At 65.2% G+C, this 115,343-nt stretch carries 102 protein-coding genes and 4 pseudogenes (1 of these 106 running past the window's edge); 53 read left to right on the forward strand and 53 right to left on the reverse strand.

Annotated elements, in window-relative coordinates; genetic code table 11:
• Positions 1 to 191, reverse strand: a pseudogene (locus ACNJ7E_RS19385) (MspA family porin); the annotation flags it as partial.
• A gap of 142 nt (positions 192 to 333) precedes the next feature.
• Positions 334 to 1,641 (reverse strand): flavin monoamine oxidase family protein, encoded by a 1,308-nt coding sequence (locus tag ACNJ7E_RS19390; protein ID WP_418340739.1) that lies wholly within the window; start codon positions 1,639 to 1,641, stop codon positions 334 to 336.
• 392 nt (positions 1,642 to 2,033) lie between these two features.
• On the opposite strand from ACNJ7E_RS19390, the gene ACNJ7E_RS19395 reads away from it, so the two are divergent.
• The 16 genes from ACNJ7E_RS19395 to ACNJ7E_RS19470 all read left to right on the forward strand — a co-directional run bounded on the left by ACNJ7E_RS19395 (position 2,034) and on the right by ACNJ7E_RS19470 (position 21,071).
• On the forward strand, positions 2,034 to 2,876 hold the full coding sequence (locus ACNJ7E_RS19395; RefSeq protein WP_418340740.1) for an IclR family transcriptional regulator: 843 nt from the start codon (positions 2,034 to 2,036) through the stop codon (positions 2,874 to 2,876).
• Between the two features lie 142 nt (positions 2,877 to 3,018).
• Positions 3,019 to 3,978, forward strand: a complete 960-nt coding sequence (locus ACNJ7E_RS19400; RefSeq protein WP_418340741.1) for a PDR/VanB family oxidoreductase — start codon at positions 3,019 to 3,021, stop codon at positions 3,976 to 3,978.
• A 110-nt stretch (positions 3,979 to 4,088) separates the two neighbouring features.
• Entirely contained in the window at positions 4,089 to 5,240 is a 1,152-nt protein-coding gene (locus ACNJ7E_RS19405) for an acyl-CoA dehydrogenase family protein (protein ID WP_418340742.1), read from the forward strand.
• Positions 5,237 to 6,487, forward strand: a complete 1,251-nt coding sequence (locus tag ACNJ7E_RS19410) for a CaiB/BaiF CoA transferase family protein (RefSeq protein ID WP_418340743.1) — start codon at positions 5,237 to 5,239, stop codon at positions 6,485 to 6,487. The genes ACNJ7E_RS19405 and ACNJ7E_RS19410 overlap by 4 nt, the downstream gene beginning before the upstream one ends.
• Positions 6,488 to 6,615: 128 nt before the next feature.
• The gene (locus tag ACNJ7E_RS19415; RefSeq protein ID WP_418340744.1) at positions 6,616 to 7,344 is read left to right on the forward strand and encodes an acyl-CoA dehydrogenase family protein; all 729 of its coding nucleotides are present in this window, start codon (positions 6,616 to 6,618) and stop codon (positions 7,342 to 7,344) included.
• Complete coding sequence (locus ACNJ7E_RS19420; protein ID WP_418340745.1) at positions 7,341 to 8,156, forward strand: SDR family oxidoreductase; 816 nt, start codon at positions 7,341 to 7,343, stop codon at positions 8,154 to 8,156. Before ACNJ7E_RS19415 ends, ACNJ7E_RS19420 begins: the two co-directional genes overlap by 4 nt.
• 3 nt (positions 8,157 to 8,159) lie before the next feature.
• The gene (locus ACNJ7E_RS19425) at positions 8,160 to 9,320 is read left to right on the forward strand and encodes an aromatic ring-hydroxylating oxygenase subunit alpha (RefSeq protein ID WP_418340746.1); all 1,161 of its coding nucleotides are present in this window, start codon (positions 8,160 to 8,162) and stop codon (positions 9,318 to 9,320) included.
• Positions 9,317 to 10,792 (forward strand): aldehyde dehydrogenase family protein, encoded by a 1,476-nt coding sequence (locus ACNJ7E_RS19430; RefSeq protein WP_418340747.1) that lies wholly within the window; start codon positions 9,317 to 9,319, stop codon positions 10,790 to 10,792. Before ACNJ7E_RS19425 ends, ACNJ7E_RS19430 begins: the two co-directional genes overlap by 4 nt.
• Before the next feature lie 165 nt (positions 10,793 to 10,957).
• Positions 10,958 to 12,625, forward strand: coding sequence for an ABC transporter substrate-binding protein (locus ACNJ7E_RS19435; protein WP_418340748.1), 1,668 nt, complete (start codon positions 10,958 to 10,960; stop codon positions 12,623 to 12,625).
• A 1-nt stretch (position 12,626) separates the two neighbouring features.
• Positions 12,627 to 13,532 carry an ABC transporter permease gene (locus ACNJ7E_RS19440; protein WP_164060829.1) on the forward strand — a complete coding sequence of 302 codons (906 nt, stop codon included), beginning with the start codon at positions 12,627 to 12,629 and terminating at the stop codon, positions 13,530 to 13,532.
• Positions 13,517 to 14,437, forward strand: coding sequence for an ABC transporter permease (locus ACNJ7E_RS19445; protein ID WP_418340749.1), 921 nt, complete (start codon positions 13,517 to 13,519; stop codon positions 14,435 to 14,437). Before ACNJ7E_RS19440 ends, ACNJ7E_RS19445 begins: the two co-directional genes overlap by 16 nt.
• A complete protein-coding gene (locus tag ACNJ7E_RS19450) occupies positions 14,434 to 15,516 on the forward strand; it encodes an ABC transporter ATP-binding protein (protein ID WP_164060830.1) in 1,083 nt (360 codons plus the stop codon). The genes ACNJ7E_RS19445 and ACNJ7E_RS19450 overlap by 4 nt, the downstream gene beginning before the upstream one ends.
• Positions 15,513 to 16,319: an ABC transporter ATP-binding protein gene (locus tag ACNJ7E_RS19455; RefSeq protein ID WP_418340750.1), complete on the forward strand. Its 807-nt coding sequence runs from the start codon at positions 15,513 to 15,515 to the stop codon at positions 16,317 to 16,319. The genes ACNJ7E_RS19450 and ACNJ7E_RS19455 overlap by 4 nt, the downstream gene beginning before the upstream one ends.
• 7 nt (positions 16,320 to 16,326) lie before the next feature.
• Positions 16,327 to 18,258 carry a CocE/NonD family hydrolase gene (locus ACNJ7E_RS19460; protein ID WP_418340751.1) on the forward strand — a complete coding sequence of 644 codons (1,932 nt, stop codon included), beginning with the start codon at positions 16,327 to 16,329 and terminating at the stop codon, positions 18,256 to 18,258.
• Between the two features lie 58 nt (positions 18,259 to 18,316).
• On the forward strand, positions 18,317 to 19,846 hold the full coding sequence (gene amaB / locus ACNJ7E_RS19465; RefSeq protein ID WP_418340752.1) for an L-piperidine-6-carboxylate dehydrogenase: 1,530 nt from the start codon (positions 18,317 to 18,319) through the stop codon (positions 19,844 to 19,846).
• A 37-nt stretch (positions 19,847 to 19,883) separates the two neighbouring features.
• Complete coding sequence (locus tag ACNJ7E_RS19470; RefSeq protein WP_418340753.1) at positions 19,884 to 21,071, forward strand: NAD(P)/FAD-dependent oxidoreductase; 1,188 nt, start codon at positions 19,884 to 19,886, stop codon at positions 21,069 to 21,071.
• Between the two features lie 66 nt (positions 21,072 to 21,137).
• Here the strand turns inward: ACNJ7E_RS19470 and solA are convergent, their stop codons facing one another.
• From solA to ACNJ7E_RS19485, 3 genes are all read right to left on the reverse strand, one after another.
• A complete protein-coding gene (solA, locus tag ACNJ7E_RS19475; protein ID WP_418340754.1) occupies positions 21,138 to 22,274 on the reverse strand; it encodes an N-methyl-L-tryptophan oxidase in 1,137 nt (378 codons plus the stop codon).
• A gap of 214 nt (positions 22,275 to 22,488) precedes the next feature.
• The gene (gene hglS / locus ACNJ7E_RS19480; protein ID WP_418340755.1) at positions 22,489 to 23,883 is read right to left on the reverse strand and encodes a 2-oxoadipate dioxygenase/decarboxylase; all 1,395 of its coding nucleotides are present in this window, start codon (positions 23,881 to 23,883) and stop codon (positions 22,489 to 22,491) included.
• A gap of 28 nt (positions 23,884 to 23,911) precedes the next feature.
• A complete protein-coding gene (locus ACNJ7E_RS19485; protein WP_164060836.1) occupies positions 23,912 to 25,063 on the reverse strand; it encodes a Glu/Leu/Phe/Val family dehydrogenase in 1,152 nt (383 codons plus the stop codon).
• Between the two features lie 100 nt (positions 25,064 to 25,163).
• Between ACNJ7E_RS19485 and ACNJ7E_RS19490 the strand changes: the two genes are divergently transcribed.
• The 5 genes from ACNJ7E_RS19490 (at position 25,164) to ACNJ7E_RS19510 (ending at position 31,021) form a co-directional block, all read left to right on the forward strand.
• Complete coding sequence (locus ACNJ7E_RS19490) at positions 25,164 to 26,087, forward strand: LysR family transcriptional regulator (protein ID WP_418340756.1); 924 nt, start codon at positions 25,164 to 25,166, stop codon at positions 26,085 to 26,087.
• Between the two features lie 324 nt (positions 26,088 to 26,411).
• A complete protein-coding gene (locus ACNJ7E_RS19495; RefSeq protein ID WP_418340757.1) occupies positions 26,412 to 28,634 on the forward strand; it encodes a thiamine pyrophosphate-dependent enzyme in 2,223 nt (740 codons plus the stop codon).
• A gap of 127 nt (positions 28,635 to 28,761) precedes the next feature.
• Positions 28,762 to 29,295 (forward strand): gluconokinase, encoded by a 534-nt coding sequence (locus ACNJ7E_RS19500; protein ID WP_418340758.1) that lies wholly within the window; start codon positions 28,762 to 28,764, stop codon positions 29,293 to 29,295.
• A complete protein-coding gene (locus tag ACNJ7E_RS19505) occupies positions 29,292 to 30,065 on the forward strand; it encodes a glucose 1-dehydrogenase (protein WP_418340759.1) in 774 nt (257 codons plus the stop codon). Before ACNJ7E_RS19500 ends, ACNJ7E_RS19505 begins: the two co-directional genes overlap by 4 nt.
• Positions 30,066 to 30,091: 26 nt before the next feature.
• Entirely contained in the window at positions 30,092 to 31,021 is a 930-nt protein-coding gene (locus ACNJ7E_RS19510) for a D-isomer specific 2-hydroxyacid dehydrogenase family protein (protein WP_418340760.1), read from the forward strand.
• Here the strand turns inward: ACNJ7E_RS19510 and nac are convergent.
• Positions 31,015 to 31,932: a nitrogen assimilation transcriptional regulator NAC gene (gene nac / locus ACNJ7E_RS19515; protein ID WP_418340761.1), complete on the reverse strand. Its 918-nt coding sequence runs from the start codon at positions 31,930 to 31,932 to the stop codon at positions 31,015 to 31,017. The two genes, ACNJ7E_RS19510 and nac, sit on opposite strands and share 7 nt — an antisense overlap.
• A 270-nt stretch (positions 31,933 to 32,202) precedes the next feature.
• Between nac and ACNJ7E_RS19520 the strand changes: the two genes are divergently transcribed.
• The 8 genes from ACNJ7E_RS19520 (at position 32,203) to ACNJ7E_RS19555 (ending at position 40,085) form a co-directional block, all read left to right on the forward strand.
• Positions 32,203 to 33,021: a LamB/YcsF family protein gene (locus tag ACNJ7E_RS19520; protein ID WP_418340762.1), complete on the forward strand. Its 819-nt coding sequence runs from the start codon at positions 32,203 to 32,205 to the stop codon at positions 33,019 to 33,021.
• A complete protein-coding gene (locus ACNJ7E_RS19525; RefSeq protein WP_418340763.1) occupies positions 33,009 to 33,731 on the forward strand; it encodes a 5-oxoprolinase subunit B family protein in 723 nt (240 codons plus the stop codon). Before ACNJ7E_RS19520 ends, ACNJ7E_RS19525 begins: the two co-directional genes overlap by 13 nt.
• The gene (locus tag ACNJ7E_RS19530; RefSeq protein ID WP_418340764.1) at positions 33,724 to 34,767 is read left to right on the forward strand and encodes a 5-oxoprolinase subunit C family protein; all 1,044 of its coding nucleotides are present in this window, start codon (positions 33,724 to 33,726) and stop codon (positions 34,765 to 34,767) included. Before ACNJ7E_RS19525 ends, ACNJ7E_RS19530 begins: the two co-directional genes overlap by 8 nt.
• Entirely contained in the window at positions 34,764 to 36,113 is a 1,350-nt protein-coding gene (locus tag ACNJ7E_RS19535; RefSeq protein ID WP_280779524.1) for an MFS transporter, read from the forward strand. The genes ACNJ7E_RS19530 and ACNJ7E_RS19535 overlap by 4 nt, the downstream gene beginning before the upstream one ends.
• Before the next feature lie 89 nt (positions 36,114 to 36,202).
• Positions 36,203 to 36,970: an SDR family oxidoreductase gene (locus tag ACNJ7E_RS19540; protein ID WP_418340765.1), complete on the forward strand. Its 768-nt coding sequence runs from the start codon at positions 36,203 to 36,205 to the stop codon at positions 36,968 to 36,970.
• The gene (locus tag ACNJ7E_RS19545; RefSeq protein ID WP_418340766.1) at positions 36,967 to 38,031 is read left to right on the forward strand and encodes an L-idonate 5-dehydrogenase; all 1,065 of its coding nucleotides are present in this window, start codon (positions 36,967 to 36,969) and stop codon (positions 38,029 to 38,031) included. The genes ACNJ7E_RS19540 and ACNJ7E_RS19545 overlap by 4 nt, the downstream gene beginning before the upstream one ends.
• A 139-nt stretch (positions 38,032 to 38,170) precedes the next feature.
• Positions 38,171 to 39,379 (forward strand): aspartate transaminase, encoded by a 1,209-nt coding sequence (locus ACNJ7E_RS19550; RefSeq protein WP_418340767.1) that lies wholly within the window; start codon positions 38,171 to 38,173, stop codon positions 39,377 to 39,379.
• Positions 39,380 to 39,413: 34 nt separating this feature from the next.
• Entirely contained in the window at positions 39,414 to 40,085 is a 672-nt protein-coding gene (locus tag ACNJ7E_RS19555) for a 4-carboxy-4-hydroxy-2-oxoadipate aldolase/oxaloacetate decarboxylase (protein WP_280779527.1), read from the forward strand.
• A gap of 419 nt (positions 40,086 to 40,504) precedes the next feature.
• On the opposite strand, the gene ACNJ7E_RS19560 is transcribed toward ACNJ7E_RS19555, so the two are convergent.
• The 3 genes from ACNJ7E_RS19560 to ACNJ7E_RS19570 all read right to left on the reverse strand — a co-directional run bounded on the left by ACNJ7E_RS19560 (position 40,505) and on the right by ACNJ7E_RS19570 (position 41,869).
• A complete protein-coding gene (locus tag ACNJ7E_RS19560) occupies positions 40,505 to 40,831 on the reverse strand; it encodes a hypothetical protein (protein ID WP_280779528.1) in 327 nt (108 codons plus the stop codon).
• A gap of 220 nt (positions 40,832 to 41,051) precedes the next feature.
• A complete protein-coding gene (locus ACNJ7E_RS19565; RefSeq protein WP_280779529.1) occupies positions 41,052 to 41,444 on the reverse strand; it encodes a TSUP family transporter in 393 nt (130 codons plus the stop codon).
• Positions 41,441 to 41,869: an MBL fold metallo-hydrolase gene (locus ACNJ7E_RS19570; RefSeq protein WP_418340768.1), complete on the reverse strand. Its 429-nt coding sequence runs from the start codon at positions 41,867 to 41,869 to the stop codon at positions 41,441 to 41,443. The genes ACNJ7E_RS19565 and ACNJ7E_RS19570 overlap by 4 nt, the downstream gene beginning before the upstream one ends.
• A gap of 1 nt (position 41,870) precedes the next feature.
• Here ACNJ7E_RS19570 and ACNJ7E_RS19575 point away from each other — a divergent pair, with 1 nt between their 5' ends.
• Together ACNJ7E_RS19575 and ACNJ7E_RS19580 are read left to right on the forward strand one after the other, a co-directional pair.
• A complete protein-coding gene (locus ACNJ7E_RS19575) occupies positions 41,871 to 42,035 on the forward strand; it encodes a hypothetical protein (protein WP_418340769.1) in 165 nt (54 codons plus the stop codon).
• Between the two features lie 279 nt (positions 42,036 to 42,314).
• On the forward strand, positions 42,315 to 42,755 hold the full coding sequence (locus tag ACNJ7E_RS19580; protein WP_348539592.1) for a MerR family transcriptional regulator: 441 nt from the start codon (positions 42,315 to 42,317) through the stop codon (positions 42,753 to 42,755).
• Between the two features lie 129 nt (positions 42,756 to 42,884).
• Here the strand turns inward: ACNJ7E_RS19580 and ACNJ7E_RS19585 are convergent.
• A pseudogene (locus ACNJ7E_RS19585) lies at positions 42,885 to 43,223 on the reverse strand (class I SAM-dependent methyltransferase); the annotation flags it as partial.
• A 22-nt stretch (positions 43,224 to 43,245) separates the two neighbouring features.
• Here ACNJ7E_RS19585 and ACNJ7E_RS19590 point away from each other — a divergent pair.
• Complete coding sequence (locus ACNJ7E_RS19590) at positions 43,246 to 43,497, forward strand: hypothetical protein (RefSeq protein WP_418340770.1); 252 nt, start codon at positions 43,246 to 43,248, stop codon at positions 43,495 to 43,497.
• A gap of 232 nt (positions 43,498 to 43,729) precedes the next feature.
• Here the strand turns inward: ACNJ7E_RS19590 and ACNJ7E_RS19595 are convergent, their stop codons facing one another.
• Entirely contained in the window at positions 43,730 to 43,885 is a 156-nt protein-coding gene (locus ACNJ7E_RS19595) for a hypothetical protein (RefSeq protein ID WP_280779537.1), read from the reverse strand.
• Between the two features lie 161 nt (positions 43,886 to 44,046).
• On the opposite strand from ACNJ7E_RS19595, the gene ACNJ7E_RS19600 reads away from it, so the two are divergent.
• Positions 44,047 to 45,042: an AraC family transcriptional regulator gene (locus ACNJ7E_RS19600; protein WP_280779538.1), complete on the forward strand. Its 996-nt coding sequence runs from the start codon at positions 44,047 to 44,049 to the stop codon at positions 45,040 to 45,042.
• Here the strand turns inward: ACNJ7E_RS19600 and ACNJ7E_RS19605 are convergent, their stop codons facing one another.
• Complete coding sequence (locus ACNJ7E_RS19605; RefSeq protein WP_418340771.1) at positions 45,043 to 46,146, reverse strand: NAD(P)-dependent alcohol dehydrogenase; 1,104 nt, start codon at positions 46,144 to 46,146, stop codon at positions 45,043 to 45,045.
• A 26-nt stretch (positions 46,147 to 46,172) separates the two neighbouring features.
• Positions 46,173 to 47,654 (reverse strand): aldehyde dehydrogenase family protein, encoded by a 1,482-nt coding sequence (locus tag ACNJ7E_RS19610; protein WP_418340772.1) that lies wholly within the window; start codon positions 47,652 to 47,654, stop codon positions 46,173 to 46,175.
• Between the two features lie 158 nt (positions 47,655 to 47,812).
• On the opposite strand from ACNJ7E_RS19610, the gene ACNJ7E_RS19615 reads away from it, so the two are divergent.
• The gene (locus ACNJ7E_RS19615) at positions 47,813 to 48,304 is read left to right on the forward strand and encodes a MarR family winged helix-turn-helix transcriptional regulator (protein ID WP_418340773.1); all 492 of its coding nucleotides are present in this window, start codon (positions 47,813 to 47,815) and stop codon (positions 48,302 to 48,304) included.
• Between the two features lie 13 nt (positions 48,305 to 48,317).
• Here the strand turns inward: ACNJ7E_RS19615 and ACNJ7E_RS19620 are convergent, their stop codons facing one another.
• From ACNJ7E_RS19620 to ACNJ7E_RS19635, 4 genes are all read right to left on the reverse strand, one after another.
• On the reverse strand, positions 48,318 to 49,898 hold the full coding sequence (locus ACNJ7E_RS19620) for an FAD-binding oxidoreductase (RefSeq protein WP_418340774.1): 1,581 nt from the start codon (positions 49,896 to 49,898) through the stop codon (positions 48,318 to 48,320).
• A 283-nt stretch (positions 49,899 to 50,181) separates the two neighbouring features.
• Positions 50,182 to 51,363 carry a zinc-dependent alcohol dehydrogenase gene (locus tag ACNJ7E_RS19625; RefSeq protein ID WP_283333114.1) on the reverse strand — a complete coding sequence of 394 codons (1,182 nt, stop codon included), beginning with the start codon at positions 51,361 to 51,363 and terminating at the stop codon, positions 50,182 to 50,184.
• Between the two features lie 84 nt (positions 51,364 to 51,447).
• Positions 51,448 to 51,744, reverse strand: coding sequence for a putative quinol monooxygenase (locus ACNJ7E_RS19630; protein WP_418340775.1), 297 nt, complete (start codon positions 51,742 to 51,744; stop codon positions 51,448 to 51,450).
• 74 nt (positions 51,745 to 51,818) lie between these two features.
• Positions 51,819 to 52,535: a TetR/AcrR family transcriptional regulator gene (locus ACNJ7E_RS19635; protein WP_418340776.1), complete on the reverse strand. Its 717-nt coding sequence runs from the start codon at positions 52,533 to 52,535 to the stop codon at positions 51,819 to 51,821.
• Positions 52,536 to 52,626: 91 nt separating this feature from the next.
• Between ACNJ7E_RS19635 and ACNJ7E_RS19640 the strand changes: the two genes are divergently transcribed.
• Entirely contained in the window at positions 52,627 to 53,838 is a 1,212-nt protein-coding gene (locus tag ACNJ7E_RS19640) for an FAD-dependent monooxygenase (protein ID WP_418340777.1), read from the forward strand.
• Here ACNJ7E_RS19640 and ACNJ7E_RS19645 read toward each other — a convergent pair.
• The 7 genes from ACNJ7E_RS19645 to ACNJ7E_RS19675 all read right to left on the reverse strand — a co-directional run bounded on the left by ACNJ7E_RS19645 (position 53,803) and on the right by ACNJ7E_RS19675 (position 62,112).
• On the reverse strand, positions 53,803 to 54,216 hold the full coding sequence (locus ACNJ7E_RS19645; RefSeq protein ID WP_418340778.1) for a VOC family protein: 414 nt from the start codon (positions 54,214 to 54,216) through the stop codon (positions 53,803 to 53,805). The genes ACNJ7E_RS19640 and ACNJ7E_RS19645 overlap by 36 nt on opposite strands.
• A gap of 90 nt (positions 54,217 to 54,306) precedes the next feature.
• Positions 54,307 to 55,581: a CHAT domain-containing protein gene (locus tag ACNJ7E_RS19650; protein ID WP_280779547.1), complete on the reverse strand. Its 1,275-nt coding sequence runs from the start codon at positions 55,579 to 55,581 to the stop codon at positions 54,307 to 54,309.
• Positions 55,582 to 55,699: 118 nt separating this feature from the next.
• On the reverse strand, positions 55,700 to 57,292 hold the full coding sequence (gene ahpF / locus ACNJ7E_RS19655; protein ID WP_280779548.1) for an alkyl hydroperoxide reductase subunit F: 1,593 nt from the start codon (positions 57,290 to 57,292) through the stop codon (positions 55,700 to 55,702).
• A gap of 175 nt (positions 57,293 to 57,467) precedes the next feature.
• Complete coding sequence (ahpC, locus tag ACNJ7E_RS19660) at positions 57,468 to 58,031, reverse strand: alkyl hydroperoxide reductase subunit C (protein WP_105420263.1); 564 nt, start codon at positions 58,029 to 58,031, stop codon at positions 57,468 to 57,470.
• 106 nt (positions 58,032 to 58,137) lie between these two features.
• Positions 58,138 to 59,745, reverse strand: coding sequence for a tetratricopeptide repeat protein (locus tag ACNJ7E_RS19665; RefSeq protein WP_418340779.1), 1,608 nt, complete (start codon positions 59,743 to 59,745; stop codon positions 58,138 to 58,140).
• A gap of 13 nt (positions 59,746 to 59,758) precedes the next feature.
• Complete coding sequence (locus ACNJ7E_RS19670; RefSeq protein ID WP_418340780.1) at positions 59,759 to 60,790, reverse strand: hypothetical protein; 1,032 nt, start codon at positions 60,788 to 60,790, stop codon at positions 59,759 to 59,761.
• Positions 60,787 to 62,112 carry a hypothetical protein gene (locus tag ACNJ7E_RS19675; protein WP_418340807.1) on the reverse strand — a complete coding sequence of 442 codons (1,326 nt, stop codon included), beginning with the start codon at positions 62,110 to 62,112 and terminating at the stop codon, positions 60,787 to 60,789. Before ACNJ7E_RS19675 ends, ACNJ7E_RS19670 begins: the two co-directional genes overlap by 4 nt.
• A 208-nt stretch (positions 62,113 to 62,320) precedes the next feature.
• Here ACNJ7E_RS19675 and ACNJ7E_RS19680 point away from each other — a divergent pair, with 208 nt between their 5' ends.
• The gene (locus tag ACNJ7E_RS19680; protein ID WP_418340781.1) at positions 62,321 to 62,863 is read left to right on the forward strand and encodes a lipoprotein LpqH; all 543 of its coding nucleotides are present in this window, start codon (positions 62,321 to 62,323) and stop codon (positions 62,861 to 62,863) included.
• A 97-nt stretch (positions 62,864 to 62,960) separates the two neighbouring features.
• Positions 62,961 to 63,764 carry a hypothetical protein gene (locus tag ACNJ7E_RS19685; protein WP_418340782.1) on the forward strand — a complete coding sequence of 268 codons (804 nt, stop codon included), beginning with the start codon at positions 62,961 to 62,963 and terminating at the stop codon, positions 63,762 to 63,764.
• Between the two features lie 9 nt (positions 63,765 to 63,773).
• On the opposite strand, the gene ACNJ7E_RS19690 is transcribed toward ACNJ7E_RS19685, so the two are convergent.
• The gene (locus ACNJ7E_RS19690) at positions 63,774 to 64,208 is read right to left on the reverse strand and encodes a MarR family winged helix-turn-helix transcriptional regulator (RefSeq protein ID WP_283351095.1); all 435 of its coding nucleotides are present in this window, start codon (positions 64,206 to 64,208) and stop codon (positions 63,774 to 63,776) included.
• 99 nt (positions 64,209 to 64,307) lie between these two features.
• Between ACNJ7E_RS19690 and ACNJ7E_RS19695 the strand changes: the two genes are divergently transcribed.
• Positions 64,308 to 66,449: an MMPL family transporter gene (locus tag ACNJ7E_RS19695; protein ID WP_418340783.1), complete on the forward strand. Its 2,142-nt coding sequence runs from the start codon at positions 64,308 to 64,310 to the stop codon at positions 66,447 to 66,449.
• Between the two features lie 472 nt (positions 66,450 to 66,921).
• Here the strand turns inward: ACNJ7E_RS19695 and ACNJ7E_RS19700 are convergent, their stop codons facing one another.
• From ACNJ7E_RS19700 to ACNJ7E_RS19740, 9 genes are all read right to left on the reverse strand, one after another.
• Positions 66,922 to 67,746 carry a tryptophan-rich sensory protein gene (locus ACNJ7E_RS19700; protein ID WP_418340784.1) on the reverse strand — a complete coding sequence of 275 codons (825 nt, stop codon included), beginning with the start codon at positions 67,744 to 67,746 and terminating at the stop codon, positions 66,922 to 66,924.
• 128 nt (positions 67,747 to 67,874) lie between these two features.
• Complete coding sequence (locus tag ACNJ7E_RS19705) at positions 67,875 to 68,213, reverse strand: WhiB family transcriptional regulator (RefSeq protein WP_283333101.1); 339 nt, start codon at positions 68,211 to 68,213, stop codon at positions 67,875 to 67,877.
• A 694-nt stretch (positions 68,214 to 68,907) separates the two neighbouring features.
• Complete coding sequence (locus ACNJ7E_RS19710) at positions 68,908 to 69,774, reverse strand: SMP-30/gluconolactonase/LRE family protein (RefSeq protein ID WP_283333100.1); 867 nt, start codon at positions 69,772 to 69,774, stop codon at positions 68,908 to 68,910.
• 12 nt (positions 69,775 to 69,786) lie between these two features.
• Positions 69,787 to 69,999: a Dabb family protein gene (locus ACNJ7E_RS19715; protein ID WP_418340808.1), complete on the reverse strand. Its 213-nt coding sequence runs from the start codon at positions 69,997 to 69,999 to the stop codon at positions 69,787 to 69,789.
• A 96-nt stretch (positions 70,000 to 70,095) separates the two neighbouring features.
• Positions 70,096 to 71,727 carry a flavin-containing monooxygenase gene (locus ACNJ7E_RS19720; RefSeq protein WP_418340785.1) on the reverse strand — a complete coding sequence of 544 codons (1,632 nt, stop codon included), beginning with the start codon at positions 71,725 to 71,727 and terminating at the stop codon, positions 70,096 to 70,098.
• A 44-nt stretch (positions 71,728 to 71,771) separates the two neighbouring features.
• Positions 71,772 to 73,388 (reverse strand): AMP-binding protein, encoded by a 1,617-nt coding sequence (locus ACNJ7E_RS19725; protein ID WP_418340786.1) that lies wholly within the window; start codon positions 73,386 to 73,388, stop codon positions 71,772 to 71,774.
• Positions 73,385 to 74,458 carry an acyl-CoA dehydrogenase family protein gene (locus tag ACNJ7E_RS19730; RefSeq protein WP_418340787.1) on the reverse strand — a complete coding sequence of 358 codons (1,074 nt, stop codon included), beginning with the start codon at positions 74,456 to 74,458 and terminating at the stop codon, positions 73,385 to 73,387. Before ACNJ7E_RS19730 ends, ACNJ7E_RS19725 begins: the two co-directional genes overlap by 4 nt.
• 2 nt (positions 74,459 to 74,460) lie before the next feature.
• A complete protein-coding gene (locus ACNJ7E_RS19735; protein ID WP_317569501.1) occupies positions 74,461 to 75,627 on the reverse strand; it encodes an acyl-CoA dehydrogenase family protein in 1,167 nt (388 codons plus the stop codon).
• Positions 75,628 to 75,646: 19 nt separating this feature from the next.
• Positions 75,647 to 76,420: an enoyl-CoA hydratase-related protein gene (locus ACNJ7E_RS19740; protein ID WP_418340788.1), complete on the reverse strand. Its 774-nt coding sequence runs from the start codon at positions 76,418 to 76,420 to the stop codon at positions 75,647 to 75,649.
• A gap of 666 nt (positions 76,421 to 77,086) precedes the next feature.
• Here ACNJ7E_RS19740 and ACNJ7E_RS19745 point away from each other — a divergent pair.
• On the forward strand, positions 77,087 to 78,337 hold the full coding sequence (locus tag ACNJ7E_RS19745; RefSeq protein ID WP_418340789.1) for a TetR/AcrR family transcriptional regulator: 1,251 nt from the start codon (positions 77,087 to 77,089) through the stop codon (positions 78,335 to 78,337).
• A gap of 145 nt (positions 78,338 to 78,482) precedes the next feature.
• On the opposite strand, the gene ACNJ7E_RS19750 is transcribed toward ACNJ7E_RS19745, so the two are convergent.
• The 11 genes and pseudogenes from ACNJ7E_RS19750 to ACNJ7E_RS19800 all read right to left on the reverse strand — a co-directional run bounded on the left by ACNJ7E_RS19750 (position 78,483) and on the right by ACNJ7E_RS19800 (position 89,966).
• On the reverse strand, positions 78,483 to 79,130 hold the full coding sequence (locus ACNJ7E_RS19750; protein WP_418340790.1) for an ATP-dependent DNA ligase: 648 nt from the start codon (positions 79,128 to 79,130) through the stop codon (positions 78,483 to 78,485).
• 445 nt (positions 79,131 to 79,575) lie between these two features.
• Positions 79,576 to 80,376, reverse strand: coding sequence for a crotonase/enoyl-CoA hydratase family protein (locus ACNJ7E_RS19755; protein ID WP_283351102.1), 801 nt, complete (start codon positions 80,374 to 80,376; stop codon positions 79,576 to 79,578).
• Between the two features lie 456 nt (positions 80,377 to 80,832).
• Positions 80,833 to 81,033, reverse strand: a complete 201-nt coding sequence (locus ACNJ7E_RS19760; protein ID WP_005264727.1) for a tautomerase family protein — start codon at positions 81,031 to 81,033, stop codon at positions 80,833 to 80,835.
• Between the two features lie 415 nt (positions 81,034 to 81,448).
• Complete coding sequence (locus ACNJ7E_RS19765; RefSeq protein WP_283333091.1) at positions 81,449 to 81,652, reverse strand: hypothetical protein; 204 nt, start codon at positions 81,650 to 81,652, stop codon at positions 81,449 to 81,451.
• Between the two features lie 223 nt (positions 81,653 to 81,875).
• Complete coding sequence (locus ACNJ7E_RS19770; protein ID WP_418340791.1) at positions 81,876 to 83,129, reverse strand: CaiB/BaiF CoA transferase family protein; 1,254 nt, start codon at positions 83,127 to 83,129, stop codon at positions 81,876 to 81,878.
• Between the two features lie 114 nt (positions 83,130 to 83,243).
• A complete protein-coding gene (locus ACNJ7E_RS19775; RefSeq protein ID WP_418340792.1) occupies positions 83,244 to 84,692 on the reverse strand; it encodes an aldehyde dehydrogenase in 1,449 nt (482 codons plus the stop codon).
• Positions 84,693 to 84,909: 217 nt separating this feature from the next.
• Complete coding sequence (locus ACNJ7E_RS19780) at positions 84,910 to 85,779, reverse strand: SMP-30/gluconolactonase/LRE family protein (RefSeq protein WP_283351105.1); 870 nt, start codon at positions 85,777 to 85,779, stop codon at positions 84,910 to 84,912.
• 64 nt (positions 85,780 to 85,843) lie between these two features.
• A complete protein-coding gene (locus ACNJ7E_RS19785) occupies positions 85,844 to 86,140 on the reverse strand; it encodes a Dabb family protein (protein WP_418340793.1) in 297 nt (98 codons plus the stop codon).
• On the reverse strand, positions 86,137 to 87,786 hold the full coding sequence (locus tag ACNJ7E_RS19790; RefSeq protein WP_418340794.1) for a flavin-containing monooxygenase: 1,650 nt from the start codon (positions 87,784 to 87,786) through the stop codon (positions 86,137 to 86,139). Before ACNJ7E_RS19790 ends, ACNJ7E_RS19785 begins: the two co-directional genes overlap by 4 nt.
• Before the next feature lie 257 nt (positions 87,787 to 88,043).
• A pseudogene (locus ACNJ7E_RS44000) lies at positions 88,044 to 88,590 on the reverse strand (IS1634 family transposase); the annotation flags it as partial.
• Between the two features lie 608 nt (positions 88,591 to 89,198).
• On the reverse strand, positions 89,199 to 89,966 hold the full coding sequence (locus tag ACNJ7E_RS19800; protein WP_043788657.1) for an IclR family transcriptional regulator: 768 nt from the start codon (positions 89,964 to 89,966) through the stop codon (positions 89,199 to 89,201).
• A gap of 239 nt (positions 89,967 to 90,205) precedes the next feature.
• Here ACNJ7E_RS19800 and ACNJ7E_RS19805 point away from each other — a divergent pair, with 239 nt between their 5' ends.
• From ACNJ7E_RS19805 to ACNJ7E_RS19815, 3 genes are all read left to right on the forward strand, one after another.
• Positions 90,206 to 91,384 carry an acyl-CoA dehydrogenase family protein gene (locus tag ACNJ7E_RS19805; RefSeq protein ID WP_418340796.1) on the forward strand — a complete coding sequence of 393 codons (1,179 nt, stop codon included), beginning with the start codon at positions 90,206 to 90,208 and terminating at the stop codon, positions 91,382 to 91,384.
• Positions 91,384 to 92,472, forward strand: coding sequence for an acyl-CoA dehydrogenase family protein (locus tag ACNJ7E_RS19810; protein ID WP_418340797.1), 1,089 nt, complete (start codon positions 91,384 to 91,386; stop codon positions 92,470 to 92,472). The genes ACNJ7E_RS19805 and ACNJ7E_RS19810 overlap by 1 nt, the downstream gene beginning before the upstream one ends.
• Positions 92,473 to 92,725: 253 nt before the next feature.
• Entirely contained in the window at positions 92,726 to 93,232 is a 507-nt protein-coding gene (locus ACNJ7E_RS19815; RefSeq protein WP_317569457.1) for a mycothiol transferase, read from the forward strand.
• Here ACNJ7E_RS19815 and ACNJ7E_RS19820 read toward each other — a convergent pair.
• Complete coding sequence (locus ACNJ7E_RS19820; RefSeq protein WP_317569458.1) at positions 93,217 to 94,449, reverse strand: oxygenase MpaB family protein; 1,233 nt, start codon at positions 94,447 to 94,449, stop codon at positions 93,217 to 93,219. The two genes, ACNJ7E_RS19815 and ACNJ7E_RS19820, sit on opposite strands and share 16 nt — an antisense overlap.
• 141 nt (positions 94,450 to 94,590) lie before the next feature.
• Between ACNJ7E_RS19820 and ACNJ7E_RS19825 the strand changes: the two genes are divergently transcribed.
• A complete protein-coding gene (locus ACNJ7E_RS19825) occupies positions 94,591 to 95,217 on the forward strand; it encodes a TetR/AcrR family transcriptional regulator (protein ID WP_418340798.1) in 627 nt (208 codons plus the stop codon).
• A 98-nt stretch (positions 95,218 to 95,315) separates the two neighbouring features.
• Here ACNJ7E_RS19825 and ACNJ7E_RS19830 read toward each other — a convergent pair whose 3' ends face one another.
• On the reverse strand, positions 95,316 to 97,625 hold the full coding sequence (locus ACNJ7E_RS19830; protein ID WP_283333081.1) for a serine/threonine-protein kinase: 2,310 nt from the start codon (positions 97,623 to 97,625) through the stop codon (positions 95,316 to 95,318).
• Positions 97,626 to 98,323: 698 nt separating this feature from the next.
• Here ACNJ7E_RS19830 and ACNJ7E_RS19835 point away from each other — a divergent pair.
• The 6 genes from ACNJ7E_RS19835 (at position 98,324) to ACNJ7E_RS19860 (ending at position 105,080) form a co-directional block, all read left to right on the forward strand.
• Entirely contained in the window at positions 98,324 to 98,470 is a 147-nt protein-coding gene (locus tag ACNJ7E_RS19835; protein WP_349307410.1) for an epoxide hydrolase N-terminal domain-containing protein, read from the forward strand.
• A gap of 208 nt (positions 98,471 to 98,678) precedes the next feature.
• Positions 98,679 to 98,963, forward strand: coding sequence for a YciI family protein (locus ACNJ7E_RS19840; RefSeq protein WP_283351113.1), 285 nt, complete (start codon positions 98,679 to 98,681; stop codon positions 98,961 to 98,963).
• Positions 98,964 to 99,967: 1,004 nt separating this feature from the next.
• Positions 99,968 to 101,440, forward strand: coding sequence for an aldehyde dehydrogenase family protein (locus ACNJ7E_RS19845; protein ID WP_283333078.1), 1,473 nt, complete (start codon positions 99,968 to 99,970; stop codon positions 101,438 to 101,440).
• 105 nt (positions 101,441 to 101,545) lie between these two features.
• Positions 101,546 to 103,162: a flavin-containing monooxygenase gene (locus ACNJ7E_RS19850; RefSeq protein ID WP_418340799.1), complete on the forward strand. Its 1,617-nt coding sequence runs from the start codon at positions 101,546 to 101,548 to the stop codon at positions 103,160 to 103,162.
• 114 nt (positions 103,163 to 103,276) lie between these two features.
• On the forward strand, positions 103,277 to 104,113 hold the full coding sequence (locus ACNJ7E_RS19855) for an alpha/beta hydrolase (RefSeq protein ID WP_418340800.1): 837 nt from the start codon (positions 103,277 to 103,279) through the stop codon (positions 104,111 to 104,113).
• 166 nt (positions 104,114 to 104,279) lie between these two features.
• Entirely contained in the window at positions 104,280 to 105,080 is an 801-nt protein-coding gene (locus tag ACNJ7E_RS19860; protein WP_283333076.1) for a crotonase/enoyl-CoA hydratase family protein, read from the forward strand.
• A 110-nt stretch (positions 105,081 to 105,190) separates the two neighbouring features.
• Here ACNJ7E_RS19860 and ACNJ7E_RS19865 read toward each other — a convergent pair whose 3' ends face one another.
• The 3 genes and pseudogenes from ACNJ7E_RS19865 to ACNJ7E_RS19875 all read right to left on the reverse strand — a co-directional run bounded on the left by ACNJ7E_RS19865 (position 105,191) and on the right by ACNJ7E_RS19875 (position 107,920).
• On the reverse strand, positions 105,191 to 106,219 hold the full coding sequence (locus ACNJ7E_RS19865; RefSeq protein WP_418340801.1) for an acyl-CoA dehydrogenase family protein: 1,029 nt from the start codon (positions 106,217 to 106,219) through the stop codon (positions 105,191 to 105,193).
• Complete coding sequence (locus tag ACNJ7E_RS19870; protein ID WP_418340802.1) at positions 106,219 to 107,364, reverse strand: acyl-CoA dehydrogenase family protein; 1,146 nt, start codon at positions 107,362 to 107,364, stop codon at positions 106,219 to 106,221. The genes ACNJ7E_RS19865 and ACNJ7E_RS19870 overlap by 1 nt, the downstream gene beginning before the upstream one ends.
• A gap of 14 nt (positions 107,365 to 107,378) precedes the next feature.
• A pseudogene (locus ACNJ7E_RS19875) lies at positions 107,379 to 107,920 on the reverse strand (CoA transferase).
• Between the two features lie 211 nt (positions 107,921 to 108,131).
• Between ACNJ7E_RS19875 and ACNJ7E_RS19880 the strand changes: the two are divergent.
• Positions 108,132 to 108,887, forward strand: a complete 756-nt coding sequence (locus ACNJ7E_RS19880) for an IclR family transcriptional regulator (RefSeq protein WP_283333348.1) — start codon at positions 108,132 to 108,134, stop codon at positions 108,885 to 108,887.
• 24 nt (positions 108,888 to 108,911) lie between these two features.
• On the opposite strand, the gene ACNJ7E_RS19885 is transcribed toward ACNJ7E_RS19880, so the two are convergent.
• Complete coding sequence (locus tag ACNJ7E_RS19885; protein WP_280779572.1) at positions 108,912 to 109,844, reverse strand: alpha/beta hydrolase; 933 nt, start codon at positions 109,842 to 109,844, stop codon at positions 108,912 to 108,914.
• 205 nt (positions 109,845 to 110,049) lie between these two features.
• Here ACNJ7E_RS19885 and ACNJ7E_RS19890 point away from each other — a divergent pair, with 205 nt between their 5' ends.
• From ACNJ7E_RS19890 to nudC, 3 genes are all read left to right on the forward strand, one after another.
• A complete protein-coding gene (locus tag ACNJ7E_RS19890) occupies positions 110,050 to 110,793 on the forward strand; it encodes an alpha/beta fold hydrolase (protein WP_280779573.1) in 744 nt (247 codons plus the stop codon).
• 71 nt (positions 110,794 to 110,864) lie between these two features.
• A complete protein-coding gene (locus ACNJ7E_RS19895; RefSeq protein ID WP_005568216.1) occupies positions 110,865 to 111,167 on the forward strand; it encodes a Dabb family protein in 303 nt (100 codons plus the stop codon).
• A 73-nt stretch (positions 111,168 to 111,240) separates the two neighbouring features.
• Positions 111,241 to 112,167, forward strand: a complete 927-nt coding sequence (nudC, locus tag ACNJ7E_RS19900) for an NAD(+) diphosphatase (RefSeq protein ID WP_283351119.1) — start codon at positions 111,241 to 111,243, stop codon at positions 112,165 to 112,167.
• 40 nt (positions 112,168 to 112,207) lie between these two features.
• Here the strand turns inward: nudC and ACNJ7E_RS19905 are convergent, their stop codons facing one another.
• Together ACNJ7E_RS19905 and ACNJ7E_RS19910 are read right to left on the reverse strand one after the other, a co-directional pair.
• On the reverse strand, positions 112,208 to 114,034 hold the full coding sequence (locus ACNJ7E_RS19905; RefSeq protein ID WP_489686841.1) for a sigma-54-dependent Fis family transcriptional regulator: 1,827 nt from the start codon (positions 114,032 to 114,034) through the stop codon (positions 112,208 to 112,210).
• Between the two features lie 90 nt (positions 114,035 to 114,124).
• Positions 114,125 to 115,343 carry the 3' portion of a long-chain fatty acid--CoA ligase gene (locus ACNJ7E_RS19910; RefSeq protein WP_418340803.1) on the reverse strand. The gene runs 428 nt beyond the window's last position, so the window shows 1,219 of its 1,647 coding nt (coding positions 429-1,647); its start codon lies beyond the right edge, outside the window — the gene reads right to left on this strand; the stop codon is at positions 114,125 to 114,127.

Below are 115,343 nucleotides of genomic sequence, written 5' to 3' on the forward strand. Positions count from 1 at the left end.
CTCTCCGCGTTGCGGGCGATCTTGGCCGTGACGCTTCCCGCGTTGACGACCTTTTCGCCACCCGGCAGCGGCACGAAGGTGTCGGCGTTGGCCGCACCCGTGGACATCAGGCCGAGGACTACAGCCGCAGCGGCACCAAGGCCGGCAATGCGGGCTCCACGGCGCAGCACTGACTTACGGATTGTGCTCATTCATTCCCTCATTCGTGATTGTGGCAGCGAACCGACAGCACGTCATCGCACGGGATCGGTGGCGATCTCGTGCAATGACGGAACATGGTGTCGAACAGGTGAATTTGTGTGATTCGGGTGGGTTGTTGGCGGACCGAGCGGACTATCGCCGCAGTACCGCCTGGGCTGCCGAACGCCCGGTCTGGACTGCGCCCTCCATGTAGCCGGAGACCCAGTAGTCCGATCCGGCGACGAAGAACGGCGGCTCGTGCGCCGCATGTAGTGGGCCGATCGCGGAGAGATCACCGGGAGCGTAATGCGCCATGTATCCCAATGAGTATGGCTTGATGGACCATTCCTCGGTGAACAGTGCCGTCGGGTGGGCGGCAGCCTCTCCGTACATCCGTGACAATGCCGTGCGGGCGTCCACGTCACGCGCAGACTGATCTCCGGCGAGGTGAAACGACAACTGCGCCGGCGGCACGAGCGCGGACAACAGACCCGGCCCTTGCACCCAGGTGGAACCGAGAAGTCCATCGCCGTAGGCGGATCCGCTCTCACCCTGGCCGCGCCAGAATGAAGTCTCGTACGCGGCGACCACTTTCGCGGTGAGCGAGTTGCGAATCCGGTGAAGGGATTCGAGGCGCTCGGACGACAGCCCGGTGATGGCGACCTGCCTGAGAGGAGCAACAGGAATCGCACACACGACATTCGCCGCGGCGACCGTGCGACCCCCACGGAGCTCCACGGTGACTCGGTGGGGCTCGACGTGGAGAGCGGTGACGGCACTCGACAGTTCGATTCGGTCTCCGAGCTCGTCAGCCATCCGATGGGCGACCGTTGCGCTACCCTCCGCAACCGTCGACCGAGTCCACTGGTCGATGTCGTAGTACCTCTCGAGGGCGGTCGCGCCGACCGAAGACATCTTGCGCAGCTCGGCCAGGAGCGAAGTCCGGGCCGTGCCGTCCGCAGCCAGTCCCGCCTTCGCCAGCTCGAACATGCGACTCACCGCGGGTCGAGCCGCAACCTCGTCGAGCCACGTGGCGAAGGACAGGGAGTCCAGCACCTTCGCGTCGGGATGTGCCCACGGATTGTCGGGCTGAACCTGCTTCGCGAGAGCGACCATCAACTGAGTCACACGCTCGTAGTCCGCAACATCTTCCTCGGTCATCCAGGCTGCCTGGTCACCACGGATGACGGTTCCGTCGATATCCCACACCGTCTGGCCGGGTTCGGAGATGTAGCTGTCACGCAGCGACAATCCGAGTTCGTTCACCAGACCGATGTACGACGTGTGGGAACTCCCGACCAACTCGCCGCCGAGCTGAACGATCCGGCCATCGTCGAGTCGGGTCTGTTTGACCCGGCCCCCGACGCGATCCCGGGCCTCGAGGACCCGGACATCGAGACCTCCATGCACGAGGTCCCGCGCGGCTGAGAGGCCGGCGAGCCCGGCCCCGAGGACTACCACGTCCAGAATTGTTTCTCCGCTCCGTGATGTTCGAACCACAGTGTGGCTCATGATGTGTGAGGGCAGGGCGCGACTGTGAGGCCAGGAGTGCGGGGAGAAGCTGCACGAATGCCGGCGGCGCTGCTCACCTGCCGATTTCGGTGACCGGCGCCGAATCGCCGCCCTGTCGGGTCGGCGCGGAACAGCGCAGGTCGGAGATGAGTACTGTCAGCCGGATGTCATCCGCGTCTCGCCCGAGGAGCGAGAAGTTTCGAGGAATGAAATCAACTTCCGAATGACGAGAACTGTATCTACCGGGGGATATGGCGTCAAGGCCCGAATTCCCGCGAGACGGGCACCGGTTTTCCGGTCGAGTGGACAGGGCCGCGGCCGTGGGTGGAGCCGAGGAGGTTGTGTCCCGCTCGGCGGGGATGCCGTCCCGGCCCGGCCCGCGTGCTAGTAGCTTTGCGTGCATGTCCACTTCAGACGTGCGCGCGCAATCGGAAGCCTCGCCGAGCTCGGTCAAGACCCTCGCTCGCGGTCTGGAGATTCTGCAGCTCTTCTCGGAGGACGATCCGGAGTTGAGTCAGAGCGACATCGCGTCACGGTGTGGCCTGCCGATGCCGACCGTCCACCGATTGGTGGGGACGCTGGTCGGTCACGGGTTTCTCGAGCCGGTCGCGGGCGGTCGAAATCTTCGATTGGGCAGCACGCTGCTGCAGCTCGCGGGACCGTTGATCGCTCGGAGCGATCCGACCGTGGTGATACGTCCGAAGCTGCACGAGTTGTCGAAGCAGTCGGGTGAAACCACGAACTTGGCCATGCTGCTCGGACCGTGGGTGGTGTACTTGGATGGGGTGACCGGATCGCGCATGCTCACACCGCAGGCGACGATCGGTGCGCGGATCTCCGCGCACAACACGGCGCTGGGGAAGGCGTTGCTCGCCCAGTTGGACGACGCGGAGGTCAGGGAGCGCATCGGTGAAGGTCCGTATCATCGGACGACGAAGCGAACCGCAGCTGATTGGCCCGAGCTGAAGAAGCGGCTGGACGAGGTTCGCAGGACCGGGATCTCGATCTCGGACGAAGAGTACGAAATCGGCCTGACCTCTATCGCGATCGCGTTGCCGCCTCAGTCGGACGGGACCTTGCGCGGGATCAACATCTCGTTGCCGCTCAGTCGCGCGACCGAGGAATTCCGGGTCACGGCGATTGCCATGTTGCGCGACGTGGCGGCAGCGGTCTCGGCACGCTAGACCCTTCGACCTCGAGTCGTTTCAGGCCGCAACTGACTGTTGACGGCCAGTTCGTGCCGTCCGTACTGTTCTCGCTATGCGAAAGTCAATTTCTCTCCCTGAAAGTAACGGCGCAACGGGGAGGGTGGAGTCGACCTTCCTGGTGACCCGTGAAGTGCGGCGCGAAGCCGACGGTATCTGTTCGTTTCGCTTCGAACGCGCTGATGGCGGCACCTTGGAGGCGTGGGAACCCGGCGCCCATCTGGACTTCACCCTCCCGTCGGGTCTCACTCGCCAGTACTCTTTGTGCGGCGATCCCTCGGATGACCGCAGTTACCTGGTCGCGGTGCTCGACCAGCCCGAGGGGCGTGGTGGTTCCCGCGAGTTTCACTCCTCGCTCGCACCCGGGGTGACGATCGAGGTCCGCGGACCGAGGAATCATTTCCCCCTCGTCGACGCCGAGTCGTACCTGTTCATCGCCGGCGGCATAGGCATCACGCCGATCCTCCCCATGGCCCGTGCCGTGGCGGCGGCAGGGAAACGCTGGCGAGTTGTCTACGGCGGCAGGACGACCGAGTCGATGGCCTTCCTCGAGGAACTTCGACAGCTGCAGGGTGACACGGACTTCGTGCCGGAATCCTCGCGCGGCCGGATCGATCTGGCGGGGGCGCTCGCTGCCGCTCCGGCTGGTACGCAGGTCTACTGCTGTGGTCCGGAACCGCTGCTGCGGGCAGTCGAGGAGTGCTGCGCGAACCACGCGAATGTGGGGGCCTTGCATTTCGAGCGCTTCGGAAGTGCTCGTCTTCCCGGCGACTCGACGCCCCGAGCCGACGATGCCGGCGCCACGTCCGGACTGGCGCGGTTCGAGGTCGAGCTGGCCTCGACCGGGACGACGGTCGTGGTGGACGAGGGGGACTCGATTCTCGATCGGGTGCTCGAGGTCGTCCCCGACTGGCCGTGGGCTTGTCGCGAAGGATATTGCGGCAGTTGCGAAGCCCGTGTGGTCGACGGCGAGCCGGAGCATCGGGACGACGTGCTCACGGACGAGGAACGAGCTTCCAACGCGGTCATGATGATCTGCGTCGGGCGTTCCTGCTCGCCGCGCCTGGTCCTCGACATCTGACCTTCGCACGGGCGCCCAATTTTCATTGACACTCGCCAATCCGCAGAGCTATTCTCATTGAGCAAAAGTTACTTCCATACAGTGAAACAAAATGGAGTTGAGGCAAGCCTATGACTACGGCAGGCTTTGAGATCGCAAACCCCGCTCTCACGCTCGAGGACACGGCTGCAACGGCAGCCCGCTTGGCGCAGGAGTTTGCAGTCAGCGGCTGCGGAGTGCCGAGCAATCAGGGTTCACCTTCCGACGCCGACTCCCGCGCGGCATATGCCGCATACGGGAAGGCCGGGCTCATCGGGATGCACTGGCCGCAGCGTTACGGCGGACGCGGGCTGGACGCACTGTTCACATTCGCCGTCGAGGAACAGCTCGGATACAACTGGCTGCCACTCTCGAGCTACCTCCTGTCGGTGAAAACGATTGGGAATGCCCTACTTCAGTTCGCCAGTGAGGAAATGTGCCAGATCTTCCTCCCGCAGATCGCCTCCGGCGACATGATCTTCTGCCAGGGGTTCTCCGAACCCGAAGCGGGCACCGACCTCGCGTCGCTTCGCACCACGGCGCGCCGCGACGGTGACCGGTTCATCGTGAACGGCCGCAAGATCTGGACATCGAGCGCCGAACACGCCGACTGGGTGTACCTCGCAGTCCGTACCGGTTCCACCGAGGCACGTCACCGTGGACTTTCCGTCTTCCTCGTGGACATCACCACGCCGGGCATCGTCGTGGACGTACACAAGACGCTGGGAGGCGGAACTCTCGGCGAACTGACGTTGACGGACGTGTCCATCCCGGCCGATCAGATCGTCGGCGAGGAAAATGCCGGTTGGGAAATTCTCATGGGCACACTCGATTTCGAGCGGGTTACCAGTGAGAAAGTCGGCATCGTCCTGCGTCTTCTCGACGACATGGCGCCTCTGGTCGCATCGCCGAGGGATCGCGAGATTCTCGCGGGGCTCCGCGGGGACGCGCAGATCGCGCGCCTGCACGGACGCCGCGCCACGGAGCGACTCGATGCACGACAGGACGCGAGCGCCGAATCCTCGATGGCCAAACTGTCGATCGCGCTGCTGCTGCAGGAACTGGCTGACGCGGCGGTAGAAGTGCTCGGTCCGCGTGCGTTGATCGAAAGCGGCCCGGGCGCAGTGCTCGACGGTAAACTCGCGGCACTTTCCCGCGCAGCGGCGGCGACCACCATCGCGGGCGGTGTTTCGGACATTCAACGCAAGAACATCTCCAGGCGAAGGGTAGGCGCAGCGTCATGACCGTACCGACCGCCAAGCCGCTCGCCGGGTTGCGTGTGCTCGACTACGCGCAGTACGTCGCGGGCCCGTTCGCGGCGATGATGCTGGCCGATCTCGGCGCGGAAGTCATCAAGGTGGAACCCCCGAACGGTGACGCCTGGCGGCACTACGAGCCGTTGACCCCGGATGGCGGACGATGGTTCATCTCGCTGAATCGCAACAAGAAGTCAGTGGTCGCGGACCTGAAAACTGAACGGGGACAAGATTTCAGTCGTGCGTTGATCCGCACGGCGGATGTCGTGATCCACAACATGCCCCCGGAACGGGCCGTGCGGTTCGGTTTGGATCGCGACACCGTCAAATCCGTCAACCCCGACGCGGTGTGGTGCTGCGTGTCGGCATTCGGCACCGACGGGCCCGAATCGCAGACCCTCGGCTACGACTTGATCGCGCAGGCGGCGTCCGGACTCCTGCTCGCCGACGCGCGCAGTGGTGATCCCGTACCACGTCGATCCGGTGGCATCGCCATGGCCGATCTGACGGCCGGCCTGCTCACCTTCGCGGCGGCGCTCGCCGGTCTCACCGACCGCTTCCGGCGACACGGCGAGACCGGCGTGTCCAAAGGTTTCGAGGTGTCGCTGCTCGGAGCGTCGTTGGCCGTGCAGGTACAGCGGTTCGTGTCGGTCGGAGGCAGCGAGTTCGACGACGCGCCCGCCGTCTGCGACGAGACGAGACTCGAGCAACTGGCCGAAACGGTGACGGAGTCGGACGAACTGGAGCCGTACTACCGTTGCTACGGCGCCTCGGACGGATTCATTGCGCTGGCCTGTCTCAATCTGGCGCAGCGCCGGAAAGTCCAGGCGCTACTCGGTATCGACGACCCGTGGGCGGTCAACCCACAGGCCGAGCCCGCCGACCAGGCGGAACGGGTGATGCGGAGTTCGCTGAAACACCGATTCGCCGAGGTGATCAAGACCGACACCGTCTCCCACTGGGTCGCGGCGTTCGAGGAACTCGGCGTTCCCGCCGGGCCCGTTCGCGAGATCACGCAAGCGCATTCTCTACCGCAGGTGCGCGCCAACGGACTCGTGCAGACGATCGAACAACCCGAGATAGGTCCCGTCAGCGTACTGGGATCGATCTTCAAGATCGACGGACAGGCCCGGCCCGACGCCGGTTCTGCACCGCGTCTCGGCGAACACACTCAGCAGCTGGCCGAGCTCGTCAGCGCAACACATACTTCGGAAGGGATCGCGACAGCGCGATGACTGAAAACGTAACGATGACGAAAGACGACGTTCGAGAGTTCGCGTCTTCGGTGAAGAGTATCTGCAGTTCTTTCCCGACGACGGGATCCTGGGCGCCCGATCGTCCCTCGGACGATCGCGACGCTGCGGTGCGCGAGAACCTTTCGCGCGCGGGCTGGTTCGATCTCGCGTCGGAACCGCAGGGAAGCGAGTTCCTCGGCGCCGGCGCAGTTGAACTCGGCCGGGCACTGGTCTCCGTCGACTGTATCGATGCGCTTCTCGGTCACGGCGTGGCCGTGGCATCGTTTGGGAACGGCGACGTCACCCTGGCGAGGTACTCACAGCCGGGTGACACCGTGTGGCTCTGTGGTCGCGGCGCGGCCCAGCTCGTCGAGGTGGTGGAAGCCACTCCGGTGAACTACATCGACGCACAGGGCGTCTCGATCGTGTCGACCACTCCGGTCACGCCGCAGGGCGTCCCGTCCGCGAGTGTCGACGCCTGGTACGCCGCGATGGCGGGCTACACCGCTGGTCTGGCTGCGGGCGCGCTCGAGCTGGCACTGAACCATGCGGAGAACCGCATCGCCTTCGGAAAGTCGCTGTCCGCCCTGGATTCGGTGGCGAAGAAGCTTGCGGATGTGGTGACCGCGACCGAGGGGCTCCAGATGGCGGCGGAGGACCTGCCGAGTGAGTTCGTCGTGCGCCGTGCGGTCGGCACGGCTGCGGGTGTCGCCAAGGACTGCCACCAGATCCTCGGCGCACTGGGATTCACCCTCGAATTCCCCCTGCAGCGATACTCGCGGCGAATCAAGGCGCTGCGTTCCTGGACGCCCCAGATCGTGGTGGCGCTGGAAGCAGCACGCGAGGGTGACCGATGACCCGGCACGATCCGCGCACCGTCGTCATCACCGGCGGAGCGAGTGGTATCGGGTTCGGTATCGCTCGGCGGTTGGTCGACGACGGTCACCACGTCGTCCTCGTCTCTCGTGACATCGACAAACTCCGCAGCGCTGCCGATCGGCTCGCGGACGCGCCGGGCACCTGTGCGGTCCATGCCGTCGATGTGCGGGATCACGACGGCGTCGCCGCTCTGTTCGAGTCGCTCCCCAGCGTGGATGCGCTGGTCAACAACGCGGCAGGCAACTTCACCGCGCCGACCGTAGATCTGTCGTTCGGTGGTTTCCGAGCAGTCGTCGAGATCTCCCTCTACGGCACCTTCAATGCTTCGCAAGCCTTCGCGAAGCGTCAGATCCGGGAGTCGCGCCCGGGGGTAATTCTCAACATCGTCGCGAGTTACGCGTGGACCGGAGCACCGCTGGTGGCCCACTCCGCCGCGGCGAAGGCCGGGATGATCGCCTTCACGAAGTCCGTGGCACGCGAGTGGGGGCCGAACAACATCCGCGTGAACGCACTCGCACCCGGCTTCGTCCCGACCGACAACGCGGTGGCCGGCATTCTCTCGACACCCGGGGCGAAGGAGCGAATGCTGGAACTGATCCCGATGGGCCGGTTCGGCACGCCGGAGGACATCGGCGACGTCGCGGCATTCCTGCTCGGCGACGAATCGCGATACGTCACCGGGGCGGTTTTCGCGGCCGACGGTGGCCGATCGGTCGGAGTCTCCATGCACGACGGCGGCGACAGATCCGCCGACACAGACCAAGCGGTACTAACCGCGGGAAGGGGTTGAATCATGACCGATACGGTTGCACCGGAGAGCTTCTCCGTGAGTACGGACGAGACGGCGCGAGTTGCAGAACACCTGGTGGAAGGGAAGACACTTCCCCTCGAGTGGTACACCTCTCCCGAGGTCGCCGAGGCGGAGAAGAAGGCGATCTTCGCTTCCAGCTGGCACTATGTCGGTCGCGCCGCAGATGTCGAAGAGACCGGGATGTTCGTCACCGCAGATATCGGCGACGTCCCCATCGTGATCGTTCGCGATCGGGACGGATCGCTGAATGCGTTCCACAACGTGTGCCGGCACCGCGCGGCCAAGGTCGTACTGGACGAGAAGGGCCAGCGCCGAACCCTGCAGTGCCACTACCACGCCTGGACGTACGGTCTGGACGGAAGCCTCAAGGGTGCACCGCGTTCGGCGTCCGAGGAGTGCTTTCCACAACAGCAGTTGGGACTGCGCAAGGCGTCCGCGCAGACGTGGGGACCCTTCCTGTTCGCGCATCTCGACGACTCCCCGGCCGATCTGTTCGACCAGCTGGGTGAGGTGCCGGACCTGATCGCGGCTGCCGGGATCGACGTCGACGGGCTGAACTTTCACTTCCGGTCGGAGTACGACATCGCCTGCAACTGGAAGGTCGCGATGGAGAACTACCTGGAGTGCTATCACTGCCCGACCGCGCACCCCGGATTCAGCGACGTGCTGGACACCCAGATGGATGCTTATCAGCTCGAGCTGGAGCACACCTTCGCATGGCAGAACGGACCGCTGCGTCCGCTGCCCGGCAACGCGGTCCCTCGCTCCGAGGGGTACACGGGACGAGACGGAGCGGTTCCGGAAGGTCGATACTTCGCCATCTTCCCCAACCTGAAGATCAACATCAATCCGGGGTTGCCGAACCTGTCGATCGGCCCGATGGTGCCGACCGGTCCCGACGACTGCCACGGGATCCTCGACTACTTCTTCAGCGCGGACGTCACCCAGCAGTGGATCGACGACATGCTGGTCTTCGACGATCAGGTCGGCGTCGAGGATCGAGTACTGGTGGAGTCGGTACAGCAAGGCATCCGTTCGGGGTCGCTGACCGAAGGGCGGATCATGCTCCAGTCCGAGGCGCTCATCGGCGGGTTCCAGAAGTGGGTGCTCGAGAGGTACGCGGAAGGGACCCGAGGCGCGTGACCTTCGAACTCGCGCCCGGTTCGACTGCGGTTCGGTACGACTGCCTGTCCATCGGCGGACAATGGCGTCCGCCGGTGGACCCGGCGGTCGCCGAGGTGGTGAACCCGGCAACCGCGCGGGTCTGCGGCGAGATCGCCATCGGCGGCGCAGCTGATGTCGACCTCGCCGTCGACGCCGCCCGAACCGCGGGGCTCCGATGGTCGCGCACATCCCCTCAGGCCAGAGCCCGGCTCCTCGAAGCTGTTGCGGAGCGCATTCGACTGCAACATAACGAGTTCGCAGAATTGATCAGCCTGGAGATGGGCGCGCCGGCAGACAACGCGCGCGACACGCAGACCGATCTCGCGATCGCCGTGTTCGAGTCCTACGCGAAACTCGTGAACGAGTTCGAGTGGGAGGAGGTGCTGGGGAACTCGCTGATCGTCCATGAGCCGATCGGGGTCGTGGCGGCCATCACCCCCTGGAACTACCCGCTCTACCTCGCGTCGGTCAAGATCGCCGCGGCCCTCGCGAGCGGGTGCACGGTGGTCTTCAAACCGAGCATCGACGCACCGCTCGACGGGTACCTGCTTGTCTCCACGATCGAGGAAGTCGCACGCGAATGCGGAGCGCCGGCCGGTCTGGTCAATCTCGTCCCCGGTCACGGGTCCGTGGTGGGCGCGGCGCTCGTCGCGCATCCGGACGTGGCCGCGGTCTCGCTGACCGGGTCCACCAACGCAGGCAGGCAGGTGTCGATCGCCGCCGCGCACTCGATCAAACGAGTGGGGCTCGAACTCGGCGGTAAGTCCGCGGCGATCATCGTCGACGATGTCACGGACCTCGCCGGGGTGCTGTCCGGTGCCCTGGCCGACGTGTTCTTCAACTCGGGTCAGACGTGTACGTCCTGTGCCCGCATTCTCGTCCCTGCCTGCCGGTACGACGAAGCCGTGGAGTTGGCGGCCGCTATCGCGTCCCGTTGGACGATCGGCGATCCACGACTCGGGGGCGATCACATCGGGCCCGTCGCGACGCGCGCGCAATACGAATCCGTGATCGGCCATCTCGACGCCGGCCTCGCTGAGGGCGCACGTCTCGTGGTCGGCGGAGTGTGCCCGCCGGACCGGATTCCTGCCGGGATGGAGAACGGATTCTGGATTCTTCCGACGGTCTTCGCCGACGTCGATCCGGAAATGACAATTGCGACCGAAGAGATTTTCGGGCCGGTCGCCCTCCTGATTTCCTATGAAGACGACGACGCCGCCGTGCGGATCGCCAACAGTTCGATATACGGATTGAGCGGTGCGGTGTGGTCCGAAGACAACGATCGCGCACTGGCGCTCGCGCGCCGTCTCGAGACGGGTCGCGTAGTCGTCAACGGTGGACCGTTCAACGTGCTTGCGCCGACCGGCGGGTACAAGCAATCGGGTAACGGTCGAGAACTCGGAATTCACGGTCTCCGTGAGTTTCTCGAGGTTAAAAACATTCAGCGCTGACTCCGGATTTCAGACGAAAATCTCGGTGTCGATTCCGTGTGAAGCCTTGTGGCGCCGGTCACTTCAGCGCTACTATGAATAACGAAAGCGGCTTTCATAGATTGAAAGTCTGCAGGCCGGGGTGGTGAGAACCTACCGACTCGAGGCCCTAGAAGGAGCGGATCCGTGAGTTTCGATGCAGTCAGTCGCCGAAAATTTCTCGCGCTCGGCGGCGTGGGCGCAGTAGCGCTCGCACTGGCGTCCTGTGGACGCACTACAGTCCCCGGCGCTCAAATGGTCGGACCCCCGTCCGGTGTCCCGGCGGCGCCGCCGGGACCCGGCGATGTCGTGCACGGCCGCAGCGGTGGAAGTGTCGTCACCGCGTGGAGCGCGGAGGGCAACTCCTACGACGCGCAACTCGGCTACGACCTGCATTCGTGGGAGGCGGTGACGAGCCTGCTCTATCTCCCGCTGTTCCGGTTCGAAGGACAGGCGGGAGGGGCCGCGCCCGCAGCGGCAGCCGCGCTTCCGGAGATTTCCGAGGACGGCACTCGGTACGTCATTCGACTTCGTCCCGACGTCAAGTTCCACAACGGACGGCCCGTCGTCGCCGACGACTACGTGTACGCGTGGCGGCGACTCCTCGATCCGGCGACAGAGTCTTGGGCCTCAGGCTATTTCGGCTCGATCGTGGGAAGTGAGGACTATCTCGCCGGCATCTCGACCGCGCTTCCCGGCGTCTACGCGCAGGATGATCTCACCCTGATCGTGGAGCTGTCGGCGCCGGACGTGACGTTCACAAGTTTGATGGCCCAGCCCTACGCGGCGGCCCTGCCGAGAGAGGAGGTCGAACGCCTCGGTGAGGAATTCAGCCGGACGCCCGTGGGCAACGGACCCTTCATGATCACGTCGTACGACACCAAGAACCGACGGTCGGTGTTCGTCCGCAGCCCCTACTATCCGTGGCCGGGACTGCCGTTTCTGGACGAGGTCGTCTACCGATGGGGCATCGATCCCTCGATGCAGTTCCTGCAACTCCAGAACGGCGATGTCGACATCCTCGGCGAGGGGCTCACGCCGACCATCGCCGAGCGGGTGCAGGGTAATCCGGAACTGCGAGAGACGTACACGAAGTTCATCCCCGTTCTGGGGGCGGGCTGGGCGGCTCTCAACGTCGCGACCGACAAGCTCGCGGATCCGCGTGTCCGGCAGGCGCTCAATTGGGCCACCGACAAAGACCAGTTGGCCAAATACTCGCGCGGACTGCAGAAATCCTGGGGAGCGATAATTCCCGAGGACGAACCCGAATACCAACGAATTGTTCCGCCGTACTCGTACGATCTCACGCGCGCAAAGGCGCTCATGAAAGACGCCGGTGTCGATTCCCTCGAACTCGAATTCTTCTGCAATGATGACGACTATTGGAAATCCGCCAGCCTCGTATTGCAGCAGCAATGGGCAGAGATCAATGTAAACCTCAACATCACGTCGCTCAGTAACGCCGCATTCTGGACGGCTTTGGACAACGGCGAGGCCGATGTTTTCGGCAGGCAGTTCTACCAGGTTCAGCCGACGGGACTGGATATTCTCGCAAGCAATTTTGTGACAGGAGCGTCGTCGAATTTCCAGGGATATTCCAACCCCCGAGTCGACGACCTGGCGGGCCGTTCACTGGCGAGCCTGACCCGCGAAGAGAGCAACGCGCACCTCGCGCGCGCCGAAGCGCTCGTGGCCGAGGACGCGCCGGGTGTATTCATCGGCAGTCTCCAGTTCTATGCGATGCGGTCGCCGCGGGTCCAGAACTACCAAATGCGGGCCGAGACCGGCACCTACTACGACCGAATCTGGGTGTGATGTGAGTACCATTGTTGCGGCAGCCGTCCGGGACGAACACGTCGAAGTGCCTGCCAAACGGGCGAGGACGGCTCGGCGAAGCAAGTTGCTCTACATCGGCCTTTCCCTCCTCGGCCTCCTCATTCTCTTCGCAGCCGTCGCGCCGCTGTTCGGATCTCCCTATGTGCTCCACCGGGACGGCCTGACGGATCTGGGAAGCCCCCTGGGCATCCTGTCACCCGGCCACCTCGCGGGCACGGACTCGCTCGGCAGGGACCTCCTCGCCCGGAGCGCGTCGGGACTGCGGGCGACGCTCGTGATCGCGATCGCGGCCAACGTCACGTCGATGCTCGTCGGCACGGTGGTGGGCCTGATCGCCGGGTCGTTCGGACCCGTTGTGCAACAGGGACTCATGCGGGTGGTCGACGTATTCCTCTCGATTCCCATCGTGCTGTCCGGCCTGGCTCTGGCCAGTATCGTCGGCCGCGGAATGTGGGGCATCGTCGTCGTGGTGACGGCCCTCTACTGGGCGTGGACTGCGAGACTCGTCTACGGCGAGGTACTGCGTTTGCGCGGTAGAGGATTCGTCGAGGCCGCCGCGGTCCACGGCGTCGGCAAGCTGACGATCCTGCGGCGGCACATCCTCCCGCACATCTCCACCGTTCTCCTCAACATCGCAGCACTCAACGGCGCAGCTGTCGTGGTGATCGGCGCCGGACTGTCCTACCTCGGCGCCGGCATCCAGCCGCCGCAGCCGGAACTGGGCAATCTTCTGGCCAGTGGGTCCACCGCGATCGACTACGCGCCGCATCTGTTGCTGGTACCGCTTGTCCTGACCATCGCCACGGTTCTGTCGTTCGTGCTCATCGCCGAGGGCATCAACCGTCGCAACTCTCTCTCGGAGCGGCAATCATGGCTCGATATCTGATCACACGGGTGCTCTATGGTGTGCTGACCATAGCGCTGGTGATTCTCCTGACCTTCATGATCCAGTACATGCTTCCCGGCGATCCCGCCCGCACGATTGCCGGGCCACGGGCAAGCGAGGAGGTACTCGCGGCTGTCCGGGAACGGCTGCATCTCAACGATCCACTCGTCGTGCAGCTCTGGCAGTACTACTCGTCGGTGTTCACCGGAGATCTGGGCGAGTCCTACACACGACACCGCCCCGTGCTCGACCTGATCCTGGAGAGACTGCCGGCCACCGCACTACTCGCGGTCACGGCACTGGCCGTAGAGATGATTCTCGGTGCGTCCCTCGGGCTCTGGGAGGCGCTGCGTCCCACTCGGAGCTGGGCCCTGGCGGCCACCAATGTCGCCCTGCTGTCGATTCCGCCGTTCGCGCTGGGATTCCTGCTTCTGCTCGCCTTCGGCTACCTCGTCCCGATCTTCCCGGTGGACGGTGGTACCGGGTTCTCACACCTGGTGCTCCCTGCGCTGACGCTCGGGGTGCTCGGCGCCCCGTACTACGCGAACGTCGTTCGAGACGGCATGAAAGATGCCCTCGCGTCGTCGTTCACGCGAACGGCTGTCGCCAAGGGACTGTCGAGGCGCTACGTCGTGTCCCGGCACGTCGTCCGCAACGCACTGCCCCCGTCGATCACGATGCTCGGGATGGACGTCGCGATCATGTTCTCCGGCGTCGTCTTCGTCGAGGCCATCTTCGGCTGGCCGGGAATCGGCGCCCTGCAGACCGAGGCATTCGCCGACGTCGACCGACCGGTGCTGACCGGCACGGTGATCGTGGCCGCTGTCCTCGTCGTTCTCGGAAATCTTGCTGCCGACGTCATCCGAGCGTTGATCGATCCCCGAGCGAAAGTGGGCGCACTGTGAATGCACCGTCGGGCGCTCCGAGCGCAACCGCGGGCGGCCCGGCCCCGGCCGCACCGCGTGTCATCGGCAGTGATGTCGTCGTCAGCGATCTGTCGATCTCCTACGGCAGCTACTGCGCGGTCCGCGACGTCGGTTTCGAGATCAAGGCGGGTACCACGATGGCCCTCGTCGGCGAGTCGGGCTCCGGGAAGTCGACGATTGCGCTCGCCGCGAGCAGGCTTCTGCCACGCGGGACGACGATCGATTCCGGTTCGATCTGCGTGGACGGCAGGGACGTCGTGCGGATGCAGGGGAACGAGCTGCGCGAGATGCGTGGCGATACAGTGGCCTACCTCGCCCAGGATGCCCTGGCGGCCCTCAATCCCGTGGTTCGCATCGGGCGGCAGGTGAGCGAGATCTACAGCGTTCGCGGGGGTGACAGGAAGGCCGTTGCGGAAGCGAAGGCGATCGCCGCCCTGGCCCAGGTCAACATCAACGATCCGGAGAGAGTAGTGCGGATGTATCCGCACCAACTGTCCGGGGGTATGCGCCAGCGGGTCATGATCGCCATGGCGCTGGCGTTCGAGCCCGCACTGCTGATCGCCGACGAACCGACCACGGCGCTCGATGTCACGGTGCAGGCCGAGATCCTGCAACTCATCGTCGATCTCCAGGCGCGAAATGGGCTGACCTGCCTCTGGATCACCCATGACATGTCGGTGGTTGCCGAGATGGCCGACTCGGTCACCGTGCTCTACGGCGGCCGGATGCTCGAATCGAGCGACGTGTACTCGATGTTCGACACTCCGCGGCAGCCGTACACGCGCAAACTGCTCGACTGTTTCGCCAGCGGACGCTCCGCGAAGCCGAAAGAAGCGTTCAGCGCGATTCCCGGAAGCCCTTCCGCGCATTCGACCACGACCGGGTGCCCATTCGCCTCACGGTGCGACCGAGCAGATGACGTCTGCGTCTCGGAGACACCCCGGTCGGTCGAACTCGCCCCCGACCACTGGGTGGCCTGTCACCACCCACTCGACATCGAGACCGAAGACGACGTCAAGACGCCGGCACTCGCCGCTAGCAGAGGTGGACAATCGTGAGTAGCGTCGATACGCCCCTGGTCGAAGTCCGTTCGGTGTCCAAGAGTTTCGGCTCGGCCAAGGTGCTGGACGGGGTGTCCTTGCTCGTCGAGCGTGGCAAGACCACCAGCCTGGTCGGCGAATCCGGTTCGGGGAAATCCACCTTGGCGCGGATCGTCACCGGTCTGGGGACATTCGATTCGGGAGAGCTGCTCTTCAGTGGCGCGCCCCGTCCGCGCCGGGGGAAGGCGGCACGCGAATTCCGGCGCACCGTGGGGGTCGTCCTCCAGGACCCGTACGACTCGATCGATCCGAGATTCACGGTCGGTGAAGTCGTCGCAGAGCCGCTACGCGCTCAGAAGCGTTATCGCGCAGGCGGAAAAGAACGGGTCCGCGAACTACTGGACCAATGCGGAATGTCGGAGGTCGGAACGGACGCTCACGTTCATCGGCTGTCCGGCGGACAGCGACAGCGAATCTGCATCGCCCGTGCGCTGGCGACAGATCCCGACTTCATCGTGTGCGACGAACCGACGTCGGCTCTCGATGTGTCCGTGCAAGCCCAGATCCTGAATCTACTTCTGCGGTTGCAGCGCGAACGCGGTCTCGCCTACCTCTTCATCACGCACGACATCGACGTGGTCCGGCGGATCAGTGACCGTGTCGCGGTGATGCACCGGGGCAGAATCGTCGAGAGCGGGTCCGCGCACGACGTCACGCAGAATCCGCAGGACGCCTATACGCAGCGACTACTGTCCGCGGTCCTGGGCTCCTCACCGCACACACGAAAGCTCTCGTATCCGTACTCGTCACACACCTCCTAGGACGGACATGTTCGAATTCACCGCAATCGATTCCTCGCTCGCGATGAGCGACGGGGTCCCGCTTGCGTTCACGTTGTACCTGCCGGTCACCGACGAATCGGTTCCCGTGCTGCTCGAGGCGTTGCCCTACCGCAAGGACGATCTGCTCGAACGGGTGCACTACGAGCGATTCTGCACAGAGTTCGGGTTCGCCGTCTGCCGGGTGGACGTGCGCGGCACCGGTTCGTCGGGCGGACTGGCCACGGACGAGTACCCGCTCAGCGAACTCGACGACATGGCGTCCCTGATCGAGTGGCTCGCCGGACAGGAGTGGTCGAACGGATCGGTCGGTATGTTCGGCTGGTCGTACAGTGGCTTCAATTCCCTGCAAGTGGCCGCCGCACGCCCGGCAGCGCTGAAGGCGATCGTGCCGATCTACTCCTCCGACGACCGCTTCAACGACGACGTGCACTACATGGGCGGCGCGATGCGTGCCCTCGACCTCGTCGACTACCCGTCGTTCATGATCGCGATGAACGCCATGCCACCGGTCCCGTCTCTGTGGGACGGTGACTGGCGCGAGGAGTGGCGACACCGGATCGAGAGCAATGAGCCGTGGGTCTTCACGTGGCGAAGCGAGCAGCGCCGGCAGCCGTACTGGCAGGACGGATCGGTTCGACCCGACTACGCCAGCGTCACGTGCCCCACGATGATCGTGGCCGGATGGGCAGATGGCTACCGCAACAATACGTTTCGCACGGTAGAGGCTCTGGAGAATGCGGGGACCCCGTGGAAGCTGCTGATCGGTCCGTGGAGTCACATGGGCGCGGAGCTGTCCCTTCCCGGTCCCTGGATCGATCTGACCGCAGAGATGGCCAGGTGGTTCGATCGCTGGCTTCGTGACGAGCAGAACGGGATCGACGCCGAACCGCAGGTCACGATCTTCCACCGGCGCTCGACCGCGCCGGAACCGGATCTCCGTGAGGTCAACGGGACGTGGCGGGATCACATCGGACTACCGCTGGCGGACACGAAGACACTCGACTTCGATCTCGGCACCGGTTGCGTCACCCATGCGGTGATCGGCGACGTCGGAACCGCTGCGTGGAACAGCTGCGCGGGATCGCTTCCCTGGGGCCAGCCGACGGACCAGAGGTACGACAATGCCGCGTCGATGACGTGGGATTGGCCCGCGGACGACCTTCATCTCTACGGTCACCCACGCCTGCAGCTGCGAGTGCGCGCCGACCAACCGGTCGCGTTCGTCTCCGCCAAGCTGTGTGACGTGGCCCCGGACGGAACGTCGACACTGATCACGCGCGGCTTGCTGAACCTCACCCACCGCGGCGGGTACGACAGCGACCCCGTGGCGCTGGAGCCCGGCGAGTGGGTGGATGTCGAGATCGAACTCGAAGCCACCGCATGGAGTCTCGACGAAGGCAGGCAACTCCGTCTCGCCGTCACTGGAAACGACTGGCCGAACGTGACGGCGCCGCCGCGGCCCGTGACTCTCGAGATCGACCGCGAGGCGTCGAACCTGCTGTTGTCGGTGATGGAGTCGATCGACGACCTTCCCGAGTCGACCCTGCCCCATGTGCATCCCGAGTCGTTGCAGACCGGCGACGGGGTGACCTGGAGAGTGGAGCGTGACGTGCTGGCGCGCACGACCACCTGCCGCACGGCACACGGTTCGCGGTGGACGAGCACCAAGGGCTTCGCCTGCAGCGAGGAGTACAGCGGAGAGGTCACGCTCGATCTCCGTACGTTCGATCAGCGCATCGAGGCGTTCGCCCGGTTCGAGGTCGACTATCCCGAGGGCAGGACGGCGACACAGTCGACGATGACCGTGACGACGTCGCCCACCCATTTCGACCTCGACGTTTCGGTCGAGGCCTTCGACGACGGAGAACCGTTCGCGCAGAAGCCTTGGCACCACACCGTCCGCCGGGACCTCGCGTGATCCCAGCCGACAACTCTCGACCGTCCCGATCGATTACCCCTTCCCGTTGGAGTGTTTGATGTCTTCTTTTCCTGTTTCCGGTGAGCTCGCTGTTCGCGCTGCCGAGGTCCTGGCGCGGCTCGGGGCCGACGCCCCGTCCAGTCCCGATGGTCCGGTGGTGTCGCGGAGTCCGATCACTGGTGAGGTGATCGGCCGGCTGGAGGCGAGTACCGCACGCGAGGTCGACGACGCGATTTCGTCGGCGGCGCGCACGTTCGCCGACTGGCGGCTGGTGCCCGCACCGCAACGCGGGGCGGTCGTCGCCCGCCTCGGGCAGCTGCTGACCGAACACAAGGACGACCTCGCATACCTGGTGACCGTCGAGGCCGGCAAGGTCACCTCCGAGGCGCTCGGTGAAGTGCAGGAAATGATCGACATCTGCCAGTTCGCGGTCGGACTCTCCCGCCAGTTGTACGGCAAGACGATGGCCTCCGAACGGCCGGGACACCGGCTGTCGGAGACCTGGCATCCGCTCGGGGTGGTCGGGGTGATCTCGGCATTCAACTTCCCCGTCGCGGTCTGGTCGTGGAACACCGCGATCGCCCTCGTCGCCGGAGACACCGTGGTGTGGAAGCCCTCGGAGATCACCCCGCTCACCGCGCTCGCTTGCGACGCGCTGCTGCGCCGGGCCGCCGCCGACGTCGGCGCCCCCGCCGGCATCCATCACCTGATCCAGGGCCCACGCGAGGTCGGGGAACGACTCGTCGACGATCCCCGTGTCGCCCTGCTCAGCGCCACCGGATCGGTGCGGATGGGCCGCGAGATCGGCCCCCGCGTCGCCGCCCGCTTCGGGCGGAGCCTGCTCGAACTCGGCGGCAACAACGGGGCCGTCGTCACCGAACACGCCGACCTCGACCTCGCGGTACGTGGCATCGTGTTCTCCGCCGCCGGCACCGCCGGGCAGCGGTGCACCAGCCTGCGCCGGCTCATCGTGCACTCCTCCGTCGCCGACGAACTCGTCGACCGCATCAGCAAAGCCTACGAGCAGCTTCCCATCGGCAGCCCCCTCGACGAGACCACCCTCGTCGGACCCCTCGTCCACCGGGCGGCGTTCACCGCCTTCGCAGACGCCCTCGCGAAAGCGAAAGCCGGCGGCGGCGAGATCGTCACCGGCGGCGGAACCCGCTTCGCCGACCAACTCGACGACGCCTACTACGTCGAACCGGCCCTCGTCCGGATGCCCGCGCAAACCTCGGTCGTGCACGAGGAAACGTTCGCCCCCATCCTCTACGTCCTGACCTACGACGACTTCGAGGACGCGATCGCGTTGCACAACGAAGTACCGCAAGGACTGTCGTCGGCGATCTTCACCACCAACCAACGCGAAGCGGAACGGTTCCTGTCTGCCGACGGCTCCGACTGCGGCATCGCCAACGTCAACCTCGGCACCTCCGGCGCCGAGATCGGCGGAGCATTCGGCGGCGAGAAGGAAACCGGCGGCGGGCGCGAATCCGGCTCCGACGCCTGGAAAACCTACATGCGACGATCCACCAACACCGTCAACTACTCCACCGAACTCCCACTCGCCCAAGGCGTCAACTTTCTCTGACACCGGAACGTATCGAGCTGAACGAGAGGGAAATGCGATGACAAATCTTCGATCCGACACCCAGTGGAATTCGGTGAGCGCCTGGGACGACGATCCGGTGGTCGCGTCGTGGAACGGTCTTCCGGTGTTGGAACAGAACGTCACGGCCGACGTGTGTGTCGTCGGCCTCGGCGGGTCGGGTCTCGCGGCGATCGGCGCCCTGGTCGAACGTGGGCTGCAGGTTGTCGGCGTCGACGCCGGGCGGGTCGCGGCCGGCGCGGCGGGGCGCAACGGCGGCTTCCTCCTGGGCGGCCCGGCGACGTTCCTCCACTCGTCCCTCTCGACCTGGGGGACGTCGTCGGTCGATCTCTATCGCGCAACCCTGCTCGAGTTGGACCGGCTTGCCGAGATGCTGGGTCCGGAGGTCATCGCACGGACGGGCTCCATTCGCCTCGCGGGATTGCCCGGCGAACCTGTCGACGACGCCGAGGCCGCCGATCGCGCGGCGGAACTCGCGGATTGCGCAGCACTGGCAACAGTGCTGCGTGAGCACAACATCGCTGTCGAAGAATACGACGGCGAGCTCGGGCGCGGCCTGTTTCTGCCCGACGACGCGGCCATGAACCCCTCCCGCCGAGCTCTGAGGCTGGCGTCACTCCTTCGGGGACGGGCCGGCCTGTACGAGCACTCGCCTGTCACCGCAGTGGAGAGTGGAAGGGTGACAACAGAACACGGTTCGGTCAGTGCGCCCGTCGTCATTGTCGCGGTGGACGGCAAACTCGAACAGGTCCTCCCGGATTTGCAGGGGCGGGTCCGGACGGCACGCCTGCAAATGCTCGGGACGGCGCCGGGGCTGCCTGAACGCCTGCCGTGCCCTGTGTACGGACGCTGGGGATACGACTACGCCCAGCAAGCGAAGGATGGGCGCCTGTTCGTCGGGGGCGGGCGAGACCGTTTCGTCGACACCGAGTGGACCTTCGACACGTCACCTACTCCGGGCGTCCAGGGCTACATCGAACGAGTAGCGGAACGTATGGCGGGCAAGCCCGTCGACGTCGTTCGGAGATGGGGTGCGTCCGTGAGTTACACCACCGACGGACGTCCCCTCTGCTCCGAGGTTCTTCCCGGTGTCATCGCCATCGGTGCGTACAACGGGACGGGAAACCTGGTGGGTCCCGTCGCTGCGCGTGCGGCTGTGGCACTGGCCCTCGATTCGACGACACCCCCGGAGTACTTCTCCGACTAAGGCGAGGGGGAGGGCTGACGGCCCTCCCCCTCGATCGCAACCGCGCGAACGCCGTATTCCGGTGTGTCAATCCGCGAATCGGTTGACGTCGAACAACTCCAAGGGGAATTCGGGGGTCGATCCGCAACTGAGATCGGCGGCGATCTCTCCGATCACCGGTGCAAATTTGAAACCGTGACCAGAGCACGCGGAGATGACCGTCACGTTCCTGTAGGCGGGTGGATTTCCGATGACGAAGTGCCCGTCGGGTGTGTTCGTGTACATGCACACCGCGGCCCGCACGGGGCGCGAACCCAATCCAGGCAGGTAACGACGGACGAGGTCCCGCAACGGAGCGGTGTCCTCGTCGTGGACCACACGATCCAAGTCGTCAGGGTCGGTCTCGCGCCCGCCGAGATGGAGCGCGATCTTGACCGTCTTGCCGTCCATGGTGGGGAAGCCGTACCACCTACCCTCCGGACTGTCCCTCAGAAAGACCGGGAACCGGTCCGGACCGAACTGTGCCGGATCCTCGGCCGGGAACCATGCCAGGATCTTGCGCTCCACAGTCAAGGGGAGCTGGGCGGCAGGGAGAAGGCCGGGAATCCAAGCGCCGGCCGCGACCACGACGTGGTCGGCTCGAATGACCTCGTCGTCGAGCCGCACGAGCACCGTGTCACCGGGACCGTCCTCGATACCCAGGACGCGGCTCTCGGGACGCACAGAGGCACCCAGTTCGCACGCACGGCGCGCGGCACCGGTGATCGCCAACTCCGGCCTGATCACGCCGGCGTCCTTCTCCCAGATGGCCGTATCCCCCTCACGCAATCGCTGAGTAGGAAACCGGGTACCGAATTCGGCCGGGTCGAGAATCTCCTGGGTGAGTGCATGCACCTTGGCTGCTTCGAGGGAGCCACCCACGATCACGCCGGTCGAGGGGCCGATGCTGAGGCCCCCGGTCATCGTCAAGACGGGTTCGCCGGTTTGCTCGCCGAGTTCCCGCCATCCTCGGAGTGCGGCCCGGAGCATCGGGACATACGCCGGATCCTCATGATATGCGGTTCTGAAGATGCGCGACTCGCCGTGCCCGGAGCCACGATCGTGCCCGGGAGTGAACTGCTCCAGACCGACGGCAGGAACACCCCGCTCCGACAGTCTCCACATGATTGCGGAGCCCATCGTGCCGGTACCTATCACGGCGACACCGGTCCTCGTCGTGGTCATCGAGCACGCACCAGCATGTATTCGCCGGCGGGGGAATCGGTCATGATCACAAGCCCTCTCGAATGTGCAGTACGTCTGTCCCGGCAGATAGTGGTGCCGTCGAGCGCATCCACTACCTGCCGACCAGATATGTTGCCATCCCGTGATCCGCACCTGAGTCGCCGAACGTCGTGTGCTCGAACATTCGGCCACACGTGAACGAGTCGCCTCGCCACTAGCCGAAGTTGACGCCCTGCTCAATTCCGAGCTGCGTCAGGCTTTCTCGCAGCGATGCGTCCTGCTGCGCGCGATACAGCGCCTCGGGGGTGTGCACTTCCCGTTCGAGAGCGCCCGCGAACCAGTCGATGGTGTAGTCGGCGCCGGTGCTCGTGGTGTCCTTCGTGCCGTTGCCGGACAGGTTCGACTGGAAGATTCCGGCCGCGCTGCGCGGAAGGAAGTCCTCGTACACGATCGGTGTGGCCACCAGCGTTCCCGACCGAACCAATGCGGCCGGATCGCGATCCGCCACACCGGAGGGGGAGTGCACGTCGCCCACGCGGTACGTGAAATACGCGAGAGCCTCCTCCTCGAGACCTGCTTCCGTGGTGGGGAAGTCGGAGGCCTCCCACACCAACCTCCCGGCGTCCTGCCACGACGAACCGTTGCGCGCGGCGGCATCCGTCTCCGCCATCAGCGCGTCGTACCGTTCCCGGCCGCGGGGAGTGAGCGCGATTCCGCGCGACTCGACCTCACCGAACCGCACCCGCAGCGTGCCGTCGACGACCTCACCGTTCGATTCACGGAACTTCCGGGGCTCCGCGAGGGCCCGGAACGAGGTTTGCCGGAGCAGAACGTCGGGGCCGTTCCATCTCGGCGGGCCCTGGATCTGGTCGATCATCTTCAGGCCGCGTCGCTGCATCCGGGTGTAGAGCTCGTCGATGTCCAGGACGCGCGGGGTCAGGTGATTGATGTGGGTTCGGGTGACTCCGCCGATGTCGGCGGCCACGGCCGAGACCTGCTCCAGTTCGGCGTACCACGCACGATCGGTCGGCTCGGACGACAACTCGAATGCGGAGGTCGCCAAGTGGACGAACGTATCGGCCTCGGCGGAGGGAAGGCCGTGTTCGGTGATGGCTCGCTCGGCCAGAGTGAGTAGTTCCTCGCCGAACAGTGTGCGTCGACCGAGGAACGTCTCGAGCCGGCTCTGCAGGTCTTCGGAGAAGAAGCGGCGATCGTCGACCGCGAGCATCGACGTGAACACGCGAAACGGGTTGCGTGCGAGTTCGTGGGCGTCGATCGGCCGGAAGGCCGTCGACACGACCGGAACTGCGCTCCGCGCTGCGTCGCGCAGGTCGTAGAACCCGACGGGGTGCATACCGAAACCGGCGAAGATCGTGCCGACGTCACGGAGTTCCCGGGGAGTGCCCACGCGGATCGCGCCGTGTCTCTCGGCCGTCACCCTGCCGATGTCGCCGAGCCGCTCCGCGTCGTCGCGTCCGGCGACGACGGCGGAGTTGATGTCCTCGCACACGTCGACGAGTGTGGCGTAGGCCGGTACCTCACGGCCGTACATCGAGGACAGAGCGGCCGCGAATCGCGCCCGCAGCTGCCATGTGGGGATTACGGTCATACTTCTCATGCTCCGATCGGTGTCCCTGTTATGCGTTCGCGCGGATCTGACCTCGCGCCACCATCGCGGCACGCACCCGCGACTGGGCGATACGACGAGCGGCATCGTGTGGCAGGGCGCCGTGCGCCGCGACCTCGTCGAGGACCTCGCTGGTATTGGCCCGGAGACGCTGCGAGACGAGGTCGAGTACGGCCTTTCCTTCCGGGCGGAACGGGGAGTAGCGGGCCTCCATGGCGACACCGGCCGCCACGATTCCTCCGGCGTTGGCGACGAAATCCGGAACGACCAGTACGTCGTTGCGCGCAAACACCTTCAGCGCCTGCGGGCTGGCAGGCAGGTTGGCGCCTTCGACGACCAGCGTGGCCTTGACCTCGCGGGCGGATTGTTCGTCGATGACGTCCTGCAAGGCGGCAGGGACCAGGACGTCGCAGTCGACGAAGATCTCACGCCCTGCGGGCAGGACGGTCGCGCCCGGGTAGTGCTCGACCAGGTGATCACCGAAATCAGCTTTCAGTTTCAGCAGCAGAGCAACATCGAGGCCATTCGGGTCGTGAAGCGCGCCCACTGACGTCGACACGGCCACGATCGTGGATCCGAACGCGGCGAAGCGTTCGGCCGCGGCGGAACCTACAGCGCCGAAACCCTGGATGGAGATCCGTGCGTTGCCGAGGTCGATGCCCCGGCGTTCCGCGGCGACCTGAGCGGACTCGGCTACACCGAAGCCGGTCACACCCAGCTGATCGTAGGGAACGCCGCCGAGTTCGTGCGGGCTGCCGACCGCCGCGCCGCGGTCGCCGAGTTCGTCCTGGAAGATGGCTGCATCGTTCTCGGTGAGTCCCATGTCGAGTCCGAGGACGTACTCGCGTGGTACTTCGTTGGACAGCTTGCGGGCAAAGGCCCGGAGGATCTCTTCCTTGTTCGCTGCATTCGGATCACCGGCGATTCCCGCTTTCGCTCCGCCGTGGAACATGTCGACACCTGCCCATTTCCACGTCATCACTCGTGCGAGGCGTGCGATCTCGCCGACGGTGACGGTAGGGCTCATCCGCGTTCCGCCCTTACCGATTCCCCGGGCCGTGTTGTCGATGACGAGCACGCCTTTCATGCCCGAGCGGCGGTCGGAAACGACCACCACCTTCTCGGGACCCCAGTCGTCGATCTGCGAGAGTAGGTCGGTCATGGTCGGTGTGCCCCTGTGCTGCGTAGTGTTTGACCGTCGACCGGTTCCGGCCGACGGCGATATCGTGGACGTCTGTTCTCGACTCGAAGGATGACGTGACATGCTCAACCCAGTTCATCTGCGGACACTCGAAGTGGTGACCGAGACCGGATCGTTCGCGGCGGCGGCTCGCGAGCTCGGATACACGGCCTCGGCGGTGTCGCAGCAAATGGAGGCGCTCGAAAGAGCTTCCGGTATGCGTCTTTTCGATCGTGAGGCGCGTGGGGTCAAGATCACCGAGATGGCGAGAATGCTGACCGAACGCGCTCGGGGAGTTCTGGCCGAGCTCTACGAACTCGACGCCGACGTGCGGGGGATCGCCACCGGGCGTACCGGTCGGCTCCGCGTCGGATGCTTCCCGACCGCGGGTGCACGCATACTGCCGTCGGCGTTGTCGAACCTGCGGGAGACCCATCCGGCAGTGGAGGTGTCCCTTCGGATCGGGGAGCCGAAGGACACCGTGCCCATGATCGAATCCGGCGAACTCGACATCGCGTTCACCTACGAGTACGCGGCGCTGCAGCAGCGATGGTCCGATGCGGTAGTCGAAAAGCCGTTGATCGTAGAGGATCTGGTATTCCTGAGCCCCTCCGATGAGGGGATTCGTGAGGCAGTGGACATCGAGCGCGCCCGCTCGTTGCAGTGGATCTCGAGCGGCGCCGGCACCGCCGGTGAGCTGACGATGTACCGCATCTGTGCGGATATGGGATTCGTCCCCGAGTTGAACCTCAGAACCGAATACTACGATCTCGTCACGGAATTCGTCGGCGCCGGACTCGGAGTGGCGATCGTCCCCGCACTGGGAATCCTCGACCATCCGACTGTGTCCATCGTGCCGCTGCACTCTCCCTGGGCGCGCCGCACGGTCGCGTTGGTTCACCGTCGCAACCCCAGCAACCCGCTGATACCCGTGGTCGTCGACTCCTTCGTGGAAACGGTGACCACGCACGATTGGGGTCGGTACGTCACCGTGGCGGCGCTCTGAACGTCTCGAACTATCCACCGTGATCCCTTCCCGAAGCCTGCGCGTGGTCACCGATGCATCAACCATGCACGAGGTGGCGGACGACTGGAAGTGCTGGAGCGACCGACCTGGTGACCCTCAGGGCAAGTTCTGCTTAATGATGAAAAAGAGCAGGTCCGGGGCTTGCCTGCCACGTTCGGGGGCCGCCGGGGCACCCGTGACCCCAGTATTCGTCATGGTGACGGTCACGGTCCGGCGCGAGGAACAGTCGACCTTACGGTGAGGGATCGAGACTCTGATCCTGCGACTCTTGCCCGCTGGTCGGCGCCACAGGATGATCTAGGAATGGCCGAACAGATCGACGACTACTTCACCTCTGTCGTGTCGGGGCTGGTTCCCGGGGAGAGCCGCCCCGGCGTCGGTCCGGAGGATCCGATCCAGCCGCCGTCCCCGTTGTCGGTGCAGGGCGCTCTGGACCTCTTCGACGCCCAGGTCGGCAGCAGGCATCTCGATCTGGCGGCCCGCTGGTTGCGGTCGCGGGGCAAGGGTTTCTACACGATCGGCTCGTCCGGGCATGAGGGCAACGCCGCAGTCGCGGCCGCCCTGCGACCTTCCGATCCCGCTCTGCTGCACTACCGTTCCGGTGGTTTCTTCCTGGCACGGGCGCAGCAGGTGGACGGCAGTGATCCGCTGCGCGACGTCCTCCTCGGACTCATGGCGGCGACGGAGGAACCGATCTCTGGCGGCAGGCACAAGGTATTCGGCCGCCACGACCTCAACATCATTCCCCAAACCTCCACCATCGCTTCGCATCTCCCACGCGCTGTCGGTGTTGCCTTCTCCATCGCCCGGTCGGAGAAGTTGCATGTGCCCTCGCCGTGGCCGGCCGACGCGGTCGCCGTCTGTAGCTTCGGGGATGCGTCCGCGAACCATTCCACCGCCGTCGGTGCCGTCAATACCGCGGTGCACGCCGCCTACCAGGGGTTGCCGTTGCCGCTGCTGTTGGTGTGCGAGGACAACGGCATCGGGATCAGCACCAAGACGCCGAAGGGGTGGATCGCCGCGAACTTCGGTGACCGGGCGGGCCTCGAGTACTTCGAGGCGGACGGCTCCGACCTGCCGGCGGCATACGCGACGGCGAGAGATGCCGCCGACTGGGTTCGCAGGCACCGGAAGCCCGCGTTCCTGCACCTGCGCACCGTCCGGTTGATGGGTCATGCCGGCTCCGATGTCGAGGCCGCGTACCGGACATCTGCGGAGATCACCGCAGACTTCGACCGGGATCCGGTGCTGTGCACCGCGAAACTGCTGATCGAACGCGGACACCTGAGCCCCACCGACATCCTCGACCGCTACGAGAACAAGCGCGCCGAGGTCCTCGAACTGGCCGAGCAGGTCGGCGAACTACCTCAACTGGACAGTCCCGCGGCGGTGATGAAGCCACTCACCGACAGTGCCGAGCAGGCCGCCGCGGCCGCGCCGGAGCGCGTCGACCCGGACCGTCGCGCGCAGTTCGTCGGGTCCCCGCTTCCCGAGGATGAAGGTCCGCTGACCACCGCTCTTGCGATCAACCGTGCGCTGCTCGACGTGCTGGCCCGCTACCCCGAGGCACTGGTGTTCGGTGAGGACGTCGCCCGAAAGGGCGGGGTCTACGGGGTGACCCGGGGTCTGATGAAGAAGGCCGGGTCGGCGCGCGTGTTCGACACGCTCCTCGACGAACAGGCGATCCTGGGTCTCGCGCTGGGCGCGGGGGTGTCTGGACTGCTGCCGATCCCGGAAATCCAGTACCTGGCCTACCTGCACAATGCGGCCGACCAGATCCGGGGGGAAGGCGCGACGTTGCAGTTCTTCTCCGACCGCCAGTACCGCAACCCGATGGTGGTGCGGGTCGCGGGATACGGGTATCAGAAGGGGTTCGGTGGGCATTTCCACAACGACAACGCCGTCGCCGCACTGCGCGACATCCCGGGCATCGTGGTGGCGTCCCCGGCGCGCCCCGACGACGCCGCGGCCATGATGCACACGTGCGCGGCGGCCGCGCGGACCGCAGGCGCTTTGTGTGTGTACCTGGAACCGATTGCGCTGTACCACACCAGAGATTTGCACGAGGACGGTGACGAGCAGTGGCTGGCACCGTATCCGGATCCGGCGAAGCGGACCGAGAACCATGTGCCGATCGGCTCGGCCCGCACGTACGGTGACGGCACCGACCTGACGATCGTCACGTTCGGCAACGGGGTGCACATGAGCCTGCGCGTCGCGCGGCGTCTCGAACGGGCGAACATCGCCGCGCGCGTGGTGGACATGCGGTGGCTCGCACCGCTGCCCGTCCACGACATCGTCCGGGAGGCGAACGCCACCGGCCGGGTGCTGATCGTCGACGAGACCCGCAAGTCGGGGGGAGTGTCGGAAGGTGTGGTGACGGCGTTGATCGACGACGGCTTCACCGGGCCGCTCGCACGCGTCACGAGCGACGACAGTTTCATCCCGCTCGGCGATGCCGCCCTCGAGGTCCTGCTCTCCGAGGAGACCATCGAGGCCGCGGCAGTCAAACTCGTGGGCCGATAACATCCGCATCCCTCGCGCTTCGCTATGACGGCAACGTCAACCGGTATCCCCTCCGCCATTGCCAAGCCGTTGTCCGGTCGGGCATGTTCGAACTGCATCTCTCCACACCGGCGGACAGGAACATTTCATGAGTGGCGATCAGCGACCCCACATCGTGGTGATGGGGGTGACCGGCTGCGGGAAGACGACAGTCGCGCAGCAACTTTCCGAACTGACCGGCCACCGGTTCCTGGACGCCGACGATCTGCATCCGCCGTCGAAAGTCGAGAAGATGGCCGCCGGTATCCCGCTGACCGACGACGACCGGGCACCGTGGCTCGCAGTCGTCCGTGACCGGCTGCAGGAGCTGTCCGATCAGGGACGCCGTGGCGTGGTGGCGTGCTCGGCGCTACGGCGGAGCTACCGGGACATCCTCCGCGACGTCTCCGACCCGGTGTTGTTCGTCCACCTCACAGGAGAGCGGGAGGTCATCCACGGCCGGATGCACGCGCGGAGCGGGCACTTCATGCCGCCTGCCCTGCTCGATTCCCAGTTCGCGCTCCTCGAGCCGCTCGACGCCGACGAATTCGGAGTGGTCCTGGACGTCGCTCCGGCGCCGGACGCGATCGCCCGGGCCGCCGTCGAATACCTGCACGAAGAACGAAAGGTCGTCACACAGTGAGTTCGCACGGGAGTTTCGATGTGGCGGGCAAGATCGCGCTCGTCACGGGGTCGAGTCGGGGAATCGGCTTCGCACTCGCCAACGGACTCGCCGAGGCGGGTGCGGAGGTCGTGCTCAACGGCCGCGACGCCGACGCCCTCGCACGCAGCCGCGACGAGATCGTCGACGCCACCGGTGCGACAGTCCACACCTGCGCGTTCGACGTGACCGCTCCCGAGGAGGTTGCGGCCGCGGCGCAGCGGGTCGAGGACGAGATCGGACCCGTCGAGATCGTGGTGAACAACACCGGCGTCCAGCACCGCAGCCCACTGCTCGAGTTCGGTGACGACGACTTCCGTCGCGTACTCGACACCAACCTGAGCAGCGCCTTCTTCGTCGGCCGCGAGTTCGCGCGGGCGATGGTCCGGCGCGGGCACGGGAAGATCATCAACATCTGTTCCGTCCAGAGTGAACTCGGCCGGGCGGGCATCGCCCCGTACGCCGCGAGCAAGGGCGGGCTGAAGATGCTCACACGCGGAATGTGCGCCGACTGGGCACCGCTGGGACTGCAGGCCAACGCCATCGCACCCGGGTACTTCGACACCCAGCTCACCGAGGCGCTCGTGAACGATGCCGAGTTCAGTGCGTGGCTGACCAAACGCACGCCCGCCGGGCGGTGGGGGCGTCCCGAGGAACTCGTGGGTGCACTGCTCTTTCTCTCGTCACCGGCGTCGGACTTCGTGAACGGCCAGATCCTGTACGTCGACGGCGGCCTCACCGCCGTAGTGTGATCCCCACCCGACCGACTCGAAAGACCATGATGCCGAACACCGCAACGCCTCGTATCCACCTCGGACCGTACCCGGACGCCGCCCTGATGCGCGGGATCGAGCGGGGCGGAGGCGTCCTCGCCCCGCTCGACGATGCCGAAGCCGTGGTGTGGGCGCAGGGTCCCGACACGTTCCCGGCGAAGTTGCCGGACTCGGTGCGCTGGGTGCAACTCCCCTCGGCGGGTGTGGAGCCGTGGATCTCCGCGGGGATCGTCGACACCGAGCGGACGTGGACGTCCGCGGCCGGCGCCTACGCCGGTAACGTCGCGGAACACGGAGTTCTGCTGCTTTTGGCCGGTGTCCGCGCCCTCACCGAGCAGGTGCGCGCGACCTCGTGGCGCAAGGCCGAATTCGACCCGCAGGTGGGCACGCTGCGCGGGGCGACGGTCGCCATCGTCGGGTGCGGCGGCATCGGTCGCGCGATGATCCCGCTGCTCGACGCGTTCGGGGCGCGGGTGCTCGCCGTGACCCGTTCGGGAACCCCGGTCCCGGGTGCTGTCGAGACGCTGACGTCCGATCGGACGTCGGAAATCTGGTCCAGAGCAGACCATTTCGTCATCGCCGCACCGGCGACGGCGGCGACCGCACAGATCGTCGACAAGGACGCGCTCGCGCAGATGAAATCGACGGCGTGGATCGTCAACGTGGCGCGCGGCTCCCTCATCGACACCGCGGGGCTCGTCGACGCGCTGAAATCCGGATCGATCGGCGGGGCCGCCCTCGACGTCACCGATCCCGAACCACTTCCCGACGGACATCCGCTCTGGGCCCTGCCGAATGCCATCATCACGCCGCACGTCGCGAATCCGGCGACGGGGCTGACGCGGCTGCTTGCCGATCACGTCGCGTCCAACGTCGAACGTTTCGCTGCCGGAGCGCCTTTGATGGCACCGATCGACGCGAGCCGGGGCTACTGAATGCCTCGGTCGGCTTCCGAACTGGTCCGGATGTAGTTGGCGACGACACTGCGCAACACCTCGCGCACGGCCTCGGCAGGTCCCGAGAGCGGCTGGTTGGCGGGTGTTCCGAGGGAGACCTGGACTTCGATGGTCGGTTCGATGCGGCGGAGTTCCAGGTTCTCCACATTCATGATGCGGCGGGCCACGGAGAACGGTAATACCGTCGCGCCCAAACCATTTCGTACCGCCTGGGCCATCAGGGTCACCGATTCCACCTCCCCGACCACCCGCGCGTGCTCGAAGGCGTGTTCGTAGGCCTGCTCAACCACCTTACGGATGGTGTGCATCGGGCCCGGCAGCAGCAGCGGCAGGTCGACGAGATCCTTGATGGCGACGGCGGTCCCGGTGTCACCGGGCAGACCGGTGCCTGCCGGCGCGACGACCATCAGTTCCTCGGTGAGGAGACGCTCGAAGTTGACGCCCTTGATCGGCCCGGTGTCGTAGAGCAGCGCCATGTCCATGCGGCCGGTCATCATGGCCTCGCTCAGCACGCCGCCGAAGTTCTCGTTGATGTGCAGAAGGATGCTCGGGTACCGCGACCGCACCGCGGTGAGCAGCGGCAACGCGATGGAGCTCACGGTGCTGTACGGCGCGAGCCCGACGGAGACGCCGCCCGCCAGTTCTCGACCGACGACGCTCACCTCGGCTTGAGCACTCTCGACCTGCCGCAGGATCACCTGCGCGTGCCGGTACAGCGCGCGCCCCGCATCGGTGGGTTCCACGCCCTGCTTGCTGCGGATCAGCAGCTGCTGACCGAAGTGGGTCTCCAGCGCCGTCATCTGCTGGCTCAGTGCCGGCTGGGCGATGTGCAGAATGTCGGCCGCCCGCGTGATGCTTCCGGCGTCGACGATGCGGACGAATGAGAACAAGCGTCGGGTATCCACGAGCGATCTGCCTTTCTGACGATGCGGCGACGCAAGCACGCCGCGGTTTCGACAAGGTTGCCGGGCGGAAACACCGCCGTAGCCAAATGCGAGGCGCTGTTCTTCCCTCTTTGCATCGCCGCTGTTCAAACACCATAGACGTTCGTTATCGCCTCACGTAAAACAGGTATTAACCGCCCGAACCGGATCCTGCGTAGCGTCCGTTTACATCGAAAGTTCACAGGAACTGCACCAGCGGTTCCACTGCAGGTCCCCATGGGAGGCACCGTGACTGTCAAGATCGATCTCGTCGCCGACCTCGGCGAGAGCTTCGGCGCATGGACGACGGGCGACGACGACGCGCTGCTCGACGTGCTGACGTCCGCCAACGTCGCGTGCGGATTCCATGCCGGTGACCCCAGGACCATGGACGCCACGGTCCGAGGATGCGTCGCCCGCGGAATCGGCATCGGCGCGCACCCCAGCTTTCCCGACTTGGCAGGGTTCGGACGGCGCGCGATGGACCTCACCGCAGACGAGGTCCGCACGGACGTTCTGTACCAACTCGGCGCGCTGCACGCCTTCGCGACCTCGCACGGCACGACGCTCTCGCACATCGCACCGCACGGTCGGTTGGGAAATCTCGTCGCCACGCGTGCGGACTACGCACGCGCCGTCGTCGACGCGGTGGAGGCGTTCGACCCGCGGCTGATCGTGCTCGCCCAGGACGGTGAACTCGCCGACCACGCCCGTGAGCGGGGGATTCGCGTGGCGATCGTCGCCATCGTGGACCGCGCGTACCGCTCGGACGGCACCCTGGTGCCGCGGTCCGAGCCCGGCGCCGTGATTCATGACCAGGACACTCTGGTGGCGCGCACGGTGCAGATGGTGACCGAGGGTGTCGTCGAGGCCGTCGACGGCACACGCGTCCCGATCGAGGCCGACACGGTGCTGCTGCACGGTGACGGCGCCGACGCCGTACGCAACGCGCGAGCGATCCGGGAGGCGCTCCTGAGGGCGGGCGTCGTCATCGCCCCGGTGACCGAGGTCCTCGCGGCCAAGGAAGAACAGGAGTCCGCGTCGTGTCCGGCGTGACGTGCATCCGGCCGCACCGGGATTTCGTCCTCTCGGATTGCGGAGACTCCGCGGTACGTCTGACGTCGCTGTCCCCGGACGCCGAGGAGCGCTGGCGGGTGGTCCACACGGTCGCCGCCGCGCTCGACGCACGCGGCGACGAGGTCGCGGTCACCGGCATCATTCCCACCTACGACGCATTGCTGGTCGAATTCGATTGTGGTGCAACCACCCACGACGCCATCCGTGCACACGTCCAACGGCTGATCGAGCGCCCCGCGAATGCCGCGGAGCGCGGCCCGCGGCAGTTCGAGATCCCGGTCGTCTACGGGGGAGAATTCGGCCCCGACCTCGACGAGGTGGCAGAACACCTCGAACTCTCACCCGCCGAGGTGATCCGACTGCACGGCGCAGGCCCACTGACCATGCGCTGCTTCGGTTCCCCGGGCGGCGCCCCGATGCTGGACGGTCCCGCGTTCCCGCGGCCCGTCCCACGCCGCACGATTCCGCGGCCACACGTACCGGCCGGCGCGGTCGCTGTCGCGGGCAGGCAGGCCGTCGTCTCCGCGCGTCCCGCGCCGGGAGGCTGGCCGGTGATCGGTCGAACCCCGCTGACCATCGTCGATCCGGCGACAGACCCACTGTCCGACTTCCGGCCCGGCGACACGTTCCTCTTCGTTCCGATCACCGCCGCCGAGTGGTCGACGTACGAGGGGGTCCGTCATGGCTGAATCGATCACCGTCACGACACCCGGGCTGACCTCGATCCAGGACCTCGGCCGGCTCCGAGCCTCCCGGTTCGGCCAGATGACCGGCGGAGCCTCGGACCAGTACAGCGCCGACGTGGCGAACGCACTGGTCGGGAGCCCGCGTACGGCGCCCCTGCTCGAGATGGTCGCCATGGACTTCGGCGCCGTCGCGAGCATCGACCTGCTCGTCGCGGTGACCGGAGCGCCGGCGGAGGTGCAGGTCGGGGGTGTCGCCCGCCCGCAGTGGGAGCCGTTCGTGTGGACCGCGGGCGAAGAACTCACCGTCCGCGGAATCCGCGACGGGCTCAGGGTCTACCTCGCCGTGCACGGAACGATCGACGCGCCCTGCCTGCTCGGTAGTTGCGCCCCCGACTCGGTTCTCGGTTTCGGCCGGCAACTGACGGTCGGCGAGTCCGTCGCCATCGACGTCGACGGAGCGCCGATCGACCACCCACACTTCCGGATGCCGCTGTTCCGGCTCGGCGCCCGGCCCGCGGCCTTCACCGGATGCTGGACCATCGACGTGACCGATGGGCCCGACGTCCACGAATTCGGCTCGACCTCCGCCCGATTGTTCGACACCCCGTTCGTCATCGGCGACAACTCGAACCACATCGGTCTCCGCCTCACGCCGACCGATCCGGGCAGCCCCGTCCCCAAGCGGGACCGGTCGACGGAGGTGCTCTCCCGCGGCGTGCCGATCGGTGCGGTCGAGGTTCCCGCCGGCGACGAGATCCTCGTTCTGCATCGTGGGCGAGGGGTGACCGCCGGATACCCGGTGCTCGCGGTCGTGACCGCCACCGCTCTGTCCCAGCTCGGCCAGGCACGCCCCGGCCAGGAGGTCCGGTTCAGGAAGGTGACCGTCCCCGACGCTGTGGACGCGTACCGCACGCAACGACGCTCGATCGATCTCCTCCGCTCCCGCGTGGCCAACGCGTTCGCCAGTCTTCGGATCCCCCTTCACACAGAAACGACATCCGCCCAGCACAGCTCGGTACCCCAGATGGAGTCAGCATGACCAACGCGATCTCACCCGACACGGCCGGGCACACGGCCGAACACGAGGTGCAACCCCGCCAGCTACGCAAAGTCGTTCTCGCAGGCTGCGTGGGCATCTTCGTCGAGCTCTACGACAACGGCATCTTCGCCTTCATGGCAACCGCCCTGGCCATCGTCTTCTTCGACGTCTCCAAGTCGAGTGACGCGCTGATGCTCGTCTTCGCCGGTTACGCGATCTCGTTCTTCGTCCGACCTCTCGGTGCGGTCGTCTGCGGCATCCTGGGCGACAGGATCGGCAGGCAGAAGATGCTCGTCTTCGTCATCATGCTGATCAGCGTCGCCACCGCGGGAATCGGCATTCTCCCGACCTACGCCGCGATCGGCGTCGCCGCACCCGCCCTGTTGATCCTCCTGCGCATCCTGCAGGGATTCTCCGTGGGCGGTGAGGCGGCGGGCGCCATGACCTTCCTCGCCGAGCACTCACCGGAGGGCAAGCGCGGACTCATCACCAGCTACGCACAGATCGCGTCTTTCCTGGCCCTGCTCACGGGCACGCTCGTGGCGTTCGCGATGTCACCGTGGCTCAACGAGGCCGCCATCAACGGCGGCGGACCGGCCAGCTGGGCGTGGCGTGTGCCGTTCCTCGTCGCGATCCCGATGGGCATCATCGGCTGGTACATCCGCCGGGCCATCAGCGACACCCCGAACTTCGAGAAGCTCAAGGCGGAAGGCGGACTGTCCCGCAACCCGCTGAAGGAAGCGTTCGCGACCCCCGAGCACCGCAAGGCGATGCTGCTCGCGCTGTTCATCCCGCTGATGAACGGCTCCGGCTACTACGTGCTCTTCTCCTACATGCCGACGTTCCTGAAGGGCGACAACATCGGCTTCTCGACCGGCACCGCCCTGCTCGTGACCGCGGCGAGCCTCGTGGCGATCTGCATCGCCATCCCGTTCATGGGTGCTCTCTCCGACCGTGTCGGCCGCAAGAAGGTCATCGCCGGCGCGGCCATCGCGATGGCCATCGGCGCCATCCCCTGTTACGCCCTGATCGCGACCGGCAACTTCGTGCTCGCGGTGGTCGGCGCGTGCATCATGGCGGTGATCTTCGCCGGTCACACCGCCGTCATCCATATCCTCATCGTGGAGCTCTTCCCCACCCGGGTGCGGTACTCGGCGTACGGGCTGGGCTACAACATCTCCTCGGCGGTCTTCGGCGGCACGGCACCTCTGCTCATGACCTGGCTGATTCCTCAGTTCGGAATTTACGTTCCCGCGGTCTATGCCGTTGTCACCGCGGTGGGAACCCTCATCGCCGTCAGCACCATCACCGATCGGGCGCACGTGCCTCTCCGCGACACGCTCTGACGGAACCAGACTCGGCCCGGTGGTCTCCTGACCACTCGAAGACCACCGGGCTGTACCAACTTTCACCACCAGCAAGGCAAGGGAGCGTTATGCCATTCAACGACTACCGGACGGCACTGGTCACCGGTGCCAACACCGGAATGGGTGCCGCGGTCACCGAGATCCTGACCAAGCGCGGACTGACCGTCTACGGTGTGGCCCGCAACAAGGAACGGCTCGACGAGGTCGCGGACAAGACGGGAATGATCCCGCTCGCCGTCGACATCACGGACATCGACGCACTGAGCGCGGCCCTCGAGGGACTCGAGATCGATGTGCTGGTCAACAACGCGGGAGTGTCGGCCACCGGCAACATCCTGGACGCCTCCGCGGATTCGGTCGACGCCATGGTGGACGTCAATCTCCGTGCGGTGCTGCACCTGTGCCGCCTGCTGATGCCGGGAATGGTCGAGCGGGACCTCGGCCACATCGTCAACATCAGCTCCATCGCCGGTCTGTACAATTTCTACGGCCACACCGCCTACCACGCCACGAAGGCCGCGGTGCACCAGATCTCGCGGCAGCTGCGCAACGACACCATCGGCAAGCGCATCCGCGTCACCGAGATCTGCCCGGGCAGAGTCGAAACCGAGATCTTCGGACGCAACCTGGGCGGGTCGCCGGAGGCGATGAAGGAGGCGTGGGAGACGTACTACGAAGGCTTCGAATCCATCACGACCAAGGACATCGCCGACACGATCGAGTTCGCGATCGACGCCCCGGGCCACGTCAATCTCGGCCTGATCGAAATCATGCCCACATTCCAGGTACCGGGTGGACTTGACTTCATCCGGCGCAACGATCGAGACCCGCGGTGAATACTGCGCAGCGCGAGTCCGGCGCCCCGCTTCCGACCGAGACCCTCGGGGTGGTGGCGCACGCCGCGGGAGACCTGCGCATCGAATCGGTGCCGCTGCGCCGGCCCGAGCCGTCCGAGACCGTCGTCGAGATCGCCTACGGCGGGATCTGCGGATCCGACCTGCACTACTGGACGCACGGGGCGGCGGGTGAGTCGATTCTGAAGGCACCGATGCTGCTGGGCCACGAAGTGGTGGGAACGGTGGTGCAGGCCGCGGCGGACGGCAGCGGCCCCGCAGCGCGTGAACGAGTCGCCGTGCACCCCGCCACCCCCGGCGGTCGCGGCGCCAGGTTCCCCGCCGATCGCCCGAACCTCTCACCGGGATGCACGTACCTCGGCAGTGCGGCGCAATTCCCCCACACCGAAGGGGCATTCGCGAAGTACGTAGTTCTGCCCTCGCGCATGCTGCGGCCGCTGCCGCCGGACCTTCCACTGCGCACCGCTGCCGTCGCAGAACCCGCCGCCGTCGCGTGGCATGCCGTGGCCCGCGCCGGCGACGTGTCGGGTAGGAGCGCACTCGTCGTGGGATGCGGACCCATCGGCGCCCTCGTGGTGGCGGTCCTGCGCCGGGCCGGTGCGCGCGAGATCACCGCAGTCGACGTGCACGAGTATCCCCTCACTGTTGCACGGGCGCTCGGCGCCGACCGGACCCTCGACGCCACCGACTCCGAGAGCATCGCGGCCGTCGACGCCGATGTCGTCGTCGAATGCTCCGGTAACCGCTTCGGGCTCGAATCGGCCATTCGCGGCGCGACGCGCGGCGGCCGAGTCGTCATGCTCGGACTGCTCCCCACCGGTCTTCAGCCCGCGCCGCTCTCGCTCGTCATCACGCGGGAGCTCGAACTCGTCGGTTCCTTCCGATTCAACGACGAGATCGATTCGGTGCTCGCCGCTCTGGCGGACGGCAGCCTGAACGTCGAACCGGTGATCAGTCACGAGTTCGGCATCGAGGACGGCCTCGAGGCCTTCGCCGTCGCGAAGGACGCGTCCACGTCCGCGAAGGTGTTGCTGGCGTTCTGATTCCAGTCATGCCCAACGGCTATCACCCGACAAGTAATCGGTCTTGTACAGGCGTGATGTGCTCCCGATAACCTGGGTGTGAAGGTACCGCCCGAGTTCCCGGCTTCTTTCGTTCCCACGCCCTCTACCAGGAGGAATAATGTCCACCTTCGTCCCTGCAGCGCGAGTCGACCAGATGCGTGAGTCACCGAGTGTGGCAGCTGCGCAACGGGTTCGCGAGCTCCGGGCGTCGGGGCGGGAGATCCTCGACCTGACGGTCGGAGAACCCGATTTCGACACACCGGACCACATCAAGGCGGCAGCCGTCGCGGCGATGAAATCCGGTCTCACCAAGTACACCCCCGTCAACGGTATCCCCGCACTGCGGGACGCGATCGCGAAGCGGATGCTCGCCCGGACCGGAGTCGAGTTCGCGGACACCGAGATCACCGTCGGCGGAGGCGCCAAGCAGGTCATTTTCCTGGCGCTGATGGCGACGGTGGAGGAGGGCACCGAGGTGATCGTGCCCGCGCCGTACTGGGTGTCGTACCCCGACATGGTGACCGTCCACGGCGGAACACCCGTCGTCGTCGACTGCCCGGAGTCCGACCGGTTCCTGCTCACCGCCGAGAAGCTCGCCGCCGCCATCACTCCCGCGACGAAATGGGTGATCCTCAACGCACCGTCGAATCCGACCGGTGCGGTGTACGGCGAGCAGGAACTGGCGGAACTGGCAGCGGTACTCGACCGGAACCCGCACGTGAACGTCCTCTGTGACGAGATCTACGACGAGATCGTCTTCACCGACTCACCCGTTCCGAACCTGTTGTCGGCCGCGCCGCACCTCCGCGATCGGATCCTGGTGACCAACGGTGTGTCGAAGGCCTACGCGATGACCGGCTGGCGTCTGGGGTACGGCGTCGGGAACAAGGGCCTGATCGCAGCGATCAACAAGCTGCAGTCGCAGAGTTCCTCCTGCCCGTCGTCGATCAGTCAGGCCGCCGCGGCCGAGGCGCTCACCGGCGATCAGAGTTTCGTCACCACGTCCGTTGCGAGCTATCGCGCGCGGCGGGACGTCATCTTCGAATTGTTCTCCCGTATCGAGGGTTTGGAACCCGTTCTGCCGCAGGGTGCGTTCTATCTGTTCGTCGGATGCGCGGGCCTCGTGGGCAAGCGGACTCCCGACGGCACGCTGCTCGAGAACGATCAGGACGTGGTGCTCTTCCTCCTCGACCACGCGTCGGTGGCCACCATCCAGGGCTCCGCGTACGGCGCCCAGGCGTATTTCCGCGTCTCGTTCGCCACGTCCGAGGACGTTCTGCGGAACGCGGCCGCCGCGGTCCAGAAGGCCGTCGCGTCGCTCAGCTGACCCCACCCGCTCTTACCCGACCAACGGAGACATCATGGTTCACGTCACTACCAAGATCGACCGCGCCGACAAGGCCGCGATCGACCGACTAGGCGCCTTCTCGGCCGCCACCATCCACGAAGCCCAGGGCCGCAAGGGTGCACTGGATTCGGGGATCAAGCCCATCGACCGCGACATGTCGTTCTGCGGAACGGCCTTCACGGTCGTCTGCCATCCGCGCGACAACATCATGCTCCAGGTCGCCATCAGCTACGCGCAACCCGGCGACGTGCTCGTCGTGTCCTCCGGCGACCAGCCCGCAGGACAGTTCGGCGACGTGCTGGCCAATGCGTGCGTGGCCCGGGGCATCAGCGCACTGGTCACGGACGGCGGGGTGCGGGACAGCCGGGAGATCCGCGAACTCGGGTTTCCCGTCTTCTCCAAGCACGTGTGCATCGAGGGAACGGTGAAGGAATCCCTCGGTCCCGTCAACCAGCCGTTGGTGTTCGGCGGCCAGATCATCTATCCCGGCGACGTGATCAAGGGTGACTGCGACGGAGTGGTCGTGGTCCGACGCGACGAGGTCCAGTTCGCCATCGACGCCTCCCGTGACCGCGACGCCGCCGAAGCCGCCTACATCGAGCGCTACAAGAAGGGTGAAACCCCGATCCAGGTCAGCAATCTCGCCCAGGTGCTCGAGGCGAAGGGCCTCACCGTTGACCAGTGAGCCGGCCACTCCCTGCCGGAGATGTCCATAGGAGTTCCTCACGGCCGCGCCGGCGCCACCATCCGCGGGGTCGTGCTCGTCGCACTCGATGCGATGCGGCACAGCCACGGAGGAGGGCTGCCGCGTGGTGGCGGCGTCCGACACCAGCGGAGGATGCAACCGGGCGGGCGGGCTCGACATTCCGAAACTCGAGGCGTGGGTCGCGGCGGGTGGAACCCTCCCGACATACGCGGCGGGGGCACGCGACGTGGACGCGTCAGGCGTTTACAGACGCGACGGTCGACGACAGCGAGCGTGCGCGGTGGCTGCGCTGGGACACGTCGCCCGGGTTACAGGTGCGATCGCGCATCCCTTCGATGAAGCGGGTGGTGCGGGTCGGTCCGGGTGGCGACCGGAAATGCAGCGGCTACGTCCGCGGATCAAAGTTGGGCCAGCATGGGGAACAGGGCGATCGCGGAGACGGTGATCCCCGCGACGCCGGCGACGACGCCCAGTAGGGCACGCAGAGATGCCGCCTCGTCGTCCGCGACTGTGGACCGCGACGTAGCGACGGCACCGCAGACCACCGCGCCCACTCCCAGAAGGAAGCCGAGTCCGACCACCCAGAACGACGCAACGGACAGCGCCGCCAGAGTGATCGACACGGCGGGCAACCGCGAACCACGCTGCTTACGTTTCTCGTTGCCGTCGACGGAGGAGCACATGCTGTGGTCGGCAAGCGGCCTGCGGGGGATGGCGGCGGTCATGATCCTCCTTCTAACGGTTGACGATTCGGGTCGCCGGACACATGTCGGCTGCACAGGGCTGGAAGCGTCTTCGGGACTGACTGTTCGGTCCGAGAACGTAGTCAGTGTTGTCGAGGCCGCTTCGGCGAGTCGATGGTCGCGACTCGGTCGAGGGTCTTCAGCTTGTGACGTAGACCCACTAAAATTAGCACTCACGTCAGGTGAGTGCTAGTTCTTTTTGCTAAGCAATTTCGCCTTTCGCGCCCCTGATCGACCCGGCGAACCTGACCCCGACGACGAGGGCAAGCCACGACGCCGGGACCGCAGCGACCAGCCACGACGCCGGGACCGCAGCGACCAGCACGGCGCCGGGTAGGACGCCGAGGATCGCCGCCGCGGTCAGCATCCGGTATCGGCGCCAGTCCACGTCGCGGCGCACGACACCGAAGATCAGCGCGGCCGAACAGATGCTGCAGATGTTGACCAGCAGCACCCCCGCTGCGGGGCCGAGGAGCAGCGTGAGCAGCGGGGCGGACACGAGCGCGAGACCGGTACCGCTGAGCCGCTGCAGGACGGCGCCGATCATCACCGCTGCGGCGACCGCCGCCCCGAGCAGGAGTGCGGTGTCGATCAACTGGTGCGTTCTCCGACGCCGATCTCCATCAGGTCTTCGCCGACGATCAGGTCGCCGGAGAAGCCGGCGGCCGCGGCCTGCCACCGTTCGGTCGGGTTGTTTCCCGGCGCGAGGTGGGAGAGGACCAGTGTTTTTACGCCGGCTTCCTCGGCGACCGGGCCGACCTGCTCGATGGTGGTGTGTGAGTGCAGGAGGTGTTCGATGAACCCTTCCTCTTCCGGGCTGTACGGCGGTTCGCCGTAGAGGGCTTTGACCCAGTCGGCGTCGATCACCTCGTGGACGAGGATGTCGGCACCGGTGGCCAGGGTGATCAGGTTGGGGGTGGGTGCGGTGTCGCCGGAGAAGACGATGGATCCGTCGTCGGTGTCGAAGCGGAACGCGAAGGCCGGGTAGACGGCGCCGTGATCGACCAGGGTGGCGGTCACCTTGACGCGGTCGTTCCTCTCGGTCGGCCGGCGGCTTGCCGACCACGTCACCTACGACCACCACGCGGCCAAGGCACCCGCACACGGTGTCACCCCGGTGGCAGTCGGGGAGTCGCCGTTGGTCGTGATCCGTGCGGACGTCGAAAGTGGTGCCCGTCGACGTTGACGGGTGGAACCAGCGTGCCTCCCGGAGCGTGTGAAATCCCTGGTCAACCAACTCCAGAATTTCTATAGTGGTAACTGTAGACATTGAGGGGACGCTGTTGTAGAGTTCCTCTCGTCGCAAGGAAAGAGTTCACGAGGTGCGGGAGAGAATGAACTGCCCGCAGAGAAGTACCGCAAGACCAGGATGTGCCGGGCAAGGGTTGATGTGAGTGTGTAAGGCCCCGGCACTTTCCGATCGGCGGCCGGGCAGCACTAAGGCCCGACAGCCGGAAGAAGTGCAGTGAATAAGGAAGTGAAACCCGCTCCGGCCCCCGGTGCCTCACGGCGCCGGGGGCCCTGTCCGTTGGAAAGGTGTCACCCCATTCCGGAAGATTCGCCCGACCGAAGCGCGGCCGGGAAGCTCGACGACGAGGACTACCCGGCCTACAGCATGGGTCACGCCGCCGAGATCCTCGGCGTGACCCAGGCATTCCTGCGCAGCCTCGACGCCGCGAAGCTGCTCACCCCCGGACGATCAGACGGCGGCCACCGCCGCTACTCCCGATACCAGCTGCGTCTCGCCGCCCGAGCCCGCGAACTGATCGACCAGGGCACCGCGCTCGATTCCGCGTGCCGCATCATCATCCTCGAAGACCAACTCGCCGAGGCCCGACGTATCAATGCTGAACTCCAGCACCCCCACCGCCCCAAGTCGGACGGGCCCGGCCCCGTAATCAGCTGAAACACCGTCTGATGAATCAGACAGATCGATAGACGATTCGTTGTCACCGGTTGTCGATCCCTATCCGGAAATACCAAGTAGGTGGCGCAGGGGGCCTGGCAGGCCCATTGGTCGACCCTCGCGGCGAATTCATTGGGCGCGTAGCTTGATCGGCGCGGTGACGTCGCGGGGAGCACTGTCCGACTTGACGGCACGCGCAAACGTGAACTGGCCCTCGACCTGCACGCGATACAGGTCGAAGCCAAATCCGGACAGGACATCTCGGAGTCGCGCCTCATCCGAACCGATGCTGGAGGTCGGCTCACAGAGCCACAGATGCCCCTCGACCGGGAGAATCCGGTGCGTTTCGCGGACGTAGTCGGCGTGGTTCTTGCCCATCAGTGCCAACGACAGGATCGCGATGTCGGCGGATGCGTCGTCGAGCGGGACGGCAGCGATATCGCAGACAGTCACACGGTGGTCGAACGCGACATGGTCAAACCAGAATCGTGTGACCGCTGCTCACCCGGTCGGCGAGCAACATCTCACCGCACCCGAGGCTGCCCGAGCCGCGCATATGTGCGGTGAGCGCGTCCTCGACGAGAAGATCGCATGCTATCGGGTCACCGGGGCGGTCGAACAGCGCAGCGATCGGGAGGTCACCCGAGAGCAGATCATCGGTCCGCTTCCGGCGCACTGCATCCAAGCTGATGACCCGTGGGTCGGGGTCGGGGGATCGACATGGTTCTCCTGCCTGTCGTAGGTGACGGCGGTCTCTCGGTTGCGTTCTCCGGCGCTCGGACCGGCGGTGAGGTCATACCTAGTTCTCCACGCAAGACGGGGCTGGCTGGCGTGGACCTGACCGGTGCTGCGGCGGGTCGTTGAGGTTGAATTTCGCCGGTGGGGCGCCCCGAGGATGCGCGGCGAAGCCGGATACGGTCGGCAGTGGAGGCGCACGAGACGCGGGGACTGTTTCCCGCCGTCCCACGCAGCGGTTATGCCGTTGAGACCGGTTCGGCGAATTCTCGGCGGAGGTGATGGTCGTCCTCGCCGGGTGTGTCCGAGCTGCCGGTCAGCTCGTCGAGGAGGATGTATCCCCCGTAGCCGAGGCCGGCGACGGCGAGGACAGCGGCGTACAGCCGGTCGAGCATCAGTTTCTCCGTATCGTCTGCGGAAACCCCCGAGCCGGCCAAGTATGCCCCCGGCCCGCCGGTCCGGGTACTACCCAACCGGACGGTTCGAAGACTGTCCTTGACAGACCTCAAGCTAAGGAAACCTTGCAATTGGGGTGTGACTCTGGTCTCATTGTGGGATGTCCACCTCTGTCGGCGGCCCAGCGTCTGTCTCTCTCGTCAGCCGAGACGTCGAAGAGGCGCGTCACGTGGGTGGGCGACTGTTCTACCCGCACTCCGTGGAAGTTCTCGGTGATCAGCAGAGCTTCGGCATACACCTCGATGCCGCCGAGTTGGGCCCCGTCACGATGGGCTGGCTCTCTTACGACACCGAGGTCGAGATCGAAACCGGCAAACTCCAGGACTGGTACCAGGTCAATGTGCCGGTGAGCGGCCGGTTGAAGACGAGTTCGGGCGCCGACCGGATCATCGCGACCCCGTCGTGTGCCGCCGTGTACCGCGCGGATCGCGGATCGGTGCTCCAGGGCTGGGGGCAGGAGACCCGGCGGATCCTGGGAATGAAGATCGAACGCCGCGCCGTCGAGGAGCAACTCGCGCTGCTCCTCGGACGCCCGATCCGCAATCCGATCGCCTTCGACCTCGCGTTGGACATCACCACCGGCCACGGGCAGCAGTGGTGGTCCGTGATGCAGGCCCTGTCGGTGCAACTGCGTGACACCGACGCCCTCTTCCGCCACCCACTACTGCTGGCGCCGCTGACGCAGAGCGTGATCGTGTCGCTGCTCCTGGCATCGCGCCACGACTACAGCGAGCAGTTGGCGGCAACCGTCGCCCCCGCCTGCCCGGCGGCCGTCGAGCACGCCAAGCAGTTCATCGAGGCGCACGCGGACGAGCCGTTGACCGCCCTCGAGATCGCCGGCGCGGTCGGGGTGAGTCTGCGGGCGCTGCAGCACGGCTTCCAGACGTCGTTGCAGACCACCCCGATGCGCTATCTGCGGGACCTCCGACTGCGGAAGGTCCGTGGCGACCTGCTGGCGGCCGACCCCGAGTCGGCAGGCGTCGCCGAGATCGCGTACCGGTGGGGTTTCAACCACCTGGGTCGCTTCGCCGGGCAGTACCGCGAGATGTTCGGTGAAAGCCCTTCTGCGGCACTGCGGGCGATCACCTCTCGATGATCAGAACCGGAGGACCGGTTTGATCGAGGCACCGCTGGTCATGTCCGCGACGGCGGTGTTGATGTCGTCGAACGTGTAGTGCGTGATGAGGCGGTCGATCGGCAGCCGGCCCGACTTCACGAGGTCGACGAGAACAGGGATGAGCGTCTGGGTTTCGCTGTCGCCCAGCGTCAGACCCACGAGGGTGCGGCCCGGGATCATGGCGTTGACGTCGACCGGCACCTCGGTGCCGAATGCCGGTGCGCCGACGATGACGGCGGTGCCGCGAGGTGCGAGCGCGTCGATCGCGGTCCGCAGCACCCCGACGTTGCCGGTGGTCTCGACCGCGCCGTCGACGCCGCCGGGAACGATCTTCGCCAGTTCCTCGGCGGTGTCGACCTCGGCAGCGTTGATCACCTGGGTCGCGCCGAGTTCGCGGGCGAGATCGAGCCGCGCCGGAACCCGGTCGACGACGATCACCTTCGACGCCGGGGTCAGAGCCGCGGCCATCACCGCCGACAACCCGACGGCGCCCGCCCCCGTGACGAGCACGGTCTGCCCCGGGCGGGGCTTCAGTACGTTCCACACTGCTCCGACACCGGTCTGCACACCGCACCCCAGCGGCGCCAGTACGTCCAGTGGGGCGTCCGGGTCGACCTTGACCGCACTGCGCGCGTCGACGACGGCATGGTGCGCGAAGGAGGACTGCCCGAAGAAGTGCCCACCGATCGCCTCGCCGCCGCGACTGACGGGGCTGGTGCCGTCGGCGCGCCCGCCCCCGATCAGGTTGAGCGGCAACCACGTTGCGCAGTAGGCCGGATGCCCGTCGCGGCAGTTCCCGCACGAGCCGCACGAGCTGAACGACAGGAGGACGTGATCACCGACGTCGACCGTCGTCACGCCGGCGCCGACCTTCTCGACGATCCCGGCTCCCTCGTGCCCGAGCACGCCGGGCAGCGGGAACGGCAACGCGCCCGAGGCGACGCCGAGGTCGGTGTGGCACAGGCCCGCGGCGACGAGACGAACGAGGATCTCGTCGGGGCGTGGTTCGTCGAGGTCGACGGTGGACACGGTGAACTTCGCTCCGCCGGTTTCGACGACGGCGGCAGTGGTGCTGGTGGTCATGGATGCTCCTGAAAGGTGGGTGCGCTCTAGGCGAGGGAGATGACGACGGACTTGACCTTGGAATACGACTCGAGGGCCTCCGGGCCGTATTCGCGGCCGAATCCGGAGTTCTTCACGCCGCCGAACGGGACCGCCGGGTCGAGCATCGCCCAGTCGTTGACCCACACGATGCCGGCCTGCAACCGGGCTGCGACCCGATGGGCCCGTGCGACGTTCGACGTCTGCAGCCCCGAGGCGAGTCCGTATTCGGTGCTGTTGGCCAGCGCGATCGCCTCGTCCTCGGTGCCGAACGGTTGCACGGTGAGCACCGGTCCGAAGATCTCCTCCTGCACGACGCGGGAGGTGTTGGGCAGGTCGGCGATGACGGTCGGCTTGTAGTAGTAGCCACCGCCCAGGTCGAGTCGTTCGCCGCCGGCGACGATGCGGCCACCGTCGGCGCGGGCGATCTGCACGTACTCCTCGACCTTCCGCACGTGCTTGTCCCCGGCCATCGGTCCGACGACGGTGGCCGGGTCGAACGGGTCACCAACCGGCACACCGGGAACGGCCTGACCGAGGATCCCGAGCACCGTCTCGTAGAGCGGACGGGCGACCAGCAGTCGCGGCCCGCCCATGCAGAACTGTCCGGTGTTGAACACGAAGCCCTTGATGATCGCGCCGATCGCCTTGTCCACTTCAGCGTCCTCGAAGACGATGTGCGCGGCGTTGCCGCCGAGTTCCATGGTGACGGGCGTGAGGTTCTCTCCCGCGACGCTCGCGGCGTGCCGGCCGACGGCCGTCGATCCGGTGAACGCGATCTTGTCGATCCCCCTGTGCTGCAACAGGGCCTCGCCGACGGTCGACCCCTTCCCTGTGACGACGTTGACCACGCCCGCGGGAACCCCTGCCTCGGTGAGGATCTCCGCCATCAGCAGCGCGCTGAGCGGAGTGTCCTCTGCGGGCTTGTGGACCACGGTGTTCCCGGCCGCGAGGGCGGGTGCGATCTTCGACGTACTGAGGATCAGGGGGAAGTTGAACGGGGTGATGGCGCCGACGACCCCGAGCGGTTCGCGGCGAGTGTAGGCGTGGGCGTCGAGTGGAGTCTCCCGCTTCGAGCCGCCCGCGGTCTGCGCGAGCGCGGCGCAGTACTCGTACTGCTCGGCGGTGGTCATCACGTCGACCGGTCGGCACAGGGAGACGGGTTTGCCGACGTCGACGCTCTCGACGGCGACGATCTCGTCGGCCCGTTCGCGGACGAGCGCAGCGACGCGGAGCAGGATCCGGGCCCGTTCGCGGCCCGGCAGTCCCGACCAGCGGCCGTCGTCGAACGCGGCACGTGCGGCGCGTACGGCGGAGTCGAGATCGTCCGCGTCCGCCTCGGCGACGGTGGTGACAGGCTTCCCGGTGGAGGGGTCGACGATCTCGAATCGTTCCCCGGCACCGGCCTCGCGCCACTGCCCGTCGATGAACAGCTGGCGTGGCCCGATCTGCGGGCGGGTGATGACGGCGGTGTCGTCGGTGACTGTCATGTCGCTGCCTTCGCTTCGTGTGAGCTGCCGACCGTATTCGGCAGGGTTCCTTGTGTTCGTCGTTGCGGTCGAACCCGGCTCGGGCGACCTAAGATGGTCAGGAAACCTGAGGTCCGAGTTCGTGGGCCTCGAGCTCGAGGCGCGGGGAGAAGTGGGCGATGACGGCGGATCTTCCGGACGAGATCGATGAGACACCGTTCGACGGGGAGTACGCGCACGACTCCTCGCCGACCCTGCTGTACGCGATCAAGCAGGTCGAACTGGCGATCCGATCCCACATGGATGCCCTGCTGCGGCCGATGGGCATCACCGCGCTGCAGTACACGGCGCTGACCGTCCTGCGCCGGCGCGACGGGTTGTCGTCCGCCGAACTGGCACGAAACTCCTTCGTCACCGCGCAGACGATGGGCGAGATGCTCTCCGCGCTGGAGCGCCGCGGACTGGTGACCAGGCGCGTCGACCCCGCCAATCGTCGCCGCATGCTCACCAGCCTCACCCCGGAGGCCCTGGACCTTCTCGCCGAGTATGACGCGAGCATCTGCGGGCTGGAGGAACAGATGCTCGCCGACATGAGTGTTCGTCAGCGCGAGGCGTTCCGCGGATACCTCGGCCGCTGCCGGACCGCCCTGGCCGAGACGCCCGCGCACTGAGGCGCGTGGCGTGTCAGAGGTTCTGGCCACGGAACCGCTGCGGCCACACACCGGACTTGCCGGGCGCGATGATGCCGTTGGGGTCGAGGGCGTCCTTGATCTTCTCGTGGAACTTCAGCAGCGCACCGTCGCCCCAGTCGAACGTCGCCATCACGTCGTCCATCAGGGCGTTGTGGGTGCGGTATTCGCCGTAACCGGCTTCGGCGGCCTCGCGGACGAGGACCTTCGTCATCTGCAGGATTTCCTCACGAGCATCGGGGATCGCCGTGTCGTAGATGAACAGGCACACGTGGTGCATCTCGCGGAGCCCGATGATGAATTGCGCCGCGTAGTCCTTGGCGTATTCGTCGGCGCGAGCGCGCACCATCTCGAACTGCTTCATCGCCTCGCGCCCGTCCGGCGCCGACACCGGGGAGAATCCGATGTGCCCGCCGTTGGGTACCCAGTCCAGGAGCTGCAGTTCGTCCAGGCTGGGGATGCCGTTGTTGATCTTGTGCCTGTCCTGCAACACATGTCCACCGCGGTCGTCGCGTTCCTCGTGTGTGAAGAAGCGGGCACCGGGAATCTTCCCGAACGCCTCCTTGATCATCCCGTAGTACATCTCGATCAGCGGCGGAGGTCCGTACAGGGTGCCGTAGAAGTTCCAGAAGCCGAGATCGAGATCCTTCTTCATCCTCTCGATCGCCTCGGCCGGCATCGGCCCGTCCCCGTCGAACCACTCGGTGCGCTTCGACACCGCCGCCGCGTCCATGAAGATATTGCGTAGCACCGGAACATTCTGCAGCGGAGCCATATTGATGCGCAGCGGCAGCATGATGTCGACGATCTGCTCCAGATCCTCCTCCTTGTCGAAGGTGATCAGGAACGACTGCGACGCGGGCGGCCGCTGCATCAGGGCGATCCCCATCTTGGTGACGATCCCGAGATTCGACTGGGTGAACATGCCGTCCGGGAAGGGGCCGAACCCGTAGGGGAACAACTGCCACGCGTCGCTGCCGGGCAGTGCGCCCATGCCGGTGCGCATCACATCGCCCTGCGGCAGAACCACTTCCAGTCCCGTCTGCCACATGAAGTGATCGCCGTACGGGGTGTACCCGACGCCGCGGTCCAAGGTGTTTCCCACCACGCTGCCCCATCCCAGGTCGGGGCAGTCGAGCATCAGTCCGGAATCATGGCTCTGGAGGTATTCGTACAGGTCGAAGTAGGTGACCCCGGGTTCGAGCAGTGCGTAACCGTACTTCTCGTTGACTTCGAGGATTCGGTTCATCCGCTCGCCGGTCTTGACGATCACCGAACCCGACAGCCTCGGGGCGGCGCCGCCGTAACCGTTGTTCTTTCCGGTCGAGACCGGGGAGAGGGGGATGCCGTACTCGTTGGCGATCCGGACGATGTCCTGGACCTGCTCGGTCGACTCCGGTGAGACGACGGCCGACGGCATGTTGGCCTCGGCGGCGCCGACCGGGTACGGGTCGCGGAACGCTTCGAGTTCGTCTGCGGTCGACAGGACCCACTTGTCACCCACGACGTCGCGGAAGCGCTGGAGCGCCGCGTCGAATCGCTCGTCGGAAACGCCAGGGGGAAGGGTTCGCGTCATTCTTGACTGCTCCTCGTTCGGCGGCCGCCTCGATGCGGCCGGGTCGTACGCAAGACCTGCGACAGCTGTTCGCTGAATATCAGGTTTCCTTGCTTACAAGTGTGAGGGGCGTCACTGCGCTGGGCAATCCGCTACACGCCGAGAGGTGGGACGCGGACTTCGCCGTATCCGTGCTGGTCAGGGGGATGCTCGGGCGACGGCCTATCCGGTTTGCGCAAAACGGCGGCGGTGACCGGGCCACCCGTCACGGGATCCCGGCCACCGCCGCTTGCGTCTGCGTCGTTCAGGGTTTGAGCTGGATCTTCACCGCACCGTCCTGCTTCTTCTGGAAGATCTCGTAGGCGTGGGGTGCCTGTTCGAGGGGGAGTTCGTGGGTGGCGAAGGTGTCGACGCCGAGTGGGTCGTCGTCGCCGAGGAGCGGCATGATGTCGTCCACCCACTTCTTGATGTTGGCCTGACCCATGCGCAGCTGAATCTGCTTGTCGAACAACGTGAGCATGGGAATCGGGTCGGCCATGCCGCCGTAGACGCCGATGATGGAAATGGTTCCCCCGCGGCGGACGATGTCGATCGCCGAATACAGCGCGCCGAGTCGGTCGACACCGGCCTTCTGCATGAGCGGCGCCGCCACCGCATCGGGCAGGTACCCGACGATCTGCTGGGCGAGCTTGCCGATCGGTGAACCGTGCGCCTCCATGCCGACCGCGTCGATCACCGAGTCGGTGCCGCGACCGTCGGTCGCGTCGCGGATGACGTCGGCGAGATCGCCGCCGTGCTCGTCCAGGTCCAGGGTTTCGATGCCCCGGGCCTTGGCGCGAGCAAGGCGTTCGGGGACGTTGTCGACCGCGATGACCCGTGCACCCTTGTGGTGGGCGATGCGCGCCGCCATGTCTCCGATCGGTCCGAGGCCGAGCACGGTGACCGACCCGCCCTCGGGGATCGCGGCGTACTCGACCGACTGCCACGCCGTGGGCAGCACATCGGACAGGTAGACGAATCGGGAATCCGGTGGGCCCTCGGGGACTTTCACGTGGGTGAACTGGGCTTGGGGGACGCGCAGGTACTCGGCTTGTCCTCCCGGCACCTCGCCGTAGAGCTTGGAGAAACCGAACAACGCCGCTCCCATGCCCTGCTCGCGGACCTGCGTCGTCTCGCACTGGGTGTACAGCTGCAAGTTGCACATGAAACAGTCGCCGCACGAGATCTGGAACGGAATCACGACGCGGTCGCCGACCTTCAGGTCGCCCGCCGCCGAGCCGACCTCCTCGACGATCCCCATCGGTTCGTGGCCGAGGATGTCCCCTTCTCCCATGAACGGGCCGAGAGTTTCGTACAGGTGCAGATCGGAGCCGCAGATGTTCGTTGTCGTGACCTTGATGATGGCGTCGGTCGGGTGTTCGATCTTCGGATCGGCGACGGTGTCGACGCTGACCTTTCGTTTGCCTTGCCACGTGACTGCTCGCACTGGGAACCACACCTCTCGTCGGTCGATGTCCGTAGTCGGGTGCCCGACGGGAGATGGAGGTAAACCGTGCTCGAGGGGGTGTGCCTACTTGACGGCGATGACGTCGACGGGACTAATATCGGGGTCGGTGGCGAGCAGTTCGGGGCCGACCTCGCCCAGTGCCTGGGGGATCGCTCCGGTCAGGTGCGCCTGCCGGCCTTCCTCGTTCTCGAACGTGTCGAAGATGCCGTACGTCGTGTCGCTGACCTTGAACGCGTACCAGGTGACGGTGCCCCGTTCTTCCGCCGCCAGGGCGCGTCCCTGCTCCAGGAACGCGGCGAGTTCTTCGCCCTTGCCCGGCTTGGCCTCGAGCAGTACCAGTAGTCCTCGGTCGATCGTCATGACGTCTCCTCGATAGGGTTCCGACGTGGTCTACCCATGACGTTAGGAGCGCCGAGCCGCAAGCGGAATGGGTGTCATCCGGCGCGGGCCGCGACGAGGGCGGCGAGCCCGTCGAAGATGCGGGCCAGGCCGAATTCCAGCGCGTCGTCCTGCCCGGAGGTGGCACTGGCCGACGCGAACGCGGCCGTCACCTGGGGGTAGCGGTCGGCGTGGTCGGCGACGATTCCCGTCATGATCGCGTTCAGGGACTTCTCGGGTGTGTCGGTTTCGGCGCCGGGGGCCGTCGTCTGCTGAGCGAGGCTGCGCACGTGACCGGTGATCAGGGCCACCGCGTCCAGGCGTTCCCCGCCGGTGAGTCCCGTGTCGCGCAGGGCGTCGAGGCCTGTTTCCAGCCAGTCCAGTTCGTTCGGGCCCATCACTCGCGGACCGACCGCGACGTCCACCACCCACGGATGCCGCCGCAGGCCCGCCCACATCCGGAGAGCCCACTCGTGGAGCACAGCGCGCCAGCCGCCGTCGATCTCGGACAGGTCGGGCGCGGGTCCGAGAGCGGCATCGAGCATGAGGGCGGTCAACTCTGCCTTGCCGGGGGTGTAGCGGTAGAGGGACATCTTGGTGAACCCGAGGTCTTCGGCGAGGCGCTGCATCGACAGGGTGGCGAGGCCCTCGGCATCCGCCATCGAGATCGCGGTGGCGACGATCTGCTCGAGGCTCAGCGCAGGTTTCGGTCCCCGCTTCGGTCTCTCCGGCGATCCCCACAGCAGCTCGGCGGTACGGGGCTGGGTGACCATCTGCGCTCCTCCGGACGACTCTTGATCCGGAATAGTGTCTACCATACACTGATTTGTGTCCGTCAGACACAATTAATCCGTGGAGGCTCCCATGTCGAACAGAACCGTCCTGATCTCGGGGGCAAGCATCGCCGGTCCTGCACTGGCGTTCTGGCTCAGCCGCTGCGGATACACCGTCACCATCGTCGAGCGGGCACCCGACCTTCGGCTCGGCGGCCAGGCCGTCGACTTCAAGGGGGAGGTTCACCGAAAAGTGTTGGAGAGGATGGGAATCCTCGACGACGTACTCCGTCGGCAGACCGGGAAAACCGACCTCCTGATCGTCGACGAACGCGACAGGCACCTGGCGACCATCCCCGGGGAATTCGTCGGCGGCGACATCGAGATCGCGCGGGGCGACCTCACCGAGATCCTCTACCGGCGCACCGCGGATTCGTGCGAGTACCTCTTCGGCGATTCCGTCACCGCACTGGTCGACACGGACTCGGGTGTCGAGGTCACCTTCGAGAAGTCGGACGCACGCCGGTTCGACCTGGTGTTCGGCGCCGACGGCATCCACTCGGCCGTCCGCCGCCACCGGTTCGGGCCGGAGGACGAGTTCGTCCGATACCTCGGCTACTACTACGCCGTCGTCGGGACCACCGGCTCGGCGAGTGACGCCTCGCCGGACCGGGAACGCGGGACGGGACTGATGTACAACGAGCCCGGACGGATGGCCGTCGTCGGCGGACCGAAGGCTCCGGAATTGTTCGTCTTCGCCTCCGATCGGATCGAGTACGACCGCGCCGACGTCACCCAGCAGAAACGAATGCTGACCGCCGCGTATGCCGATGCGGGGTGGCGCGTGCCCCGGCTACTCGCGCACCTGGACGACGCGCCCGACTTCTACCTCGACTCGATCGCGAGGGTCGAGGCCGATACCTACACCGCCGGCCGCGTGGCCCTGGTCGGTGATGCCGCGTACGGAAATACGCTGGGCGGCTTCGGGACCGGCCTCGCCCTCGTGGGTGCGTACGTCCTGGCGGGTGAGCTCGCCGCCGCCGACGGCGACCACCGCGTGGCGTTCGGACGCTACAACGAAAAGATGCTCGGGTACGCGAAGATCGCCCGCAAGGGAAGTGCCGGACCGTTTCTCGCGCCGAAATCGGCTACTCGAATCAGGCTGCGCAACTGGACGTTCAAGTCCACGTTCCTGTTCGGCCTGATGATGAAGCTGACCGACTCCTTCGCTACCGACATCGATCTGCAGGACTACCCGGCGCTGCGATCAGCCCGGTGTGCCGGCGATGTTGACCATCCATGAAATGCCGAACTTGTCGGTACAGGCGCCGAATTCGTCTCCCCACATCTGCTTCTCCAGGGGCACGGACACGGATCCGCCGTCGGCGAGTTTGGCCCAGTAGCCGCGGAGTTCGTCGCCGTCGTCTCCGCTCAGGCTCACCGCGATGTTGGTTCCCGGGTTGTGTTCCATACCGGGCGGGGTGTCTGCACCTATGAGCGTGTAGCCGGTGTCCGACTCGAGCATGGCGTGCATGATCTTGTCGGCGCCTTCGCCTTCCGGCGCACCGTATTCACCGAACGTGTTCAACGCAAGGGTGCCTCCGAAGACGTCCTTGTAGAACTCCATTGCCTGCCGCGCGTTGCCGTCGAAGCTGATGTAGGGGTTGAGCCGAGAGGTCATGGGACATGCTCCTTCTTCGTGCCGGAACCGACAGCAACGACGGTACAACGACCGGCCGACACGATGTGGGGAACGGACGGCCGAGGCGGATCAGTGGGTGGAGACCGTCGCGAACGCCGCCCACAGCACCGGTGAGTGCTCGATCGTCCGCTCGTCCCGCCAGGCGGCCACCCGCTCGCGTTGCCAGTCGCAGAGCGCGCCGACCGCGTCGGGCAGTTCGTGCGCCGCGTCGATCGAGCAGATGGCGTCCTGCAGCGGACGCGCGTGTGCTGCGGTGCCGGCGATGCGCTGGAACGCGAGGTCCGTGGGCAGGGCCCAGCGGCTGGCCGTGACGAGTTCCGCCCCGCCGGCGATCATCGCGGAGACCAGCCCGAGCGCCTCGCTGAACCGCAGGTCGCCACCGCTCTCGCAGGCGATCAGCGCAACCCTGCTCGGGATCGGCCACAACTCCGCGCCGCGGATCGGCTCGGCCGTGAGCGTGTGCGTGCCCAGCAGGAGGTCCTTCGCGGACAACGGCCGGTGAGCACGGGTCGGCTCCGCGAACCCGACGGAGTCCGCGGCGCAGGCGAGGTGCAGCTCGGCGTGCTCGCTCTGACCGGATTCGGGTGCCGCCGCGGTGACGTGACCGACATACATCAGCCGGCCCGCACCCTCGCGCAACGCTGCGCCGAGCCACTCCCGGTCCACGTCTTCACGGCGGAAGCAGTCCGTCGGTCCGTCCACCTCGGGGAGCAGCCGGCCCTCGCCGGCGTACGTCGCGACCCGCTGCGACAGCGGACTGTCCGCGGCCATCCGCCCCAGGACCGAGCCGAGTTCCGAATCCGCACGGAAGCCCGGCACCCGCGGGTCGAGCACCGCGACGACGGGGAGTTGCCGGGTGTGCGTCCACGTTCGAACCGGCCGGCCGGGCGAGTGGACGATGCTGAGCGGAGCCAGCAGGCTGACATCCGCGATGTCGACGAGACGCAGCCCGGCGTCGGGTGCGATCAGTTCCCACGGCACCTGCGCGACGCGGGGCGACGGTTGGAGCCGGAGGTGCGGCCGCACACCGCGGGTGAGCAGCTCGTGCAGTTGCTGCGCAAGGCCGAATGGAAGAAATGTGCGTGAAAGGAGCTGAGCCAGATCATGCTCCGACTCGTAGGCGGAGAAGCCGCCCGCCGTCAGCGCGTGGTGCAGTCCCTCCGGATCGGTGAGGTCGGGCAGAGCCCGGGCCAGCGCGGCGAGGGCCGCATCCACCTGCGCGGCGGGTGCGACGCCGACACCGCCGGGGTGCGAGTCGTGGGTCCACCGCCACGACGTGTACAGATCGCCGGCGTCGGCCATCCGGACGATCGCGGTCGGTGGGTGACACGGGTGAGTCGGCACCGTCCCAGCATTCCCTACCCACCCGGGCGGTGGTGTGCGTACCGGGCACCCGGGTCGATCCGAAAGCCGAAAGCCGTGCCTGCACGGATGCAGGCACGGCTCGTCGACCTCGGCCGAACTACGCGATCGTTGCGGCGGTGGACTCCTCGGCGGGTACACCCGTCCGGATGAGCCGATCGAATGCGCTCAGCGCTGCCGTTGCTCCGGCACCGGCGGCGATCACGATCTGCTTGTACGGCACGGTGGTGCAGTCGCCGGCAGCGAACACGCCGGGCACCGACGTCTGGCCGCGGTCGTCGATCGCGATCTCGCCGCGGTCGGACAACTCGACCGACCCGGCCAGCCACTCGGTGTTGGGCAGGAGGCCGATCTGGACGAAGACACCCTCGATGTCGAGCGTGTGCGAGGTGTCGGTCGTGCGGTCCTGGTAGGTCAGGCCGGTGACCTTGTTGCCGTCCCCGAGGACCTCCGTCGTGAGCGTGCTCAGGAGGATGTCGGCGTTCGGGAGGCTGCGCAGCTTGCGCTGCAGCACCTCGTCGGCGCGGAGCACCGAGTCGAACTCGACGAGCGTGACGTGCTCGACGAGTCCCGCGAGATCGATTGCGGCCTCGACGCCGGAGTTACCGCCACCGATCACTGCGACGCGCTTGCCCTTGAACAGCGGTCCGTCGCAGTGCGGGCAGTAGGTCACACCCTTGTTCCGGTACGCGTCCTCGCCGGGCACGTTCATCGAGCGCCACCGCGCACCCGTCGACAGGATCACGGTGCGCGCGAGAAGAGAAGCACCGCTTTCCAGTTCGATCTCGACGAGGCCGTTCTCGGTGGGGGCAGGGACGAGCTTCGCGGCCCGCTGCGTGTTCATGATGTCGACGCCGTACTGACGGACGTGATTCTCGAGCGCCGACCCGAACTGGGGTCCCTCGGTGTAGGGAACGGAGATGAAGTTCTCGATCGCCATGGTGTCGAGCACCTGACCGCCGAAGCGCTCGGCGGCGATGCCGGTGCGAATTCCCTTGCGCGCGGCGTACACCGCGGCCGCGGCGCCGGACGGGCCGCCTCCGACGACGAGCACGTCGAAGGGATCCTTCTGCGCGATCGCGGCGGCGGCGCGGTCGGCGGCGCCGACGTCGAGCTTGCCGACGATTTCCTCCAGGCTCATCCGGCCGGAGCCGAAGAGCTCGCCGTTGAGGAAGACCGTCGGGACAGCCATGATCTGGCGGCCGTCGACCTCGTCCTGGAACAGGGCGCCGTCGATCGCGACGTGGCTGATGCGCGGATTGAGCACGCACATCAGATTCAGGGCCTGCACCACGTCGGGGCAGTTCTGGCAGGACAGCGAGAAGTAGGTCTCGAAGTGGAAGTCGCCGTCGAGGTCGCGGACCTGCTCGAGCAGTTCGGGTGCCTCCTTCGACGGGTGGCCGCCGACCTGGAGTAAAGCGAGTGCGAGCGAGGTGAACTCGTGGCCGAGAGGGATGCCCGCGAAGCGGACCTCGATGTCGGTTCCGCTGCGGCGGACCGCGAACGACGGGCGTCGCGTGTCGTCGTCGCGGCGTTCGTAGGTGATCTTCTCCGACATCGCCGCGATCTGGGTGAGCAGTTCGGCGAGTTCGACCGACTTGGGTCCGTCGTCGAGTGAGGACACGAGCTCGATCGGCAGGGTCAGCTTTTCGAGCAGGGACTTCAGTTGGCCGGCAAGCGAGGCTTCGAGCATGAGGATCTACTCCATCGGTCGGGAGGACAAGGGGATCGGAAACCGGAAAATTCTGGTTCAGGTGGTCCGGAAGGTGTTGGTGCGACACCGATTGCCCCCACGGGAGCTGAGCACCGGGAACCGCCCGCACGGGCTCAGGGAACCTGAGCCCGTGCCTGCGGTACGACTGGCTGCGTCAGATCTTGCCGACGAGATCCAGCGACGGGGCGAGGGTCTCTTCGCCCTCTTCCCACTTGGCGGGGCAGACCTCGCCCGGGTGCGACCGGACGTACTGAGCGGCCTTGACCTTGCGAACGAGCTCGGCGGCGTTGCGCCCGATGCCTTCTGCGGTGACCTCGGTGAACTGGATGACTCCGTCGGGGTCGACGAGGAAGGTGCCGCGGTCGGCCAATCCCTCGTTCTCGCGGAGGACCTCGAAGTTCCTGCTGATCTCCTGGGTCGGGTCACCGATCATGGCGTACTTGATCTTGCCGATGGTGTCGGACGATCCGTGCCACGCCTTGTGCGTGAAGTGCGTGTCGGTGGACACCGAGAAGACCTCGACGCCGAGGCGCTGCAGTTCCTCGTGGTGGTCGGCGAGGTCGCCGAGTTCCGTCGGGCAGACGAAGGTGAAGTCGGCCGGGTAGAAGTAGAAGACCGCCCACTTGTCCTTGATGTCGTCCGCGGACACGGTGATGAACGCGCCGTCCTTGAAAGCGTTCGCGGCGAAGGGCTTGATCTGCGTGTTGATCAGGGCCATTGAAACCTCTATTCGGGGAGACGGGGAATCCAACAGCGACGAGGCTATCCAGCAGATTGGAATAGGTCCAATCTATGAGACCTATTCCATAGATTGGGTGGGGCTATCAATGGTCGCAGAATCGGCAGCGTCGCAGGTCAGTGCCGCACTCCACCCACACCACCCGAGGTGGTCGCCGGACGTGCGGTGTGACGACCATGACACCTGGGAGAGGCCACCATGCAGGCACTACCCGGCTGTCCCGGACCGCGCGTCGGTAGCGTTCCTCGGCGACCGCGATCGAGTTGCCCAGCGCAATTCGCCCATCCGACGTCAGGGCGAGCCGTGGGGGAAGGGGCACCGCCAGACCGGCGCCGGCCGCGACTCCGGCCAGTGCGGCGCCGAGCAGGAACGACCCCTCGGTGTCGGTCGTGCCTGCCGGGGGAAGGTCCGGCAACTGCAGGGGGAGCCGCGCCGGGGTGCGATACCCGGCCCGGCCGACGTCCACCGTCGTCCCCGCGCACTGCGCCTCGACGAGATCGGCCACCAGGCGCGCGTCACCCGAGGCGTACGCGAGCCGGAACGCCAATTGCATCGCCGGATCGGCGATCTCGCGGTTCCACTGCTCGCGCTGACGCCCGTTCGGGAGGGTGTACCGCACGGCGTCGATGGCGATCGCCGCGGGCACCGCGAGCGCGGTGGCTCGTGCCGGCACCGCGCTGTCGGGAGTTTCGGAGGCAGCGAGGGCGGACTCGAGGAGGGCGGCGTGCCAGAAGTCGACCTGCGCGCAGTGCAGCCCGAGCCCCAGCGCGCGGTACGTGTCGAACGCGGCGGCGAGCAGTGTCTCTCCCTCGTCGGGTCGCCCTTCGCCGAAGGCGACGGTGGCGAGGCGGGTCTGAACGTCCGCGGCGTCGAGTACCGCTCCGGAAGTCCGGAAGTAGTCGAGGCTGCGGCGATAGAGCTTCGCCGCGCGTTCGGTGTCGCCCCGGCCCTCGGCGAGAAAGGCGAGCACCTTCGATCCGATCCCCGCCCGGTGGCCGATCCCGGCGCGCTCGAAGTACGTCTGGCTCGACAGCACCAGCGGTTCCGCATCGTCGGGCCGCCCCGAGCGGACGTGCATGATGCCCAGGTTCTGCTGCGTTTCGGCGACCGCGTTGACGTCGCCCGCGGTCTCGAACGCCTCGAGCGCCTGCCCGGCGAAGTCGTCGGAGAGGTCGAAGCGCCCGGTCTCGAAATGGATGGCGGCCAGGTTCATGAGCGGGTGGCCCGCCAGCGCGGGGGCGAAACGCACCGCCGCGTCGAGGGACTCGGTGGCGATGTCGGCCGCGTGCGCCCACTGCTGCCGGTGCATCGCGACCGCGGTCAGTGACAGCAGGCACGCGACGCGCAGGTCGCCCTGATCGTCGGCTGCCGCGAGCAGCCCCCGCGCCTGCTCGAGCGCGTCCTGCGCGCCGTCGAGGTCGCCGAGGTGCTGCAAGGCCTGCGACAGGTTGACCAGCGCCGCGGGACGCATCCGGATCGCGTCGGCCGGCATCTCCGCGAGGGCTTCCCGGTAGAGGTCGACGGCCTTCGTGTGATCGCCCAGCTCGTCGGACATGCTGGCCGCGTTGATGATCGCGCTCGTCCGCAGACCGCCGGTGGTCGAGCGGGCGACCCGCTCGAACGTCCGGAGTGCCTCGGCGACGTCTCCGCGGGAGTACGCTGCCGCGCCGGCCGCGAGGAGGTCACGCCCCATCTGTTCTCCCACGTCAGAAGTCCGAATCCGAGGCGGCCGCGGCTATCTCGGCGAGCAGGGACGCATCCGCCCCGTCGTCGGGTGCCGTCTCCGAAGCCCGGCGCAGCCGCCCGTGGACCAGGGCCCGAACGCGCTCACGGGCCTCCGGGCCTCCGTCGTCGGCGTGACCGTTCACGCCGAACCCGGGCAGGTACACGTCCACGGACACCCCCGATTCCGAGCCCGGTGGTGCGACCGACGCGCCGGACCACACGTCCCCCGACAGCTGCAGCGCGACGTCAGCGGTGCCCGATGCGGTGCCGATCAGCGCGTGTGGACGCACATGCGCCGGCATGGGTTGGGAAAGGCCCGGTGCCGCAACCACACTCACCCGCACGGTCGTGTTCCCGGCGGCGCGCACCACCTCCCACGACACGGCACGCTCGGACGCGTCGACGAGCCCGGGTGGGTACCGGCGCCAGTCGGATCCGGTGGTACCCCGCGCCAGGACGAGCGTGCTCGGCAGCGTCGCGACCGCCGCGCCGGCCGCGAGGGCGTAGTCGTCTGCCCGGCGGGGCCGGTCGGCGGGCGCCGGGCCCGTCGGCACGACAGCGTCGTCTCCGTCGACGAGTAGATCGCATTCCTCGACGAGGGTGGCGATCTCGCCGTGCAACAGCCCCTCGTCGAGCGGGGGGATGGCGTCGATCGTCGAGGCCGGCCACCACCGCGCCGCCCAGTGCGCGTGCGCGAGTCGCCTCGCACCGGCGGCCACCCGCGGTCGCGCCGGCTCGACCGTGACGTCGCGCCCGGAGCCGGCGGCAACGGCGAGCGCGACTTCCTCGCCGAACACGGCCCACACCCAGTTCTGCGCCGACGCGACGTCGTCGAGCACCGCGACCGGGACCGTGTGGTCGGCGAGCACACTCCACGACAGGTGCCCGCCCAGCACTTCCAGCACTGCCACGTGGATGCCTGCGGCGTCGTCCAGGACACTCGGTGCGTCGTCGGGGGCGATGACCCATACCCCGTCGGGTGCGCGCTCGATCCGCACCGTGCCGGGGGTCAACTCGCCCTCGATTCGGGAGCATCTTCCGCATCCGTCAGCGGAACTGCGCTGAGTGCCTGCTTGACCCGCATGCGGTGGTCGAGGATCACCGATCGCGCCACTCCGTCGAGGAGGTCCCAGAGCTCGTCGGGTTCGTGGACCGAGAACTCGCGCACGTCGCGGCCGTGGAGGCGGACCCACAGGCGACGGAGGTAGGGCCGCCACGGCTCGCGGAGTTCGGCGGCGATGGCCGTCAGCGGATTCGCTTCGGGCAGCGACGCGGCGTCGGCGCTCACCGTGAGGCGGCGTGCCTGCAGGACGTACGCCTCCCGTTGCCAGCGGCCGTTGATCACCCGGACGGCGGTGGTGTCCGTGGCCGCGGGGGGAGACGGCGTTCCGATCGGACGGAGACCGGTTGCCAGCCCGGCGCCCGTCGTCGCCGCGACCCGCAGGGATTCGTCGAGAAGCGCCCAGGGCGAGCAACTTCGGGCGATCTCGGTCGTGACCAGTTCCTGGATCGGCGGCAGCTCCGCACGGTCGGTCGACGCGCGGAGCACCGTGAAGACGCGCTCGTAGACGGACCGGTCGAACGGGAGCCCGAGGGCCGAGGTGGACGCCGACGCTCCCAGACGTGGCGGCGCGGGCACGGGATGCGCCGTCAGCCCGAGCCGGTGGGCAGAGGCCGCGGTTGTCCAGAGCGCGATCCCGCGGTGGGTTCCTGCGTGGCCGGCGACCAGGCTGTCGAGTGCCTGCCGTCCGTCGTCGCCGTCCTGGTCCAGGCGCGCGCCGGGACAGGCGTCGAGTACCACGTCGATCGCGTCGGCGTGGTCGACGGTGGCCGCGCCCGACAGCGGTCGCCGCCCCCACGCGACGTCGATCAGGGCGTTCAGCTCGCGTGCCCGTTCCGGGTCGGTGACGTGGGCCTTCAACGCCTGAGTGGTGCGGCCGGCCGCGACATCGTGCACGTCGCGCAGCGTGTCCTCGGCGACGGATTCGCTCCGGAGCGGGTCGGGGGTGCCCGAACCGGTCGCGAGTTCGAAACAGCGTTGGAAATACAGGTCCTGGGGGTTGCCGTCCGTGATGCGCAGCGCCCGGCGAACCCGTTTGAGCAGCGTGAACCAGGCGGCGGTGGCGCGGAGCACGTCGGCGGAGGCGTGCACCCGGGTGGCGAGCAACTGCGCCCCGTCGGCCGTGACGATCGGACCGGCGCACAGCGGGTTCTGCACCGGGCGGATGACCAGCGGATCGAGGATCAGTTTCACGGTGCGGCTCAGGGGTCCGCCGTCCGGCCCACTGAGCGGTTCGACCCCGTCCAGCTCGCGCCACACCTCGTCGAGGACCATCGCTCGCGGTCGCCGAGCAGCCACTGAGCTCCTCGATGCCGTCCGCATTCGAGCAGGCTACCGCAGGGATGCCCGGTCGACGGGGCGACAAATCTGGGATCGGTAGGGCGCGAGACGTTCCTACCTTTCTCACATCGGCTCCAGTCCGCGAGCCGAAGGAATCGACGACGGGCGCCGAGCGCCCCTCACGAAACGTGAAGGACGGATCATGAACAAGATCGTTCGGACTCAGAAGCGCGTCTACACCGCCGGCATCGTGGCAGCGGCCGCTGTCGCCCTGCTCGTCTCGGGCTGCAGCGACACCGGTGACAGCAACTCCGGCGGCGGAAGCTCCGAACAGTCCCCGGCCGCCGCGAACCCGGCGGGCGCGTCCTCGGCCGCGGTCGACGGCAAGGCACTGGAAGCCGACTTCGACGCCACCTGCGCCAAGCAGGGCGACACCCTCGCGTTGGCGCTGGCAGATACCGCCAATGCGACGTACGGCGACCTGGCGGTCTCCGCGACCATCACCGGCGCGGACACCGTGCAGGCCGTCGGAATTGCGGGCAGCAAGGGCGGGTCGAACGGCCTCCCGTACGCCCTCGGCTTCGGGCAGGGAATGCCCGGCGGATCCGCGACCGTCGTGAAGGACGGCGACACCTACACGATCAGCGGCGAAGGCGTCGGCGCGCCCGACATGAGCAACCCGACCGCGCCGAGTTCGTCGAAGTTCGACATCACGTTCGCATGCTCGACCGTCGTGGGCGGCTGAGCCGGCTCACCCCGGGACGCGCGCGGAGTCGCGGCAGTCGAGTTCGCGCGCGTCCCACCCGTTCTTCCCCCCAGTTCAGGCACGGAGAGGACTCATCGTGAAGAAGATCGTGCGTACCGCCGCCCTGGTGTTTCTCGTCGGGTCGGTCGGCTACTACCTGTGGTACGGCCTCGGCGATCGGGGACGGTCGAACTACGGAATCGACGCCCTGTCGTGGGTCGGCCCGCAGATGATCTGGCCGATTGTCGCGGTCAGCGTGGTCGTGGTCTGTTTCGCCCTCACCGGCGACAGCGTGCTGGCGGCATTCACCGGGCGCAACAGTGCCGCGTTCCGGCAGGGCGCCGTCGGGATCGGGACGGTGCGGTCGGTGCGCCAGACCGGCATGACGCTGAACGATCAACCGGAAGTCCGGATCGACCTCTTCGTCGAGGGCGCCGACGGCGAGACCTTCGAATCGAACGCCAGGATGATCGTGCCGCTCACCGAGTTGGCTCTTTTCCGCCCGGGTGTCGTTCTCCCCGTCCGCTACCTGCCGGGGCGCACCGACAAGGTCGAGATCGACAGGTCGGGAGACACGTCGACGGCGCAGGACGCGTTGAACCGATCCATGATTCGTCAGGGGCTCACCACCCCGGGCACGCTCGACATCGCGGCTCGCGGCATCCCCGCGCAGGCGGTGGTGCAGTCGCTCAGTGTGCCCGGCGAGATCCGCAACGGGAATTCGAAGGTCGAACTCGGGCTGGCGGTCACCCGGCCCGACGGCACGACGTTCACCACCCGTGTCGAGAAGTTCCTGCCGCCGCGCAGCGTCGGGCACGTCCAGGTCGGCCGGGTGGTGACGGTCCACTATCTGCCGGCGAACGAGCGGGAGGTCGTCATCGCCCTGCCTGCGAATGTGTGACGACGACGATCAGTCCCGGGGCGGAAGTCCCAGCGACCGGACGAGGAGGAGGAGTTGTTCGCGCAGCGGCCCCACGTCGCCGACGGCGGCGGTGAGGGCCGCATCCTCCTTCTCCAGGGTCAGCAGGCGGCGGTAGATCGCGCGACCCGGCTCGGTGATCGCGACCCGCTTGCGCCGCTCGTCGAGCGGGTCGGTTTCCCGGGTGACGTACCCGGCTCGTTCGAGGCGGTCGATGGTGCGGCTGATGGTCTGGTCCGTCACCCGCGAGGCCTTCGCGATGTCCCGTTGCGAGGCAGGCCGGTCGGCGATCGTGTGCAGGCAGATGAGGCCGGCGTGGGTCATGTTCTGTGACCGGAGAATGTCCTCCCACGAGTGCTCGACCAGCCGCGCAGCCGTGGACAACAGCCGTCCGGTGGGCCACTCGTCCATGCCGTCGCTCGTCATTTCTTCGCCTCCATTTGCAATTTGCTCAGCAGGCTGAACAAAATAGGAACATCGCAATCCGGACATCCGGTCGTCGAACCGTCCAGCATTGGAGAGCACGTGACCACAACTGCCCGCCCGCGCCCGGTTCGTCGCCTGCGGTGGATTCTGCCAGCCCTGCTGGTGATCGTCTGGCTCGCTGTCGGCGGTTTCGGTGGTCCGTTCGCCGGCAAACTCTCCTCGGTCCAGCAGAACGACAGCACGTCGTTCCTGCCCGCGTCCGCCGAGGCCACGGAGGTCTCGGAGCTGCAGAAGGGCTTCACCGACACGCAGTTCGTGCCGGCGATCGTCGTCGCCGAACGGACGTCGGGGATCACCGCGTCCGACACCGAGTTCCTCGCCCGCACCGCGAACTCCTTCGCCGGTTCGGAGGGATTCGGTGACGAGGTGTCACCGCCGATCCCGTCCGCCGACGGCCGGGCGCTGCAGATGTTCGTGCCCGTCGACAGCGCTGGCGAGGTCGGCGACAGCGTCACGGAACTCCGGGACGCGCTCGGCGCCGCACCGGACGGTCTCACCGTCCTCGTCACCGGGCCCGCCGGTCAGGTCGCGGATCTGTCCGCGGCGTTCGCCGGAATCGACGGACTGCTGCTCCTGGTGGCGGGTGTCGTCGTGATCCTCATCCTCATCGTCGTCTACCGCAGCCCGATCCTCCCGTTCGCGGTGATCACCTCCGCCGTCTTCGCGCTGGGACTGTCGAGTCTCCTCGTGTACCTGCTCGCCGACACCGGTGTGATCGCGCTGAACGGTCAGAGCCAGGGGATCCTGTTCATCCTGGTCTTCGGTGCCGCGACCGACTACGCACTGCTGCTCGTGTCCCGCTACCGCGAGGAACTGCGGATCGAGCAGGACAAGTACCGTGCCATGCGGACCGCGTGGCGGGCGACGCTCGAACCCGTCGCCGCCTCCGCGGGCACCGTCATCGCCGGCGTGCTGTGCCTGCTGCTGTCCGATCTCAACTCCAACCGCGGACTCGGGCCGGTGGCGGCCATCGGCATCGCGGCGTCGTTCGTCGCGTCCATGACGTACCTCCCCGCGGTGCTCGTGCTCCTCGGCCGGACGGCGTACTGGCCGAGGAGGCCCGCGTTCGACGCGCGGCACGCCGAGAAGGACGAGGCCGCCGACCACAAGTTCTGGGCCGCGCTCGCGGCACGGATCGGTGCGCACCCGCGCCGTTTCTGGGTGGCGTCGAGCCTGGTGCTGGTGCTCTTCGCGCTCCTGATGCCCCAGTTCGAGGCGAGTGGTGTCGCGGAGTCGGAGACGTTCCTGCTCGACGTCGATTCCGTTGCGGGCCAGCAGATTCTCGGCGATCACTTCGACGCCGGCTCCGGTTCACCGGCGGTGATCATCGCGAACGAGGGCTCCCGCGATGCGGTAGCCGACGCTGCCCGCGTCGATGGGGTCGGCGACATCACCGTCCTGTCGGCCCCCGGCACGCAGGACCCACTGGTGGTGGACGGCCGGGTGGCGATCGAAGCCACCCTGACCGATCCGGTCGATTCCCTCGCGGCCGAGGACACCATCGTCCGCCTGCGTGACGCCGTCCACCCGATCGACGGCGCCGACGCCCTGGTCGGCGGCACCACCGCCACGGACCTCGACACCAAGACCACGTCGACGCGTGACCGCACCCTGATCATCCCCGTCGTGATCCTCGTGGTGTTCGCGATCCTGTGCCTGCTGCTGCGTTCGCTACTCGCGCCGCTGCTGCTGATGGGAACGGTCGTCCTGTCCTTCGCTGCGACGCTGGGCATCTCGTCGCTGGTCTTCGAGCACATCTTCGGGTTCCCGGGTGCCGATCCCGTTGTCCCGCTGTTCGCGTTCGTGTTCCTCGTCGCCCTCGGAATCGACTACAACATCTTCCTCATGACCCGGGTCCGGGAAGAGGCCCGGCGCATCGGCACGCGACGGGGAGCGCTCCGCGGCCTGACCGTCACCGGCGGAGTGATCACGTCGGCGGGAGTGGTTCTGGCGGCGACCTTCTCGGCGCTCGCCGTCATCCCGCTGATCTTCCTCGCGCAGATCGCCTTCATCGTGGCGTTCGGCGTGCTCCTCGACGCACTCCTCGTGCGGTCACTCCTGGTGCCCGCCCTCACCGTCGACATCGGGCAGAAGATCTGGTGGCCGAGCAAGCTCGCCTCGGCACCGGAGCCCGACGAGAACGTCTCTGCGGAGCCGGAATTGGATTCGAGTCGTACGTGAGCGCGCTCGGCGAATGTCGCAAGCGTGATGCCTGCCTGTTCGCTCATGGTCGCGCAGCCGAGCCTGGCTCGATTAACGGCACAGCGGGACTGCGCGGGACAACTCGAATGTCGGTGCAGTCAGTAGGGACGCGACCACGGGCGGTGATCGTCTGGAGGTCCAGTTCTGCGACCCGGGCACGGCCTCTGCCGCCGATCCGGCCCGTCCTGGCCTACCTCGACGAGGTGACGGCCGTGGCGGAAGCGGGATGCGTGAGGTCGCTTCTCGAGCTCGAGAGTTATCGTCCCCTGGTTGGTTGACCTCCGCACAGGACGACTTCGTTCTCGTCGGGACGTTCCATGTTCGGCGTCGGTAGACCAGTGTTTCGAGGAGAAGATGCGGGCGCAGTTGTGGGCGGCCAGGACGGGTGTGATCGGGGGAATCTGTCGGCCACTGCGGATCGCTCGTGGTCGACCTGCCAAGCACTACGCGATTACGGGTTCGTGACCGTGGGCTCGCCGGAACGTGCGCGGGGTAGCCGGGCGATCGCGGTGGCGACGATGGCCAGCGCGGCGGCCGTCAGCGCGGCGATGGCGGCGGGCTGTGAGGTGGAACCGTCGCCGGTGGTCCGCGCGACGGCGATCCATACGAGCCCCCAGACGATGGCTGCTGTGACGGTGAAGCGTCCGTGACCGGCGACGGCAAGGACCACGGCGACCACGGCGACTACGGTGAGGACGAGCACGGCCCAGGTATCGGCCCCGAGAGCGAACGGATCGATCTCGGCGGCGGCCAGGGCGGCAGCGATGTTGGCGACCACCGCGACACACACCCATCCGAGGTACACGAACGCGGTGGCGTCGACCACGATCGCCTCGACACGACTGGACGGCTTCATGTTGGTCAGGATGTCGAACACGACAACCAGCACTGCGAGTAACGCGAAAATGGTCAGGACGCTGAGCCACAGCAGTTCGAACTGCACGCAGACTATCCACGCCGCGTTCAGGATCATCGCCGCGGCGAGCCACCACCCGGCGCGGCGTTGCCGAGGATCGGTGCGGTGCGCGGGCAGTGCCTGCCAGATCGCGAGCGCGAGGAACCCGAGGTAGATCAGGGTCCAGATGGAGAAGGCGGGCCCGCCGGGGGCCACTGCGGTGGCGTCGGCGGCGAGGGCGCCGTCGGCGACCTGGGAGATCGGGGTTCCCACCAGCGCCCCTGAGCCGATGATCGAACCCACGACCGCCACCACCGCGGAGAGGATCACGACGAGCACACGGGCCTCGTCGTTCGGGGATGATTCGATCGATCCGCTCATGGTTACTCCTTTGCGGGAGAACGTCCGTTGTCGACGATAGGGACTTCAGGAGTGCCGTCGGCCGGTTTGTGGAGAGACGTTCGCAGGTTCCGGTGCGGAGCCGTGCCGGGGTATCGATGTCGTGTTCGTCACGTGCGCGAGCAGGGAGAGCGGTGGTGGTGTGGTGCCGGAGCGTGTGTGGCGTCGCGGTGGCGGGCCGGGACGCGGGTGCGTCGGGTGTGGCGGGTGCGCTCGGTTTCGGACATGCCACCCCAGATGCCGTAGGTCTCGGTGGCGGTGAGGGCGTGGGCTCGGCACCGTGCGAGTACGGGGCAGTCCTGGCAGATCTGTTTGGCGGCGCGCTCACGTCGGGCGCGGTCGTGGCCGCGTTCACCGTCGGGGGAGAAGAACAGGTTGGTGTCGGTGCCGCGGCAGGACGCGCGGTGTTGCCAGTCCCGGTCGGGGGAGTGGTGGAAATGATCAGGCACAGCGGGGTGGGTCTCTTTCGGAGGGGACCGGTGGGCCGATCCGTCGGTATGGGCGGAGCGTGCGTGGCTGGCGGGCCTGGGCTTGTTGCCGCCTCCCGGGAAACAACCACGGCGTAGTGCTTTTCCCCGAAGGTGTTGTGCGACAAGACCCCTCGACACATCGCGGTGTCACTTCTGATGCCCGGGAGGCGGCGGTCGGGTAGCGGTAGCGACAGACCTGAGTCCGGGACTGTGATCGGCGGGCACCACGTCCGCAGGTCGTGTCGGTGCATTTGATGCCTGGGCTCGACATCGGTGGGACCGGGACGAACCCGGATGATCCACACTCGATCACCTCTGACGAGGTGGTAAACGGTGTGCAATTGATGGTAGCGACACCGCGAACGTTACCGAAGGGTATCGCTCGAAAGTAACTGGCATCACATCCGCCGTCTCGTTCTGTAGCGTCGTCGGCGACCGGTGTGGGAGCCTGATCCGCCACGTCCGGGATCGAGATGTTGCCTGACTGGCCGGACGGAAATCCGGCGCTTCTCCGGCGGTGTTCGAGGGCAGACATCGGGCGACGGCGTCGGCGGATACCCGACGAGAGGGCTTCGGGCGGGTCGGCGTGAGCGGCATCGACGGTCGAAAAGATCGCCCGCGATGAACCCGGCCTTCTGTGACGATCGTGGTGTTCACGCCTGTCTCCTCACGTTCAGATGGACGCCGGAACTCCGGTGCGCCCGACCTGCGCGACGGCCACATGAGCGGTCGAGCGTCCTTCGTGAAACTCTTCGAGCGTTGTTGTGTTGCAGCAGAGGTAGAGGGTGTCGAGGTTCTCTCCGCCGAAGGCGCACGCCACTGCCCACGTGTCGGTGACCTCGACCTTATCGGTGATCTGGCCGCCTTCGACGACCCGATAGAAGCCACTGTCGGCGCCGAGGGTCAAGGCGTTCCCGAACCAGAGGCCGCCGTCACTATCGAGGGCGATGCCATCGGGATGAAACGATTCGTCGAGCTGCGCCCATACTCGGTGGTTGGTCAGACCGCCATCTTCCGCCATGTCGAACGCGCTGATGCGGTGCGGGAAGGTTTCCGCGACCAGCAGGGTGCCACGGGGGGTACGTGCGCAGCCGTTGGGGAAGATCAGATCTCCAGGAACCTGCGAGACGCTGCCGTCGGCCCGGATGTGAACGAGGTGAGTCGGCTTCGGATCCTCTTCACCGAGCGCGAATCCGAAATTGCCGGCATAAGCGTCGCCCGCCGGTGACACATACAGGTCGTTGCCGATCCCTCCAGCCAGTGCGCTGAAGTCGGCATACTGCTCGAGCTTGCCGCCGGCGGTGATGCGATACACCGACCGCTCGTTTTGCGAGACGACAAGGGGGGTCCCGTCGGGTAGGAAACCGAGTCCGGACGGTCGACCGGGCACTTTGGTTATCGGCGTTGCGGTGCCGTCCTCGGCGAAGGTGAGCACCTGTTCGCTGAAGAAGTCGCTGGCCCAGAATTTTCCGTCATGCCAGCGAGGTGCCTCGAGAAACTGATGCCCGGTCGAGAATACTGTGGGTTGGTAGGTAGCCATCTCGTGAACTCCTTAGTCCGTGCGGGTTGAGGTACTGGACTGGGTCAGCTCCTTGCGGAGAGGGTGGTCGAGATACTGCTGGAAGTCGGCTTCGTCCTGGAAATGGGCAACCAGTGCGTAGCTGACGTTGTTCGGTCGCTTTCCGAGGTCGATACCGTGTCGGACATTGCGCGCGTATGGTATTTGGTCGCCGAAAAATTCGAGATTCTTTTGGAATTCGTCGATTTAACTGGTCGAGATGGACGGCTTTGAAGGTGAATGTCACGACATGCATGAGCATGTCGACCCTCGGGTTCCGATCGGGTGGCGGGTCAGGTGAGTTCAGACGAGTTCGAACTGCTCCTGATATCCACCGGCAGCAGCCTTCTCGAGGATCTCGAGGTATACCGAAAGACCGCCGGGATACATGAGCATTTCGACGGTTTTGCCGGGCACGTTGGCGCCCATGTACCAAGACTTGGCCAGCGGGAACAGGGTGGCCGAGGTCAGCTCTGCGATATGCGCACCCCAATATTGCTGGGCTTCCGGCTTGGCCTCGATACGGGTGTAGCCGTTGTTCCGCATGTGCTCGACGATCTGGATCAGATGTTCGCCTTCAAGTTCGGCGCATGTCGGACCATTGCAGAATGCGTTCGGGCTCTGGGGTCCGTAGACGTACAGGAGATTCGGGAAGCCTACTGTCGCCTTGCCTAGTGCTGTACGGCTGCCGCCGCGGAACACCTCCTCGAAGGTCTCATTTCTGGTGCCGCGAATATCGATGGCAGTCAAGCCTCCGGTGACCGAGTCGAAGCCGGTGGCCAGCACGATGACATCGACTTCGTGTCGGGTACCGTCCGCGGTGACGATGGCGTCACTGGTGACCTCCCGGATCGGATTGGCAGAGGTATCGACGAGCTCGACATTGTCACGGCACAGGATCTCGAAGTAGTTCTGCTCCAAGGAGACACGCTTGACGCCCCACGGATGGATCGGCTCAGTCGGTGCAAGCAGTTCCACCAGCTCCGGCCTGGTGATACGTTGACGTGTCTTGTCCCGCCAGAACGCGTACAGGATGTCGTTGTCGTCCTTGTCGAACAGGACATTCAGGAAGCCACCCAGCCAGGGCTGCAGTCCACCGTTGGTCCAGAGTTCCTCGAGTATTTCGTTGCGACGTTCCTCGGTCAGATCCTGGAGGTTCTCTTTGAGGAAGTCATAATCGAAACCGGCCCAGGTGTTCTTGCGATTGGCGAATCGCTCCGGGTAGGTCTTCTTCATCTCGGCATTGTCCGCCTCGCCAAGCGCCCGCTGATTCATCGGAAGCGCGGTGTTGGGGGTGCGCTGGAACACCGTCAGATGATCTGCGACCTTCGAGGCCTCCTGGATTACCTGGATGCCGCTGGCTCCGGTGCCGATGACGGCGACCCGCTTGCCCGCAAGGTCGTAGCCCTCCAGTGGCCAGCGTGCTGTGTGGAAGCAGTCGCCCCCGAACTTCTCGAGGCCAGGGATGTTGGGGAAGAGGGGCTTGGAGCCGGCACCGAGACACATGATCACGAACCGCGCCTGGGTGGTGAATTCCTCACCGGTGCGCTCGTTGCGGGAGACCAATGTCCACGTATGGGTTTCTTCATCGAATCGGCCTGCCAGGACACGGGTCTCGTAGCGGACGTCTTTGCTCAGGTCGAGCTTCTCGTCGACGTATTCGAAGTAGCGAACCAGCTCGTCACGACCGGGGTACATCTCGCTCCAGTTCCAGTCGCGCCAGAGCTCTTCACGCGAGAACTGGTAGACCGGCGCCCAGGTATCGACGCGTGCCCCTGGATAGGAATTCCAATGCCAGACGCCGCCGAGTCCGGTGCCGGCTTCGTAGATCTTGACGTTGTAGCCGAGGGTGCGCAGCCGGTCGAGCTGGTAGACGCCGGAGAAGCCGCCGCCGATGACGAGGACGTCGAGCTCCTCGAGAAGTGTGGTGTTCACGGGATTTCCTTCCAGAAGGGTACGAGGGAGATGGGGGAGCGCGATCAGACAGCGTTGTCGGAGGTCAGAGCGTCCCGGATTCGGTCACGCAGGACGAACTTTTGGATCTTGCCCGTCGCCGTCCGCGGTAGTTGTTCGACGACTTCGAGCCGCTCGGGCAGCTTCTGGGTAGCCAACCGATGTTCGCGCAGGAACGACGTGAGCTCGTCCAGCGCAGGTGGATGCGCCTGGTCGCTCGGTACCACATAGGCGCAGATGCGTTCGACCATGATCGGGTCGGGCATGCCGATCACCGCGATATCGGCAATACCGGGATATTCGAAGAGCAGGTCTTCGATCTCCTTGGCGGAAATGTTCTCCCCGCCCCGGACGATGATGTCCTTACGCCGACCGGTGATCTGGATGTACCCGTCCTCGTCGATCACCGCCAGATCACCGGTCCGAAACCAGCCACCCGAGGCGAAGGCATCCGCATTGAGTCTCGAATCGAGGTATCCGGTGAACAGGTCAGGGCCGCGAACCTGCAGGTCGCCGACCGCGCCCGGGGAGACGGGAGTGTCGTGCTCATCGACAGTCCTCGCTTCTGCGGACCCGATAGGACGCCCGTCTGTGGTGGCGCGCTTGTCCAGCGGATCGCTCGCGTTTCCGCCGGACAGAGTCGGGAATTCGGTCGATCCGTAGATGCGGGTCGCGGTGCAGCCCAGCTGCTCCTCGGCCTGCCGGATCAGTTCGGGGGGTACGTCGGCGCCACCGCAACCAAAAACCCGCAGGGCGATGTCGTACTCGGCGAGATCCGGGTGGTGTACCAGTCCGTGCAAGAAGGGTGTGGCACCGATGACGAACGTGCAGCGTCGGCGTTGCAGCAACTCCAGGCCGGCGCCGGGGTCCCAGATATCTTGGAACACGACATGGCTGCCGAGCATGAACGGCAACTGCAGTCCGTACAGAATTCCGGTGATGTGACCGACCGGTGAGGGCATGTACACGATGTCCTCGCCGGTTAGATCGAAGAGTTCGATGATGCTCCGGTTCTCGTAATCCAGGCTTTCGTGGGTGTGTAGAGCACCCTTCGGATCGGAGGTGGTTCCGGACGTGTACAGAAGCAATGCGATATCGGTGCTGGCGTGCTCGACGGGATTGTCGAGTGGAGTTGCGCCCGAGAGGAGGTGGTCGAACTCGTTGTCGGAACCGCGAACGGTGATCACATGCTCGAGGTCGGGAAGCGTGGGCGCCAGCTCGTCGAACATCCCGCGGTGGTCGAAGGTGCGGAACATGCCGGGCACAAACGCGATTCGCGCTCGCGACTGCTTCAGAATGAACTGCACTTCGCGATGTCGATAGATCGGGATGATCGGGGTGGAGACGGCGCCGATCCGCAGCGCGCCGTGATGTACGACGATCGCTTCGAGCCAGTTCGGCAACTGCCACACCACCGAGTCGCCCGGCCGGATCCCACGCTCGAGTAGCACACCGGCCAACCGGCGGATCATGGCGTCGAGTTCGGCATAACTGACCTGACGATCGCCATCGACCACAGCCAGCCGATCAGGGTGATGGTGTGCATACTCGGCCAAAGCAGAATCGATCGTGCTGTGGCTCCACTCGCCGCTGGTGAGGTAGCGGTTGCGGCGCGCGGAATCGGTGTGAGTTGCGGTGATCATCGGTCGACTCCGTCGGTCAGGCGCCGCGAACCGATGAGTGCGTGGAGTTCGTGCTCGTCCCCATACCAGGTCCGCAGGGCGAGGACGCGCCGGTAGTACCAGTGTAGGTCGTATTCGGTGGTGAAGCCGATCCCGCCATGCAACTGCAAGGCGTCCTCGACCACCTGTCGTCCGGCGCCGGCGGCATAAGCCTTGGCCGTCCACGTTGCCATCTCGATGTCGAAATCAACCTCAGCAGAGGCAATATCGGAAACCGTTGCCTCGCAGAGCGCCTCCATCGAGATGGCCGCCTGTGCCATCGACGCCGCAATGTGTTTCACGGCTTGGAAGGATCCGACGGGCTTGCCGAATTGCTGGCGCTGCGCGACGTACTCGACAGTTTTCTCGAGCATGCGGCGGGCGATACCACTGATTTCGCACGCGGTGAGAAGCCGGAACCATGCCCGGATCTGTCGTAGGAGTGTGGCCGCTTCGATTCCGGTGGCGAGGATCTCGGCGTCGGCGACAGTTCGCGATGCGATCTCCAGGCGCACGTAATGCGATGTGGGATCAGAACTGGTGATCGGCGTGAGCACCAGCGCCGGGTCACTGCCCGGTAGGAGCAGCAGCGCCGGTCCGTCCGGGCCGTCGACTGCCAGTACCAGCGAGTCGGCCTCGCCGCCGAAGCGTACGAGTTCGATCGTTCCCTGGATCTGCCCCGATTCCATGTGCACGGAACCGATCGAGGATGCCCAGTCGAGGGTGACGGCAGGGTCGGCGAAGGCGACGAGCGAACCGTCGGGAATGTCGAGGTACGCCGGCAGGATCAGTTGCTCGACCAGGGGGCCGGGTACGAGCCGATCACCGACCAAGGCGATCAGACCGGCGACCGCGGTCAGGTCGATTCCTAGACCACCGCGGTTTTCGGGGCGGGTCAGCTCGGACCAGCCGAGGTCGTCGAGTTCGGCCATCAGCTCCAGGTCCCAGCCGCCGCCGCTGAGCAGGGCATGGCGGTAGTCGGATGTGACACGGCGGTCAAAGAATTCGCGGATCGGGGTGACGAGGTCCACGTCAGCTACGGTGAGACTCATCATCAGCTCCTGGGTAGGCCGAGCAGTCGCTCGGCAACGATGTTGCGTTGGATCTGTGATGTACCGCCGTAGATCGATGCGGCACGCGAGAAGTAGTGATCGTGAATCAACTGCGCGGCGTTCAGCCCGAGAGGTTGTGATTCGGTGTCGAGGCGGAACGGTCCGAGGAGATCGGCGAGGGCGCGGCCGACCACCTGCTCTGCGTCGTTGAGGACGAGCTTGTCGATCGAGTCGAGCGGATGTGGTCCCTCTTCGTCGATCAGGCGTTGCACAGTTCGGCGGATCTGAGCATCCAACACCCGCAGCGCCACGTGTGACTCTCCGATGGCGGTGCTGATCCGACGATTGGTCGTCGATTCCAAGGAGGTGCCTCGTAGTCCGTCGATCGTCTTCTCGACACCCCAGCCGATCTCCACCTGTCGGCGCATTGCATAATTGCCACGTTCCTGAGACAGGGTGTCGAGGGCAATTCGCCAGCCGTCGTTTTCCTTGCCGACCAGGTTGCCGACCGGGACTTCGACGTTGTCGAAGAAGACCTCACAGAATTCGGCATCGCCTGTCATCTGGACGAGTGGACGGACGGTGATTCCGGGGGAACTCATGTCGACGATGAGGTAGGAGATGCCGGCGTGCTTGGGTTCGGCGTCGGGGTCGGTGCGGCACAGCAATGCGCACCAACTGGCCTGATTGCCCCAACTGGTCCAGACCTTCTGTCCGTTGACGACGTACTTGTCCCCGTGGCGAAGAGCGCGGGTCCGCAGTGATGCGAGGTCGGAGCCGGCAGAGGGTTCGGAGAACCCCTGACACCAGATGTCTTCGCCCGCGAGCAGCGGTGGCAGAAAACGGGAGCGCTGCTCGGACGAACCGTACCGGTGGATCGAGGGGCCGACCACATCGAGGCCGATCAATCCGATCGGGGCGGGTGCATGAGCGCGCGCCAGCTCCTCGGAGAAGACTTGCTGGTGCCGCGCGGTGAGGCCACGTCCGCCCGCTTCACGTGACCATCCCAGCCCCATCCATCCGGCATCGAATAGTGTGCGCTGCCATCGACGAAGGACGTTGTACCGTTCCTCCAGCTCCAACGGCACGGTGGGGATCTCTGTTTCGGCAAGCCACCTCCGAGCCTCGCGCCGCAGATCGGCGATCTCGGTGATCTGCTCGACCGGCACAGGTGAAACAGCATTCATCTCAAGCTCCCGTGTAGGCCGGTGCGCGATGCTCGAAGAATGCTGCTACGGCCTCTTTGGCGTCTGAGTAAGCGGACAACTCGCCGGAAAGACCCTGCTCGAACTCGTAGCCGCCCTTGAGGTCCTGGTATTCGATCGCGTTGAGGCTGCGCTTGGCGAACCGCAACGTGACCGGCGAGTGCCGGACCATCTTGGCCGCCACGTCGTAGGCTACGTCGAGTAGCTGATCGGGATCGACGACTTTCAAGACGCCGCCGTGCTGCGCGAGTTCCTCGGCAGACAGCGGTTCGCCGGTGAGGTGCAGATAGCGGACCAACTGCTGCGGTACCAGGCGTGAGGCATGTTTGGCGCCGCCCATCACACCGACGTTGACCTCGGGAAGCGTGAAGGTGGCGCCCTTGGCTGCCACGACCAGATCACACGACGCTGCCAGGGCCAATCCGGTGCCCACGGCCACTCCGTGGACAGCTGCGATCACCGGCAACGGGCAATCGTAGATCGACCAGAACGCTTCACGGACCGCAAGCATGCGCTCACCGGCGTTTTCCGGCGTCATCGTCTGGAATTCGGTGAGATCGTTGCCGCCGCAGAAGTGCTTGCCGGCGCCGGTCAAGACGATCGCCCGAGCCTCGGGGAGGTACTCCTCCGTGTGGGTGAAGAACCACTTGATCTCTGCGTACATCTCGCGGGTGACCGCGTTGACCGGTGGGCGGGTAAGCCAGACCGTGCCTACCTTCTGATCGGTCTTCCATTGCAGAAATTGCAGATCCTTCATCGAGGTTCCTTTGTTCGAACGGGCGTAAGCAGGAGCTGTGACCGGCCGGGTGCGGATGGTCGTCTCCGTGAGGCGGCATGTCCTTGATCCCTAGTGGTTTGCGCCACGACCGGGTGTGCTTCTACTCACATTAGTAGGCCCCACTCCATAGATATGTCAATAGCTCGTATCTGAAAATGCGAAACTGCTCAGAGCCAGAGAGTTCAGAGGATGCATGGTTGATTTTTCGTCCATTCCGAAGCATATGACCTGTTCAAGCCGCAAATGGCGAGCAGGAAGAGCTGCCGATCCGCTAGTGAACCGCAGCGGTGCGAGGGGCGCATCGCTAAGTGTTGAGCCGAAAATGTCAGGCAAACGTATCTTTCATCGAATCAAGCACGTAGCATCATGTAACGGAAGTTGTCCATGACTCTTATCGAAAATTGTGCATGCTGTTCGGACTGCGGCCGTAGTGGAGACTCCACCTACGCTCGTACGCAGTGCGCCTGCGCCGCCCCGCGTAGAAGGAGGCATTGTGTCCGATCGGCCCTCGAACGGCGGTAGTGCGGGGTACTGCGGGGGGACCGTCCGCCGCCGGTATATCGTCAGAAGGCTGTATCAACGGCTGCGCCGCCAGTCCGGACATCGTGTGCATCCATATGGGCCTCGAGGAGGAAAAGGGGCGTCGTGACCGCATCGCAAACTGTGAAGACGTCCGCTGCCACGCGCCGGCGACCCCGTGACCGGCGTGCGCAGATACTCCACAACGCCAGTGAATTGTTCACGAAATACGGGTTTCACGCCGTGCGGATGGAAGACATCGCCGAGGCAACCGACGTCACCGCACGGGCGATCTACCGGCACTTCGCCAACAAGCAGGATCTACTGTCGCAGGTGGTCCTCGAAGACCAGGACCGACTGCTCATGGCAGCCCAATCCGCCGAGCGCTCCGAAACCGGCGTCTGCAGCCTAGAGGAGTTATTGACGCGGATGGTCGAGGCATCACTGGAGAGCCTTCGACTCGGCCCCCTATGGCAGCGAGAAGCACGGCACCTCACCGCCGATGACTTCGAGCGAGTGCGCGAGGGTACTCGTCGCATCGGAGGCGCGGTGCGAAGGGCCATTGAAAAAGCCGATCCCTCCAAGAGCAGATTCGGTGCCGACGTACGCGCGTGGATGGCGGTGAGCATCATCACCAGCCCAGGGCACTACGACCGGTCACTGTCACAGCGTCGCCTGTCCCCACTGCTGGTGTCTGCTGCGTTGGCAGCCATCAATACCCCCGAAAGCGCGTCAGCGTCACCCGAGTCCCGCGATGCGCCAGCGGCGGAGGCTCCAGTCGCAAATGAACGACCAGGTACATCACGTCGCGAACAGATCATCGCAGCAGCGGCGCGCGCGTTCCGGGAGCGCGGTTTCGGTGGAGTCAGCCTCGACGAGTTCGGCATCGCGGGCCCCGCCGTCTACCGGTACTTCGACAGCAAGGCCGACATCCTTTCCGCCATGATCATCCGAGTACAGGAATGGATGGCCCTGGAGAGCTCCAGGGCCATGCATCACAGCGCCTCCGATGAACAGGTCATCGACGGCCTCGTGAGAGGTTATGTTCGTATCGCAACCGAAGCAACGGACCTGTTCGCGGTTTCAGTTACCGAAGCCCTCAACCTCCCCGCTAGTGCTACCGAGCGTGATCGGCGAATCCGCCAGGACGACCTCGCCGAATGGGTCAAATGGCTACGAACCTCGCGTTCAGAAGTCACCGAGGCAGACGCACTCGCGCTGGTGAATGCGGTTCGCACAGCACTCAACGATCTTGTCCGTATTCCGCACCTTTCACGACACGCCGAGTTCCCCGACGAGCTTGTTGCGTGCTCGATGAATGCTCTTCTAAATACCCCGATGCCATCGGCACGATCGGGTCGGCGGCGTGATGAATAACCGAGTAGGCGCCGGCGATGGTTGCGATCGCGACAAGAGCGCTGGTACCTATCGCGGCTTTCCTCACCCTCATGATCTAGGTATCGCCCCAAGTCGACGCAACGTGACAAGCGCGTGCAACACCGACTCCCTGGTTTGCTCTCCATCATCGATCGGCACTCCGCAGGTTTGAATATCCTGCATTACCAGTAGCGTCGTACGCTCCGAGGATCAGCACGGCAACCGGCCGGCTGGAGCCGACGAAGCCGATCGCCAAAACCGAACTGCGAGTCCGGATTGCGTGCTTGATCCAGGCTCGGCTCCGCTGGCCCGGAAGGTAGATCGATGTCGACCGTTTGGCCAAAATTCCCTCCATTCCAGCACTGTTCGCGGCATTTAGCATGATTCTGCTGCTCTGATTTTCCCAGTGCGGGGGGACGGTGATGGGCAGGCCGCCGACGTTCTGGATGATCGACTCCAGTTCGGCCAGCTCCGCCCGCCGATCCAGGTAGGACGCGCTCATGATGTGCAGGTCGTCGAACGCCAGGACGTCAAAGGGTAAGAATGTCACAGGGATTCGTCGTTGTAACGGCTTCGTCGCGTGTGCAATCCCCATGCGCCGCTGGAGCAGGCCGAACGAGGGCTTGCCGTGATCGAGTACGACGACCCCGCCGTCGAGAACGATGCGTCCGCGGCCGCCGATCTCGGGATATGAGGTGTCACCACGTTCATGGCGCGGGTCCACAGCACCGGCTCGCAGCCGCCCACCGAGGCCAGCATCCGGCACCCGTCGTACTTCATCTCGAAACTCCACGGACGGTCCGTGTTGTCCGGGAGTGTGCCGGCCGTGGCCAGCATGGGCGCGATCAGACGCATACGCCCGATTAAGCCCGTGACCTGGCCAAAGACGGTCCGCTTATTCCGGAACAGCGGTGATGTGGTCCGCCATAGTCATGTCAGCTGCGCGCGGTAGGTACTGGGTCAGTGCCAGGAGTTCCACCAGAGAACGATGGGCACCAGCCAAGGTGTCCACACCATCCAGCTGTCGCCCAACCCGTACGGGGGATCGGAATCACTGTCATCACCTCCGGGGTTAGTTGAAGCATTCGATCAATGCCACGATGGCACGCGCAATGTCCTCCGGCTCGGTTGGGTCAGGCGGTGATAAATCTGCTCGTTCGTGGTTCTCATACTGAGCTCGCGGGCGGCTGGGCGGTCATTCTCCGGTGATACCGACCCTGCCTCGAGCGATTCAGGTGCTACTCACCTGTGAAGGAACCCGGACGCTTCTCCATGAACGCGCTGACGGCCTCCCGGTGGTCGGCGGTGTGATGGGACAGCGCTTGCATGGCAGCGGACAACTCGAGCAAACTATCGAGACTCAGATGCTGGGATTCACGCAAAAGCTTCTTTGCCATCCGCACCGAGTTCGGCGGATTGACCGCTACGCGCTCCGCCAGCCCGCGCGCCTCGTCGAGCAGCTGCTCCGGGGCGACGACCCGGGAGACCAGCCCCCATTCCAGTGCAGTCGCCGCGTCGACGCGGTCCCCGGTCAACGTCATCTCGGCAGCGCGGGCAGCGCCGATCGCGCGTGGCAGCAACCACGCTCCACCGTCCCCGGGAATAATGCCCAGCTTGACGAAGCTTTCTGCGAAGAAGGCCGTGTCGGAGGCGATCCGCATGTCACACATGAGCGCGAGATCGCAGCCGGCGCCCACTGCGGGGCCGTTCACCGCCGCAATCAGGGGGACGTCGCAGTTGTACATCGCCCGAGGTATACGTTGAATTCCCTTCCGATAGCCCTCGCGCTGCTGGTGAGGCTTGCCTCCGAAGAGCCCGCGGCCTTCCGCCATGTCCTTCACGTTACCGCCCGCCGAGAACGCGGAACCGGCGCCCGTCACGATGACTGCTCTGGTCTCATGGCTGGCATTGACAGCGGACACGCACGCTACGAGCGCGTCGATCACGTCCTCGCCGGAGATCGGGTTGCGTTCTTCGGGCAGATTGATTGTCCAGGTCTCGATAACACCGTCGCGCTGGACGAGAACGGGATCATCCATGAAAGTTGCTCCTTGTGTGAGGGTCAATCAGTCACGATGACTGACTTATAGTTGTCGGTCCCGACTTCGGCTGCAGTTCGCAGATTGTTCAGTATCGGCACGGCCGAGATCTCGGAATCAAGGACGGCAACGCCGACTACGCCGTTTCCGCAACATTTGATGGCATCGACGAGTTTTCGCGCGTACCTGACACATCCCGACCACGTGAGGTTTGCCGAGGAGTTCGTCTCGGCGATGGCTGAGACCTACTCATCGGTTCAGGTCGAATTCTCCTCCTGGATCCAGGCCGCAGTGGCAGTCCGCCGAGTCGACGTGGTGCACTCCGCTCACCTGNGGAGGGCACCACGTCCAGTTGATCGGGGGCGCCGACGTTCAGTGAGAACCGAGGGTGGGTTCCGGCCTCTCGCGCGACCGAGGTGGCCGAACGAGAAGTCGGAGTCGCTCGCCGAAAGTCGGTCAGGCCGGCTTCGAGGCTCGTTCGGTCAGAGTCTCGCCGCCGATGGCCCAATCGTCCTTCGACACTTCTTCGATCGTCACCCAGACACTTGCCGGTTTCGCTCCTGTCGCGTCCACGTATGCAGCGGTCAGCTTTTTCAATAGCTCACGCTTTGCTTCGGCGGATTGGCCGGGGGTCTGGGTCACATGCAACAGCGGCATAGCGTGCTCCTTGAGGGTTTTTGTTGGGGAAAGGCACTCGACAAACCACTTCGCTAATCGAGATCAGTTGATCGGTGGGAACCGTGCCACGGCCAAGGGTAACAGCCTTAAGTATCGATTAAAAAGGCTGGGGTGCAACGAATATGATGATACAAGGTTGGTGTGTCGTGTCACTTAGCTTGCAGTAAAGCAAGTGTCAGATAGCCATTCTTCATGGTGGATGAGATCATCTGTGGAATAACCGCGTTGACGACGCGTCGGTAGTACGGTGCCTGGAAGGCGAGCCCTCCCGGGCCTTCAGGGTTGATGGGCGAAAGCGCGCGGTACGAACATGAGTTTTCTGAGCAATTGTGAAACACCATTACGAGATTGGGCGTGAATCTATGATCGAACTCGATCGCGACTGGCCGCGGCTTCACGTGGTGGCCGCGACCGCCCGGCCGCACTGCGCGACGACGCCGAGGCGCTGCGGGAGTGGCCGACGGCGCGACTTCTTCGAGTCGACGGGCTCGGGCAGGTTCGTCTCACGGAGAAGCGTGTGCTGCTGGAACCGGCCTCCGACCGCTACTTCGAGCCTCCCGAGCATGCGGTGCTGCTCGGGGTCTTCGACGGGGACCACGAATGGGCAGTGTGGGGCGACGAAGGTTTCAATGGTCGCTTACTTCCAGGCCGGTGCGATGGCTCGCTTGGATCGGGTTGGACGAGGCGTTCGCGCTGTGGGGTGGACCGCCGCTGATGTTGCGGATGGACAACGGACCGGAGTTCGTATCCACTGTGCTGCAATCGGTATGCCGTCCTCGGAACGCTCCCGAATGACGGATTTCACGGGTGTTGCGGCCCCGCTACTCCGGCAATACCCCGGAGCGGCGTAGAGACGCAACTTCGTTCTCGGAAAATCCGAGCTCGTCGAGAACAGCGTCGGTGTCGGCGCCGCGATGACGAGGGCCGAATCGTACCGAACCGGGGGACTCGGACAGCTTTACTGGTACGCCGACACCTCGGTACCCGTCGCATTCGATCACCATCTTTCGGTGCCGCACCTGCGGAAGGTTGAGTGCCTCCCCGACATTGTTCACGGCCCCCGAGGGAACACCGGCCAGTCGAAGCGCGGCGGCCAGGGCCTCACGCTGCCAACCGCCGATGAGTCCGCCGAGGACCTTGCGCAGCTGTACTGCGTTCGCCATACGATCGGTATTCGTCGTGAACCGTGGGTCCTCGGCGAGCCCGGGCGCGTCCAACGCGTTGGCGAGCGACCGGAACTGCCGGTCGTTGCCGGCACCAATGAAGAACGGTCCGTCACTGCAGATGAACGTCTCGTAAGGACAGATGGTGGGATGGGCGACGCCGGTGCGTTCCGGCGCGACGCCGGTAGCGAACCATTTGCCGGCGTGTGGGTGCAGGATCGACACCGCGCTGTCGAGCAGCGCGAGGTCGACAAGCTGCCCGCGCCCGGTCTGGCGCCGCACGTGCAGCGCCATGAGGATGCCGTTCATCGCATTGAGGCCGGTGATGATATCCACCAGCGGGATCCCGATCCGCATCGCCTCGCCGTCAGCTTCGCCGTTGATACTCATAAGCCCGGACAGTGCCTGAAGCACGGCGTCGTACCCGGGCGCGCCACCAAGCGGCCCGTCGGTACCGTACCCGGTGATCCGGCAGTGTACGAGGCGCGGGAACTCCGCGGCGAGTACTTCGTCGCTCAGGCCCCACCTCTCGAGCGTCCCGGCCTTGAAATTCTCGATCACGACGTCGGCCTCGGCGAGCATTCGGCGCAGGAGTTGCTGTCCTTCCTCGATTCGTAGGTCGACGCTGATGTTGCGCTTGTTGCGGTTGAGCCCGTCGAAGTACGTGCTGTGGTCTTCTCTGACGAACGGCGGGCCCCAACCGCGGGTTTCGTCGCCGGCTGGTGGCTCTACTTTCGTTACGTCCGCACCGTGGTCAGCGAGCATCTGCCCGCACAGTGGTCCGGCGAGCACCCGCGACAGGTCGACGACGCGAATGTCTGTGAGCGCGCCAGTCCGCGGAGGCAGCGCGGCTGAATTGGAAGAGGCGTCCCAGGCGTCGGCCGAAAGGGTGTTGACTGTCGAGTTGGTCATGGCTGCTCATTCTGGTGGGTATTGAAGGGTCGGGCCGGCCGAGGGGGAAGGTAAATCATGAAGCCTCTAGGCATCCAATTGAACAGGGAGTGGGGTCGGAAGGCTCCGAGGCGACTAGACATAGATGGACCTGTATTCAAGATAGTAGTCCAGCGCCTCAGGGCCGAATTCTCGCCCAATTCCGCTGTGCTTCACGCCACCGAAGGGGGAGCCCATGTCCATCGAAAAATAATTGATCCCCATTGTGCCAGACCTGATACGTGACGCGATATCTAGGCCATGCTCGTGATCCTCAGTAAAGACGACCCCGCCCAAACCGAAGACGGTGTCATTTGCGATACGAACGGCCTCATCCTCGGACTCGTACGGGATAACGGAGATGACAGGACCGAATATCTCCTCCTGTGCCAGTCGACTGTTATTGTCCACGCCTCCAAAAATAGTAGGCGAAACAAACCACCCTCGCGTTAGGCCATCAGGCGGCTCGGCGCCGCCACGGACAAGCTGGAATCCCTCAGACTCCCCAAGCCGGATATAGTTTCTAACTCGCTCTCGGTGTCGATCGCTCACCATCGGGCCCAAAGTGACCGCGTCGTCAAGCGGGTCCCCCATCGCCAGATCATCCACATAGGCAGCCAGGACATCTAGAACTTCCCGGGAACGACTATGGGGAACCAAGATACGGGAGTTTGTGGTGCACGTCTGCCCCCCGTTCTTGAACACAGCGTCGTCCAGGCTCCTAGCCAAGACATCCAGATCCGCATCAGGAAGCACAACGGCCGCCGACTTGCCACCGAGCTCGAGCGATACCCTCTTAAGGGACCGGCCTGCCGCCTCGCCTATCGCCTGCCCTGCAGCCGTTGACCCGGTAAATGCAATCTTGTCCACACCCGGATGAGCCACAAGGGCCTCGCCCGCGCGAACGCCACCAGCAACAATGTTGAGGACTCCAGGCGGTAGACCTGCATCTTCCGCTGCTTCCCCGAGCGCGTAGGCGTCAAGTGCAGTTTCGGGGGCTGGTTTCAAAACGATAGTGCACCCAGCGGCGAGAGCAGGAGCGATCTTGGCCATAGCCAGCAACTGAGGATAGTTCCACGCAACGATTGCACCAACAACACCGACTGGCTCTTGCCGCACAATGGTGTGCCCCTTCTTGCTGGGGCGGCGAGTCTCAAAAGTCCGTGCCTCGGCGAGCTCAGCCATTGAACGCAGTATCGCTACCGGGGCCGCAGCGTTACTGATAATCGATAAAGGCCTAATCATGCCATTCTGCTGACTGACCAAGCGCGCGGTGGATTCTCCTCGGCGCTCGAGGCTATCGGCGAACCGCCGCATAGTCTCGGCCCGTTCGTGCGGGGTGGAACGCCCCCAGGGGCCGTTGTCGAGTGCCGCCCGCGCGGCCAAAACGGCTTCGTCAATCTCCGAAGGACCACCCATTGCGGCAACGCCCAGCGGCCGCTCGGTTGCTGCTTCTGCAATAGTAAATAACTCTGGGTCGACAGCCTCTCGCCACTGGCCGTTAATATAAAACTGTCTGCGGTCGGCGCCACCGGCTGGGGGCATAATGTAACCTCTCTGAAGTGGTCATATACCTTGTCTTCCAAGGTTGCTTACGAAAGACGATTACGGTCAATACGCTGCCGCAGCCAAACGAAGGGCAAAGCGCTGGAGCGTCTACAGTTGAAGCGAATGACTAGATGACTGCTCGGCACCGTACCGATCGGTCCGTCTCGGGCCCGATCGAACTCCGACGGCCCACATCTAGGGAGATCAGGCCGGCCTACTGTGCGACGCCACGTCGATTCACCTGCGCGGTGCGGACGGTGCCTTGTGACTTACCTTCACCGAACTGCTCGAGAGTGGTCGCATTGCAAAACATGTACAGCACATCCAGGTCTGATCCGCCGAACGTGCACGCAACAGCCCAGGCGTCAGGCACGAGAACGGAATCGGTGATCTCGCCGCTCTCCTCAACGCGATAGAAGCCGCTCTCCGGACCGTTGGTCACGCCATTGCCGAACCAGACGCCACCTTCGGTGTCCAGCGCAATCCCGTCAGGGTGCATGCTCTCGTCGAGTTGTGCCCACACTCGGAAATTAGTCAAGGAACCATCGGCGTTTACGTCAAAAGCATCAATCCGGTGACCGAAGGTCTCCGCGAGGAGCAAAGTTCGACCGTCCGCACTAAGAGCAGCTCCGTTCGGGAATATCGCATCGCCTTCAACTCTGCTTACGTTGCCCTCGGGTGTTACGTGGGCCAAAGTTGTTGCCTTCGGATCCTCAGCCCCGAGGTCAAAGCCAAAGTTGCCAATGTAGGCATGTCCGGACGGCGATACCAGCATGTCGTTTGCCATTCCGCGGGCGATATGCGCGATATCGGCGTACTCGCTGACGGATCCGTCGGGCGCGATTCGCACAACCTTCTTCTTCGTCGGATCCAAGAGGACCACTAAGACCGATCCATCCTGTAGGAAACCGAGCCCAGACGGTGACTCTTCGAGCGTCGCGAATGCAGTGTGGCTGCCGTCCTCTTCGAAATGAAGGATGTGCTTGCCAAAAAAGTCGCTGGCCCATAGTCGACCATCGTGCCAGCGTGGTGCTTCGAGGTAGCCATGCCCACTGGATATTGTCTGCAGTGAATGGTTCTTCATTGCCTGCCCTTTCGGTGGTATATATGGCGATTGCAGCTTCGAGTTAACGCATCCTAGGCGCTGGTCACGCCTCAAATTGCACTACGGTGTATTTCGCCGCGAGCTTGGAGAGCAACTCCTTTGCGCGAATATGAGCAGGATGCACGTCGTACTCGGCATAGCCTGTTGGATCATGAAACGCAGCGGAAATCCCGTAGTCGCTGCTCACGTCGCGCGAACTGATGTCTCTTCCATGAGCGTAGGCATGTAGCAGTTCTGTACATTCGGTGGACAGCTGATCAAGCGCAATTGCGAAAGCCGATATATTCGAGTCATCGATCGGCCGGGTCCATGATATAGCGACCAAGTGATGAAAAGTCATGACACGGTCAACCCATCGGTATATCCGGACTCCTTTTCCTTCTGCCAGAACTGCAAGTATGTCGGTACGCCGTTTAGATACTGCAGCATCTGCATTTTCTTGCCCGGAATGTTGCCCCCGTTGTACCAAGACTTCGCCCGATTGAATAGCGCCGTGTCGTCGGTCTCGTTGATGTGCGCGGTCCAAGCTTTGTCCGCTTCAACTGTCGATTCGAAACGGGTGAGTCCGTTTGACCGAAGAAATTCGAAAAAGTCGACCATGACCTCGCCCTGAAGCTCGGCGTTCGTGGACCCGTTCGCAAATGCAGCAGGACTCTGGGGGCCGTAGACGAAAATGGCGTTCGGGAACCCGGCTGTGACTGCTCCGAGGTAGGCGTCTACGCCCTGGCTCCATTTGTCACGTAAAGTGACGCCATTCGCGTTCTGAACGTCGATCGAGGTTAGTGCGCCGGTGTTGTTGTTGAAGCCTGTAGCGAGAACGATAATGTCAAACTCGCCATGCTCGACTCCGTCGGCTGTGCGAATCCCAGTTTCGGTGAATCCGACGATCGGGGTCTCTTTGGTGGAGACAAGAGAGACGTTCGTCTGATTCATCACCTCATAATAGTTTTGATGGAGGGCCGGCCGCTTGGCTCCGAAGGGATGAGGGGCGATTTCTGGGACCAGCAGCTCTGCTTTGACTGGGTCTTTGATCTGGGGCTTGATCTTGTTCTTCCAGAACTCATATGTCAGCGCATTTGTTTCGTCATTGAATAGATAGTCCGAGAAATTTCCCAGCCAGAATGCGAATCCGCCCTGATCCCAAAGGCGCTCAAAGACAGCATTGCGCTCGTCCTCTGGGGTTTCGACACCGCTCCGGGGGTCAAAGTCGTAGTCGATCGCTGCGTGGGTTTCGCGACATTTCGCGGCAACCTCGGGCATTTTGTTCTTGAGGGCGGCTTGTTCCTCATCATCCAAGTACTTCTGTTGCATAGGCAACGAAATATTCGGAGTGCGCTGGAAAACCGTGAGGTTTTCGACTACTGGGCCTGCTTCCTGCACTACCTGAACAGCGCTTGCGCCGGTTCCGATAATCGCGACGCGCTTGCCCGTCATGTCCAGATCGGAACGCCATCGGGCGGTATGAACCAGTTCTCCTTGGTACGCATCCATATCTGGGATGGATGGTGTGTAGGGTTCCGTGGTCGACCCTGTCGCGAACACCACAAACCTTGCCCGGAAAGTGGCTCCGTCCTGTGTTTCGAGGTTCCACATCCGCTGCTCTTCGTCGAACGTCGCGCCCACGACCTTAGTGTTGAATCGACTGTCCTTGCTCAGGTCCAGTTTGGAATCAACATAATTGAAATAGCTACGCATTTCCTCATGATCGGGGTACATCTGCGAGAAGTCCCAATCCTTCCAGAGGTATTCGTCAGTGAACTGATATACCGGTGCGTGGCTGTCCACCCTTGCTCCCGGATAGCGATTGAGGCTCCATGCCCCGCCGAAACCGCCACTGGCTTCAAGGAGGATCACAGAGAATCCCCGGTCCCGAAGATGGCGTAGCTGATAGATGCCACCGAAACCACCCCCGACAACGATGACGTCATAGGTAGGTGTTTCTGCAGACTGTGCCAGGTCGTTCTTTGGAGCGTGGAGTGCGGTCATCGATTTGGACCTTTCGAACGCTGAGATGGGGCAGGGTTGCCGCTCGCTGTAGCCCTCTGATCAGAGGTGATTAGAGGGCCGAACGAGCTGGAGGGGAGCGAGATCTGGAACCTGTGTGACTGCGACCAAGTCTCGCTTGGGATGTGGTGTACACCATAGGCTTCAGGCTTCAAGTCCGCAACTAAAGAGAATAATTCATAACTACGTAAAACGCGGACGCTTCAGTCGTGTTTTGCTGCGTTGGCCGCGCGGCGCGGGCGGGCGATGGCTGGAGCGGCGAGCACGATGGTCGGGTACGCCTCGATCGACTCGCGGGTGCGGTGGAAGACCGGTCGGGCCTTCAGTTCGGACTCGGTGAGGCGGAAGAACTGCTCGACTTTCCGCAGGTTGTGATAGGTGGCCACGACCGCCATTTCGACCATCGCGGTCGGCTCGATGTCGGTGACGTAGCCCTTGTGGCCGGCGGACTGGCGGGCCCGCTCGATTGATGCCTCATCCAGGATGACGCTCTGTCCGGTGACCTTGACGGATCGTTACCTTCGTAGTGGTTCTGCCAGGTCGCCTACGCGCTGGGTGCGGTCGATCTGCGCGTTCGTGGTGCGCCGGTCGCGTTGGGCGCGCTGCCACTTTTAGTGCCACACCACCCTGCGGTCGCGCCGGTCAGGGCCCTGGCCCATCGAGCGGGTCAGCTCCGCGGTGTCACCTTCGGCGACAGTGTTACCGCGGCGGCCGAAGTGATCCTCGAGTTTCCCTGGGGGCCTTGGAGGTTCGGGAGGCGACGATGAACGACGGCCCCGCAGGTTGGCGTTGATCGTGTTTCGGGGGGTGCCTGGACGCCGATGTCTTCGAGCGCCCGGTCGTGTCGAGTTTGCCGTTCGGCTCGATCAGTCGGGCGCACACTAGCGACTTTGAATGTCTCATCGCCGATCTCATCGAACCCCAGCGCCTAGTACGTCCCGACCAGGTCGGCCCACAGGACCTCGCTGGAGTGCGAGCGCACCACCGCATCCCCGCCCGCGCGGACCTGCGACTCCGGTCCAGCTCCAGCTCGAGACGTGTCTGATCAGCGTCGATCCTGCCCCTGGTCACCGCCATCAACGTCGTGGGCTCGACTAACCTGCGGGTCGCCTCGCCCCGCGCGTTCTTCGCCGCACCGGGAACGAGCCCAGTGGCACGAAGCTCTCCTGTTTCGGGAGTTCCAGCACCAGCCGTTGGAGTCACTGCTCTCGAGCTGTCGGCCGCTCCGTGGGCGCCCGCGCATCACAGCGAGGTCCACCATGAGGCGCTGACGGCGTTCGCGGGCAAACGCGCCGGCAAGTATCAGGGGCGTTGACACGAGAGATCGCGTTCGTCCTACATCTTGTGAGAACGTTCATGCACTCGGCATTCGCACGGAGTCGCGCGCCTAGCGGTCAGCGAAAGCCCCACTCCTCGGCGTGCCGGAGACAGATCTTAGCGAGCTCGTCGCGCCGCTCTATGATCGTCTCGCGAACGCCGACCACACCGAGTGTGGCGATGGTTCGGCCGCGTTCCCGGAGAGCCACCGACACGCCGTCACCGCGTTCGACAGCCACGCCTGGGGCAGCACACACGCCGGTCGCCCGTAGTGCCTCGAGGGCGTAGAGGAACTGCTCGATGTAGTCGGCGTCGGCCACCGGGCGGGAGTTGAGGTAGGCCCAGATGTCGCGCTGCTCGCGGTCGGCCAGTAGCAGCCACCCCGCGGACGTGCGCAGCAGGGAGCGCCGCAGGCGGTTCTCCGCCAGGTACGCGTACTCCGGTTCAGAGGAGACGTGGTCAACGTAGAACAGGTCGTCGCCCACCGAGGTGGACAGCGCGATGGTCAGTCCGGCCTCGGCGTGCACTTGCTGGAGCTGTTCGTGACTTATCGACGTGACCGGGGGGCGTCCCGCGATGACGTTGAGCAGGTAGGGCGCTGTACCGAGGGTGTAGATACGGTCGCGCTCGTCGAGGTAGCCGACGGCGACGAGACCGTTGAGCAGCCCATGCACCGAACTCACTGGGGCGTTGAGAGCCTTTGCCACGGCCGTGAGAGTGAGACCGGCACCGGAGCGGGCGACGAGTTCGAGGATTGCCGCGACCCGGTCGATCATGCGATGGCGGGGACGCTCGGGAACCTGCTCGAAAGGTACGGCTCCGGCGGCCGGAGAAGTTTCCGTCATTGCGAAAGCGTAGCAATGGCATTCGCGCTCAAGAGATAGCGTATATACGTAGTCTGCTTCGCTATTGTGTATCTCAGGGGTTTCTGGAACACTTTCCAAGTGATGCGAGGCATCCTCCGCGGCAGGGCGACCCGCGGTCTGGACTGACCCTTGATTTGACTGTGCGCACTCCCCGAACAGCGGCACAGTCGACCCCGATCGCCCGGGCGCCGCCCGGGCAGGACTCATCAGGAGGCCCCATGAGTTCGACTCTCGCGCCACCGACCACGGTGGCGACCGATGAGATGAACGCCCTGCGTGCCGAGGTACGCGCGTTTCTGGCCGAGGAGGTCGACGCCGGGCGGCTCATACCCTGGATCGACACCTGGCTCACCCGCTGGGACGAGGACTTCACCCGACGCCTCGCCGAACGCGGCTGGGTCGGGATGACGATCCCCACGGAGTTCGGTGGCCACGGCCGAACCCACCTCGAGCGCTTCGTCGTCACCGAGGAACTGCTCTCCGTGGGCGCCCCCGTCGCCGCGCAGTGGGTCGCCGACCGACAGATCGCCCCGTCCCTGCTTCGCTACGGTACCGAGGAGCAGAAGCACGATTACCTGCCCCGCATCGCCGCCGGCGAGTGCTGCTTCGGCATCGGCATGTCCGAACCGGACGCCGGCTCCGACCTGGCCAGTGTCCGGACCAAGGGCGTTCAGGTCGACGGCGGCTGGCGGATCACCGGGACCAAGGTGTGGACCTCCGGGGCCCAGCACGCGGAGGCCTTCATCGCGCTGTGCCGCACCGAACCGCTCGACACCTCGTACCGTCACGCGGGTCTGAGTCAGTTCATCGTCGACCTGCGCAGCGAGGGCGTCACCATCCGGCCGATCGTCTCCCTCTCGGGGGACCACCACTTCAACGAGGTCGTCCTCGAGGACGTTTTCGTGGCGGACTCAATGGTCTTCGGCGCCCTCGGTAACGGTTGGGAACAGGTCAACTCCGAGCTCGCCTTCGAGCGCAGCGGCCCTGAACGGTTCCTCTCCTCGTTCCGCCTGTTCGCCGCGGAGATCGGTGCGATCTCCACCGGAGCCCTGCCCGAGCGCAGCGACCTCGGCCGGACCGTGGCCCGGATGGCCGGACTGCACAACCTCAGCCAGAACATCGCCGGCGCGCTGCAGCGCGGTGAACCCGCCGACACCCCGGCAGCCCTCGTCAAGCTGCTCGGCACCGCCACCGAGGGTGACATCGTCGACACCGTCTCCACCCGGCTCGGCGACGAGCTGGCACCCGGTTTCGCCGGCACGAACGGCACCGCCGCGGTCGCCGAGATCCACGGCCTGCTGCGCGCGGGCCTCCACCAGCGCCCGGGCTTCACGCTCCGCGGCGGCACCAACGAGATTCTGCGCGGCGTCATCGCGCGGGGACTGGGGATGCGCTGATGACCACCGCCACGACCGTCGACCTCTCCGTCGACGAGGACCTGCAGGCGATGCTCTCCGACGTCGTCTCCGGTTTCTCCGGCCCCGACGTCCGGCCCGACGCCGACGCCGTGTGGTCGACACTGCGGGAGGTCGGCGTCGCCCGGCTCACCGCGCCCGAGGACGCCGGGGGCAGCGGAGCCGGCTGGGCCGAAGCCGCCGCGCTCCTGCGCACCGCGGCTGCCGCCGGTGTGGCCGTCCCGTACGCCGAGACTGACCTGCTGGCCGGGCCGCTCCGGCGCGCCGCCGGGATCGACGACTCGTCCGACTCCACCGCCACCGTCGCGCTCTTCGATTCCTCGGGGACCGCGCACGGTGTCCCGTGGGCCGGTGCCACCGCCACCGTCGTGTGCGTGCGCCCCGCCGGCGATACCCATGAGCTCGCGGACGTGCCAACCGACCGGTTGACGATCACGACCATTGAGGGCATCTCGGCAGTGCCGACCGGCTCTGTCACCGTCGGTGAGGGCATCTCCTGGTCACCCGTACCCACCGCGGCCGTCGAGGCGTACGTCCTGCGAGGCGCGCTCGCCCGTGCATTGCAGTGCGTCGGCGCAATGGACGGCATGCTCGCCTCGGCGATTGAGCACACCACCGCCCGCAGCCAGTTCGGTCGCGCCCTGGCGAAGTTCCAGTCCGTGCAGAACCTCGTCGTCGACATCGCCGCCGAGTCCGTGCTGGCCCGCGCTGCCGTGGACACCGCGCTCGCCGACGCCCTCACCGACGACCTCGACGGCGAGCTGTCCCAGTTCCGCGTTGCGGTCGCGCGCAGCGTCGTTTCGCAGGCCCTGGCCGTGGCGGTGCGCAACGTCCACCAGGTGCACGGCGCGATCGGGACCACCCACGAGCACACCCTGCACCGGGTCACCCTTCCCGCCCTGCAGTGGCGCGGCGAGTTCGGGTCACCGGCGTTCTGGGAGGGGTTCCTCTCCCGCGCGGCCATTGTCGGCGGCATGGACGGTGCGTGGCCGATGGTCGCCGAGGGCGCCCGCGTCGAGGACGCCGCGAGCCGGTACCTCGACGCCGTGATCGCAAGGTCCGTGTCATGAAAACGGAACCGCCACGATCTCCTCCGTAGCCGAGCCTTCAGCTCCCTACTCGAGGCCGAACACAGAAACCGACCACAGCCGACACCCTCACACCTCCGCCCACCCGTGACGCTCGGCGGTTCGGATCGTCACCGGCGTAGCCCGGCCGTGGTGGTCAGCGGCCGCCCGGGGTGCCGGGGACATGTCGTGCCGGTTCTGTGACCCCGAGGGGGGTCATAGTGGAACGTGATGTGAACACGACGAAAGGAAGATCGTGGACCATAGCGCGCTGTTGACCGACGCCTTCGATCGCATTCAGGAGACCGTGCATTCCACGCTGGCCGATCTCCCCGCCGACGCCCTGACGTTTCGGGTGGACGCGAAGGCGAACACGATCGCCTGGCTGATCTGGCATCTGACGCGAGTGCAGGACGACCACGTCGCCGGTGTCGCGGGCACTGCGCAGGTGTGGACGTCCGGCGGGTGGGTGGAGCGCCTCGACCTCCCGTTCCCGGTTGCCGACATCGGTTACGGGCACTCCGCGGACGAGGTGGCGAAGGTGCGGACCGGCTCCGACCTCCTGCGGGAGTATCACGATGCCGTGCACGACCGCACCGTCGATTACGTCCAGTCGATCGGGTCGGACGACCTCGACCGGATCGTCGACGAGAATTGGGATCCGCCAGTCACTCTCGGTGTCCGGTTGATCAGCGTCGTCTCCGACGATCTTCAGCATGCCGGGCAGGCGGCGTACGTCCGCGGCATCTACGAGCGCCGCTGAACCCGCGACGACGTCTCGTTGGCGGCGAGCCACGCCTCGACTCGTCGCCGGGAGCGTCGGCCGACGCGTTCGCGGACGGCCGGACTCACTCGGGCCGCACCGTGCAGCGTCCCGTTCCCCGCCAGTGCCAGCGGAACGAACCAGGCGGGCACGACCGGCAATCCGAGCTCCCGCATGCCGCGCTTGCCGGAGAACATCCGCTGGATGCTGAGCAGACGCTGGCGGTTGAGCCGGCGTCGCAGGGACTCTGCATGCGGGTAGTGGAAGGTGGCCCACGACTTCTGCAGTGAGTCGGCCAGCACCCTGGAGTTGTCGTCGGGGCCGGGAGCGAACATCCCGATCTGGCACATGTTGCGGCGTCCGGTGTTCTCGTCGTCGACCAGCCAGTGCTCGTCGATGCCCATCAGCCAGCCGATGTACCGCCACAGATGCATGACGTCGCGGCCCTCGTCGGCGGAGACCCACACCCCCAGCGACCGGAGTCCGACGAGGAATGTCGTCGAGAAGAGGGCGAGCGTCCCGGCCTGATCCGACTGGTTGATCGGCATGCCCCAGTCGGACACGTCCCAGTTCTCGTCCTGCAGCAGGGTCAAGTTCACGAACGCGTGCATCAACCGGACGTGCACGGACAACTGCCAGCCGCGGCGGTCGCGGTCCATGCCACCGGGCAGGACGCACTCGTACCACCACCGCACGGTCTCGGCCACGCGCTGACCGGCGCCGTCACCGACGAGCCTGCCGGTGGCCACGAGTTGGCGGGAGGTGGCGGCGCTGCGGTAGCCGTTCATGAGGGAACCGGTCGCGAGCAGGTCGAGTCCGGTCATGCCGCTGCGCAGGCAGACGGCGGCCCCGTGCTCGAGGCGGCGGTCGTCGACCCACGACGGCCGACGGTCCACTGCGTCGAAGAACGCGACCAGCGGCGGCGCGGCGTCGGGCACGCTGCCGATGCCGTCGGAGAGTGCCCGGGAGAACTGGGCCATCGTCACGGTCTTGTCGACGAGGACGGCCCGCGCCAGTGCGGCACCGATCTCGTCCTGACCGACCACCGCCCGGGCGTGGAGTTCCCGCTCCGCCGGGGTGGGCGTCGGGTCGCCGTGCACGAACCGCGACAGCGTCCGCATCGAGCGGTGACCCCACTCCGAGTCCATGTCGAACCGCCGCGGCGGCGTGAAGTCGGAGAAGCCGGGCGCCGACTCCCGGGACTGGGTTTCTGTCATTGCGGTGCACTCGATTCGGTAGTCGAGAAGGGGGCGTCTTTGTGCCTCAGCCCCCGCTCGAGGGGCTGTGAGTTACAGTTCACCCCACCTAATCGGACGGGTACAAGTCGCATTGTGCGGCAGATCGGGAGGGTTCAGCGAATGGGCACTGGCCAGCGTAAAGACCCCTCCCAGCAGCGGTCGCAGGAGACGGTCGCGCGCATCTTGTCGGCAACTGGTCAGGTTTTGCGGGCCAAGGGGTACAGCGGCTGCAGCACGAACGCCATCGCGGAGGCCGCCGGCATCTCGAAGGGGTCGGTGTACCAGTACTTCGCGAACAAGGACGAAATCATCGAGGTCCTGATCGACAAGATCATGGAAGAAACCACCGCCACGTTCGGGACGCAACTCGAGCAGGCCGTCGCGAAGGGCACGTTCCTGAAGGACGCGGCGCTGCAGTCCCAGCTCCTCGCCGTCCTGGACAGGTATCGCGACATCCTCGGTTCGCTGCTCAACGACGCCCCGCACCTGGCCCTCACCGCTCACCGTTCGGTCCGGATCGAGGAACGGTGCCGCGACCTGTTGCGTACGTATGTGACGTTGAATCCGTCGGCGATCGGTCCGGATGTCGACCTCGAAGCCCTGCTCCTGGTGCTCACCGTCAGCTACCGCGAGGTGAGCCTCGAATATCTCCGCCGCGACCTCCGCGAGCGGCGAAACGAGCTGGCCACCGTCCTCTACGACATGACGATGGGCGGCCTCGCCGGGCGCGCGAAACGCGGGGTGTAACGCCGAGGGGGCTTCGAGAGAAATACACAGTGAGCCCATGGCGCTGTCGGACCCCGACCCGGCAGCGCCAGGGGCCTTCTTTTTTGCGACGGCCGCTCCTACCGCCGCCGCCTGGTCGGCGACCCCGGCACCTCCAGCCACACGACCCTCTCGAGCGCACGCAGATCGCTTTCGATCCGCCGGAACAATTGATACACGGCGATGAAGGCGAAGATGCCGCCCAGACACAGCGCGCGCACCGTCGCGTTCACGGCGTCGCCGGTGCTTCCGCCGACGAAGCTGAGCCCGGCGACCCCGATCAACGGGACGGCCGCGGCGACGGCGAGGTACCGCGGCATGCTCCGGCCGAGGGCCCGGATGTTGCGTCCGTCGTTTCCGCGCAACTCGCCGTGCGACAGCAGGATCGGGCAAAGACACCGCACCGCATAGAACGTGAGGATGAAGAACGGGTAGGCGAGCGCGACCGCCCCGCACACGGCCAGGGACGCGAGGAGTTGCGTGTATGCGCGCAACGGAATCCCGCCGGCGGTGATCTCCAGGGCGACCGGGTAGGCGACGCCGGCGACGACCCACAGCCCGAAGCTGACCACGACCGCGCGGTGGCCGAGTCCGAGCGTCGTGGCGCGCGCCTTCTCCAGCACCTCGGAACTGTAGGTTCTTCCGTTGCGGAGACCGCGCGGCACCGTGAGCGCGAGTCGACACCAGTAGACGATGAGCACTGCGCCCAGCGGGAACGCGATCCCGCCGATCACCAGGTGCACGAATTCGAGATCCTCCTGCGCCTCGACGGGCAGCGTCGCGATGATCAGCACCTTGTTGTAGTAGTAGTTGTATCCGGCTGCCAGCAGGTTCGGGATGCCGACGGCGGCGATCACGATGGGAAGCGCCCACCGCCACATCGTGGACCGCACGCTTCCAGGCGCCGGGTCGACGAGATCGCGGGCGTGCGGGTCGAGGCACAGCGCGAACTGCCGTGTCAGCTTCCGGCCACTCGACCACCGATCGTCCCGGTCGGGTGCGAGCGACTTCACCAGGATGCGCCGCAGCGCGGCGGGACAGTCCTCGGGGAGCGCGGATCGTTCCGGGTCGACTCCCCGGCGTCGCGACTCGAGAAGGACGCGAGGAGACGGCGGTGACGTGGTCCCGTCGTCGTCCGGGAACGGCCGTGCCCCGGTCAGCAGTTCCCACAGCATGACGCCCAACGCGAAGATGTCGCTGCGGGTGTCGAGGTCGGAGGCGGTCCGGTGGATGCTCGGGTCGATCACCTCGAGCTGTTCGGGTGACATGTAGGCGACGGAGCCGCCGATGAATCCTCCGGCGCCGCGATTTTCGACGCTGTCGCTCGAACTGACGTTGAAGTCGGCCAGCTTGGGGATGCCTTCGAGCCCCAGCAGCACGTTCGCCGGTTTGATGTCGCGGTGCAGGACGCCGTGCTCCTCGGCGTAGTCGAGCGCATCAGCGAGCCGCAGCCCGATCCACGCCACCGTCTCCGGCCACGACAGCCCGGCGATCTCGTCCCGCACACTCGAATACTCGGGCCGGATCTCGCCTCTCTCCGCGAGGATGCGGTCCACCGAATCGAGCAGCAGCTGTCCGGATCGCTGCTCGGGCGGGGTCTTGCGGACCAACCGCACCACGTCGAGGAGCGTGCCACCGGGCACGTATTCCATGAACAGCACCCGCAGCCGGCGGTCCTCCAGCACCCGCTGGTCGTAGACACGGACGATGTACGGGTGGTCGAGCTGCGCGAGTGTCTGCGGCTCGTTGCCGATGTTGCGGGAGATCTTCAGCGCCACCCAACGCTGCATCGAACGCTGCCGGGCGAGGAACACCCGCGCGAACGCGCCGTGACCCAGTTCCATCATCAGGTCGAAATCGTCGAGGCGTTCACCGACGTCGAGGTCGTCGCCCGGGCCGAGTTCCGCGGTGATGGTGCGCCGGTCCATGCGGCGGTCGTGTTCGAGGAGGGTCTCGAACCGGGCCGCCTGCTGCGGGTATTCGCTGACGTACTCGTCGGGATCGACGTCGGCGCCGCTTTGACGGCGGACCCGGTACTCCAGGTAGACGAGTTCCGGTGGCAGTGGTTCCGCGAGCAGCTCCGGGAATTCGAGGCAGTAGTCGGCAATGCGCTTCGGGTTGCCCGACCGCAGCCACCGGTATTCGAGGTCCACCTTGATCAGCTCGATCAGCGCGGCCCGCCTGATCGCGGCCGTGTCGGGGAGATACTCGGTGAGCTCGGCCGGTGAACCGGACGACTCCCAATCCGCGACCAGGCGTTCGACACCGCTTTCCACGACGAACACCGATTCGGCGCCCGACGTTGTCGACGGCGGCAGCTGGGTGTCCTGACCCAGTTCGGTGGGCGGCCCAGACGCGACCGTCGAATCACTCGGCGGGCGATCGTTCATGGCGGTCCGATTCCGGGCGTTGCAGATTCCGGGAGGTGCATGGGGGCGTACTTGCCAGGGTATTCCTGACGGTGCGCGAAGGGTACGGAACAGCAGGCCGTCACGCGCTCCCGGCGGGGCCGGAACCAGTGCGAGGGGTGTTCACCTATGGCGGGCAATGATGTGGTCCTTGGTACCTCCACGAACTGAACGGGCAGGTAATCACGACGTCGGCCCAGCCGGCGGGAAGGTCGCGGCCTTCTTCACGGCCGCGACCTCGCCGCCTCGACGATCTGCACGTGCCAGCCGTACGCCTCGTAGCGGGCGGCGGTGTCCTCGGACAGCGCGATGGCGGTGTCGTCCTCCGGCGGCATTGCTGTCGAGTCGTCCCGACTTGACGGCACGGGCAAGGGACGACTGGATACGGTCCGCTGCGGCATTGGCCGAGGTGGTGTCGCGCTCGAGGCGCATAGGTATGGGTGTCGGTGAAGAAGTCGTACCGCGGCGCACCAGACGATGGCGACGAACGGCCCAGGTGAGTGGTTGGGAAGCAATTTCCAACCACTCCTGGGACCGAACACCAGGTGCGCCGCCGACGGACACCACACCGTCTATGGCTGGACGTGTGCGGTGACAGTCACCGCGGTGTCTGGCTGGACGGTGTTGATGAGGTCGCCGTGGCGGAGCCGGTCGAGTACGGCCGCCGCTGGGCGAGGAGAATGGGGACTGGTCTTACGGCGTCCCGGACCGCTATCTCCGTGGGCTGGGTCGCCTACTGGCGCGACGGCTACGAATGGCGCAAGGCAGAAGCCGCCGTCAACGCCTACGAGCACCATCGCGTTGTCCTTCCTGGAGTGAGTCGGTAGGTCTCTCGAAGAGTCATGCGATGGCCGCCTTCGCGGGTTTGCGACACGCCGGTCAGATCCGATTCCATTTCATGAATCATCATCTTCAATGGGCAGCCAGTGTTGCGAAGTAGGACACGAGTCACCTCATCCGTACTTCTAACCTTCTCAGGTGCGCAATCCGTGTGCATGTTCGGAACCGTTTCTTTTCCCCACTCGAGGAGTGACCATGGCCTTGTTTGCTGTGATCTGGTCGTATACCACCGATGCCTCTGTCAAAGAGGCTGCGCATGCCGAACACCTGATTTTCGTCAAGGATGCCGCTGCCCGAGGCATGCTGCAGGAGGCCGGCGCCTGGGCCGACGGCGCCGGAGCCCTACTGGTATTCCAGGCGGCCAGCGAAGACGCTTTGCGTTCCTTGCTTGCGGAGGATCCTTACGTCAAGCAGGGTGTCGTCGTAGAGCAGCGCATTTACCAATGGAATCCAGTCATAGGCCCTCTCGTCGGCATCTAGTGACAGTGGGGCGCGCTCATACCCTGGTGGCTCGGTGTCGAGGTATCTTCACGGTTTTCCTTCGTAGGTACCTGGTCGGCGGTGTTGGTCCAGACGAACGGCGCGCAGCGGGTGTTACATCCGTTGATGAAGGCGCGGATCTTGGTGGTCAGCTCCTTCACGGAGCCGAAGGTCCGCGGTGGACGGCCTGCCGTTCTTATTCCGAACCAGCACCTCCACAAGCTTCATCCATGATGCCGAGTGGCGATGTCCGTGGCGGAGAACAGGGTGAAGGTGCGGTGTCGGGCGTAGTCGTGAGTGTGCTTCCCTCCCGAGCCGATCCGCATCGACTGGGTCGGCGTGGTCCGGTCCAAGGCCTGAATCTGCGATGTTTGGTCCACACAAGCACGATTGCGTTCAACTGCGAACCGTGAGTTTCAAGCCGCGGCAGTAAAGTCACCTCTCCGTCTATGACGGTTGATCTCTCTGTGGCTCAACCTACGCTCCCGACTTGTGCTGTAGCTCCAGCGAAGGTGACCGCTGCCAACCCGCACCCTTCTCGCTTGACAAACGACGTCGGAACTGCGGTGACGGGCATGCCTGCTTGTGAAGTCCAGTTTCGAAGTCTCTGCGGTCAAGACAGATTGGCGCGCGTGCGTCCCCAAGAATATGTTGCGCAAGGTTGTAAGGGGAGCGCGGGTATGCCGCCAGGATCGACCATCTATGCCGCCCACCACTTCGATCCCGCTACGTTTGTCGTGCATCTTCCCGCTCGGCACGAGCCGGCCGAAGCGTCAGGCAGCAGCGAGTCTGATGCCTGTGAGTCTTCAAAACGCACTGAGTGCAAGACATTTGAGGGCAAGAAAGCGAATTTCCCAATTCCTTCGACTACAGAAACTGCCGAGAAAGGTTTTCGTACTGGCACGCCTGCCGCACAGCGCGGACGACTGATCAGGCAATTCAACTCCGCGCCGGGTGGTGAACTTCCAAACCAATTCTGCGCCTACACAGATCGGGGAACAAAGATGTCCATAAACGTGGACCACCCAGCATTGTCGTCGTCGAGCGCTGACGGGAGAACGCTGTATATCGCAGGCCGATGGAGCGCTGCCGCCGACACTTACGAGCGGGTAGACCCCTCCGATCTCCGCCGCGTGACGGGAATCTACGCTTCGGCGACTCCCGGCAATGTCGAGGCTGCCTATGCGGCCGCCGGCCGTGCTCAACCAGCGTGGTCCGAGACGACAGCGATTCAGCGGTCGGACTTTCTTCGTTCTGCCGCTGACCTTTTGGAAATCCGCGTTCACGACGCTGCCCTGACGATCACCGCGGACATGGGGAAGGCGATCCGCGACGCACGCGCCGAGGTCCTGCGAAGTGTCGCCATTCTCCGCTACTACGCCGGTGAGATCCTGCAGCCCAGTGGAGAGACATACCCCAGTGCTGATTCACACACGATGCTGATGACGGTAGAGGAGCCGCTCGGCGTCGTTTGTGCAATCACACCGTGGAACTTCCCCTTCGCACTTCCGACATGGAAAATCGCGGCGGCAATAGGTTTCGGGAACGCAGTTGTGTGGAAGCCTGCCGAACCGGCCTGCGGGTCCGCAGTGTTCCTGACGCGGATCCTTGAAGAAGCCGGGTTGCCCGCGGGGGTTCTCAATCTGGTGACAGGCAGCGGTAGAAAGCTTTCGGCGGCACTCACCGGAAACGCGCGACTCGCGGCATTGACATTCACCGGTTCGGGTGCAGTCGGGTCGCGACTACGTCAGGCCGTTTCCGATCGCAACGTCAAGGTCCAGCTCGAGCTGGGTGGCAAGAACCCGTCCATTGTTCTCGCCGACGCCGATGTCGAGGATGCAGCGCAACAGATCGTGAAGAGCGCGATGCTCCACACGGGACAACGCTGCACAGCGACGAGCCGGGTCTACGTGGACCGCGCCGTCGCTCCCAGACTACGAGAACTGCTGGTGAAGCACGCTGACGCGCTCGTCGTCGGTGATCCGTACGACGAAGCCACCGACATCGGGCCCCTTGCCTCGGTGGAGCAACGTGACACGGTGGTCGGATACCTGCGACTCGCCCGCGACGAGAACGCCGAGTTCCTTACGGGAAGGGAGTTCGATTCCGACACTTGCTATATCGCACCAACAGTCCTGGCCGGAGTATCGGAGGAGAGCAGGCTCGTCAGGGACGAGATCTTCGGGCCAGTCGTGACCGTGCAGGAGGTCGATGGATTCGACGGTGCGCTGAAGGCCGCGAACGACACGGACTACGGCCTGTCCTCTGGAGTGTTCACCAGAGACATCGCGACGGCGATGACCTTCATCCGGCGCACACAATCGGGGTTGGTGCATGTCAATCGCGAGACGAGCAGTGTCGAGCCGCATGTGCCGTTCGGTGGCCTCAAAGGCTCGAGCAGCATGAGTAGAGAACAGGGCAAGGCCGCACGTACTTTCTTCACAACCACCAAGACTGCGTACGTCCGCTGGACCTAGAAGCTACACCGGACGAGCTTCCCCGCATTCAGCTCATCGCAGTCTGCGACACGGAGCGCAATCGACGAACCCCCAAGTAGCCCTTGGCATCAAGAGGAGACCAACATGAGCGCTGTCGCACCAGCCGTGACCGAAGTACTCGACGTTCTCGTTGTAGGAGCCGGATTCGCCGGGCTGTACCAGCTCGAAAATCTGCGGAGTCGAGGCTATTCGGTGAAAGTAGTCGAGGCGGGTGAGGGTCTGGGCGGAATCTGGCACTGGAACCGCTACCCGGGTGCCCGAGTGGACAGCGAAGGTCCCATCTACCAGTTCACGCGCCCCGACCTATGGGATGAATTCGCATTCTCCGAGCTCTACCCCGGAGGTGACGAACTGCGCCGCTACTTCAAGTACGTCGACGCGAAGCTAGATCTGAGCAAGGACATCTACTACAACACCCGGGTCGCTTCCGCCGAGTTCGACGATACGGCGAACACCTGGACCGTGACCGCGGAGAACGGAAGCACTTTCGTCTGCAAGTACTTCGTTCTGTGCACCGGATTCGCGGCAAAGCCGATCTTTCCGAAGCTCCCGGGAATGGACAGCTTCGCAGGGATCAACCACCACACCGGTCTGTGGCCTGAAGGCGGAATCGATTTCGCAGGAAAGCGAATCGCCATCATCGGTACCGGCGCCAGCGGCGTGCAGGTCGCTCAGGAGGCGTCGAAGGAAGCCGCACAGCTGACCATCTTCCAGCGCACCCCCGTTCAGGCGCTCCCGATGCGACAGCGCCAGCTCACCGACGAGGACAACGCGAAGATCAAGTCCGATCTGGCGGACAGATTCAGTCGTCGTTCGGCGTCATTCTCCGGCTTCGACTTCGATTTCATTCCCAAGTCAGCCCTCGAGGTGAGCGACGAGGAGCGAACCACCACTTATGAGCGATTGTGGGAGTACGGTTTCGAGTTCTGGCTCGGAACGTACCAAGACGTCTTCGTCGACGATGACGCAAACGACACGGCCTACGAGTTCTGGCGGGACCGAACGCGTGCCCGGATCAAGGACCCGGTCATCGCCGAGAAGCTGGCGCCGATGAAGAAGGCGTACCCCTTCGGCGTGAAGCGTCCGTCGCTGGAGCAGACGTACTACGACATCTTCAATCAGGACAACGTGCGTCTCGTCGATCTGCACGAGGACCCGATCGAGACGATCACGCCCACCGGGCTGAAGACCACATCGGAACAGCACGAGTTCGACATCATCGTCTATGCAACGGGCTTCGACGCCGTCACCGGTGGCCTGACCGCCATCGACATTCGCGGCACCGACGATACGTTGCTCCGGGACAAGTGGTCGAACGGTGTGCGGGCTAACCTCGGGGTCGCAACGGCAGGATTCCCCAACCTGCTGTTCCTCTACGGACCGCTGAGCCCGTCGGGCTTCTGCAACGGGCCAAGCTGCGCCGAGATCCAAGGTGACCTCATCGTCGACACCATCGACTACATGCGGGACAACGGATTGAACCGCATCGAGTCCGAGGCGGACGCGGATGCTGCCTGGTCCGATCACGTCGCCGAGCTGACGGCCGAGGCGCTCTACGACAAAGCCGACTCCTGGTACATGGGTGCCAACGTCCCGGGTAAGCCGCGGCAGTTGCTGAACTACCCCGGTGGTCTTCCCCTCTACCTGGCCAAGTGGGACGAGACCGTGTGTGCGGGATACAAGGGCTTCACGCTTTCCTGAGCAGTCAATTTGCCTCCCTCGAGTAGTGATGAAAGTGAGCAACACATGTCCGTGAGCAAAGAATCCCTGTTCCTCAACGACCTGTACGCTTCGTGGCTTACCCGGTCCGAAGGAATGGACCTCGCCAGTCAGCGAGATATGTTCGAAGAGTGGCATCTTCCGACCATCGAACCCGTCGGCGTCACCTATGAGGAAGTGACAGCCAACGGTGTGCCGGCAACGTGGGCCACGCCTTTGGGGGCCGCCGAGGACCGCGTGATTGTCTTCACCCACGGTGGTGGGTTCGTGACAGGTTCACGGTTCTCACACCGCAAGCTCGCGGCACACCTCGCCAAATTGGCGGGTGTTCACGCTCTGATCGTGGACTATCGGCTCGCGCCGGAGCACAAGCACCCGGCCCAACTCGAAGACTGCATGGCCGTCCACAAGTGGCTCCGCACGCAAGGTTACAAGGCGGAGAACACGGCGACTGTCGGCGACTCGGCGGGTGCCAATCTCGCGATCTCGACAGCATTCGAACTCGCGAGCGTGGAACTACCCACTCCTGCTGCCGTCGTCACGCTTTCGCCTTGGCTCGATATGGAGATCAAGGGGTTGACGGTCGAATCGAACGACGCGGTCGACGTATTGGCCAAGAGGGCGGTTCTGGAAATGATGCGGGAGATGTTCCTCTCCGAACCCGCAGATGCAACGGACCCGCGCGCGAACCCACTGCTCAACGACTACACCGACTTCCCTCCGGTGTACGTATCGGTCGGAGGCTTCGAGACGCTGCTGGACGACTCACGTCGGTTGGCCGACTTGATCGAGAAGGTGAGCGGCGAGGTCGTGCTCGACGTGGTCGATGAGCAACAGCATGTATTTCACTTCAACGCGGGACGGGCACCCGAGGCGGATCAAGCGTTGAGCCGGATTGCCCAGTGGCTGCGACCCAAGTTGGGCCTCGCCTGAACTGCGCCCGCGCCGCGTGCGCATGAACGCGAAGGCTCTCGGCGGCAAGAGGTGAACGTGCTCGTCGACGGCGGTCTGTCTGGACCGCCGCCGACGAGTTCGTTCGCGTGCCGGTCGGGTATCAGTTGAACGATCGATCCGCAGTGAAGATAAGGGAGATACACCCATGGATAGTCCAGTCCTCGTCCAACGCGACGGGTTCATCGAGACATGGACGATTAATTTACCCGCGCAGAGCAATCCTATTTCCGGGATGGAGGTGGTCGACGCATTGGTCGCCTGCGTCGAGGCCGTCAACGCCGACTACGGTGTGCGAGCTGTCATCGTCACCGGTGCCGGATCGACGTTTTCCGCCGGCGGCAACGTCAAGGACATGGCGAATCGTCGCGGATTGTTCGGGGGGAAACCTCACGAACAACGGGATGGCTACAGAGCTGGGATACAACGGATTCCGCGGATCATGTACAACTGCGACGTGCCTCTCATCGCAGCAGTGAACGGCCCTGCCATCGGTGCCGGATGCGACTTCGCCCTCATGTGCGACCTCCGCATTGCCAGTGAAAAGGCATTCTTTGCGGAGAGCTTCGTCAAGCTCGGAATCATCCCGGGTGACGGTGGCGCGTGGCTGCTGCCCAAGGCCGTCGGGATGGCGCGGGCGGCAGAGATGATCTTGACGGGCGACCGTGTCGACGCGATCAAGGCACTCGAGTGGGGATTGGTCTCCAGTGTCGTTGCGCCGGAGAAGCTGCTCGACGAAGCTCGCGCGCTCGCCGGCCGGGTGGCCGCCAATCCGCCACATTCGGTGCGGATGGCCAAGAGGCTCCTCCGCGAGGGACAGCACCAAAGCCTCGACAGTCTCCTCGAATTGTCCGCTGCCATGCAGGCGCTGGTTCAGCAGACGACCGATCACACGGAGGCAGTCAACGCCTTCATGGAGAAGAGAACTGCCGCCTTCACCGGCGAGTGACGTTCCCGAGAAACCGAAGAACTCCGTGGATGCGAATTGGATGCTTCCACGGAGTTCTTCTTTCAGGTCTGCTCGCGAAACTGGTGCCCTTCTGGTGACGCCTGGGCACTTCAGCGGGTGATGAGGCCCCAGATATTCTCGCAACCTGCTTCGAGAGCGGCGGTAGTCAAGGTGTCGTCCCAGTAGTGGACGGATCCGAATTCTGAGCGCCACGCCAGGGCGGGTTGGGTGAATTCGTGCAGCCTGTGCTCGCGGGTGGTGCCGATCGCGCCGTGCACCTGGTGGGCGTTACGGACGACGACCGATGCCGCGTGTCCAGCACACGACCGGGCGACGGCAATGAGGAGTTCGAGGTTCTCACTCGACCACTGTGTGCGGACCGCTTCCGTCAGTGCTGCTTCGGTCGCTGTTCGGGCGAGGGAAGCTTCTGCTGCCATGTCAGCCACCAGGTTCTGCACGGATTGAAACCTGGCCAGTGGGCGTCCGAATTGCACTCGTTCGGTGGTGTGGGCGACGGAGAGATCGAGGATGCGGTCGAGGGCGGCACACACCTGCAGTGCTCGGATGAGGGCGCCCCGCAGAAAGAGTTGTCGGATCACCGAGTCCGACACTGCGGTGCCCGACAATGCGATCGTGTCAGCGGAGACGACGTCGCGGGGTTCGTCGGCGAGGTTGGACCCGGAGGTGATGTCGAAGAAGGTTGACTCGAGGTCGGCGACGACGTACGTGTCGTTCTTCCGCCAGACCGTGACGATCTTGTCTGCCTGGGACGCCCACGGCACGCCGCGGGCGACGCCTTTCTCGTCGAGTACGCATGCGGTGAGGCGCGCATCGTCCATCGGTAGGCCGGCCTCTTCGAGAAGCCACCCGGCGAGCAGGTCGTGTTCGGCGAGAGGAACCCGGACCCCGTGCGATGCCGCGGCGCGCACGAGTTCCGCGGCCTCGTACCAGCCTGCGCCGCTGCCGCCGGTATCTTCGCGGCCGGTCAGCCGGACAAGACCCAGTTCGTCGAGTTGTGCCCACAGGGAGGGATCGCACGTGGCCGTACCGTTCTCGGGCCCGTTCCGTTCCCGGTGAGCGGAAAAGACCGCGGACATCATGTCGGTGAGGTCCGCGTCGACCGTGGTTGGTGCGTGCATCAGCGCATCCCCAATCCCCGCGCGATCACGCCGCGCAGAACTTCGTTGGTGCCGCCCCGCAGAGTAAATCCCGGGCGTTGGACGATGGCGTCCTCGAGCATCGAGGCGTAACCAGTAGCCGAAGATTCATCGGTGAGGAGGTCGGCAAAGTCGGCTATGTCGCCTTCGGTGGACGTCCCGAGGACCTTCACCACGGCTGCGGCGGTGTCGGCGGGCTCGTGGCGCTCGAGTGCGCCCGCCACTGCGGTCGACATCTGGTGCAGACCGGCGATCCGTCCGAAATACCGGCCCAGATTCGAATGCCGCGGCACGGTTCCCTGCTTCATCTGCTCGGCGGTCTTCGCGAGAAGGACGAACGTCGACAGGAATCGCTCCGGGCCGCTGCGTTCGAAGCTGAGTTCCGAGGTGACCTGCTGCCACCCGTTGTCGATGGTGCCGAAGACCATCTCGTCCCCGACGAGGACCTGGTCGAGGAGGACCTCGTTGAAGTGGTGCTGCCCGTTCATCGACACGATCGGCCGGATGTCGACCCCGGGGGCGTGCAGATCGACGATGAACTGGCTGAGGCCATCGTGTCGATGTGCCGGATCGAGTTGGGCGGTGCGGGCAAGGCAGATGAACGCGTCAGCGCGATGAGCACCGGAGGTCCAGACCTTGACTCCGGTAATAGACCACCCTCCGGCCACTCGGGTAGCCTTTGTGCGCACACTGGCCAAGTCGGACCCGGAATCCGGCTCGCTCATACCGATACCGAAATAGCATTCTCCGCGCGTGATCGTCGGCAAGAACTTGTGCTTCTGGACCTCGGTGCCGTACTTCAGCAGCGACGGGACGATCTGCCGGTCGGCGATCCAGTGGGCGGCGACGGGGGCGCCGGCGGCGAGCAACTCTTCGGTGACGACGAACCGTTCGAGGTGGCGGCGACCGTGGCCGCCGTACTCGGCCGGCACGGTCATGCCGAGCCATCCGCGGGCGGCCAATGCACGTGTGAAGTCTTCGTCCCAGCCGGTCAACCAGGAGTCGACCTGTCGGCCGATTTTGCCTTCACCGAGTTGCTCGGCAATAAACTCACGGACTTCGGTCCGCAAGTCGTCCATGGCGTGTGGGTCACTGGAGACCGGCGGCACCAATCTGAGGTTGGTCATGATGGTTCTTCCATTCAGGAGGAGGTGGCCTGAGGCGACGTCGCCGTCACGACGGATGCATCGGCCAGCGCATGGACGCGGTCGGCGGAGAGTCCGACGACCTTGTCGGCGATGACGTATTGGGCATAACGAGGTTCTCCGTCGATGAGTTCCGCGAGTTTCGCGGCGCCGGACGCGGCTTGCACGATGTCGTCATAGGCGGGGTAGTCCCGGAAGGCGGTCTCGGAGCCGTACGCCTGTGCGGTGCAGAGGATCAGTCCCGGATTGACCTCCGAGAGTCGCTCGTAGGTGATGCCCAATTTCTGCCGGGAGCGCGGCCGTAGATTCGTCACCAACACATCCGCGTTGCGCACCAGATCGTCGAGGATCTCGCGGCCCTCCGCGGAGGCGAGGTCGATCGCGATGCTGCGCTGTTGCGCTGAAGGTTGAGTGTCAGAGCGCTCATACCGTCATGGCGGCGGGCACCTACATCTCGGCTCATGTCACCGTCGAGACTCTCGACCTTGATGACGTCTGCGCCCATGTCGGCGAGGGTTGCGGTGGCGAAGGGGCCCATGATCACGGTCGTCAAATCGATGACGCGCAGACCGTGAAGAGCGCCGGGTGTGAGTTTCACTGAAACCTCTTTCGCTGCGACAGGAAGCACTTCATGGACTATGTCAGTCTCAACAGATTTCCGCAATAATGGAGTGAATTACAGATATAAGTAAGATAGAGTGGTGGTGACCGCTCGGATGGAGCAGTGCCCGTAGGGAGAATGTGCCGTGATGCAACCAGATGACGCCCCCAATGTTCGAGGCCGCAGTCGCCATCGAACCGTGGACCGCATTGCTGCGATTCTCGAACTCGTAGCCCGATCCCACACCGGACTCACCTTGAGTGGGATGGCCAAAGAGCTCGACGCGCCGATCAGTTCGACGCAAGGTCTCGTCAACGGCCTCGTTGCGACGGGTTATCTCGAGGAGCACGAGCGACGGTACTCGCTCGGCAGTGCCCCGTATCTACTCAACCGCCTCGCTGGGCGGCAGCCCGTCTCGACGGTCACGCACGCCGACCTCGAAGACGTCCACGCGAGTTCCGGCTTGACGACCGTGCTGTCGATCGCCGTCGGTCCGAACATCTTCTACGTCGACTACTGCTCTTCCGACCCACGGTTCGCGTACCTCGCCGAGAACTACGTGAGGCGATCGCTCATCCGTACCTCCGGCGGCTGGATACTGCTTGCCGGGATGGAGAAGCGTGACCTCTGGGCGTACATCCAGACTCTGCCCGACGAGGATCGCGACACTGTCGAGCGGTTCTTCGCTGCCCTACCGGAGATCGAACAGACCGGAATCTGCGCCTCCCCCAACGAGTCGACCGACGGCGACGGTGTCTCGGTCGCGGTTCGTGAGAACGGCAAGACCGTCGCCGCCGTCGGTGTCATCGCACCACACACCGTGATCACGAAGGAGCGCGACAGGCTGGTCGCACTCTTGGAGCAAGGTGCCCGGAGTTGGTCCGATCGCAGCGTACGACCGTAATGCAGCCGACCCGGGGCACCGTGGTCAGCCGGCGAACTGCTTGCCGAGGAATTCGACGACGGCGCCGTGCAGTTCAGCGCTGCGCGGAATGGCACCGGTCATCCAGTACACGGCGTGGACAAGGCCTTCATACAATTCGACCTGCACGGGGACGCCCTGGTCGGCCAACCTCCGGCCGTAGTCCACGCCCTCGTCCCGAGTGACCTCGTATTCGTTGAGCAACAACAGGGTGGAGGGAAGCCCCGACAGATCCGCGGCCTTGGCCGGGGAGGCGTACGGATTCTCGGCGTCTTCCGGGGTGGCCAGGTACTGCTCCCAGAACCAGTCGATGGCTGCCGTGGTGACCAAGTACCCCTCGGCGTTCTCCTCGCGCGACGGGAATCGTGCCGTGCCGTCGATGACCGGATAGATCAATACCTGAGCGCGCAGTGCCGGGGCGCCGGTGTCGCGTGCCCGGAGGGCTGTGACCGCGGCCAGGTTGCCTCCGGCGCTGTCACCCATGACGGCTACGCGCGTGCCGTCGCCACCGAAGTCGGCTGCGTGCTCGACGACCCAGTTCAGTGCGGCGAACGCATCTTCGGGTGCGGCAGGAAACTTGTGCTCGGGAGCCAGCCGGTAACTCAGTGCAGCCACGATGACTTTCGCATCGGCGGCGAGCGCGCGACATGGCTGCTCGGTGACGTCGAGGCTGCCGGCGACCCAGCCACCGCCGTGGATGTACACCACGATCGGCAGAGGTGTTTCGGACTCCGGGATGTAGAGACGCACTGCCTGGTCGCCACCGGGGCCGGGGTAGACCGTGTCGACGACACGAGCGACGTCCGCGTTCGGTGCCTGGAGGTCGCTGAAGGACTCGACGACCCCACGGACTTCAGCAATGCTCATCTGCTCGAACGACTTCAGTCCCTGCTCGTTCAAAGTGTCTATCAAATTCTTGACCGCAGGATCGAGTGCCATGGTGTTCTCCTTCATGTCATGAGCAAGTCTGTTCAGCCGACAGGTGGAGCCACCCTATGGGTGCGTTCGGCGCGGGGAGTGTCCGAAAATCACACACGCATGTGTGTTTCACAATCGGACACACCGACGCCCTGCGGTTCTAGTTTGATTCGGAGTGATCAACAGACGGCTGGAATTTCAGCGTCGCCGACAGAGAGGAACGGCAGTGAACGCGATTGCAGCGATCGAAGGAAGCGGTGACCATCGGATCCTGGTGTTGCACGGCTGGGCGCTGGACAGCAGCGTATGGCTTACCGCCCGAGCCCGGACGGATCAGTCCCGCTTCACCTACGCGTACCTCGACTTTCCGGGATACGGGGTCAACCGGCCCGAAGCACCGGCCGACGGAATCGACGGGATGGCCGCGGTCGCCCTCGACGCCGCCGATCAGCTCGGATGGTCGACCTTTTCCGTTCTCGGACATTCGATGGGGGGCACCACAGCGCTTCGGGTGGCGACCCTCGCACCTGAACGCGTGACCTCGGTCGTCGCCCTGACGCCCGTCTCCCCGGCAGGTACCCCTCTCGACGAAGCGACCTACGGTTCCTTCGCCGGGGCCTGGGCAGACCCGGGTGCAGCCATCCGTGGCGCACTGGCACCGCACATCGACGAGACAGATCTGAAGAATCTCGTCGACCGCAACCGCTCGACGATGGACCAGGCAACCTGGGAGTCCTACCTGAAGAACTGGACCAGTCCCGACTTCCTCGACCGGATGGGCACCTACGAAGGGCCTACCACCCTGATCGTGGGTGAGAGCGACCCGTTCGTCACCGCCGAATACCTCGGGGACACGTTGGCGGCCTTGAAGAACGGGAACCTGAAGACCGTTCACGGCAAAGCCGGGCACTACCCCATGGTGGAGAACGCTCCGGAGACGGTGGCGTTGTCGGAGCAATCTCTGTACTGATCTGACCGGGAACGCAATCCGGGTTCCGACCATGCCACGTTCGAATCACGAATCCAGGGAGGATTCTCACCATGTTGAATCACGTTGTGACATTCAAATGGAAGCAGGACATCAGTGACGAGCACATCGAGTCCTTTCACGAAGCTCTGAGCGCAGTCTCGGAGAAGATTCCGGAGGTCGTGGAATACCGTTACGGAAGGGATCTGGCCCTCAAGCCCGGCAGCGGCGACTACGCAATCTCCGCGACCTTCGAAGACGTTCCCGACTTTCGCACATACCTGGCACATCCCGATCATGTGCGCCTCGTCCAGGAATTCATCTCGGTGATGGCCGAATCGTATTCGTCCGTTCAGATCGAATTCGCCTCGCGATAGGCGCGACCGGACCGTCGTTCGTCGAACGGCGGTCCGGTCGACAGTGTCGCTCGTTTCCGAAAGTTGTGATCCAGTGGTGAGTGTCGAACACACCGGGCAGGCCCCGTCACGTGGTGCCCTGAGCCGTCCCGTCTCGGTCCGTGACGATGCGGCTGCGTGGGTAGAGGCGTGGCCGGATGCCCGAATACTTCGCGTGAACGGTCGCGGTCAGGTCCGGCTTGTCGACAGACAACTGATGCTGGAACCGGCCGCCGACCTCTACTCCGAGCCTCCCGCGCGCGCCGTGCTGCTCGGCGTCTGTGGCACGGTTCACGAGTGGGGGGTGCGGGACGAGTTCCTCGCTGACAATTCCTCTGCGGGAACCGAGGTCGAGCTCGGTGACCTGCGCTCACACGGAGCACTCCTCGATGCTGCTGACGCCGACCGGTATGTCACAGCGTTGGCATTGCTGACGTGGCAGGACGACGCCCATTTCTGCGCGCGGGATGGGGCGTCGACAACGATCACCTCGGGTGGTTGGATGCGCGTGTGCACGGCGTGCGGCCGGGAGGAATATCCGCGTACCGATCCCGCGATCATTTGTCTGGTGCACGACGGGGCGGACCGAGTACTGCTGGCACGTCAGGCGAACTGGCCGGCACGGAACTTCTCGACGCTGGCGGGCTTCGTCGAGGCGGGTGAGTCTCTGGAAAGCTGTGTGGCACGGGAAGTTGCGGAGGAGGTTGGTCTCGTCGTCTCCGACGTGGTCTACGTCGGAAGTCAGCCCTGGCCCTTCCCGCGCTCCCTCATGCTCGGATTCCATGCCACGGCCGATCCCCGAGAAGAGCTCGTCTTCATGGATGGCGAGATCGGCGAAGCTCTCTGGTGCACCCGCGCGGAGGTACGGGAGGCTCTGGCTGTAGGGGATTGGACGAGCTCGGCGGATGCGCACGTGTTGTTGCCCGGCGCAGTCTCGATTGCGAGGCGCATGCTCGAGGCCTGGGCGCGAGCCGGTGATTGACGCTCTGTCTCGATCGGCACGGTCCCGTCATCGACTGGCACTACTGCGGAAGGAACCGGCTTCCGTCGATTCCCAGGGCGCGCATTTTGCGGTAGAGGGTGGAGCGAGCTACCCCCAGGCGTTGCGCAGCCAGTAGTTTGTTGCCGTCGGTCTCGACGAGTGCCCTGAGCAACGCGTCACGCTCCGCCAATTCGAGTGAGGTCGAGGCATTTCGGCGGCGTAGATCACCGTCGCGGTATCCGTCGGGCAGATGCTGCACTCCGATGTCGGAGCCCATCGACCGCAGGAGCGAGGACGCCAGAACCGATTCGAGCTCTCTGACGTTTCCCGGCCAGTCCCGCGCGACCAGCAGTTGCAGAGCAGTGGGTTGCAGTCGCAGGCCGTTGCGGTCCGGGGAGTGCTTACGTAGTAGGGCGACACTGATGTCGGCGATATCTTCGGACCGATGTCGCAGTGGATCGATCTCTATGCGGCGCATGAAGTGATCGCACAGTCGCCCGGCGGGGCCTTGACGGATCCCTTCGCCGGCGGTGGCAATGATGTGAGCGCGATTGTCGACGGCCTCGCTGAGGATCGCGCAGACGTTGGAGACCAGTTGTTCCGGCAGGAGATCGAGATGCCGGATGATGAGGGCTCCGTCGACCTTGTTCCAATTGACCAGTCCGGCAATCCACGCGTCGGGGTCGACGGAGGCGGTACCAGCGTCGAACACGGTGAAATGGCCGTCGGCATCCTGCATCCGGTGGAGGGCGCTCGCGGCAAAGAACTTGCCGGCGCCGGGTTCTCCGGTGACGAGCACAGGTGCGTCGATCGCGGCGAGTCGCTCGAGTTCGGTCTGCAGTCGCTTCGTCGCCAAACTGCGGCCGGGAATCTTGACAGTCTCCGTGCGCCTTTCGACGGAGGAGGCCGACGCCAATTGACGGGCGGGCGACTTCTTCGTATCGCGGGGATGTGGCCGCATCTCGATGACGATGCCCGCCGGCGTTCGGGAGTCTCCGACTCTACGTGCAGTTGCGGAAACCGTGACGTTGTCGGCGAGTCTGACGTCCCCGATGAACTCGTCGCGGCCGGCCAGCATTCGGCATGCCCAATCCCACAAGAGCGCCTGGTCGGACGTGTCGACGATCCGCGCGGCCATCGGGGTGGTCATGATGACATCTTGATTCAAGGACACCACTGCAGAGGAGCCGCGTCGAGAGGCCTGCAGGAAGGACTGGAGAAGCAGTTGCTCGCGATCGGAGGACTCGGCGTAGAGGCGCGACTGAATTTCGCGCACGGCTGATTGCGCCAGGGCACCCATCAGCGCGTTGGAGTCCGACAGGTTGGAGGTGATGTCGAGGATCCCCTCCACGGTGCGGGTGATCGGATGGATGATAGGAACACCGACGCACGCCAGGCTCTGCAGCGCCTCACGGAAGTGCTCACCACCGCTGACTTGGAACGGTCGTCGCTCCTCCAACGCGGTGCCGATCCCGTTGGTGCCGGTGTCCTCCTCTGCATAGCGGAAACCGGGTGCCACGTAGGCGCGGTCCAAACGCGCTCGCAACCCTGCGTCGCCCGCCCTGCGGTCGACGATCTGAGCGGCGGAATCGGCCAGCAGGATGGTCGCGGGCGCGTCCTGCAGGTGTAGGACGAGGTTGTCGATCACGGGATCGGCGGCTCTCCTCAACCGGCTGTCACGATCCACGTCCGGCGTGTAGGGAAGGTCGCCATCGCCGGACGAGACGCCGATAACTTCACACCGCCGCCATGACGCCTCGATCTCGGGTCGGAGGGTGCTCAACTCCTGGCTCTCTCGTGATGGCGCTGATGTCCAGAATCGTTCACGTTCGTTCAATGGCTCGCGGCCCGCCTTGTTGATACTCATAACCACCTTACATCACTGGTCAGGGGATTTTCCGAGCTGACCCTCCTTTCAATGTAACCTGGCTCACATCTTTGGGTGTGTCCCGTTTTGCTACAGTCCGCTCGCTGTCCCGGACCTGGTGGGGATGACTGCAACGCTGTGATCGCCACCATCGGAGATGGTGCTCGCCTGGTCTGTCGATATGGGCTGACCTGTGTTTTCCCGATGCTGTCGTCTGATGTCGGCTTTGTCGATCTTGCCCATTGCAGTCTTGGGGATCTCATCGACTCTCACGAAACGATCGGGCAGCCAGAACCGGGGGAGGGTTGTCGCCAGGAACGTCCGGAGCTCCTCGTCGGTCACGTCGGCGTCCAGCCGGAGCCACGCGAGGGGGCGTTCCTGCCATGTGTCGTCCGGCACGGCGATGACGGCGGCCTCCGAGACAGCAGGATGAAGCATGAGCGCATTCTCGAGGTCCACCGAGGAAATCCATTCCCCACCGCTCTTGACGAGGTCCTTTTCACGGTCTTTGATCTGCAGGCCGGCGTCTGGGTGAACGGTCGCCACATCGCCGGTGCGCAGCCAGCCGTCTCGAAAGCTGTCCGGCGTTCGGGGATCGTCCAGGTATTCCCGGGCGACCCACGGCGAACGTACTTCCAGTTCGCCGACGGTCTGACCATCCCAGTCGTGTGGTGACCCGGATTCGTCTACGACGCGGAGCTCGAACAACGGCAGTGGCCTGCCCTGCATCGAGCCGCCGGGGGAGAACGTGCCCATCGGAGATGTCTCGGTCATTCCCCATCCATTTACGACGCGGGCGCCTTGCTCAGCCCACCACCGCGCCAGCGCGACCGGCGGCACCTGCCCGCCGAGCCACATCGTCTTCAGCTCCGAGAGGTCGTAGCCACAGTTACGGCGTAGGTGCTCGTCGCGCATGAGGGCGGCGACCGTCGGCGAGCCGACGAAGGTGTCGGGCCGTTCGCCATGGATCAAGTCCAGGAACCGCTCGGGTGTGGGGTGCGGTCCGGGCAGCACCAGACGTGCGCCCTGGAGCGCCGCCGCGTAGGGGACACCCCAGCCGTTGACGTGCGACATCTGGGTGGCGAGCAGGTAGGCCCGCTCCGCGTCGATCTCGACTCCGCCCTTGGTGCTGATCGCCATGGCGTGGAGCACGATGCTCCGGTGGCTGTAGACGACGCCCTTGGGCAACCCGGTCGTGCCCGAGGTGAAGCAGATCGACGCCGCAGTGTTTTCGTCCACCTCCTGGAAGGACCCGTGGGTGGATGCACGTGAAACGAACTGATCATAGGGAATGACCTGATCGAAGCCA

The organism is Rhodococcus mengyinensis (assembly GCF_048381435.1).
Taxonomy (GTDB): Bacteria; Actinomycetota; Actinomycetes; order Mycobacteriales; family Mycobacteriaceae; genus Rhodococcus_F; species Rhodococcus_F opacus_D.

Bases quoted from the DNA above. Each gene is read 5' to 3' on its own strand.
- ACNJ7E_RS19675 (WP_418340807.1), bottom strand. From the start codon at position 62,112: ATGGTCCTCGACGAGGTGTGGCGCGAGCTGGACGGGGTCGAACCGCTC.
- ACNJ7E_RS19500 (WP_418340758.1), top strand. From the start codon at position 28,762: ATGAGTGGCGATCAGCGACCCCACATCGTGGTGATGGGGGTGACCGGC.
- ACNJ7E_RS19690 (WP_283351095.1), bottom strand. From the start codon at position 64,208: ATGACGAGCGACGGCATGGACGAGTGGCCCACCGGACGGCTGTTGTCC.
- ACNJ7E_RS19790 (WP_418340794.1), bottom strand. From the start codon at position 87,786: ATGACCGCACTCCACGCTCCAAAGAACGACCTGGCACAGTCTGCAGAA.
- ACNJ7E_RS19865 (WP_418340801.1), bottom strand. From the start codon at position 106,219: ATGCACGCACCAACCACGGTCGACGCGGACCTCACCGACATGATGTCC.
- ACNJ7E_RS19845 (WP_283333078.1), top strand. From the start codon at position 99,968: ATGTCCATAAACGTGGACCACCCAGCATTGTCGTCGTCGAGCGCTGAC.
- ahpF (WP_280779548.1), bottom strand. From the start codon at position 57,292: ATGCTCGAAGCCTCGCTTGCCGGCCAACTGAAGTCCCTGCTCGAAAAG.
- ACNJ7E_RS19730 (WP_418340787.1), bottom strand. From the start codon at position 74,458: ATGAGTCTCACCGTAGCTGACGTGGACCTCGTCACCCCGATCCGCGAA.
- ACNJ7E_RS19630 (WP_418340775.1), bottom strand. From the start codon at position 51,744: ATGACGATCGACCGAGGACTACTGGTACTGCTCGAGGCCAAGCCGGGC.
- ACNJ7E_RS19880 (WP_283333348.1), top strand. From the start codon at position 108,132: ATGCAACCAGATGACGCCCCCAATGTTCGAGGCCGCAGTCGCCATCGA.
- ACNJ7E_RS19600 (WP_280779538.1), top strand. From the start codon at position 44,047: ATGTCCACCTCTGTCGGCGGCCCAGCGTCTGTCTCTCTCGTCAGCCGA.
- ACNJ7E_RS19645 (WP_418340778.1), bottom strand. From the start codon at position 54,216: ATGACCTCTCGGCTCAACCCCTACATCAGCTTCGACGGCAACGCGCGG.
- ACNJ7E_RS19610 (WP_418340772.1), bottom strand. From the start codon at position 47,654: ATGACAGTCACCGACGACACCGCCGTCATCACCCGCCCGCAGATCGGG.
- ACNJ7E_RS19820 (WP_317569458.1), bottom strand. From the start codon at position 94,449: ATGACAGAAACCCAGTCCCGGGAGTCGGCGCCCGGCTTCTCCGACTTC.
- ACNJ7E_RS19840 (WP_283351113.1), top strand. From the start codon at position 98,679: ATGGCCTTGTTTGCTGTGATCTGGTCGTATACCACCGATGCCTCTGTC.
- ACNJ7E_RS19420 (WP_418340745.1), top strand. From the start codon at position 7,341: ATGACCCGGCACGATCCGCGCACCGTCGTCATCACCGGCGGAGCGAGT.
- ACNJ7E_RS19665 (WP_418340779.1), bottom strand. From the start codon at position 59,745: ATGGGGCGTGACCTCCTCGCGGCCGGCGCGGCAGCGTACTCCCGCGGA.
- ACNJ7E_RS19635 (WP_418340776.1), bottom strand. From the start codon at position 52,535: ATGGTCACCCAGCCCCGTACCGCCGAGCTGCTGTGGGGATCGCCGGAG.
- ACNJ7E_RS19855 (WP_418340800.1), top strand. From the start codon at position 103,277: ATGGACCTCGCCAGTCAGCGAGATATGTTCGAAGAGTGGCATCTTCCG.
- ACNJ7E_RS19850 (WP_418340799.1), top strand. From the start codon at position 101,546: ATGAGCGCTGTCGCACCAGCCGTGACCGAAGTACTCGACGTTCTCGTT.
- ACNJ7E_RS19740 (WP_418340788.1), bottom strand. From the start codon at position 76,420: ATGAAGGATCTGCAATTTCTGCAATGGAAGACCGATCAGAAGGTAGGC.
- ACNJ7E_RS19540 (WP_418340765.1), top strand. From the start codon at position 36,203: ATGCCATTCAACGACTACCGGACGGCACTGGTCACCGGTGCCAACACC.
- ACNJ7E_RS19510 (WP_418340760.1), top strand. From the start codon at position 30,092: ATGATGCCGAACACCGCAACGCCTCGTATCCACCTCGGACCGTACCCG.
- ACNJ7E_RS19425 (WP_418340746.1), top strand. From the start codon at position 8,160: ATGACCGATACGGTTGCACCGGAGAGCTTCTCCGTGAGTACGGACGAG.
- ACNJ7E_RS19620 (WP_418340774.1), bottom strand. From the start codon at position 49,898: ATGACGCGAACCCTTCCCCCTGGCGTTTCCGACGAGCGATTCGACGCG.
- ACNJ7E_RS19555 (WP_280779527.1), top strand. From the start codon at position 39,414: ATGGTTCACGTCACTACCAAGATCGACCGCGCCGACAAGGCCGCGATC.
- ACNJ7E_RS19755 (WP_283351102.1), bottom strand. From the start codon at position 80,376: ATGGATGATCCCGTTCTCGTCCAGCGCGACGGTGTTATCGAGACCTGG.
- ACNJ7E_RS19535 (WP_280779524.1), top strand. From the start codon at position 34,764: ATGACCAACGCGATCTCACCCGACACGGCCGGGCACACGGCCGAACAC.
- ACNJ7E_RS19640 (WP_418340777.1), top strand. From the start codon at position 52,627: ATGTCGAACAGAACCGTCCTGATCTCGGGGGCAAGCATCGCCGGTCCT.
- ACNJ7E_RS19870 (WP_418340802.1), bottom strand. From the start codon at position 107,364: ATGACCAACCTCAGATTGGTGCCGCCGGTCTCCAGTGACCCACACGCC.
- ACNJ7E_RS19830 (WP_283333081.1), bottom strand. From the start codon at position 97,625: ATGAACGATCGCCCGCCGAGTGATTCGACGGTCGCGTCTGGGCCGCCC.
- ACNJ7E_RS19775 (WP_418340792.1), bottom strand. From the start codon at position 84,692: ATGCCCCCAGCCGGTGGCGCCGACCGCAGACAGTTTTATATTAACGGC.
- ACNJ7E_RS19780 (WP_283351105.1), bottom strand. From the start codon at position 85,779: ATGAAGAACCATTCACTGCAGACAATATCCAGTGGGCATGGCTACCTC.
- ACNJ7E_RS19530 (WP_418340764.1), top strand. From the start codon at position 33,724: ATGGCTGAATCGATCACCGTCACGACACCCGGGCTGACCTCGATCCAG.
- amaB (WP_418340752.1), top strand. From the start codon at position 18,317: ATGTCTTCTTTTCCTGTTTCCGGTGAGCTCGCTGTTCGCGCTGCCGAG.
- ACNJ7E_RS19760 (WP_005264727.1), bottom strand. From the start codon at position 81,033: ATGCCGCTGTTGCATGTGACCCAGACCCCCGGCCAATCCGCCGAAGCA.
- ACNJ7E_RS19595 (WP_280779537.1), bottom strand. From the start codon at position 43,885: ATGCTCGACCGGCTGTACGCCGCTGTCCTCGCCGTCGCCGGCCTCGGC.
- ACNJ7E_RS19550 (WP_418340767.1), top strand. From the start codon at position 38,171: ATGTCCACCTTCGTCCCTGCAGCGCGAGTCGACCAGATGCGTGAGTCA.
- ACNJ7E_RS19885 (WP_280779572.1), bottom strand. From the start codon at position 109,844: ATGGCACTCGATCCTGCGGTCAAGAATTTGATAGACACTTTGAACGAG.
- ACNJ7E_RS19700 (WP_418340784.1), bottom strand. From the start codon at position 67,746: ATGAGCGGATCGATCGAATCATCCCCGAACGACGAGGCCCGTGTGCTC.
- ACNJ7E_RS19800 (WP_043788657.1), bottom strand. From the start codon at position 89,966: ATGACGGAAACTTCTCCGGCCGCCGGAGCCGTACCTTTCGAGCAGGTT.
- ACNJ7E_RS19445 (WP_418340749.1), top strand. From the start codon at position 13,517: ATGGCTCGATATCTGATCACACGGGTGCTCTATGGTGTGCTGACCATA.
- ACNJ7E_RS19725 (WP_418340786.1), bottom strand. From the start codon at position 73,388: ATGATCACCGCAACTCACACCGATTCCGCGCGCCGCAACCGCTACCTC.
- ACNJ7E_RS19770 (WP_418340791.1), bottom strand. From the start codon at position 83,129: ATGACCAACTCGACAGTCAACACCCTTTCGGCCGACGCCTGGGACGCC.
- ACNJ7E_RS19410 (WP_418340743.1), top strand. From the start codon at position 5,237: ATGACCGTACCGACCGCCAAGCCGCTCGCCGGGTTGCGTGTGCTCGAC.
- ACNJ7E_RS19485 (WP_164060836.1), bottom strand. From the start codon at position 25,063: ATGACCGACCTACTCTCGCAGATCGACGACTGGGGTCCCGAGAAGGTG.
- ACNJ7E_RS19825 (WP_418340798.1), top strand. From the start codon at position 94,591: ATGGGCACTGGCCAGCGTAAAGACCCCTCCCAGCAGCGGTCGCAGGAG.
- hglS (WP_418340755.1), bottom strand. From the start codon at position 23,883: ATGACCGTAATCCCCACATGGCAGCTGCGGGCGCGATTCGCGGCCGCT.
- ACNJ7E_RS19860 (WP_283333076.1), top strand. From the start codon at position 104,280: ATGGATAGTCCAGTCCTCGTCCAACGCGACGGGTTCATCGAGACATGG.
- ACNJ7E_RS19605 (WP_418340771.1), bottom strand. From the start codon at position 46,146: ATGACCACCAGCACCACTGCCGCCGTCGTCGAAACCGGCGGAGCGAAG.
- ACNJ7E_RS19905 (WP_489686841.1), bottom strand. From the start codon at position 114,034: ATGAGTATCAACAAGGCGGGCCGCGAGCCATTGAACGAACGTGAACGA.
- ACNJ7E_RS19495 (WP_418340757.1), top strand. From the start codon at position 26,412: ATGGCCGAACAGATCGACGACTACTTCACCTCTGTCGTGTCGGGGCTG.
- ACNJ7E_RS19490 (WP_418340756.1), top strand. From the start codon at position 25,164: ATGCTCAACCCAGTTCATCTGCGGACACTCGAAGTGGTGACCGAGACC.
- ACNJ7E_RS19560 (WP_280779528.1), bottom strand. From the start codon at position 40,831: ATGACCGCCGCCATCCCCCGCAGGCCGCTTGCCGACCACAGCATGTGC.
- ahpC (WP_105420263.1), bottom strand. From the start codon at position 58,031: ATGGCCCTGATCAACACGCAGATCAAGCCCTTCGCCGCGAACGCTTTC.
- ACNJ7E_RS19520 (WP_418340762.1), top strand. From the start codon at position 32,203: ATGGGAGGCACCGTGACTGTCAAGATCGATCTCGTCGCCGACCTCGGC.
- ACNJ7E_RS19710 (WP_283333100.1), bottom strand. From the start codon at position 69,774: ATGGCTACCTACCAACCCACAGTATTCTCGACCGGGCATCAGTTTCTC.
- ACNJ7E_RS19805 (WP_418340796.1), top strand. From the start codon at position 90,206: ATGAGTTCGACTCTCGCGCCACCGACCACGGTGGCGACCGATGAGATG.
- ACNJ7E_RS19810 (WP_418340797.1), top strand. From the start codon at position 91,384: ATGACCACCGCCACGACCGTCGACCTCTCCGTCGACGAGGACCTGCAG.
- ACNJ7E_RS19405 (WP_418340742.1), top strand. From the start codon at position 4,089: ATGACTACGGCAGGCTTTGAGATCGCAAACCCCGCTCTCACGCTCGAG.
- ACNJ7E_RS19895 (WP_005568216.1), top strand. From the start codon at position 110,865: ATGTTGAATCACGTTGTGACATTCAAATGGAAGCAGGACATCAGTGAC.
- ACNJ7E_RS19680 (WP_418340781.1), top strand. From the start codon at position 62,321: ATGAACAAGATCGTTCGGACTCAGAAGCGCGTCTACACCGCCGGCATC.
- ACNJ7E_RS19835 (WP_349307410.1), top strand. From the start codon at position 98,324: ATGGGGACTGGTCTTACGGCGTCCCGGACCGCTATCTCCGTGGGCTGG.
- ACNJ7E_RS19615 (WP_418340773.1), top strand. From the start codon at position 47,813: ATGACGGCGGATCTTCCGGACGAGATCGATGAGACACCGTTCGACGGG.
- ACNJ7E_RS19460 (WP_418340751.1), top strand. From the start codon at position 16,327: ATGTTCGAATTCACCGCAATCGATTCCTCGCTCGCGATGAGCGACGGG.
- solA (WP_418340754.1), bottom strand. From the start codon at position 22,274: ATGACCACGACGAGGACCGGTGTCGCCGTGATAGGTACCGGCACGATG.
- ACNJ7E_RS19470 (WP_418340753.1), top strand. From the start codon at position 19,884: ATGACAAATCTTCGATCCGACACCCAGTGGAATTCGGTGAGCGCCTGG.
- ACNJ7E_RS19785 (WP_418340793.1), bottom strand. From the start codon at position 86,140: ATGACTTTTCATCACTTGGTCGCTATATCATGGACCCGGCCGATCGAT.